The sequence below is a fragment of the Pantoea sp. X-Soil-TKNS-1207 genome, assembly GCF_059730485.1.
In genome coordinates, this window is sequence record NZ_AP035958.1 from 3,440,941 (window position 1) to 3,556,283 (window position 115,343).

Below are 115,343 nucleotides of genomic sequence, written 5' to 3' on the forward strand. Positions count from 1 at the left end.
GTAGCTATCCTGCAACGACATCACTACGTGATACTGATTCAGCGTGTGGTAGAGCGTGGCGATCTGGCGCTGGCTGAAGGCGTTGTTCAGCATGGTGTCGATCATCTGCACGTTGACGCCCAGCATCTTCGCCCGATCGCGATCGATGTTGATCACCACTTCCTGGCCGCCGGTTTGTGAGTCGGAATCGACGCTGTTGAGCTGCGGGATCGCCGCCAGCGCGGCCTGTACTTTCGGCGTCCAGATGCGCAGCACGTCAAGATCGTCGGCCTGCAAACTGTATTGATAGGTAGCGTTGGCGCTGCGTCCGCCAATACGCAGATCCTGCGCCGCCATCAGGAACATCTGTCCCCCCGCGATATGGCTGGTTTTCATGCTCAGACGGTTAGCCACTTCGGTGGCGGTGGCGCTGCGCTGATCAAAATCCTTCAGACGCACAAAGAAGTTGGCGGAGTTACGCGCGCCAAACATGCCGCTGCCCATCGATGACATCACGGTTTCCACCGCCGGATCGGACTGGATGATTTTGGTGAACTGCAACATCTTCGGCTTCATCGCCTGGAAGGAGATGTTCTGATCGGCGCGCAGCGCGCCCATCAGCAGGCCGGTGTCCTGGTTGGGGAAGAAGCCCTTCTGCACCACCGAGTAAAGGAACAGGTTCAGCAACACGGTAAGCAGCAGGCTTAGCATGGTGATTTTCTGGTGCGCCATCACCCACGCCAGACCTCGTGCGTAAGCCGCCAGCAGCGCGTTGAGCTGGTTCTCAATAAACTGATACAGCGGATGCGGGCGTTTGGTGACTTTCGGTTTTGGCTTCAGCAGGCGCGCGCAGAGCATCGGCGTCAGGCTGAGCGAGACAAACATCGAAATCAGCAGCGAGATGGTCAGCGTGACGGCAAATTCGCGGAACAGACGCCCGACAATGCTGCCCATCAGCAGGATAGGGATAAACACCGCCACCAGCGACATGGTCATCGACAGCACGGTAAAACTCACTTCCTGTGCGCCGCGCAGGGCGGCACGTAAGGGACTGAGGCCCTCTTCGATATGGCGCGTAATGTTTTCCAGCACCACAATCGCATCATCGACCACAAAGCCAGTGGCGATAATCAGCGCCATCAGCGACAGGTTATCCAGGCTGTAGCCGAGCAGATACATCACCGCACAGGTGCCAATCAGCGACACCGGCAGCGCCAGCGCCGGGATCACCACCGCCTGCACATTGCGCAGGAAGATAAACACCACCGCAATCACCAGCATAGTGGCAATCAGCAGCGTCTCTTCGGTGTCATACAGCGATTCACGCACCGTCGGTGAACGGTCCACCACCACCTTCAGCTGGGTATCGGCAGGCAGGTTTTTCTCCAGCTCCGGCAGCTGCGCTTTGACCGCGTCAATGGTGTCGAGCATGTTGGCGCCCGCCTGGCGGGTGATACCAATCATCACCGAAGGCGTGGCATTGAGGAAACCGGCCTGATACTTATCTTCGATGGAGTCATATACGGTGGCGACATCGTGCAACCGCACCGCTTTGCCGTTGCTGTAGCTGACGATCAGGTCGCGATACTGCGCCGCTTTATCCAGCTGGCCGTTGCTGTCCACCACCCACGACTGGCTGCTGCCCTGCAACATCCCCTTCGGCAGATTGGTGGTGCTGTTGGCTACGGCGGTGCGCACCGTATCCAGCGCAATGCCGTACTGGGTCAGCTTTTGCGGTTGCAGGTCGATACGTACCGCTGGCAGCGCGCTGCCCATCAGCGACACTTCACCCACCCCTTTCACCTGCCCCATCGCCTGTTCGATTTTGCTTTCCGCCAGGTCGTACAATTCACCCGGCGTGCGGGTAGCGGAAACCAGCGCCAGCATCACAATCGGCGCATCGGACGGGTTGGCTTTGCGGTAGGTCGGTAACGATTCCATCGAACTCGGCAGCAGGCTGCGGGCGGCGTTAATCGCCGCCTGCACATCGCGCGCCGCGCCGTTGATATCGCGATCAAGTTCAAACTGCAAAATGATGGTGCTGGAACCCTGCGAGCTGCTCGACGTCATCTCGGTGATCCCGGCGATCTGACCGAGCGAACGCTCCAGCGGCGTGGCAACCGTCGCCGCCATGGTTTCCGGGCTGGCCCCCGCGAGGCTGGCGCTGACCATGATGGTGGGGAAATCCACCTGCGGCAGCGGAGCCACCGGCAACAGCCGGTAGCCGAGGGTGCCGAGCAGCATAATCGCCAGCGTCAGCAACAGGGTGGTGACCGGGCGGAAGATAAACAGCCGCGTCATATTCATTGCTGGCCCCGTGCCTGCTGCTGTCTGCGCTGCACGAAACGTTTACCGCGTTGCGCCCAGCCATCAAACCACAGATAGATCACCGGGGTGGAGAACAGCGTCAGCACCTGGCTGAAGATCAGGCCGCCGACAATCACCAGCCCCAGCGGCTGACGCAGTTCCGCGCCAGAGCCGGAAGCCAGCATCAGCGGCAGCGCCCCCAGCAGCGCCGCCATGGTGGTCATCAGAATCGGGCGGAAACGCAGCAGACAGGCCTGGTGAATCGCATCACGCGGACTCATATGCTGCTTGTTCTCCGCTTCCAGCGCGAAGTCGATCATCATAATCGCGTTCTTCTTCACGATGCCGATCAACAGGATCACGCCAATCAGCGCGATCAGGCTGAACTCAGTGCCCGCCAGCAGCAGCGTCAGCAACGCGCCTACCGCCGCCGAGGGCAGCGTGGAGAGAATCGTCACCGGATGGATAAAACTTTCGTACAGAATGCCCAGCACCACATACATGGTGACCAGCGCCGCCAGAATCAGCCACAGGGTGTTGCCGGTGGCGCTCTGGAACGCCGAGGTCTCGCCCTGATAGCGCAGGGTAATACTCGACGGCAGATTCAGCTGCTGCGTCACCTCGGCAATCGCCTTCTGCCCATCCTCCAGCGAATACCCGCTGTTGAGGTTGAACGACACCATTACCGCCGGGAACTGGTTCAGACGCATATGCATCAGTGAACCGGTGCGCTGGTGAATGGTGGCAATCGAGGTCAGCTTCACCATCCCGGTGGTGCTGGTGGAGGTGGTAGTACTGGACGATGTCGAGGAACTGCTGCCCGATGAGCTGGTGCTGCTGGTGCCGGAACTGCTGCTGGACGAGGTGCTGCTGTTATCGTCGCTGGTGCTGCTGGTTGACGGTTGCAGATAGACATCATCGAACGACGCTGGCGATTGCTGGTAAGTCGGCGCCACTTCCAGCACCACGCGATACTGGTTTGCCTGGGTAAAGATGGTGGAGACCAGACGCTGACCGAAGCTGTTGTACAGCGCGGTATCGACGTCCGAGGCGGTAATGCCGTAGCGCGCCGCTTTGTCGCGATTCAGCTCGACGTACGCTACGCGCCCCTGATCCTGCAAATTGCTTACCACGCCATTAAATTCCGGGCGTTTCTGCAAGGCGGCCACCATCTGCGGCGTCCATTTCACCAGGTTTTCACTGTCGGCATCGTCGAGGGTGAACTGATACTGGCTCGGCGTGACCTGATCGTTCACCGTCAGATCCTGCGCCGGTTGCAGGTAGAGCTGAATCCCCGCCACCTGGCTGGCCGCCTGTTGCAGCTGCTTAATCACCACACCGGCTTTATCGTCGCGTTCATCAAACGACTTGAGGTTGATCTGGATACGTCCGCTGTTCAGGCTGGTGTTGGTGCCGTCGATGCCGATGGTGGAGGACAAACTGTCCACCGATGGGTTTTGCAGGATCACCTTCGCCAGCGCCTGCTGACGTTTCGCCATCTCGGCAAAAGAGACATCCTGCGAAGCGACCGTCACCCCCTGAATCAGCCCGGTATCCTGGGTCGGGAAGAAACCTTTCGGGATCATGATATACAGCAGCGCCGTGAGCACGAAGGTCGCCAGCGCCACCAGCAGCGTCAGCTTCTGGTGGTTCAGCACGACGGTCAGCATGCGATCGTAGCCGCGGATCAGCTTGTCAAAGAACTCGCCACCCTTCCGTGAAAAGCGCGACTGTTTTTCCGGCGGAATATGCTGCAACAGATAGGCGCATAGCATCGGAGTCAGCGTCAGCGACACCAGCATCGACACCAGAATCGACACCGCGAGGGTGATGGCGAACTCACGGAACAAGCGCCCCACCACATCACCCATAAACAGCAGCGGGATCAGCACCGCAATCAGCGAGAAGGTCAGCGAGATGATGGTGAAGCCAATCTGCTGCGAGCCTTTCAGCGCCGCCTGCATCGGCGTCTCGCCCTCTTCCAGCCGCCGCGAGATATTCTCCACCACCACAATCGCATCATCGATAACGAAGCCGGTGGCGATGGTCAGCGCCATCAGCGACAGATTGTTAAGGCTGAAATCCGCCAGATACATCACGCCAAAGGTACCAATCAGCGACAGCGGCACCGCCACGCTGGGGATCAGCGTCGCCGCCACGTTGCGCAGAAACAGGAAGGTCACCATTACCACCAGCGCCACCGACAGCATCAGTTCAAACTGAACATCGCTGATGGAGGCGCGGATGGTTTGCGTGCGGTCCGAGAGAATGCTCATCTTCACGCCATCGGGCAACGCGGCCTGCAAGGTTGGCAGCTTCGCTTTGATGTCGTCCACCACCTGAATCACGTTGGCGCCCGGCTGGCGCTGCACGCTAATCACAATCGCCGGGCTGTTATTAGCCCACGCCGACTGGAAGCTGTTTTCCGGTCCCTGTTCGATATGGGCGATATCTTTCAGACGCAGCGCGGCCCCGTTCTGGTAGGTCAGGATCAGGTTGCCGTACTCATCGGCGGTGCGCAGCTGGTCGTTGGAATCGATGGTGACCGAGTGGAATTTACCGTCGAAGCCCCCTTTGGAACCATTGACGTTGCTGTTGCTGATAAGGGTATTAACGTCTTCCAGCGTCAGGTTATGCGCCGCCAGCGCCTTCGGGTCCATCTGGACGCGGATGGCCGGTTGATGTCCCCCTGCCAGCGTCACCATACCGACACCGGAGATCTGCGACAGCTTCAGCGCCACGCGGGTATTCACCAGATCCTGCACTTCGGTCAGCGGCAGGTTATCGGAGCTGGCCGCCAGGGTGATCACCGCGCTATCCGCCGGGTTGACCTTTTTGTAGGTTGGCGGATTAGGCAGATCGCTCGGCAGCAGGTTGTTGGCGGCGTTGATCGCCGCCTGCACTTCCTGCTCGGCCACGTCCAGCGACAGATCGAGGCTGAACTTCAGGGTAATGATTGAGGAGCCGCCGGAGCTGGTGGAGGTCATCTGGCTGAGGCCCGCCATCTGCCCAAGCTGCCGCTCCAGCGGAGAGGTGACTGACGATGCCATCACGTCCGGGCTGGCGCCAGGATAGAGCGTGGTGACCTGGATGGTCGGGTAATCCACCTCCGGCAGCGCCGAGGTGGAGAGGAATTTATAAGCGAAGATCCCGGCGATCAGCACGCCCACCATCAACAGGATGGTAGCGACCGGCCGCTGGATAAACAGGCGTGACGGGTTCATTTGGCCTCGGTGGTCGCAGTCGGTTTGCTCTCATCGGCCAGCGCCACTTTACTGCCGTCGGTCAGGCGATCGATGCCTTCCGTTACCAGGCGATCGCCCGGTTCAACCCCTTTCAGGATCGCCTGCTGGTCCTCGCCAAACGCCGGACCGGCGCTCACCGCTTTACGCGTCACGGTGTTGTCTTTGTTGATCAGGAAAACAAAGCTGCCGTCGCTGCTCAGCTGCAACGCCTGCGAGGGGATCACCGTCGCGTTTTTCAGCGTGTCGGTTTGCAGACGCAGGTTGACGAACTGGTTAGCAAACAGCGATTCATCCTCGTTGGGGAAGCTGGCTTTCAGTTCGATGGTGCCGGTGCTGGTGTCGATCTGGTTGCTGATAAATTTCACATCGCCCTGCGCCAGCACCGTCGTGTTGTCCTGATCCAACGCGGTGGCGGGCAGGCTCTGGCCGTTATGCAGCGCTTTGGTCAGCTGCGGGATGTTGCTCTGCGGCACGCTGAAGGTTACCGCTGCCGGTTGCATCTGCGTCACCACCACAATACCGGTGGTATCGGTGGTCTGGATCATATTGCCAGGATCGACCAGACGCAGACCGACGCGGCCGCTGACTGGGGAAGTGATACGGGCGTATTCGATATCCAGTTTGGCGGTGGCGATCTGCGCTTCATCCGCCGCTACCGCGCCGCGATACTGGCCGACGGTGGCGGTTTGCGTGTCGAGATCCTGGCGTGCCAGTGAATCCTGAGCATACAGTTTCTGGTAACGCGTCAACGTCAGTTGTGCACTTTTCAGCAATGCCTGGTTTTGCGCAAGATCGCCCTGATATTGCGCCAGCGTGGCCTGATAGGTGCGTGGATCGATCTGCGCCAGCAGCTGGCCGGCAGTGACTTTCTGCCCTTCGGTGAAGTAGACCTTGTCCAGCTGGCCCGCCACACGGCTGGTGACGGTAACGCTGGCATTCGGGATCACCGTGCCAAGCGCATTAAGATACACCGGCACATCGGCGGTACTGGCGACGCCGCTGTGCACCAGGGTCGCGCCGCCCATCATCATTGCCATGCCCGGACGACCACCGCCCGCGCCGCGCTGACCACCGCGCCCGCCATGCTCACCATGCGCGCCGCCTGGCGGCATTCCACCTGGTGCACCATGGCCCCCGACCACACGCCAGATCACGCCAGCAACGATTAACAGCACAACTAACAGGAGTAGCCATTTCAGCCAGCGAGAGAAAGCGGAGCGGGGAGCTTTGGTTATCATCGAATTCTTCAAGTCATCAGAGAAAAGGAAAATCCCCTGAAGAACAGGGGATTATTTCAAAGGTAAATCATTACTGCGCGTATTATCTGCTGAAGTCCGTGGCTTTTTCCATGCGCAAACCGTAAGGGTTTCGTTAAGAAAATCAGGATTTCCAGCCTCCGCCAAGCGCCTTATACAGCGTAATTTTCTGGCTTAACTGGCCCAGATGCGCGCTGATCAGGGACTGCTGCGCGGTGTAAAGCGAACGTTGGGCAACTAACACATTGAGATAATTATCAACGCCCTGTTTAAACCGCAATTCAGAATAGTCGTAGTCGCGTTGATTAGCACCTACCTCTTTTTGCAGGGCCGTCATTTGATCCTGCCAGGTATCCTGACCGGCCAGCGCATCATTCACCTCTTTAAACCCGGTCTGGATGGCTTTTTCATAATTGGCGACCTCAATGCGTTTCTCGATATGCGCGATGTTGAGGTTGGCTTCGTTTTTACCGCCGTCAAAAATGGGCAGGTTAATCGAAGGCACAAACGACCAGGCACCGGTGCCGCCACTCAGCAGGTTGCCGAGGGAGCTACTGGTGGAGCCGCCCGACGCCGTCAGCGTAATGCTTGGGAAGAAGGCGGCGCGTGCGGCACCAATATTGGCGTTCGCCGCTTTCAGCGTGTGCTCAGCCGCCATAATGTCCGGACGACGCGTCAGCAGATCCGACGGCAGGCCCGCAGGCGTCGCCGGGAATTCCCAGTTCGCGTTGAGGGTGGCATGTGACAGCAGCGACACCGGTAAATCGGTGCCGACCAGCAGGCGCAGCGCATCCACATCCTGACGCACCTGACGGGTATAGCTGGCCACATCCGCTTCGGCGGCACGTACCGTACTTTCCGCTTCGGCCAGATCCTGCTCGCTGCTCACCCCGCCGTCATAGCTCATTTTGGTCAGGCGGTACGAATCCTGCTGGCTCTGGGCGGTGTTCTGCGCAAGGTGCAGCAGGTCGTTATCTGAACACAAGGTCAGCCAGGCGGTCGCCACTTCAGAAATCAGCGAGATACGCGTCGCGCGCTCGGTGGCTTCCGTCGACAGATAGGTTTCCTGCGCCTCATCACGCAGGCTGCGCAGACGGCCAAAGAAATCCAGCTCCCATGAAGTAACACCCAGACCGGCGTTCAGCTCATGGTAAGTCACCGGCCCGGTGCTCTGGGTGTTGTACAGATTTCCCGGTTCATGGGCTGACGTCTGGCTGGCGGTGGCATCAATCGACGGCATCAGCGCGGCACGCTGTACCGTCACATCATTTCGCGCCTGCTCGACATCGAGGGCCGCGACGCGCAGGTCGCGGTTATTCTCGAGTGACAGCGTGATCAGGTTGCGCATATTGGCGTCGGTAAAGAAGTTCTGCCACGGCAGATCCGCCACGTTGCCCACCGGGGTGGGCTGATCGTAACGTGCATCCACCGGCATCGTCGGACGCTGATAGTGCGGCTCCATGGTACATCCGGTCAGGCCAAGGGCCGCCGCCAGCGGCAGCAGCGCCCAGTTGAAGGTTTTAGTCATCATGCTGCACCCCCTCTGCGGATGCTTTTTTCTTGCGAGCAAAGAACTGCGACACCACCACGTAGAACATCGGCACAAAGAAGATGGCGAGGAAAGTCGCGGTAATCATCCCGCCGGCCACCGCCGTACCGATGGAGTGCTGACTACCGGCACCCGCACCGTTGGAGATGGTGAGCGGCAGCACGCCGAGGATAAAGGCCATTGAGGTCATGATGATGGGGCGGATACGCAGTCGCGCTGCCTCCACCGCCGCTTCCACCAGGCTCTTGCCTTCGCGCTCGTGCAGCTCCTTGGCAAATTCAACAATCAGGATGGCGTTCTTCGCCGCCAGCCCGACGGTGGTTAATAGCCCGACCTGGAAGAACACATCGTTCTGCAATCCGCGCAGCAGCACCGCACTGATGGTACCCAGTACCCCAAGCGGAACCACGAGGATCACCGAGAATGGAATCGACCAGCTTTCATACAACGCCGCCAGACACAGGAACACCACCAGAATCGAGATGGCATACAGCTGCGTGGTCTGGTTGCCGGAAGCCTGTTCTTCATAGGAGATGCCGTACCACTGCACGCGGAAGCCTTGTGGCAACTTCTTCGCCAGCTGCTCTATCGCCTGCATCGCCTCACCGGTACTTTTACCCGGCGCAGGTGAACCGAGCACCTCTTCCGACGTCAGTCCGTTAAAACGCTCGAAGTGCGGCGAACCGTAGACCCATTTACCGGAGGCAAAGGCCGAGAACGGAACCATGGTGCCGGATGAGTTACGGAAGTACCATTTGTTGAGGTCAGACGGGGTCACGCGGGAATCCGCTTTACCCATCAGGTACACCTCTTTTACACGGCCGTTATACATAAACTGGTCGATGTAGCTGGAACCCCAGGCAACGGACAGGGTGTTGTTGATGTCGGTCATGCTCAGGCCGAGGGCGCTGGCTTTCTCGTCATTAATCTCCAGCTGATACTGCGGCTCATCTTCCAGGCCGTTCATGCGTACCTGCGCCAGACGCGGGTCTTTGTTCGCCAGATCAATCAACTGGTGGGTGGCATCCATCATCTGCTGATGGGTATGGCCGCCGGTATCCTGTAAGTAGAGGTCGAAACCGGTGGCGTTACCCAGCTCCATCACCGCTGGCGGCACCATGGCGAAGATTTTGGCGTTCTTGTAATTGGCGAAGTGCGCCATTATGCGGTTCGCCAAATCCTGCACGCTCTGACCGCTATGGGTACGCTCGCCCCAATCTTTCAGACGGACGAACGCCATGGCGTTACTCTGCCCACGACCGGCGAAGTTAAAGCCCGCCACGCCAAAGGTGGTGGTCACCACTGACGCTTCGTTTTTCTGCAAATAGGCATTGAGATCGTTGATCACCTGCTGAGTGCGCTGCGACGAGGCATTCACCGGCAGGGTCATCTGTACCATCATCAGGCCCTGGTCTTCGCTCGGCAGGAAGGTGGTCGGCACCCGGGTAAACAGGAAGCCGGTGACACCAACGATCACCAGATACACCACCATAAACAGGCCACGACGGGAGATCACTTTGCTGACACCGCGGGTGTAGTGCATCGCGCCGCTGTCGAACTTGCGGTTAAACCAACCGGCAAAGCCCGTGGTTTTGTGCTCCGCCGAACTGGCTTTCAGCAGGGTGGCGCAGAGTGCCGGAGTGAAGACCAGCGCCATAATCACCGACAGCGCCATCGCCGAAACAATGGTGATGGAGAACTGACGGTAGATAACCCCGGTCGAACCGGCGAAGAACGCCATCGGCAGCAGTACCGCCGACAGAACCAGCGCGATACCAAACAACGCGCCCTGGATTTGCTGCATCGATTTAATGGTGGCGGTTTTGGGATCGAGCCGTTCTTCGTGCATCACACGCTCGACGTTCTCCACCACCACGATGGCATCATCCACCAATAGCCCTATCGCCAGCACCATCCCGAACATTGTCAGGGTGTTGATGCTGTAACCAAAGGCCGCGAGGATACCAAAGGTGCCCAGCAGAACCACGGGAACCACCAGGGTGGTGATCATGGTCGCGCGCAGGTTTTGCAGGAAGATCAGCATCACGAAGAACACCAGCACCACCGCTTCAATCAGCGTTTTCACCACTTCTTCGATAGAAGCGCTGACCACCGGTGAGGTGTCGTAGGGATAGGTGACTTCAACGTTATCCGGCAGCGATTCTTTCAAATCGGCGATGGTCTGACGCACCGCTTTCGCGGTATTCAGCTCATTCGCACCGGTCGCCAGACGCAGCGCGATACCGGCCGCCGGTTTGCCGTTCAGGGTGGCGTCGATGCCGTAGGTTTGCGGACCCAGAGCGACCGAAGCCACATCTTTCAGGCGCACCTGCGAACCATCGCTGTTCACTTTCAGCAGCACATTCTCGAACTGTTTCACGGTGGTGAAACGGGTTTTACCGAGGACGGTTGCCTGCGTTTTCGCGCCCTGAATGGTCGGCAGACCGCCGAGAGAACCGGAGGAAACCTGCACGTTCTGGTTATCGATGGCGGTACTGACATCGCTCGGCATCAGGTTGTATTTATACAACTTGGCCGGATCGAGCCAGATACGCATCGCATATTCAGAACCCAGCACCATAAAGTCGCCGACGCCCGGAGTACGAGAGATCGGGTCTTCCAGCTTGGACACCAGCATATCCGCCAGGTCGCCGTTGGTCAGCTTGCCGTCTTTCGAGATCAGGCCGACCACCATCATGAAGTTTTTCTGGTATTTGCGGATGCGAATACCTTGCTGCGTCACGTCGGTCGGTAACTGCGACTCCGCCAGAGAAACACGGTCCTGCACCTGTACCTGTGCAATGTCCGGGTTAATCCCCTGGTTAAAGGTGGCGATGATCTGGGCGCTACCGTCGGAGGCGCTGCTGGATTCCAGGTAGCGCAGACCGTCGAGGCCGTTAAGTTGCTGCTCAATCACCTGCACCACGGTGTTCTGGGTGGTTTCCGCACTGGCGCCCGGATAGGTTACTGAGATGGAGACTGCCGGTGGCGAGATGTCGGGATATTGGTTTACCGGCAGTTTGAGCGTAGCAATCGCCCCCACCAGCATCACGATAATCGCGATCACCCACGCAAATATCGGGCGTTCAATAAAAAACTTAGACATTACGCCCCCTTATTGTGCCGCGGCATCAGTCATGGAGAGGCTGACGGCATTGGCTGACGGCGTGTCATTGGTGTCCGCAGCGGTGGTCGTCACTTTGACGCCGCTACGCACGCTTTGCAGGTTATTCACCACCACTTTTTCGCCTTCTTTCAGGCCCGCAGTGACCAGCCACTCCCCTTTGATCATCTCGCCGGTGCTGATGCTGCGCTGCTCAATGGTGCTGTCACTTTTCACCACGTAGACATAAGGCTGGCCTTTGGTGTCATGCATGATGGATTCCTGTGGAACCAGAATGCCCTGCTGCTGGATGCCCTGCGGGAAGCTGGCATGAACATACATACCCGGCAGCAGTTCGCTGTGCGAGTTCGGGAATACGGCACGCAGCACCACAGTGCCGGTGGCGGTATCGACGTTCACTTCAGAGAACGCCAGCTTGCCCTCCCCGTTATATTTGCTGCCATCTTCCAGCGTCAAACCAACGGCGGCGGTGTTATCCCCGACTTTCTCGATTTTGCCCTCAGCCAGAGCGCGACGCAGACGCAGCAGGTCGGTGGACGACTGACTCACATCAACAAAGATCGGATCGAGCTGAGTAATGGTGGCGAGGAAGTCGGTTTGCCCACTGGTCACCAGGGCACCGGCAGTGTAGATCGAACGGCTGATATGACCGGAGATCGGCGCTTTCACCAGCGTATAGTCGAGGTTCACTTTGGCGGTTTCGACATCGGCTTTGGCTTCGCGCTCGGCCGCTACCGCGTCATCATAGGTTTGCTGACTGATGGCATGGGCGGCAGCGAGCGGCTGGTAACGCTTCGCCAGCATGGCGTCGTTTTGCCAGGTCGCCATTGCTTTATCGTAAGCGGCTTTATAGGACGCCGGGTCGATTTGATACAACGGCTGCCCCTCTTTTACTTCACCCCCTTCGGTGAAAAGTATTTTCTGGATGACACCGCTCACCTGCGGGCGAACCTGAGCGGTTCTTACCGCGGTGGTACGGCCAGGCAATTGCGTTACCAGCGTAACGGGTTCGGTTTTCAGGGTAACAACGCCGACTTGCGGCGTCGCAGACGCGGCGGGTGTAGCTCCGCCCTGATCACAGGCTGCCAGTAAAAAAACGACGCTGGCAGAAAGAAGTTTCAGGCGCATAGTTTTTCTCAACAAGATGGATAAAGTAATGAGAATGATTACTCTCAAGGAAAGTCATTGTAGGCAGGTGGCAAGGTCACAGCTGTTAAGGTTGCGTAAAACATATTTTCGAAACGAAAATGGTAAACCTTTCGTGCGATAAATCGCTGTGTTTTTTAGCTTTTAACGGGTTTTCAGGCATTCATATTTCTTATAACGCGATAAATCGCGCCGCTACGGAATCTGCAATCTTTAGCGCCACTGCTAAACCTTGCTCCCAAATGTAGCGGCGCGAGTTATCGCGCGTTTCTGACCGGCTTATCCTTTCGGCTCAATTCCCCGGCGGCGCAACTCGCGCCGCGCCAGATCCTTTAGCCAGCAGGATAATGTCACGTTGTCGTCATCGGTCAGTGTGCGTAGCTGGTCATGCAATTCCGGATGAATGCGTAGCTGAAATGCCGCCGAGCGGCCCTCGCCTTTCGGCGTTCTGTCTTTGAGTTTTGGCATAGAGTTATCGACTCAACGGATGGCAAAAAATACGCCCCTTACCTGCGCTACCAACACAGTAAGGGGCTGGCGAACCTCGATGGAATGCGTCATCGCAGTACGTTGTGCAATACGTTACACGACGAGATATTTTTTTGTTGCCGGGGGAACGTTAAGAGATAGATAAGAGGTGTGAACGAGTTAGCAAAGCTTTAACAAGGGATTTGACTTTGTATCGCAGAAAAAAAACCCACGCATCCGCGTGGGTTGGTGCAACTGAACAGGGTGAATACCTGACCGAATTCGGTCCCGGTATCGCTGCTTGCGCAGCTGATCTTCACACCAATCAATACCTCTGGGACTTTCATCCTCGCATCAATGGTGTGCTGACGACAGCCGGAAAACGCAACGGAATTCGGGGAAATGCAACGAGGTGTGAAAAGTCCGACACCTCGTTTACATCCTGATTTTATTGAGATTTATCTGAAGCTGGTTTGCTGTAGATGGCATCCGGCGCGATATTCATTTGCTTCAGCACCGGCCCCATAATGTTGCCGAAAATGGGGGCCGCCACCGAACCACCAAAGTGGTCACCTGCCGTGGGATGGTTGATCATCACCACCAGCGCCACCTCCGGATGGCTGGCCGGGGCAATGCCTGCGGTGTAGTTGACGTAACCGCCATCGTACTTACCGCTGCTGCCCATCTTCTCTGCGGTACCGGTTTTGGTCGCCAGACGATAGCCCGGCACCGCCGCTTTCAACCCGGTGCCGCCGGGTAACACGTCGCTCTCCAGCATATGCACCACGGTTTTCACCGTCTCAGGATCGGCCACCTGTTTACCCAGCACCGGCGGCGTCACCTTGGTGATCGACAGCGGACGATAGATGCCGTAGGAACCCAGGGTGGCGTATTCACGCGCGATTTGCAGCGGCGTCACGCGCAGGCCGTAGCCAAAGGCGAAGGTGGCGCGTTCGATATCCGCCCAGCGGTCACGGTGCAGCGGGAAGTAACCGACGCTTTCGCCGGTCAGCCCCAGACCGGTAGGTTTACCAAGGCCAAACGCCTGATAAGTATTGACCAGCGCTTCGGCAGGCATCGCCAGCGCGATATGGGACACGCCGATGTCGCTCGATTTCTGCAAAATGCCGGTCATGGTCAGACGCGGCCAGTGGCCCACGTCGCGAATCAGGTGGCCGTTAACCGTGTACGGCGAGGTATCGATAACCGAATCAGGACGTACCAGATGGCGCTCCAGCCCCTCCAGCACCACCAGCGGTTTTACCGTGGAACCGGGTTCGTAGCTGTCGTTAATCGCCACGTTACGCATCTGCGCCGGAGTCGCGCCATCGTAGTTGTTCGGGTTGAACGAGGGATACGAAGCCATCGCCAGAATTTCGCCGGTGTCGATTTTCACCAGCACCGCCGCGCCGGAGTCGGCTTTGTTCAGCAGCACGCCGTCGCGCAATTTACTATACAGCGTGTATTGATCGAATTTGTCGATGCTGAGCTGCACCGTGGGGGGCTGTTGCGGCGGTTCGTAATCAATCATCGCGATAATGTTGCCATCGCCATCCTGACGGTAAACCTCTTTGCCCTCTTCCCCCTGCAACAGACGATCGAAGCCTTTTTCCAGGCCGTTCAGGCCGATGTTATCCGCCCCGACAATGCCGATCAGCGGCGCGGCGGCTTCACTCATCGGATAAAAACGGCTGTCGTCATACACCGAGCTGATGCCCTTAAGGCGCAACGCGGCGATATCTTTGGCAATGCTCAGCTCAATCTTGCGGCCCAGATAGAGGAAGCGTTTCTTTGGATTGGCAACAATCTGCTGCGCCAGCTGGTCCGGGCGCATATTCAGCGCATTGGCGAGATAGGCCCATTTGGCGCTGGTAAAATCGGGATTGGCTTCCAGCACGCGCATCGGGTCGGCGATGATATCGCGTGACGGCACGCTAAGCGCCAGCGCTTCGCCATCGCGGTCCAGCAGGGTGCCGCGGTTGGTCGGCAGCGTGACGGTACGCAGCGAACGCTGATCCGCTTCATGTTCCAGCATCGGGTGGTTAATCAGTTGCAGATCGCCAACGCGTGCCAGCAGCAGTCCCAAACAACCGAGCACGCCTAAACAGATCAGGCGAAAACGGAACGGATTAAATGAGGCTTTGATCTGGTCTTTTCCCAGAAGTTTTTTTATTCGGGGCATAGCATTACCGCTGCAATCAATTAAATAAAACGAGGCATATCGCAGCAGTTATAAAGAAAGGCGAGGCGGGATAACAGGAAAACTGTGTTTCAGTTCGTTAGCGTGAGCCGCAGGCAAAAAAAACCTGCGCATCTGCGCAGGTTGGTGTAATCAAGAAAACTTTTTGATGTTCACCCATCAATACCTCTGGGACCCTGACTGTAGCAAGGCGCCGAGACGGGATTCCATCTCTCAAACGCAACAGTTACCAGCAAAATGTAACCAGCGATGAGATTCTTACCGGATTGTGCAAACCTCATGTTTTTTGATTTCCACCAGGCAACTCATGGCGTTTGGCCCCTGGGTTAACGACGAGGTGCCGATGTCCAGCGTCAGTACATTCGGGTTCCCGGCGCGGTCGTACGGCTGCCAGGCGCGGCCAAAGCCAGGGTCAAACCACGCACCGGTGGAGATGATCACCACGCCCGGCGTCAGCCCCTCGGTGATACGCACCCCGGCCAGCATCCGGCCACGCGCATTGCTGACGTCTATCTCGTCGCCATCGGCAATCGCGCGCGCGGCAGCATCCTGTGGATGCATATAGAGGGTTTCACGCCCGGCCGTTTTATTGGCCTGAACCCTGGGAGTGGCATCCAGCTGGCTGTGCAGGCGATCCGACGGCTGAATGGAGATCATATGCAGCGGGAACTGCTTGCTGAGCGGCGCGCCCAGCCACTCCTGCGGCTCGCGCCACTCGGGATGACCGGCGAAATCGTCCAGCTGGTAATCGGCGATGGTCTGGCAAAACAGCTCGATCTTGCCGCTGGCGGTCTGGATCGGATGGGCGAGCGGGTTGGCACGGAAATCATCCATAAACACGTAAGGCGCGCCCCCTTCCGGGATCTCGACAAAACCACGCTGCCAGAACTCGCCGAACTCCGGGAAATAGATCCCTTTGCGCGCATGTGCCACGGCGCACTGCTGGTAAAGATGCTCAATCCACTGCATCTCGTTGCGCCCTTCGGTGAAGACGTCACGGTAGCCAAGGCGGTCGGCGAGATCGGCAAAGATATCGAAATCATTGCGCGCCTGATGCTGCGGTTTGATCGCCTGATGCATCGCCAGCACGAAGCGGTCACGCGAGGAACCGCCGATATCGTTGCGTTCCAGCGTGGTGGTGGCGGGCAATACGATATCCGCCATCTGCGCCGCCGGTGTCCAGACGATATCCTGCACCACTACGGTATCCGGCCGCTGCCAGCCTTCCACCAGCCGGTTCAGTTGCTGATGGTGATGGAACGGGTTGCCGCCCGCCCAGTGCACCAGATGGATATCCGGATAGTGCAGCGTTTCCCCCTGGAAGCGGTACGGCTGGCCGGGATTAAGCAGCATATCGCTGATACGCGCCACCGGAATCGACAGACCCGACGGATTGGGGCCGGTACCCATCAGCGGCGCTGGCCCTTCCTGACGCGGGTTGCCAACGCTGTTCATTGAACCGTGGCCAAAGGAGAACCCGCCGCCCGGCAGGCCAGGCTGGCCCAACATCGACGACAGCGCAATCATCATCCAGTACGGCTGCTCGCCGCGATGGGCGCGCTGCACCGAGTAAGAACAGGTGATAAAGCTGCGTTTGCCGCTCAGCTGCTGCGCCAGCAGCGCAATGCGCGCGGCGGGAATGCCGGTGATATGGCTGGCCCACGCCGGCGTTTTGGCTATACCGTCGCTTTCCCCCAGCAGATAAGCACGCAGCTGCGGCCAGCCGGTGCAGTGGCTGGCGAGAAACGCCTCATCCACCGCCTGACGACGGGTAATTTCATAGCCAAGCGCCAGCATCAGCGCCACGTCGGTGTTGGGACGGATCGGGATCCACTCGGCATTGACGAACGCCGGGCAGTCATCGCGCATCGGGCTGATGTTGATGACTGGCGTGCCTTTGGCGGCTAATTGCTCCAGCGCCGGTTTCAGGCTGTGCTGCCCGGCACCGCCGGAGGCCACCTGGGAATTTTTCAGCGCCAGGCCGCCAAAGGCGATAAAGATCTCGGCGTGTTCAACCACATCCGGCCAGTCGGTGACGCGGCCGGTCAGCGGCATATAGGTGCCGATCACATAAGGTAAAAAGAATTGCGCCGCGCCCCAGCTGTAGTTGCCCTGCTGATCCACCCCGCCGCCGCCGGTGAAGTAGAAACGGCGGATCAGGGTACGCGCATGGTTAACGCGCCCGGCCGAGGACCAGCCATACGAGCCGTTAAAGATCCCCGACGCACCGTAACGATCGCGAACACGACGATTCTCTTCCGCCACCAGATCCAGCGCGGTATCCCAGTCCACCGCGACAAAATCTTCGCGGCCACGCAGCGTACGATCGCTGTTCTCACGCGATTTCAGCCATGAGCGGCGCACCATCGGCTGGCGAATACGCTTATCCGAATACACCAGTTCGGGAATGGTATTCAGCATCGGCGAGGGATCGGTATCGGCGAAGAAGGGTTCGCAGCCAATCAGACGGTCATTTTCCGTCACGGCGGTAAAAGCGCCCCAGTGCGCCAGGTGCGGCACGCGTGTTTTCATGATTTGGTCCGGCAGGCAGGTGAAGTTTTATCTGGCAGCATACCATGAGGGGGATTGCGGGCTAAAGCCTGGCTGCGACCGCCTGATTTTCCGCACTTTTGCGACGGCGCTGGCATTCTGCCGGGTTGCGACGGGGGGTGATTTCCGTAACACTGGGGGGATGTGTAAACGTTTTCCCGGAAGCAGGCTAACGCATGGCTACCATTAAGGATGTTGCCAGAATGGCTGGGGTATCGGTCGCGACCGTATCCCGTGTAATTAATAATTCACCTAAAGCCAGCGAGAGCTCACGTCTCGCCGTCACCCAGGCAATGGAGCAGTTGCAGTATCACCCCAACGCCAACGCACGCGCGCTGGCACAGCAATCCACCGAAACCCTCGGCCTGGTGGTTGGCGATGTCTCCGACCCGTTTTTTGGCGCGATGGTCAAAGCGGTGGATGAAGTGGCAGGCCAGACCGGCAACTTTTTGCTGATTGGTAACGGTTACCACAATGAGCAAAAAGAGCGGCAGGCCATCGAGCAATTGATGCGCCATCGCTGCGCGGCGCTGGTGGTACACGCCAAGAAAATACCGGACGACGATCTGGAAGTGCTGATGAAGCAGGTACCCGGCATGGTGCTGCTTAACCGGCTGCTGAAAGGGTTCGAATCACGCTGTATCGCGCTGGATGACCGCTACGGCGCCTGGCTGGCGACGCGCCATCTGATCCAGCAGGGCCACACGCAAATCGCTTTTATCTGTTCCACCCACACCATTTCCGACGCCGAAGATCGCCTGCAAGGCTATTACGATGCGCTGAAGGAGCACGGCCTGCCCAGCAATGACCGGCTGGTCGCCTGGGGCGAACCGGATGAAGTGGGCGGTGAACAGGCGATGACCGAGCTGCTCGGGCGCGGCAGGCAGTTTACCGCCGTAGCCTGTTATAACGATTCGATGGCGGCAGGCGCGCTGGCGGTGCTGAGCGACAACGGCATTCGCGTGCCGGAAGAGATGTCGCTGATCGGTTTCGATGATGTGCTGGTCTCGCGCTACGTCCGTCCGCGTCTGACCACGGTGCGCTACCCGATTGTCACCATGGCGCAACAGGCCGCTCAGCTGGCGTTATCCCTTGCCAATGGCACGCCGATGCCGGAAGTCACCAATATGTTTAGCCCCACGCTGGTGCGTCGTCATTCGGTCAGCGGACCAGGTTAAAACTTATCGCGATCATCGTGGGCGATGCTAATCGCCCTGGGTGTTCATCAACGAAATGAAATGCCCCTGTTAAAAATAATGTTAAACCTCATTAACTGATCTGCCGATAACTAGCGGGTACTTTTCTGGCCCCGCCAGCAAGGATTGACAGAACACTAAGGAGGAACAATGAGCATTTCCAGACGTCTGCTTTTGGCCCTGGGTTTTATCACCGCAGTTATCGTCGCTCAGGGGACACTGGCTATCGCCTTTATCACCGGCTTCCAGGATCGCTTCGAGAACGTGCAAAGCCGTGCCATTCCATCGATAAAACTTCTCAGCGATCTCACTGACCGCAGCCAGCAGCTTTACCTCTCCCTATACCAATATCAAAACAATGCGTTACCCGCTGTCGCAGCGCGCATTTCGCAGCAGATCGCGGACATTCAGGATCGACAAAACGCATACCAGCAGGACCATATTGCCAGCGATCGGGACGGCAACATGGCGCAGCAGGCTCATCAGCAGATTCAGGTGATTAGCGATGGGCTGCCCGCGTTTCTCGCTGCGGCCAAAGCCCATACGCCCTCCACGCTGGAGAGCGCCGAGGGTATTGGCGGGGCCATTCAGACGCTGATTGCGGATTATCGCCAGCAGATGGCGCTGAACATGGCGATTGGCGATCAGCTACGGGATACCAACCGCACCATCTTTTATTTTGTTCGCTGGGCGACCGTGGCGGGCATTACCGTGGCGGTGCTGCTGATTGGGGTGTTTGCTTTGCTCACCATCAGGCAAATCCGCCGCAGCCTGAATAATATCGCCACCATCATGGCGCAGGCGACGGAGAATCTGGATCTCACCGTGGCGGCGGATGAGAGCCGTCGCGATGAAGTCAGCCGCATGGCCGGTTCCTTTAACAAACTGATGCGTCATATTTCTCAGGCGCTGACGGCGGTGCACACCGCAGCAGGATCGGTAAGCAGCGCCTCGACGCAGATTGCGGCGGGTAATGAGGATCTCTCCTCGCGCACCGAGCAGCAGGCCGCCTCGCTGGAGCAGACCGCCGCGAGCATGACCGAGCTGAGCGAAACCGTGCGCCAGACCGCCGATCACACCCGTGATGCCACCCGCCTGGCGAACAATGCCAGCGCGCTTTCGCAGCAGAGCACCGCATCGCTGAACACCATGATGGGCACCATGAACGATATCCATCTGAGCGCCCTGAAGGTTAAAGATATTACCGGGCTGATTGAGGGAATTGCCTTCCAGACCAATATCCTGGCGTTAAACGCGGCGGTGGAAGCGGCGCGCGCCGGGGAGCACGGTAAAGGGTTTGCGGTGGTGGCTGGCGAAGTGCGCAACCTTTCCCATCGTTCAACGACGGCCGCGCGTGAAATTAAAACCCTGATCGACGCCTCGGCCAGCCTGATTGAATCCGGCGCCCAGCAGGCGGCGAAGGTGGGTGAAAGTATGCAGTCGGTGAATGACGCGATTGTGCAGGTCAGCAGCCTGGTGAGTGAAATCTCCACTGCGGCGGCGGAGCAAAGCCAGGGGATCAGTCAGGTGCATCGCGCCATCGATCAGATGGATGATGTGACGCAGCAGAACGCGTCGCTGGTGGAGCAGGCTTCTGCGGCATCGCAATCCTTGCAGGAACAGGCACAACAGATGTCGCAGATGGTCGGCGCATTTCGTTTGCACCGCAGCGCGTAACTGTTTTTTCCGGTTTGGTGCGTTTGTTGAGACGGTGCGTATTAATACGCACCCTACGACACAGGGTTCGATACCGACACAGGGTCGGCATTGATGCCGACCAGGTCAATCACCGCAGAAACCGCGAATAAACCTTCACCCTGGTGGTGGGATACTCCAGCGCTTCGCAGGCGTACTGCCAGCCGAAGCGCTCGTAATAGCCACCAAAGGTCGACCACAGCCACAGCCGGTCATAGCCCCGCTGTCGCGCATAGTCGATCACATGCTGTTGCAGCGCCTCGCTGATGCCGCGTCCACGGGCGTTTTCATCGACATACAGCGCCGCCAGCCACGGATACAAATCCTGGCGGCTGATCAAATCACAACGCCAGAAACCGGCCGTACCCAGCGCCCTACCCTGTTCAACGGCGACAAAAGTGATGGGGAAATCCGCGCCATTCAGGCTACTGGCGATAATGCTGGCGGTAAAGTCGCGCGGGTTATCGCCATCAAATGCCCGCCACAGCCAGTCGGTCAGCTGTGCGGCAAACTGCGGCACCTCGTGCAGCGGCAGGATCTCCATGACCTCAATTTCCCCGAAAAATCAGCGACGATTCAGACCGATAATGCAGGTGCGCATCAATGCGCACCCTACAGGTTACAACTCCAGCGCCAGCAGCTCCTGGATGGTCTGAGCGCGACGGATTTCACGGGCTTTGCCATTCTCAAACAGCACTTCCGGGATCAGCGGACGGCTGTTGTAGTTCGACGACATCGACGCGCCATAGGCACCGGTATCGTGGAACACCAGATAATCGCCGATCTGCGCCGCAGGCAGCGCGCGGGTTTCCACTTTGCCACCTTCAAGCTGGGTGAAGACGTCACCGGATTCGCATAGCGGACCGGCCACCACGCTCTCCACCGTCTGGCTTTCATCCACGGCGCGGCCATCGGCGGGCAGCAGCGAAATATGGTGGTAGCTGCCGTACATGGCCGGACGCATCAGGTCGCTGAAACCGGCATCCACCAGCACAAAGTGACGGCTGCCCATCGCTTTCACCGCACGCACCTGCGAAACCAGCACGCCGGACTCCGCCACCAGGAAACGACCCGGTTCGATCTCCAGTTTCACCGCATGGCCCAGATGCGCGGCGATACGTTCACGCGCGCCGTTCCACAGGCCATAGTAGTGATCGGTATCGATGGCTTCTTCGCCAAAACGATACGGGATCGATAATCCGCCACCGGCTGAAATCGCTGCAAGGTCCTGACCAAAAGCCACCACCTGATCGACCATCGCGTCGCACACCTGTTGCAGGTGGCCATAATCAACGCCGGAACCGATATGCATATGCAGGCCAACCAGACGCAGGCCATGCTGCTGAATCGCCGCCAGCGCCAGCGGCAGATCGCTGTGCCAGATACCGTGCTTGCTGTTCTCGCCGCCGGTGTTGGTTTTCTGGCTATGACCGTGGCCAAAGCCAGGGTTGATGCGCAGCCATACCGCATGACCGGCGGACACCGCGCCAAGCTGATGCAGCATATCCACCGAACCGGCGTTGACCGGCACCTTCAGTTCCGCGATACGCGCCAGCGTCGGTTGATCGAGAACGTCGGCGGTAAACACGATATCTTCGCCGCCCGGCTGATAACCGGCGGCCAGCGCACGCTCGATCTCACCCAGCGACACCGAATCAACCTTCACCCCCGCCGCACGCATCAGGCGCAGAATATGAATATTGGAGCAGGCTTTCTGAGCGAAACGCACCACGTCGAACTGACTCAGCTGCGCGATACGCTGCTGGATGACGCTGGCATCATACGCCCAGAACGGGCCGGAATAGCGCTGCGCCAGCGGCAGCAGATTGGCCGCAGTAAGCGCCGTGGTGGTGTTATTCAGTGGACGAGGCATGACAATTCTCCTGTGACGTTACCGCTATTTAGCCACAGCCCTTCCATGCAGAAAAATATCTGTTTTAGCAGCAGCTATGCAAATATGATATGGATTGATCGGAGGGTACGATGGCAAAAATTAACTGGCGACATATCGAAATTTTCCACGCGGTGATGACCAGCGGCAACCTGACGCAGGCGGCGACGCTGCTGCATACTTCGCAGCCCACCGTCAGCCGTGAACTGGCGCGGCTGGAGCAGCAGCTCGGTCTGCAATTGTTCGAACGGGTGCGCGGTCGTCTGCAACCCACGGTGCAGGGGCTGCGCTTATTTGAAGAGGTGCAACGCTCGTGGTACGGGCTGGATCGCATCATGGATGCCGCCGAAGGGCTGCGCCAGTTCCGCCAGGGGGAGCTGTCCATCGCCTGTCTGCCGGTGTTTTCCCAGTCGCTGCTGCCGCCGCTGTGCCAGCCATTTTTGCAGCGCTATCCGCAGGTCAGCATCAACATCATTCCGCAGGAGTCGCCGCTGCTGGAGGAGTGGCTGTCGGCGCAGCGCTACGATCTCGGCCTGACGGAAACCCAGCACGCACCGGCGGGCACGGAGCGCATGGCACTGCTGACCTGTGATGAAGTGTGCGTGCTGCCGCCGCAGCATCCGCTGTGCCAGCGCGCGGTGCTGACGCCACAGGATTTCCACGGCGAAAATTATGTCAGCCTGTCGCGCAGCGATAGCTATCGCCAGCTGCTGGATTCGCTGTTTCATGAGCAGGGCGTGGAGCGGCGGCTGGTGCTGGAGACGCACAGCGCGGCGTCAGTGTGCGCCATGGTGCGCGCGGGGGTGGGGGTATCGATCGTGAACCCGCTGACGGCGCTGGATTACGCCGACAGCGGTGTGGTGATGCGCCGATTCAGTATTGCGGTGCCGTTTACCGTCAGTCTGGTGCGGCCGCAACATCGACCGGCCTCTGCGCTGGTGGATCACTTCTGCGACCATCTGCAACAACAGGTCGCCGCGTTCCCCCAGCGCATTGCCGAGCGGCTGGCTTAAGCGCGTACCGCTTCGCCCTGCCCGCCCGATTTACGGAAGGTGATCAGGCAGACAATCAGACCGATGACCGCCAGCGCGGCCGCCGCAACCGGCACCGACGTCAGGCCATAGCCTTTGTCGATCACCGCGCCGCCAACCCAGGCCCCGAGCGCATTGCCGACGTTAAACGCGGAAATATTCAGGGTGGACACCAGATTCGGCGCGTCTTTACCGTGGCGTACCACGTTAATTTGCAGCCCCGGCACGGTGGCAAAGGTCGCCATCGCCCACAGGAATAGCGTCACTTCCGCCAGCCACAGCGCATGGCTGGTCCAGCTGAATAACAACGAGAGCACCGCAATCAGCGAGAAGCTGAGGATCAGGCTGAAGGAGACTTTCCAGTCCGCCAGCTTGCCGCCCAGAATATTCCCCACCGTCAGGCCCGCGCCAATCAGGAACAGCGTCCAGCTGACGCCGCGATCGCTGATGCCGGTGATCTGCAACAGCAGCGGTGCGATGTAGCTGAACAGGGCGAACATGGCGGCAGCGAAGAACACCGTCATCAGCAGCGACAGCCACAGCTTGCCGTTGGCCAGCGCGCTCACTTCGCTCGCCAGATGTACCGGCTTCTCTTCTTTGTTGGTCGGCAGGCTGATAATCAGGGCGATAAAGGCCAGGATGCCGATAATCGCCACGCCCCAGAAGGTGGCGCGCCAGCCAAACATCTGACCGAACCAGGTGCCCAGCGGCACGCCCAGCACGTTAGCCAGCGTCAGACCGGTGAACATCAGGGCGACCGCCGATGCCTGACGGCTCGGCGCCACCAGGCTGGCAGCCACCACCGAACCGATACCGAAGAAGGCACCGTGGCACAGCGCGGTGACGATACGCGCCAGCATCAGCAGATCGTAGCTGTAGGCGAGCGCACACAAGACGTTGCCGATGATAAAGATGCTCATCAGCAGAACCAGGGTGCGCTTACGCGGCAGTCTGGCGGTCAGCAGCGCCATAATCGGCGCACCGATGGCGACGCCCAGCGCATAACCGCTGATCAGCCATCCCGCAGAAGGAATCGACACCTGTAAATCACCCGCCACTTCCGGCAGCAATCCCATGATGACAAATTCCGTGGTGCCGATGGCGAACGCACTCAGCGCCAGCGCCAGCAATGCAACAGGCATAACACACTCTCCCAATAACGATAATTTTGCAGGGGACCACTCCACGAACGCAGAACGGTTACAGCGGACGCTTATTAATTTTTGATCTGCGTCACACTACGTATTTAAGCATAGCCACTCTCCCCGATACACCCCGCCTGCCGCAAGGATATTTTGCTGCCACCGCAATAATCGTTCACATTTTCTAATGGTACTTTCCACTAAGGTCTCGTCCCATTCTTTAAACACCCCCGTTTTTTCGCGCTACGCTTGTAGGCATATGTGATCGTCATCGCGCTTTCGTGGTGCATCAATCAGTAAAGGAAATTTCTGCATTGCCGATACCCCAAATGGATTGCCTGGTGATGTGTTGTCATTCTTCAGATGGGGAAAGCGTATGCGATGGCTCATGGCCCTGACTGTCTGCTGCCTGAGCGGCTGTTCGGTCGGACATTACGAGTACAGTAAAGAAGCCGAAAAACGGGTCGATATGACCATCACCGGCATACCCACGGTGTTGGGTGTCGGTGCGCTGGGTACCACCATTCCTCTCACGCCTGAGTACAGCCTGACGGCGGCGCATGTGGCGAAATATTCGTTGTATCGGGTGAAGGCCTGGCACCCTGAGTGCGACCTCGCGGTGGTGTACCATAAAAACACCGAGGCCGACCTGCCTCCTCATTTCCGCAACAGCCATATTGGCGACAACGTTAATCTCTACGGTTACAGCTTTATTTCCGCCATGCCGGTGACATCAAGCGGCAAAAACCTGATTAACACCACGCTGGCGAATGACTGGAACAAAGCCGATTGTGTGGTGGTCGCCGCCAATGCGGGCGTGGTGAAGGGGATGTCCGGCGGCGCGGTGTACAACGCCAGCGACGATACGCTGGCCGGGGTGATTATTGGTTACAGCAGCCGTATCAACGATAACAAGAGCGGCAAGACGTTGTATAAGGATGTGGCGCTGTATGTGCCGTATTCACGTTTTCAGATGTGGCTGGATGGGGTGATGAAATCGTAGCGCAGTGCGGCCATATTGACGGTCGCCATCAATGGCGACCCTACCCATAACACGATGTAGGGTGCGTATTTATACGCACCTGGGCGATAACACCACGTAGGGTGCGCATTTATGCGCACCTGGATAATCGCGGATCCAATCAGGCCGGCACCCAAGGCCCCTGCAAACTGACCTGCGGGAAGCCGCCGGTCAGGATACGCAGCTCGGCATCGCGTGGCGTGTTATCACCCTGCCCCTGAATGCTGACGATATCCTGCGGACAGGCGGAGAACGCCACGAAGCAATCCATCTCGGCGCGCAGCACAATATAGTCACCCGGCCTGGTCACCACCGGCAGTGTCTTCAGCGTGATGCCGTCCGGCTGTACCTGAATATTCATAAAGATATTGAAAGAGGCGAGATTGCCGTGCGGCAGCTGTACCCCCAGCTCCGCCAGACCTTCATGCAGATTGTCGTGGCAGTTGCGGTGCGGTTCGGTGCAACCCAGCAGCTCATAACGGCGCGCATCACAGGCGGCCATAAAGGTGTCGTGCACCCCTGGTGAGGTATCCGCCACCAGCGTCAGAATCGGATGGCGCTGGCTGGTAATAAAGCTATCCCCCACTTTTGGATTAAGACGCTGATTCCAGACGCGCGTCGCCTCCATACACATATATTCGCTCACGTCCTCCGCGTTATAAGCCCAGCAATCCACCACCTGCGTACCGTGCAGGTTAATCACCTGCACCGCTTCGCCCTTGTTGAGGCGCACCGCTTTGCCGTAGCGTGCCGGGATAGTGAGGGTTTCACGATGCTGAAATTCAGCCGACATAATGTTCTCCAGATTAATGCTGCATACCGCGGCGATAGCGCGTCATGCGGGATTCAAGACAGCGCGCCAGCCAGTCGATCAGGCTGTTCAGCAGCCAGTAGCAGAGCGCTACCGTCAGGTAGATCTCCAGCGGCGCGTAGGTATCAGAAATCGCCTGTTTGGCGGCGTACATAAACTCCTGCACCGAGACAATCGACAGCAGCGCAGAGTCTTTAATCAAACCAATGGTCAGTCCGACCAGCGGCGACAGCATTTGCGGCAGCGTCTGCGGCAGCACCACATCGCGCAGCTGCTCGCTGCGGCTGAGGCCCAGCACCCGACACGCTTCCCACTGACCTTTCGGCAACGCGGCAATCGCCGCCCGGATCACCTGCGCGATATAGGGCGCGTAATAGAGCGTCAGCGCCAGCACGCCCACCACCGGCGACGACAGCGTGATGTCATATTCCGGCAGCACGAAATAGAGCAGGTAAATCACCACCAGCAGCGGCAACGCGAGGGTTAAACCGCTGTAAAGATTGAGGATGCGCAGCCAGAACGGCGGAGCACGCATCAGCATGGCGGCCATCAGCGCGCCCCACAGCAGGGAACAAAGCGCCGCCACCGCGCACAGTTGCAGCGTGGCGACCATGCCGTCCCCCAGCGACGGCAGCGAGGTAATAATTGCCTGCCAATCCATTATGCCAGCCTCCGTTTCGCTTCCAGCCGACGCGCCGCGCTAATCAGCGGCAGCGCAATCAGCAGATAACCTGCCGCCACCAGCAGCAGCACCTGAGTCGCGTCGTAGGTGCGGGCGATAACAATCTGTCCGGCGTAGGTCAGCTCGGTCAGCGCCACCACCGAGGCCAGCGGCGTGGTTTTCAGCAGGATGGTGAACTCATTGACCAGCATCGGCAGGCTGGCGCGCATTACCTGAGGATTGATGACATACCACCAGGTCAGCGCGCGGCTTAACCCCAGCGTACGTGCCGCTTCCAGCTGACCGCGCGTCACCAGACTGCGGTTAACGCGCAGGATTTCCGCCACATACGCACCACTGTTCAGACCAATCGCCACCACAGCTGCAAGCATCGGCTGACCACCCAGCCCGAGACGCGGCAGAGTAAAAAACACCACAAACAGCTGAACAATGGCCGGGGTGCCGCGCATCAGGCTAACGTAGAGACGCCCGATGGCGCGCCAGATCCAGGCCCGGCGCAGTTGCAGGAAACAGCCGAGCTGTCCCATCACTACGCTCACCAATGACGCCAGCACCGTCAGCACCAGGGTCATCAGCAGGCCGTGCGCCAGTTCCGGCAGCGCGGCCACTACCTGTTGATCCAGCCCCATCGCTTACTCCGCGTTAAAAATCCGTCAGGTTTTCCGCCACCGCCAACTGCAACGGCGCGGGCTGATCGTTGCCCTCAATGCCGGTGTTGCAGGCGGAGACGATGAACTGCGTGTCCATCACCACGCGGCAGGTAATACTGTCGCCGACTTTGGTCAGGTTGGTTTCCGGCAGGATGTCGCCGGCACGCGTCAATTTAACGTGCATAAACAGGTTGATAGGGTCTGGCAGCTTGGGCACCGTCATGCCAAGACGCGCCAGTTCGTCGCTCACCGCTTCGATGCAACCCTGGCCGCCATAGCCCCGCTCCGCGAGAAACGCGGTAGTCGAACCGGGCAGCAGCAGGTCATGACGTTTTACGCTGTCTTTGCCCAGCACCATCATCGGACGACGGCGGTTGTTGACCAGACGCATCCCCGATCCCAGCAGATAGCTGTTGCTGAACACGCGGGTATGGTGCACCGACAGCCATACCGCCGGGTCCTGCAAACTGAAACCAAACAGTGACGCTACCGCCCCCTCGCCCAGCGCCGTGATGCGCAGCAGCTGACCGCGCAACACGCGAATCGACGCGACGCTCCCGGCCGCCACGGTGACCGGCGCGGCCAGCAGGCGATCGGCAGTTTCAGCAAAATTTTCACGCATTAACAGCATGGGGCATCTCCTCTGCGTGATAGTGGTCGCTGACGCGAATATCGATGGGTGTTACCTGCAAACCGTTACCAGGAATGATGTCCTGCGGGCAGGACGACACCGAGCAAATCAGGTCGCACAGGGCTTCAAAGGTGATGCTGTCGCCCGCCTTACTGTTCGGATCGGTGACTTCCATGCGGCCATCGGCGGTTACCGGGCCGTTCTGGAACAGGTTAAATGGCTCCGGCAGGGTGAAATAGGTCACACCAAAATCTTTCATCCCTTCCAGCAGGTTATCAACGCAGTTGCGATGCCCTTCCACGCCGAAATCTACGCTGAAACGGGTGCGATCGCAGGCCGGTACGTTGGCATCATGGATACCGATGCTGTCGGCGATGATGCGCAGCAGCGGACGGTTTTCACTCGACCAGAGCGCATCGCCCGGTTTGAAGAACAACGAACGCAGATGCTGGCGGGTGTGCACCGGCGACAGCTTTTCGTTCAGGTTGTCGGCATTGACCGCGACGAAATCCGCGGCCTGCTGCCCTTCACTATCGATAACGGTAATAAATTGCCCTTTGCGCACACGGAAGGTTTTGCCGTGGCCCGCAGCAACCGTCAGGCTTGACTGACACATAGTTACTCCTGAGGAATGAAATCGCTGGCCGGTACGGTGAAGGTGGTGCCGAGGTACTGCTGTTGCAGTTTGCTCAGCTCGCCATCTTTCTGCATCGCCAGAATATGGTCGCTCAGGGCCTTGTTCAGGCTGCCGTCTTCTTTACGCGTTGCCCAGCCCATCCACTGTGACGGACCGACTTCGCCGACCTGTGCCACTTTGCTCGGGTACTTTTTCACCACCGGCGCCAGCACCGAGATATCGTCGTAGACGAAATCGGCACGTTTGGTCATCAGCGTGCTGACAGTCTGATCAAGTGAATCCACGCTGATGATGGTGATCGGTTTTTTCCCGTCTTTTTTCAGCTGCTCGTTAAAGCCTTTCAGCAGCTGCTCCGGCACGCTGGCGGTTTTCACTGCACCGCGCAGACCCGACAGGCTCTCCGGGCTAAGGGTTTTCCCTTTGAAGGTTTTGACGTCACCTTCACGCACCAGCACGCCGTTCACGGTTTTGCTGTACGGCACGGTGAACAGCACTTTTTTCGCGCGTTCGGCGGTGACGTTGAGAGAGGAGCCTTCGGCGTTGAAGGAGCCGGAAATCAGGCCCGGCAAAATGCCGCTGAAGGCGGTTTTCTGAAACTCCAGTTTCACTCCGAGATCTTTGGCGAAGGATTGCATGATCGCCACGCTGTAGCCGGTGATCGCGCCGCTGTCGTCGGTGTATTCATAAGGCGGAAAAGTGGGGTCGATGCCGACGGTGATTTTGCCGCTGCTTTTGATGTCAGCCAGCGTGTCGGCTTGCGCCTGCGCCAGCGTACCAACAGACAAAAGTGCGGCAATTAGCCATGCTGTTTTTTTCATTATGGTGTTTCCCTGGTGTTGGTGAAATGTCTTTTTCTACTGAGCATATTTTGTGCCAGCTTTTTCACACCCGGCTTGAGTCAGTAGGTCACCTCACCACTTTTTTCAGCATAATCATTGAGAAACGATTGTTTCTTTATTTTTAGATTTAATTTCTATGATTTCATTCACGGTGAAACGCGGGAAGTACGCGGCGTGGGCATTGCACCAAAATGGTGAAATGGCTGGCGCAAAATGCGCCAGCACGGCGCATTATTCGAGTTCGTCGAGGGACTGGTGCAGCGCTTCGATCTGCGCCAGGTAATCATTGCTGGCTTTGCCCATCTGGCGGGCCACCAGCGAGCAAAGCAGATTGCAGACGCCCGAGAGCGCGACGGTGCTGTCAAAAATCAGGCTGCTGTCGGTGTGGCAACGCACCACCCACTGCGCGTGGCGCGCCGGTTTACCGGACAGCACATCGGCAAGATAGAGCATCGGCACCTGATGCTCCGCCAGCGCGTTCATCGCCGCATCCAGCGCCGGCATACGACGACGCAGGCCAACGCAGATCGCCACATCCTGTTCGCCAAGCGAGGCCAGATGTTCCGCCAGCGAGTCGCCGGGGCGCGGCAGCAGCCGCACATCGGGATGCACATGCAGCAGATCGCGATAGATCAGCTGCGCAATGGTCTGGCTGTGACGCCAGCCCATCACCACCACGCGTCGCGAGCGGGCGATGGCAGCAACGGCTTGCTGCAACTGGGCGCTGTCCAGCGTCCGGTAGCTGTTCACCAGGTTGGCGATCTCTTTTTCCAGATGCTGCTGCATGATGCTGTCGAGCGGTGAAGCGCTGGGCGCAGGTTGCAGATAGAGTGGCGATCCGCTGCTCTGCATCTCGCGCGCCTGACGGCGGGCGGCTTCGTAGCTTTCATAGCCGAGATGGCGAAAAAAACGGGTGGTGGTGGCTTTGGAAACCCCGGCGCTTTGCGCCAGTTCGGTGGCGGTATTCATCGCCAGCTGCCCTGGCGCAGCCAGCAGTACGTCAGCCAGCCGCTGCTCGTGGCTGGAGAGTTGATCCCAGTGCTGACGAATCCGGCCTTCTAGCGATGCCGCTTTTGCACTCATGGCGATTCCCTGAAAATAAAAAAACCATCCTGCATAGAGCGTGCCGGGTTGTCATCTGGATTTTTATGGGGAAATAAAAAAGGTCGGCATAAATGCCGACCTTTTGCTGCCGTAATGGCGCGATTATTTACCTGACGGACGCAGCGCCGGGAACAGAATCACATCGCGGATGGTATGGCTGTTGGTAAACAGCATCACCATACGGTCGATACCGATGCCCAGACCCGCAGTTGGCGGCAGGCCGTGTTCCAGCGCGGTAACGTAATCTTCGTCGTAGAACATCGCTTCGTCATCGCCCGCATCTTTGGCATTCACCTGTTGCAGGAAACGCTCCGCCTGATCTTCTGCATCGTTCAGCTCGGAGAAGCCGTTGCCGATTTCACGACCGCCGATGAAGAATTCAAAGCGATCGGTGATTTCCGGGTTCTCGTCATTACGACGCGCCAGCGGCGACACTTCAGCCGGGTATTCGGTGATGAAGGTCGGCTGAATCAGATGCGCTTCGGCGGTCTCTTCGAAGATCTCCGTGACCACACGGCCCAGACCCCAGCTCTTCTCCACTTTGATGTGCAGAGATTTGGCGATCGCGACCGCTTTGTCGAAGTCATCCAGATCCGCCAGATCGGTTTCCGGGCGGTATTTCTTGATCGCTTCACGCATGGTGAGTTTTTCGAACGGCTTGCCGAAGTCGAAGGTGTTGTCACCGTACGGCACTTCGGTGGTGCCGAGCACATCCTGCGCCAGGGTACGGAACAGGCTTTCGGTCAGCTCGATCAGATCTTTGTAATCCGCATACGCCATATAGAGTTCCATCATGGTGAACTCTGGGTTATGACGCGGCGAAATTCCTTCGTTACGGAAGTTACGGTTGATCTCGAATACGCGATCAAAACCGCCCACCACCAGACGCTTCAGATACAGCTCCGGCGCAATACGCAGGTACATATCGATGTCCAGCGCATTGTGATGGGTGATAAACGGACGCGCTGACGCACCGCCTGGGATCACCTGCATCATCGGGGTTTCCACTTCCATAAAGTCGCGACCGACCATGAACTGGCGAATGCCGGCCATGATTTTGGAACGCACCAGGAAGGTGTGACGGGATTCGTCGTTGGCGATCAGATCCAGATAACGCTGACGATAACGGGTTTCCTGATCGGCCAGGCCGTGGAATTTGTCCGGCAGCGGGCGCAGAGCTTTGGTCAGCAGACGCAGCTCGGTACAGTGGATCGACAGCTCGCCGGTTTTGGTTTTGAACAGCTTACCGCGTGCGCCGAGGATATCGCCAAGGTCCCACTTCTTGAACTGTTCGTTGTAGATGCCTTCTGCCAGGTCATCACGCGCCACATACAGCTGAATGCGGCCGCCAACGTCCTGCAAGGTGACGAACGAGGCTTTGCCCATGATACGGCGGGTCATCATACGACCGGCCACGCTCACCTCAACGCCGAGGTCTTCCAGCTCTTCGTTGCTTTTCTCGTCATAGCTGGCGTGCAGCTTATCGGAGGTGGTGTCACGGCGGAAATCGTTAGGAAACGCCACGCCAGTTTCACGCAGCGCGCTGAGTTTTTCGCGACGCGTTTTCAGTTCGTTATTTAACTCAAGTGCGGCGTCAGCGCTCTGCGGTTGTTGTTCAGACATGTCGGTTCCTTATAGCCCTGCTTTTAAACTTGCTTCAATAAAACGATCAAGATCGCCATCCAACACCGCCTGGGTGTTGCGGGTCTCTACCCCGGTACGCAGATCTTTGATGCGCGAATCGTCCAGAACGTAAGAACGGATCTGGCTGCCCCAGCCGATGTCAGATTTGTTATCTTCCGCCGCCTGCTTCTCAGCATTTTTCTTCTGCATCTCAAGCTCATACAGCTTCGCTTTCATCTGCTTCATGGCCTGATCTTTGTTCTTATGCTGCGAACGGTCGTTCTGACACTGGGTCACCGTACCGGTTGGAATATGGGTGATACGCACCGCCGATTCCGTACGGTTAACGTGCTGGCCACCCGCGCCCGAAGCACGGTAAACGTCAATACGCAGATCCGCCGGGTTGATTTCGATATCAATATCGTCATCCACTTCCGGGTAGATAAAGGCTGAACTGAAGGAAGTATGACGGCGGCCGCCGGAGTCAAACGGGCTTTTACGCACCAGGCGATGGACGCCGGTTTCGGTACGCAACCAGCCGAAAGCATAGTCGCCAGAGACGCGAATGGTGGCGGATTTCAGACCGGCCACTTCACCTTCTGACTCTTCGATAATTTCAGTTTTGAAGCCTTTGGCTTCTGCCCAGCGCAGGTACATGCGCATCAGCATACTGGCCCAGTCCTGGGCTTCGGTGCCGCCGGAACCGGCTTGCAGGTCGATATAGCAATCGGCGCTGTCATATTCGCCGGAGAACATACGGCGGAATTCCAGCTCGCCCAGCTTGGTTTCCAGCACGTCGAGTTCGGCAATGGCTTCATTGAAGGTCTCTTCGTCGTCGGCTTCAACCGCCAACTCCAGCAGACCCTGTACATCTTCCAGGCCCTGATGCATCTGGTTCAGGGTATCGACGATGGCTTCTAACGACGAACGCTCTTTACCCAGCGCTTGCGCACGCTCAGGTTCGTTCCAGACGTCAGGTTGTTCCAGCTCGGCGTTTACTTCTTCGAGGCGTTCTTTCTTGGCATCGTAGTCAAAGATACCCCCTAAGAACGTCGCTGCGCTCGCTGAGGTCCTGAATACGATTTTTGACCGGATTGATTTCAAACATGGCTTTTCAGTCTTTTTTGACGATTCGGTGAGAGGAGGAAAATCTAACGCGCTAGTCTAACCGAAAGCGCGTCTGGTTTGTATCCCCGTCATACTTCGGGCTGCTGGTGCGTTGGTTACGCGCGTTCTCCCCGGTCACTTACCTGGGTAAGCGGCCGGGGATGCCTTCACTTGCCGCCTTCCTGCAACCCGCATGATTTAAGCCTGCGGCCACAGATGGTCGATAATCAGCTGTACCGAACGGTTGCCGCGATACTCGTTGATGTCCAGCTTGTAGGCCAGTTGAACCTGACGCACGCTGCTGTCTGGCCACAATGTAGTATCGACGTTAAAAGCGATCCCATCCAGCAGCGGGCCACCGCCCACCGGCTCGACCATCACCTTCAGATGACGTTCGCCCACCAGGCGTTGTTGCAGCAGTTTAAAGCGCCCGTCAAACACCGGCTCAGGAAACGCCTGGCCCCAGGGGCCGGCTTCACGCAGCAGTTCGGCGGTTTGCAGCGAGAACTCCTGCGCGCGCAACTCGCCATCTGACCAGATCACGCCCTGCAACGCTTCGCCATCCAGCCATTCGTCAATCAGCGTGGCAAAGCGCTGACGAAACTCGTCGTAACGCGCCTCTTCCAGCGACAGTCCGGCGGCCATGGCGTGACCGCCGAATTTGATCATCAGGCCGGGAAACAGGGTGTCGAGTCGTTCCAGCGCATCGCGCAGATGCAAACCCGCAATCGAGCGACCAGACCCTTTCAGCGTGCCGTCACCCGCCGGTGCAAAGGCGATCACCGGACGGTGAAAACGTTCTTTCAGGCGCGAGGCCAGAATGCCGACCACGCCCTGGTGCCATTCGGGATGATAAAACGCCAGCCCGAGCGGCAGGTCGGTGTTCTGACGCTCCAGCGCCTCGCACAACGCCAGCGCTTCGCTTTTCATGCCCTGCTCGATCTCTTTGCGCGTCTGATTCAGCGCATCCAGCTCGTTCGCCAGCATACGCGCCTCGCTGATCTCTTCGGTGAGCAGCAGCGCGACCCCGACCGACATATCATCAAGGCGTCCGGCGGCGTTAAGACGCGGGCCGATCGCAAAACCAAGGTCGCTCGCCACCAGCTGACGCGCATCGCGATTGGCGATCTCCAGCAAGGCGCGAATACCCGCACGGCATTTCCCGGCACGGATACGGCTCAGCCCCTGCCACACCAGAATGCGGTTATTGGCATCGAGCGGCACCACGTCCGCGACGGTGCCCAGCGCCACCAGATCGAGTAACTCCGCCAGATTGGGTTCGCTGCGCCCCTCGCTGAACCAGTTTTGCGTGCGCAGATGCGCGCGCAGCGCCAGCATCAGGTAAAAGGCAACGCCCACCCCGGCCAGCGCGCGCGATGGGAAGTCGCTGTCGCTCAGATTCGGGTTAACAATGGCTTCAGCGGCGGGCAGCGTTTCGCCAGGCAGATGGTGATCGGTGACCAGCACCGGAATGCCGTGCTGATGCGCGGTATCAACCCCCGCGTGCGACGAGATGCCGTTATCGACGGTGAGGATCATCTCGGCACCGCGCGCGCGCGCCTGCTCCACCACTTCCGGGCTGAGACCGTAGCCATCTTCGAAACGGTTTGGCACCAGGTAATCGATATTGCCGCCGAGGCTGCGCAGCGCCAGCACCGTCAGCGCGGTACTGGTGGCGCCATCGGCATCAAAATCGCCAACCACCACGATGCGACGACCTTCGCGCAGCATCTGGTGCAGCAGGGTGACGGCGGCCTCAATACCGCCCAGCGTTTGCCAGGGGAGCAGGTGCTTAGCACCTCGTTCGAGTTCCGCAGCATCACTAACGCCACGTTGCAGATAGAGCCGACGCAGCAGCGGCGGCAGTTCAGCAGGCAAGGTATCGTCGGCATGAACTTCACGCCGACGCAGTTCAACAGAATGGATCACTGTGGATTAACCGCCACTTTTCTGGCCGTCGAGCACCTGCTTCAGCTCCTGCGGTCCCTGATAGCCAGGGATCATCATGCCGCTGTCGGTAAGGATGGCTGGCGTGCCCTGAATACCAAACAGGATGCCGAGTTTGTAATGCTGGTCGAGATCGATTTTGCAGGTGGCCGGCGCATCCATCTGCGGCGCGTTGCCTTTCATCGCTTCATCAAAGGCTTTGTTGCGATCGGCGCTGCACCAGATGGCCTTCATCGCTTTTTCCACCTGACCGTGCAGACCTTCACGCGGGAACGCCAGATAACGAACGGTGATGCCCAGCGCGTTGTAGTCAGCCATCTGCTCATGCAGTTTGCGGCAGTAACCACAGGTGATATCGGTGAACACCGTGATGACGTGCTGCTCCTTCGGCGCTTTGTACACAATCATCTGCGGTTCCAGCGCGGCGACTTTTTTCTCCAGCAGCTGGTTGGTGACGTTGACCGGTTGCGCGCCGCTGACATCGTACAACGGCCCCTGAATCATATGCTTGCCATCTTCGGTGACGTAGAGCACGCCACTTTCGGTCAGCACGGTTTTAATTCCCGGCAACGGTGATGGCTGGATTTCCGTCTGCTGGAGACCGAGTTTTTTCAGCGCTTGCTGGATGGCGCTGTCATCGGCATGAACCAGCCCGGAAAAAGTGCTGACCAGCAGAGCCAGCATCGTTAACTGTTTTTTCATCTCAAATCCTTGTTGCCGCGCGTCAGGCACGCGGATGATGCTGTTGATGTAACTGTCGCAGTCGCTCGGTGGCGACGTGCGTGTAAATCTGGGTGGTGGAGAGGTCGCTGTGACCCAGCAACATCTGTACGACGCGCAAATCGGCACCATGGTTCAATAGATGTGTCGCAAATGCATGGCGCAACACATGGGGCGACAATTTTTCGCTATCGATACCGGCCAGGATGGCGTAATGCTTGATGCGATGCCAGAACGTCTGGCGCGTCATCTGCTGCGCACGGTTGCTGGGGAACATCACATCCAGCGTTTGCCCGTTAAGCAGCCACGGACGACCATGCTCCATATACTGTTCAAGCCAGTAAATCGCTTCTTCACCTAAAGGCACAAGGCGTTCTTTGTTACCTTTTCCGATCACCCGCACCACACCCTGACGCAGGCTGACGTCGCTCAGGGTGAGGCCAACCAGTTCCGATACGCGCAGACCCGTGGCGTAGAGCAGCTCGAGCATCGCTTTGTCGCGCAGCTCAAGCGGAATTTCAATGGACGGGGCCTGCAACAGGCGTTCCACCTGGCTTTCGCTGAGGTCTTTCGGCAGACGCTGCGGCAATTTCGGGGCGGAAAGCAGTGCGCTGGGATCGTCGCTGCGCAGTTTTTCGCGATACAGATATTGAAACAACCGGCGCATGGCACTCAGGGTACGCGCAGAACTGGTGGCTTTATAGCCGCCCTCAACGCGCTCTGCCAGAAACTGCTGCAAATCGAGGGCTTCCAGCGTCAGCAAGGTGCGCTGATGGTGGTGCAGCCAGCCGGTAAGGGTTTGCAGATCCTGCCGATAAGACGCGAGGGTATTTTGCGCCAGGTTACGCTCAATCCAGAGCGTATCCAGAAACTGTTCGATCAGATCGCTGTCTTCCACTCTCTCCCTCCAGCTCGTGAGAAATCGTGCTCATTATGCCTGAAAAGCGCCTGCTTCTGGTACAATTGCGCCAGAGTCAGTTTCAGTCAGAGCATTAATTGCATGAATATCGGCCTGTTTTACGGTTCAAGTACTTGTTACACCGAAATGACCGCGGAGAAAATTCGCGATTTTATTGGTGAAGAATTAGTCACCCTGCACAACGTGAAAGATGACGATCCGTCGCTGATGGAGCAGTACGATTTGCTGATCCTCGGCATTCCCACCTGGGATTTTGGCGAGTTACAGGAAGACTGGGAAGCGATTTGGCCGCAAATCCCGACGCTCAACCTGCGCGGAAAAATCGTGGCGCTGTACGGCATGGGCGACATGATTGGCTACGGCGAATGGTTCCTCGATGCGCTGGGTATGCTGCATGAACTGCTGCAACCGATGGGCGTGCAGTTCGTCGGCTACTGGCCGCTGGAAGGCTACGAGTTTACCAGCCCGAAACCGCTCACCGCCGACGGCAGCCAGTTTGTCGGCCTGGCGCTTGACGACGTGAACCAGTTCGAGCTGAGTGATGAGCGTGTCGAACAGTGGTGCGAACAGATCCTGACGGAGACCGCTGCCCTGCTTTGAAGCCGCGTTTAGCCATCACGCGAGAAGCAGCAGGCGCGCAGCGCGCGCCATGCACCGGGCGGCATATTGTCATGCATCAACCACAGCCGCCTGCGCACGCCCTGCTCATTGCGCAGGTCCAGCAGCACACCAATCGGCAACCAGCCTGGTGCGCGCGCATTGCGCCAGCAAGCGTTATCCAGTCGCCAGTTACCCTGTTGATCCAGCGCCAGCAGTCCGTTGCGCTGATGCAGCTGCCGCTGGTTGCGCCAGCCTTCCACCAGCAGCAGGAATAACAGCGGAACTTTGCCCCATCCCCAGCCTTCTGGCCAGCCGAGGCCCAGCAGCAGCACGCAGCACAACATCAGCATCAGCGCCTGCAACATATGGGCGCTGCGCGACGGGCGCAGATTACATTGCCACCGGACCGCGTTCACGGTTGCGCTGCTGGATCAGTCTGACCATGCGTTTGAACTCGGGATTGGCCGGTTCGCCATGATTCATCATCCAGTTGAACAAATCAGGGTCGTCGCTTTTCAGCAGCGCGATAAACACCTGCTTGTCGGCATCGGTCAGCGAATCATACTCATATTTGAAGAACGGCATGATAGCGATGTCCAGTTCCAGCATGCCACGACGGCAAGCCCAGTGGACGCGGGATTTGTCATGAATATCCATGTGTCTTTTTCCATGGCTGCAAACAGAGGCGCTCAGTGTACCTGCTTTTTTTTGTCGCTGCAGGCACCGCTTAGATTGCTGAGCATCATCGCGCAAAACCCTTTCACACAATGCAGGGTTATCACGCGATTTGTGCGCCCGATTCGGTAAACAGGTTGCAAAGCCGCACTGCTCTTTTAACATTGGAAACAGTGTCTTCGGATGAAACCATAAATCAGGATAAACCCATGCCCATTTTTACCCTTCCACCACGTCAGCCCACTGCGGCGTCACGCCTGCCTTTAACCCTGATGTCACTCGACGAGTGGGCGCTGGTTGCGGTGCAGGGCAAAGACAGCACCTCGTATCTGCAAGGCCAGCTGACGCTGGATGTCGCCGCGCTTGAAGCAAACCAGCATCGCCCGGCGGCGCACTGCGACGCCAAAGGAAAAATGTGGAGTAACCTGCGCCTGTTCCATCGCGGCGAAGGTTATGCCTATCTGGTGCGTCGCAATTTGCGAGACACCCAGCTGACTGAGCTGAAGAAATATGCGGTGTTCGCCAAAGTGACCATCGCAGCCGATGATGATGCGGTGCTGCTGGGCGTGGCGGGTTTCCAGGCGCGTACCGCCCTCGCAAGCCAGTTCCCGACCCTGCCGGATGCGGAGACGCCAGTGGTGCAGCATGATGGCAGCACCCTGCTGTGGTTTGCCCAACCGGCAGAACGTTTCCTGCTGGTCACCACGCTGGCGCAGGCAGAAACGCTGAAAGAGAAGCTCACCGGCGAAGCGCAATTCAATGACAGCACCCAATGGCTGGCGCTGGATATCGAAGCCGGGATTCCGGTGATCGACAGTGCCACCAGCGCGCAGCTGCTGCCGCAGGCCACTAACCTTCAGGCGCTGGACGCCATCAGTTTCAAAAAGGGCTGCTATACCGGCCAGGAGATGGTCGCACGCGCCAAATTCCGCGGGGCCAACAAACGCGCACTCTACTGGCTGGCGGGCAATGCCAGCCATCTGCCGCAGACGGCTGGTTCGGTGGAGTTGCAAATAGGCGACAAATGGCGACGTACCGGCACGGTATTAAGCGCGGTGCAGCTGGATGACGGTGCGGTATGGGTACAGGTGGTGATGAATAACGATCTGGAACCGGACAGCGTGCTGCGGGTGGAAGGCGATGAAGGCGGTAAGCTGAGCATTCAGCCGCTGCCGTACTCACTGGAAGATTAATATTCATCTATTCCGTAGCGGCGCGGTTTAGCGCGCCGCTACGAGTTCCCGCAGTTTTTACATCACGTAGAAGTAAATGGCGCAGAAGTGGCAAACGCTGCCACCCAGCACAAAGGCATGCCAGATTGCGTGGTTATACGGGATACGGCGCGCCACATAGAAAATGACCCCCAGCGAGTAGACCACCCCACCGGCTGCCAGCAGCCAGACGCCGCCCGCCGATAGTTTCGTCGCCAGCTGATAAATCACCACCAGTGATAACCAGCCCATGCTGAGGTAAGTCACCAGCGACAACACTTTGAAGCGATGCGCGATGGTGAGTTTAAAGATGATACCGGCGAGTGCCAGGCTCCAGATCACCACCATCAGGCCATGCGCCAGCGACGATTTCAGCCCCACCAGCAGGAAAGGCGTATAAGTCCCGGCAATCAAAAGATAGATGGCGCAGTGGTCAAATTTCTTCAGCCAGTATTTGGCTTTCTGGTGAGGAATCGCGTGATAAAGGGTGGAGGCAAGAAACAGCAGGATCATGCTGCCGCCATACAGGCTGTAACTGGTGATTGCGGTGACATCCGCTCGCATTTCAACGGCTTGCGTCAGCAACAATACCAAACCAACGATGCCAAACAGGCAGCCCAATCCGTGGCTGATGCTGTTAGCGATCTCCTCTGCCAGTGAATAGCCCTGGGCGATAAGACGGTTCTGTACCATAGGAGTGCATCCTGAAAAACAAAGAAACTGGCTGTACTTTTTCTGTGCACCAGAGTAACGAAGATTAATTTCAGTGTACACATGTACGCTTAAATTAAACTGTGAATCGGTGTTACAACCTGACTTAGGGCAAACTGCCGATGGCTGATGCCAGCCTGCTGATTATCAAAGCGCGGGAAAGTGTCAGGAAGATGACGGCCAGGTCGTGATAAATGACGATCCTGCATGGTTCAGCGGTGCAAGGTCGTCATAAATGACGACCCTACAGGGAGCGGCGTTGCATGGTCGTCATAAATGACGACCCTACAGGGTTCGGCGGTGCAAGGTCGTCATAAATGACGACCCTACAGGGAGCGGCGTTGCATGGTCGTCATAAATGACGCCCCTACAGGGATCGGCGCTGTAGGGGCGCCATTTATGGCGACCATGCCAAAACCGCACAGGCCCGACGGCGCTAGCGCCCACCCGCCGCATCAATAAAAGTGCCGGTGATGTAGGAAGCGGCATCGCTTGCCAGCCAGACGATGGCCTCAGCAATTTCCTGCGGCTGGCCGCCGCGGCCCATCGGGATGGCGCTCGCCACCCGATCCACTCTGCCCGGCTCACCGCCGTCGGCGTGCATCTCCGTGTAGATAAATCCCGGACGGACGCCATTTACACGAATCCCCTGCGCGGCAACCTCCAGCGACAGCCCTTTGGTCAGCGTATCCATCGCACCTTTTGACGCAGCGTAATCAACATACTCGCCGGGCGCCCCGAGACGGGCGGCTGCGGACGATACATTGATAATGGAGCCACCCTGGCCGCCATGATGGGTACCCATGCGTTTTATCGCTTCGCGGCAGCACAGAAAGGTGCCGGTGACATTGGTTGCGAACACGCGTTGAATTCGTTCGGCATCCAGGTCTTCGACCCGACACTGCTGAAACAGAATGCCCGCATTGTTCACCAGCACCTTAAGCCGCCCCTCCAGCCTATCCAGCTGCTGAAACATCTCCAGCACCTGCGCTTCATCACCAATATCGGCCTGCACTGCCAGCGCGCTGCCGCCCTGCGCTTCAATCTCGGCCACAACCTGAAGCGCTTCATCGGCACGCTGACGGTAATTCACCGCCACGGAGTAGCCCGCTTTTGCCAGTAACAATGCAGTGGCGCGGCCAATCCCCCGGCTGCCGCCCGTCACTAAAGCCAGTTCCATATTACCTCCATAAAAAAGGCCGGTTTCCCGGCCTTTGCTTAGATGGTCATCAGTGTAGATTACGCATACTCACTCATGGGAACGCAGCTACAGAAAAGATTACGATCGCCAAATACATCATCCAGACGTTTTACCGTCGGCCAGTATTTGTTGGCGCTGCCGGCCGGGAACACCGCCAGCTCGCGGCTGTACGGATGCGTCCACTCGCCAACAATTTCCATCTGGGTATGCGGAGAATTCACCAGCGGGTTGTCTTCGACTGACCATTCGCCATCAGCAACGCGATCGATCTCCATGCGGATTGCCAGCATGGCATCGATAAAGCGATCCAGCTCAATTTTGCTCTCGGACTCTGTCGGCTCCACCATCAGCGTACCGGCTACCGGGAACGACATGGTTGGCGCGTGGAAACCGTAGTCAATCAGACGCTTAGCGATATCCAGCTCGCTGATACCGGTTTGCTCTTTCAACGGACGAATATCCAGAATACATTCGTGCGCCACACGACCATCGCGGCCGGCATACAGAATCGGGTAGGCCGACTGCAAACGGCTGGCGATGTAGTTCGCATTAAGAATCGCCACCGAGCTGGCCTGTTTCAGACCTTCAGCCCCCATCATACGGATGTACATCCAGCTGATCGGCAGGATTGAGGCGCTACCGAAAGGCGCAGCCGAAACCGCGCCCTGCTGGGTCAGCACGCCATCAATCTGCACCACGCTGTGACCCGGCACAAACGGCGCCAGATGCGCTTTCACGCCGATCGGCCCCATACCCGGACCGCCACCGCCGTGTGGAATGCAGAAGGTTTTATGCAGGTTAAGGTGCGATACGTCCGCGCCGATGTAGCCTGGCGTGGTGATCCCGACCTGGGCGTTCATGTTGGCGCCGTCCAGATACACCTGGCCGCCGTACTGATGCACGATCTGACACACTTCACGGATGGTTTCTTCGTACACGCCGTGGGTGGACGGATAGGTCACCATGATGCAGGAGAGTTTATCGCCCGACTGCGCGGCTTTCTCACGCAGATCGCCGAGATCGATGTTGCCCTGTTTATCACAGGCCACCACCACCACTGACATCCCGGCCATCTGCGCCGATGCCGGGTTGGTGCCGTGGGCAGAGCTGGGGATCAGACAGATATGACGATCGCCTTCGTTACGGCTTTCGTGGTAGCGACGGATCGCCAGCAGACCCGCGTACTCGCCCTGCGCGCCGGAGTTCGGCTGCATACACAACGCGTCATAACCGGTGAGCTGCACCAGCCACTGCGACAGCTGGCCAATCATTTGCAGATAACCGGAAGCCTGCTCTGCCGGGCAGAACGGATGCATCTCGGCAAATTCCGGCCAGGTAATCGGGATCATTTCTGCGGCGGCGTTCAGTTTCATGGTGCAGGAACCCAGCGGGATCATCGCCTGATTCAGCGCCAGATCCTTTTTCTCCAGACTGTGCATATAACGCATCATCTCAGTTTCGCTGTGATGACGGTTGAACACCGGATGTTGCAGAATCGCGTCCTGACGCAGCTGGCCCGCCGGGATGGCGCTGTTTTCCGCCGCAACCGCAGCATCCAGCACCTCAATATCCTGGCCATGCGCGTCGCCCAGCAGGATCGCGAGCAGCGCCTGCACATCTTCACGACGGGTGGTTTCATCAAGGGTGATACCCACGGCGTTATGAATATCGCTACGCAGGTTGACGCCAAAACTCAGCGCACGATTGAGGACCGCCGCTTTATCCGCCACTTCTACGCACAGGGTATCGAACCAGCTGTTGTGACGCAGTTTCACACCGCCATTTTTCAGACCGGCCGCCAGAATGCTGGTCAGACGGTGAATACGGGAGGCAATGCGCTTCAGGCCGACCGGTCCGTGATAGACGGCGTAAAAACCGGCGATATTCGCCAGCAGCACCTGTGAAGTACAGATGTTGGAGTTGGCTTTCTCACGACGGATATGCTGCTCGCGGGTCTGCATCGCCATGCGCAGCGCGGTGTTGCCTGCGGCATCGCGCGAGACGCCGATAATACGGCCCGGCATCGAACGCTTGTGTTCGTCGCGGCTGGCGAAGAATGCCGCGTGTGGACCGCCGTAGCCCATCGGTACGCCGAAGCGTTGCGCGGAGCCAAACACGATGTCGGCACCCTGCTTACCCGGCGCTTCCAGCTGCACCAGCGCCATAAAGTCGGCAGCCACGCTGACCACCACTTTGCGGCTTTTCAGCTCGGCAATCAGGGAGCGATAATCATGCACCTCACCGGTGGTGCCCGCCTGTTGCAGCAGCACACCAAACAGGTCGTCATGGTCGAGCGCTTTTTCTGCGCAGTCGATAATCAGTTCAAAACCAAAGGTTTCCGCACGGGTACGCACCACATCCAGCGTCTGCGGGTGGATGTCGTCGGCGATAAAGAATTTGCTGGCATTTTTTAGCTTGCTGACGCGCTTAGCCATCGCCATCGCTTCGGCGGCGGCGGTGGCTTCATCCAGCAGGGAGGCCGAGGCGATATCGAGGCCGGTAAGATCCAGCGTCAGGGTCTGGAAGTTGAGCAGCGCTTCCAGACGGCCCTGCGACACTTCCGGCTGATACGGCGTATAAGCGGTGTACCAGCCTGGGTTTTCCAGCATGTTACGCAGGATCACCGGCGGCGTAATCACCGCGGTGTAACCCATACCAATCCAGGATTTGTAACGCTGGTTCTGACTGGCAATCGCTTTCAGCTCCGCCAGCGCCTGCTGCTCGGTAGCGGCATCGCCGACGGCGGGCGGGCCAGGCAGCTGGATGTCGGCAGGCACAATCGAACCGATCAGCGATTCCAGTGAGCTGGCACCAATCGCTTCCAGCATGGTGGCCTGTTGCTCCGGCGTAGGACCGATATGGCGCTCAATGAAGGCACCGGTATGTTCAAGCTGGCTGAGAGTCTGAGTCATTAGCAGTAAATCCTGAATCGGGCTGGGCATTAATACGGGCAAAAAAGAAGGTGCCGCACCGCGACACCTTCAGTTACTGGCGCTTATTCGTCGATGGCGGCTTTGTACGCATCGGCATCCAGCAGCGAGTCCAGTTCTGACTCATCGCTGGCTTTGATTTTGAACAACCAACCGTCGCTGTAAGGATCGCTGTTAACCAGCTCCGGTGCATCGCCCAGTTCCTCGTTCACAGCCACGATTTCACCGCTGATTGGTGCGTAGATGTCAGACGCGGCTTTCACCGATTCCGCCACCGCGCAGTCGTCACCGGCGGCAAAGGTCGCGCCCACGTCTGGCAGGTCAACAAACACCATGTCACCCAACAGTTCCTGGGCGTGTTCGGTAATCCCTACGGTGTAGGTGCCGTCGGCTTCTTTACGCACCCACTCATGGCTTTCTTTGTACTTCAATTCGTTTGGTACATTGCTCATCGCCAAATCTCCTGAAAAAAGTTACTGAGCGACCGGCTTACCGGCGCGAACAAAAATTGGTTTGGTGACCTTCACCGGCATTTCGCGGTTGCGGATTTCCACAATCGCCTGCTCGCCAATGCCCGCTGGCACACGCGCCAGCGCAATGCTGTAACCCAGCGTCGGAGAGAAAGAACCACTGGTAATAATACCCTGCTGCGGCTGACCCTGTTCATCGGTGAAACGTACCGGCAAACCGTTACGCAGCACGCCTTTTTCGGTCATGATCAGGCCAACCAGTTTTTCTGTACCTTCGGCACGCTGGGCTTCCAGCACGGTACGACCCATAAAATCACGGTCGCCCGGCTCCCAGGCAATAGTCCAGCCCATGTTGGCCGCCAGCGGCGAAACGCCTTCGTCCATCTCCTGACCGTAGAGGTTCATACCCGCTTCCAGACGCAGCGTGTCACGCGCGCCAAGGCCCGCCGGTTTGACGCCCGCAGCCAGCAGACGCTGCCAGAAATCAGCAGCCTCATCCGACGGCAGGGCAATTTCGTAACCCGCTTCGCCGGTATACCCGGTGGTCGCGATAAACAGGTCATCCGCCTGCACGCCGAAGAACGGCTTCATGCCGGCCACCGCGTCACGTTGTGCCGCGCTGAACAATGACTGCGCTTTTTGCTGGGCATTGGGACCCTGCACCGCAATCAGCGCCAGATCGTCACGCTCGGTCAACGTCACGCCATAGGCCTGGGCGTGCTCGCCGATCCACGCCAGGTCTTTTTCGCGCGTGGCGGAGTTCACCACCAGACGGAAAAAGTCCTCGGTCATAAAGTAAACAATCAAATCGTCAATGACGCCACCGGAGGCATTCAACATCCCGGTGTAGAGCGCTTTGCCCGGCTGGGTGAGTTTGGCGACATCGTTCGCCAGCAAATAGCGCAGGAATTCGCGGGTGCGGGCGCCGCGCAGGTCGACAATGGTCATGTGGGAAACATCAAACATACCGGCATCGTTGCGCACTGCGTGATGCTCGTCCATTTGCGAGCCGTAATGCAGCGGCATCATCCAGCCGTGAAAGTCCACCATGCGGGCGCCGCAGGCCTGATGCTGTTCGAATAGAGGCGTTTGCTGAGTCATAACCATCCTGTAGAAAACAAGTGAGCGTGACGCGCCTGCGTCGCCAGTTGCGGCGGACGCAAACGTTCTCTTTTCGCTGACGTTACCACCGAATGTGGCAATTAACCATAAGGAAAACGAGGGCGAAATCCATGACGTCTTCAGCGAAGCGCCGCACAGAATGCAGGATAATCCACTGCATTTATGTGATTAAATACGCACAAAATACAATAGACTGACTTTGATACAGCAAAATAATGGATTCCACATCCATGAATGGGTAAATGACACCGCATAAAAATCGCTTTGGCATGAGAAAATATAATGCGAATTCGGGCGTAAAATTAGAATAAATCAAACGAGGCGCAAAAAAGGTGCGCGCCTGCATCAGGTTGGTGCAAAGAAAGAAAAGACGCGATTTGGCAGGAAAATATGACGTTCGTCACTGACTCAGGCCAGGTCGGCACCAATGCCGACCCTACGGGAGGATAGAGGGTGCGAATTCATTCGCACCACTGATTAAGGGAGGCTTAGCGCAACCAGACGGGCATGTCGTTCAGCCCCATCGCCTGCTTCAGCATCATCGGTTTGACGCCGGGTAAGGTATCCGCCAGCTTCAGCCCGACATCACGCAGCAGCTTTTTCGCCGGATTGCTGCCGGAGAAAAGTTCGCGGAAGCCCTGCATCCCCGCCAGCATCAGCGCGGCGCTGTGCTTACGGCTGCGCTCATACCGACGCAGATAGAGATGCTGGCCGATATCTTTACCCTCGGCGTGCAGGCGGCGGATTTCACCGATCAACTCGGCAGCATCCATAAAACCAAGGTTAACGCCCTGCCCGGCCAGTGGATGAATGGTATGGGCGGCGTCGCCGACCAGCGCCAGCCGGTGCGCGGCAAAGTTACGCGCATAGCGCGCCATCAGCGGGAAGGTTTTGCGTTCGCTCTCCGCATGGCACAGGCCGAGACGCATATCAAAAGCCACCGACAGCTGCTGATTGAACACCGCTTCCGGCATCGCCTGCAAACGGCTGGCTTCCTGCGGCGACAGCGACCAGACGATGGAACTCAGATGCGGGTCCTGCATCGGCAAAAACGCCAGGATGCCATCGCCGTGGAACACCTGGCGCGCCACCGCATCGTGCGGCAGATCGGTGCGGATATTGGCCACCAGCGCATGGTGATCGTAATCCCAAAAGGTGATTGGGATATCGGCTTTGTCACGCAGCCAGGAGTTGGCGCCGTCAGCGGCGATCAGCAGCCGCGCGCTCATCATGCTGCCGTCCTGCAAGGTAATAAAGGCTTCGTTATCGCCAAACGCCACCTGCTGCAACTGCGCCGGGGCAAACAGCGTGATATCACTGCACTGGCTGGCGCGTTGCCACAGCGCGCTGTGGATCACCGGGTTCTCAATGATATGACCGAGGTGCGCCAGGCCCTGCTGCTCATCATCAAAACTGATGCTGCCAAAGCTATCCTGGTCCCACACTTCCATGCCGTGATAAGCACTGGCACGCAGAGCCAGAATCGTTGACCAGACATCCAGCTTTTGCAGCAGACGTTCGCTGGCTGCATTGATGGCCGACACGCGGATCGATGGCGCGGCAGCCGGATCAAACTGTGGCTCTGCGCTCTTTTCCAGCACTGCTACGCGTAATCCGCTGCCTTGCAGTCCGCAGGCGACGGCCAGTCCGACCATGCCACCGCCAGCGATAGCCACATCAAAAGTTTGCATTGCTGCCCCTTAATTATGCTTAACGTTTCACCCAGCCGAGCGTACGCGCGGCAAGGGGGTTTCGCAGCCATGGCAGATGGTCCATTGCCACCAGCCCAAGATTTCGTCCTGCCACCAGCGGGGCATAACGGTTGGCGAACATCCGCACTAACCCATCGGTGACGCCAATGGTGGCGGCACGATCCGGCTGACGTCGTGCGGCAAAGTGCTGAAGCACCCCATAACTGCCGGGGTCCTGCTGCTGACGCCATGCGCTGGCCAGCGTTTCCGCCAGCGACATCACGTCGCGCAGGCCAAGGTTAAAACCCTGTCCGGCGATGGGATGCAGCGTTTGCGCCGCGTTGCCAACCAGCGCCAGACGATGCGACACCTGACGTTCGGCGGTTTGCAACGCCAGCGGGTAAATTTCGCGCTGGCCGGTATGGGTAAAACGTCCCAGCCGCCAGCCAAATGCCTGTTGCAGCTCGCGCAGGAAGGTGGCGTCATCCCACTGCTTCAGGGTCTCCTGCACCGCCAGCGGATGGCACCATACCAGCGACATGCGGTTCTCCGACATCGGCAGCAGCGCCAGCGGGCCGTGCTCGGTAAAACGTTCGAACGCACGGCCCTGATGCGGCAACTGCGTGGTGACGTTGGCAATCACCGCCACCTGCTGATAATCCTCACGCTGCCAGCTGATGCCGCACGAGGCCGCCAGCGGAGAGCGGGAACCGTCTGCCGCCACCAGCAAGGCGCCGTCCAGCTGCTCGCCGCTGTCCAGCGTCACCTGCACGCTATCAATGCTGCGTGACACCGCCGTGACATGCGCCGGGCAACGCAATTGTACCCCCGGCGCGCTTTTCAGGCGCTGAAACAGGCGCTTGCCCACGTCGAACAGCTCAACCACCTGGCCCAGCGACGGTAACTGATAATCCGCCGCCTGCATCGAAACAAACCCGGTGTGCCCGCGGTCGGAGACGTGAACATGGGTAATCGGCGTGGCGCAATCCTGCAAAGAACGCCACAGATCGATCTCCGCCAGCTGCTGGCAGGTGCCCGCCGCCAGCGCGATGGCGCGTCCATCATAACCCGGATGGGCGCGGCTCGCCGGTTCGCTGCGTTCAATCAGGGTTACTGGCAGCGCACCCTGCGTCAGATGAGAGATGGCCAGCGCCAGTGTGGCGCCGGTCATGCCGCCGCCTGCAATCAGAATGCTCATGCCTGCCGCGCCGCTGCCATTAAGGCTTCAATTGCGTCAGCATCTTTCACCACGCTGTCGGTCAGATTCTCGTTGCCGTCAGCGGTGATGACGATGTCATCTTCGATACGAATGCCGATACCGCGATATTGCGCCGGGACCTTCGCATCCGGCGCGATATACAGACCGGGTTCGATGGTCAGCACCATGCCCGGCTCCAGAATACGGTCGCGGCTTGGGGTGCCGTAGTGGCCCACGTCGTGCACATCCAGACCCAGCCAGTGGCTCAGCCCGTGCATAAAGAACTGACGGTGCGCCTGCCCGGCAATCAACGCATCCACTTCCCCTTCCATCACGCCCAGATCCACCAGACCCGTTACCATGATGCGCACCACTTCGTCATTCACGTCATGGATGCTGATACCGGGACGGAACAGCGACAGCGCTTTGTATAATGACGCCAGCACGATGTCGTAAATGGCGCGTTGCGGGGCGCTGAATTTGCCATTCACCGGGAAGGTGCGGGTGATGTCACCCGCATAGCCGTGGAATTCACAACCTGCGTCAATCAGCACCAAATCGCCATCACGCATTTCACACTCGTTTTCGGTGTAATGCAGAATGCAGCCGTTTTCGCCGGCGCCAACGATGGTGTTGTAGGAGGGGAAACGCGCGCCGTGGCGATTGAATTCGTGGTGGATTTCGCCTTCCAGCTGATACTCAAACATGCCCGGACGGCAGGCCTGCATCGCGCGGGTATGCGCCAGCGCGCTGATTTCACCGGCACGGCGCAGGATGGCGATCTCTTCCGGCCCTTTGAACAGGCGCATGTCATGCACCCACGGACGCCAGTCGGTGACGGTTGCGGGCGCGCTCAGATTCTGGCGGAAGCCACGACGCAGTTTATCCAGCGCGCCAAACACCAGTTTATCGGCTTCGGCATACTCGCCCTGGGCGTGATAGACCACATCCAGCCCGTTCAGCAACTGATGCAGCTGCTCGCCGATGTCATCCCACGGCAACGCGCGATCCACGCCGAGCTTCGCCGGTGCCGCATCCTGGCCGAGCCGACGGCCAAACCAGATTTCAGCGGTGAGGTCGCGCACGCGGTTGAACAGCACGCTGTGGTTGTGCTTGTCATCGCTTTTAATCAGCACCAGCAGCGCCTGCGGCTCGTTAAAACCGGTGAAATACCAGAAGTCGCTGTTCTGGCGGAAGGGATATTCGCTGTCGTTGCTGCGCGTCACTTCCGGCGCGGCAAAGATCAAGGCGGCACTACCGGGCGCCATACGGGCAATCAGCGCCTGACGACGTTGCTGGAAGGTTTCCAGTGTAATCATGTTTGCACTCCCTGTTGAAAAGCGGGCACGGTAGTACCCGGAATGACGCGCTTAGTGTAGCGTAGGCTTCTTCACTTCAGGTGCCGTTGGTGACTGCGATCGATTGAAGGTTTCGTGGCACAGCAACGCGGCGACGCGCACATACTCAATCACCTCTTCGAGAGATTGCTCAAGTTCTTCCTGATCTTCCGATTCGTCGTAGCCGAGCTGGGCGATGGTGCGCAGGTCATCAATCGCTTCACCGGTCTCGCCCGTGACTTTGTCCAGCTTCGGCTGAGTCACGCCCAGTCCAAGCAGGAAATGGTTGACCCAACCCGCCAGCGCGTCGGCGCGATCAAACACCGTAATGTCATCATCGTCCGGTAGCATCAGTTGAAACAGGAAGCCTTCTTCATCCAGCGTGTTCGCCAGGCCTTCATGTAACGCCTGTAACGGCTGAGAAAGACTTTGCGAAAAAGCCATACCTTCATTGGTGAGATCGTGCACCAGCGTCTTCCAGCTGTTATCCTGGTTGCCGCCGCACAGGATGCCGCAAATCAGTCCGTGCATTTCGGCGGGTGTCATTCCCACGCCCTGCTGGGAAAGCGCCGCTGCCAGCGCGTTGTAAGTGGGCGTTGCGTTCTGTAAAGACATAAGCTTTGGTCGTCGTTGGCAGAATAAGTTCGTGTTATGCTACCACCAGGTGCCTCAGGGTTTCCAGAAAAGGGGTTGTAACTTATCACGCAGGTCTATATAGTTGCGCACCTCCCAAGCCATTGACAGCTAAGGGAGATGCGGGCGAAGTAATCAGTCAGGAAGGTGGCATGTCTGCACAACCAGTAGATATTCAAATTTTTGGACGTTCATTGAGAGTGAATTGTCCGCCTGAACAGCAAGATGCGCTGATGGCGGCAGCTGAGGACCTCAATCAACGGTTGCAAGATTTAAAAGTTCGCACTAGAGTCACAAATACAGAGCAACTGGTGTTCATCGCCGCGTTAAACATCTGCCACGAGCTGGCGCAAGAAAAAGGTAAGACGCGCGACTATGCAAGCAATATGGAACAGCGTATCCGTATGTTGCAGCAGACCATTGAACAAGCTTTAGTTGAGCAAGGTCGCATAACCGATCGCCAGGGTCCAAAGTTCGAATAACACTTCATGGTTATCGTGATACAGTAACGGTGAAGTAAATTTTCTCTGAGATGTTTGCATGCGGGCCAGTCCCCTGAGCCGATATTTCAATACCACAGAATGTGGCGCTCCGTAATTTGTGAGCATGCTCGGTTCGTCCGAGAAGCCTGATAGTTACGACGACACATTCACCTTGAACCAAGGGTTCAAGGGTTACAGCCTGCGGCGGCATCTCGGAGATCTCCTCTTAGTTCCACATCTGTTATCCCCCGGTACGCATGATATAGTGGCTGGCAACAGCCGACTTTGCCGGGGATATCATGTCTGAACCCTCACTACGCGACCGACAAGACATTCGTCAACACGTACGTCATTTGCGCCGCAATCTCACGGCAGAACAACAGGAACTGGCAGCCGATCAGCTGGCTGAACACGCGATCAATTTTGCGCCTGTTGCCAACGCCGAACGCATCGCTCTGTTTCTGTCGGTGGATGGCGAACTGAATACCCGCCCGCTGATCGCCAAACTCTGGCAGCAGAAAAAACAGGTTTACCTGCCGGTACTGCACCCGTTTGCCCCCGGTCATCTGTTGTTTCTGCGTTATACGCCTGACACGCCCCTCAGCCCGAATAAATTACGCATTCCTGAACCACCGCTGGATATCACCCAGCTGGCGACGCTCGATCAGTTGGACGTGGTGATGGTGCCGCTGGTGGCGTTTGACCATAGCGGTCAGCGGTTGGGCATGGGAGGTGGTTTTTACGATCGCACGCTGCAAAACTGGCGACAGCATGGTTTTCTGCCGGTGGGCGTGGCGCATGATTGCCAGCGCGTCGAAACACTGCCGGTGGCGGCGTGGGATGTGCCTTTACCTGCGGTGTTAACCCCGTCAAAGTTATGGCAGTGGTAAAGAGGTTTTTGCGCGATAAATCGCGCCGCTACGATATCTGCACGAATCTGTAGCGGCGCGATTCATCGCGCGGTTTTAAATCAGTACAGCAAACGTGCGCGCATGGTGCCCGGAATCGCCTTCATCAGTTGCAGCGCTTTATCTGCCACATCCTGTTCCGCATCGATATCGATAACCACATAACCCATCAGCGGAGACGTTTGCAGATACTGGGCGGCGATGTTGATGCCCTGCTCAGCAAAAATCTGGTTGATGGCGGTCAGCACGCCCGGACGGTTTTCGTGGATGTGCAGCAGACGGCTGGCGCTGGCGGCATGCATCGGCAGAGACACTTCCGGGAAGTTGACCGCAGACAGCGTTGAACCGTTGTCGGAGTACTTCGCCAGCTTGCCAGACACTTCCAGGCCGATGTTCTCCTGCGCTTCCTGAGTAGAACCACCGATATGCGGCGTCAGGATCACGTTATCGAATTCACACAGCGGTGAGTTAAACGGATCGGTGTTGGTCGCCGGTTCAACCGGGAAAACGTCAATCGCCGCGCCCGCCAGATGTTTATTCGACAGCGCATCGCACAGCGCCGGAATATCGATGACCGTACCGCGTGCGGCGTTAATCAGCAGCGCGCCCGGCTTCATCATCGCCAGTTCATCGGCACCGATCATGTTCTGCGTGGACGGGGTTTCCGGCACATGCAGGCTGACCACATCGCTCATATTCAGCAGATCGGAGAGATGGCGCACCTGAGTAGCGTTACCCAGCGGCAGCTTGTTCTCGATATCGTAGAAGAACACATGCATCCCGAGGCTCTCCGCCAGCACGCCCAGCTGCATACCGATGTGGCCGTAACCGATGATGCCGAGCTTTTTGCCGCGCGCTTCATAAGAACCGGCCGCAATTTTGTTCCAGATACCGCGATGCGCTTTGGCGTTCGCTTCCGGGATGCCGCGCAGCATCAGCAGCATTTCGCCAATCACCAGCTCGGCAACCGAACGGGTGTTGGAGAACGGTGCGTTGAACACCGGCACACCGCGCTTCGCCGCTGCGTTCAGATCAACCTGGTTAGTACCGATACAGAAGCAACCTACCGCGACCAGCTTCTCGGCCGCAGCGAAAATCTCTTCGGTCAGTTGGGTACGGGAACGGATACCAATGAAGTGTGCGTCGCGGACGGAGGACTTCAGCGTCTCCGCATCCAGCGCACCTTTGTGGAATTCGATGTTGGTGTAACCTGCCGCGCGCAGATTATCCAGCGCACTCTGATGGACACCTTCCACCAGCAGGAACTTAATCTTGTCTTTTTCCAGCGATACCTTTGCCATTTCCCGACCCTATTCAGAATTCAATGAGGGCTGCCATAAGCCAGCCTTCTGTCAAAATATCAAAAAATTCGTTTGCAGCAATACAATCGATTGCCTCCCCCCCAGCACGCGTCAGCGTAATGGCAGCACATTGCCGTACAAAATCGGGGGATGCGCAGAGAGCGAAGAATGAACCTGCTGCTGATGACGCATTTGTGACATAAGTCACCAAATTTCAGCATACGAAGAAAAGATGTTTTGCGTATGGAAATAACCGGCGCAAAAAATGCGCCGGACAGATCATTTTTTGATGGTTTTCACACCGTCGGCGGTGCCGATCAGCGCAATATCGGCGCCGCGTGCCGCAAACAGGCCCACGGTAACCACGCCCGGCAGCGCATTAATGGCTTTTTCCAGCGCAATCGGGTCGAGGATACGCAGATTATGCACGTCGAGAATAATGTTGCCGTTATCGGTCAGCACGTTCTGACGATACTCCGGCAGGCCGCCCAGCTTCACCAGCTCACGCGCCACATAGGAACGCGCCATAGGAATCACTTCTACCGGCAGCGGGAAGTGGCCCAGCACATCCACTTCCTTGGACGCATCGGCAATGCAGATAAATTTTTCGGCCACGGCAGAGACAATCTTCTCACGCGTCAGTGCGGCACCGCCGCCCTTGATCATCTGCATCTGCGGGTTGATCTCATCAGCGCCATCAACGTAAACCGAGAGCGAATCCACTTCATTGAGATCAAAGACGTGAATACCGAGGGCTTTCAGCTTCTGCGTCGAAGCTTCTGAGCTGGAGACGGCACCCTCGATTTGATTCTTAATCGAGCCTAGGGCGTCAATAAAATGCGCGGCGGTTGAACCGGTGCCAACGCCAACAATGGTGCCCGGCTGCACATATTGCAGTGCTGCCCAACCTACCGCTTTTTTCAGTTCATCCTGGGTCATGGTATGTTTAAAACCTGTGCGACAACGAGGTGCGCGTAGTATAAAGCAAGGCGGCGCAAAAAAGCGCGGCTGTTAAAGGCTTTGTAACTCAGCCCACAAAAACCGCCAGACACCACCTTTTGTTTTTTTGTGGCATAGTAACCTCCACCCTGAACGAGAGAGAACAATAATGAAACGCCCGGATTATCGAACGCTTCAGGCGCTGGATGCTGTGATTCGTGAACGCGGCTTTGAGCGCGCGGCACAAAAACTCTGTATTACGCAATCGGCGGTCTCGCAGCGTATTAAACAGCTGGAAAATTTATTCGGTCAGCCGCTGCTGGTGCGCACCGTCCCGCCACGCCCGACGGAACAGGGGCAGAAGCTGCTGGCGTTGCTGCATCAGGTAGAGCTGCTGGAAGAAGAGTGGCTGGGTGATGAGAATGGCGGCACTACGCCGCTGCTGCTGTCGCTGGCGGTGAACGCCGACAGTCTGGCCACCTGGTTGCTGCCGGCGCTGAAAGATGTGCTGGCTGATTCGCCGGTACGCCTCAATATTCAGGTCGAAGACGAAACCCGTACCCAGGAGCGTTTACGCCGTGGTGAAGTGGTGGGTGCCGTGAGTATCCAGCCGCAGCCGCTGCCGAGCTGCCTGGTGGATCAGTTGGGGGCGCTCGATTATCTGTTCGTCGCCTCTTCTGAATTTGCCGATCGCTACTTCCCCAACGGGGTAACGCGTTCCGCGCTGCTAAAAGCCCCGGCGATTGCCTTTGACCATCTTGATGATATGCACCAGGCGTTTCTGCAACAGAACTTCGACCTGTCGCCGGGCAGCGTGCCCTGCCATATCGTTAACTCGTCGGAAGCCTTTGTGCAGCTGGCCCGTCAGGGTTCCACCTGCTGTATGATCCCGCATTTGCAGATTGAGCGTGAACTGGCGACGGGTGAGTTAGTCGATTTGACGCCTGGCCTGTATCAGCGCCGGATGCTGTACTGGCACCGCTTTGCGCCGGAAAGCCGCCTGATGCGCCGTGTCACCGATGCGCTGATTGCCCACGGGCATCGCGTGTTGCGCCAGGACGATCTGGCCGCATAAACAACAAGGGGCGCCGCAGCGCCCCTTTTCATTACGGTGTATTCGGTTTGATATCGAATACCACATCCACCTGGTCATCAAAGTGAATGCTCTGCTGCTCATAGGTTTGCTGAGCCGAGGTATCCGCTTCCGCCGCCGCTGCTTTATACATACGCGCCATCGGCATCGGTTGGTAATTGGCAACGTGATAACGGATGCTGTACACCGGCCCCAGCTTCGCGTTAAAACCTTCCGCCAGCGCGCTGGCCTGCTGTGTCGCGTTGGCAATCGCCGCTTTACGCGCCTGATCCTTATAGGTTTCCGGATGGGCAACCCCCAGATCCACTGAGCGGATTTCGTTCAGACCGGATTTCAGCGCGCCATCCAGCAGTTCATTCAGCTTCTCCAGCTGACGTAAAGTCACCTGTACCTGACGCACCGCACGATAGCCCTTCAGCACCGATTTACCCTCTTTGGTGTAATCGTACTCCGGCTGAGTGCTCAGGTTGGCCGCATCGATATCTTTCTTTTCGATGCCATTTTTCTGTAGGAAATCAAAGTATTGTGCCACGCGATTGTCGGCCTGCTTTTTCGCATCCGCCGCGTCTTTCGACGAAACATTCACCACAATCGAGAGCGTTGCGATATCCGGACGGGCTTCCACGCTGGCCTGTCCTGATGTGACAACATGGGGTCCGTTCGGCAGCTCATCCGCCAGAACCATACCTGGCAGTGCGCCTGCGCTCATTACGGCGGCGAGCGCCAGTGCTTTCAGTTTCACGAAAGTCCTCCTTGAAGATTCAATTCTGAGGCCGCCACTATGGCGAAGCCCGTCACACATTACCATGCGTGATGTTCTGAGTTTTGATTCCGCTAAAAGTTCGTGCACTCTGCTGTTTTATCGTCTCCGCGATCACAAAATTATCGTTCAAAATTCGCTGAATTTCTGTACAGATGTTTCTATAAAAGAAACACTCTGACCTCCGGGAGAGTTTCACGATGACAGAGCAGCCAATGACCCAATCCGCCACGGGCGTCCGCGCCGGACGAACACGCTTTCTGATGCTTGGTCTGGTGTTTATCAACATCATTATCAATTACATGGACCGCACCAATCTCTCAGTGGCCGCCACCGGTATCGCGGGTGAGCTGCATTTCACGCCGCTGGAGATGGGGCTGATCTTCTCCGCCTTTGGCTGGATCTATGCCGCTTTACAGATCCCCGGCGGATTTCTGATCGATCGTCTCGGCGCACGGCTGGTGTATGGTGTCGGCCTGTTTGCCTGGTCGCTGGTGACCACGCTGCACGCCTTCGCGGGCAGTTTTCTGGCCTTGTTTGGCCTGCGCCTCGGCGTGGGTGCCTTTGAAGCCCCGGTGATGCCCGCCAATAATCGGGTGATTTCCAGCTGGTTCCCGGAGCAGGAGCGCGCCAGCGCCATCGGTATTTACTCTTCCGCGCAGTTCGTCGGTCTCGCCTGTATGACCCCGCTGCTATTCCATGTGCAGGATGCCTTTGGCTGGCGTGGTTTGTTTCTGATTACCGGCGTGGCCGGCATGATTTGGGCGCTGGTGTGGTACTGCCTGTACCGTGAACCAACCGAGCACACAGGCGTTTCGGATGCGGAGCTGGCGTATCTGCGCAGCCATGGCGCATTAACGGAAAGCCGCCACCACCACCCGACGCCGCGCGCTGGCTGGCGCGATCTGGCGCAGATGTTCCGCAGCCGAAAACTGGTCGGCATCTACATCGGCCAGTTCACCATCTCCGCCACCTTCTGGTTCTTCCTTACCTGGTTCCCGACCTATCTGGTGGAGTATCGCCATATGGGCTTTATCAGGAGCGGCTACGTGGCGGCGGTGCCCAACTTTGCTGCCTTCTGCGGCGTATTGCTGGCGGGATTCGCCTCCGACCGGATGATGCGGCGCGGCGTCTCGCCAAGCGTGGCGCGAAAGCTGCCGGTGATCCTCGGCCTGTTTCTGACGCTGTTTATCCTTGGCGCCAATTACACCGATGACGCCAGCCTGATCATCCTGTTTATGTCTGTCGCATTCTTTGGCAACGGACTGGCGACCATTACCTGGGTGTTTGTCACGGCGCTGGCGCCGCGCCATTTGATTGGCCTCGCCGGTGGCGTGTTCAACTTCACCGGCGCGCTGTCATCCATTGTGGTGCCGATTGCCATCGGCGCGTTAATCGATGGCGATAACTTCGCCCCGGCACTGGCGTTTATCGCCGTGCTGGCCGCCATCGGTATCGTCAGTTATCTGTTTATCGTCGGGAAAATTGATCATGTCAGCGCGCGCTGATCAGCCGCTGAGCCAGCGACTGCAACTGCACCAGCCGCTGGCTGAGATGCGCCTCATCCGACTGCCAGATTTTAGCGAAGGCGAGCGCCGCCCGGTTGTTGTTGATCGGAATGGCCATGCTGACCTCACCGTCGTCGCGATGCCAGGTGAGAAAATCATGCTGCCGCTTGCGTGCCAGCAGCGGCGCCAGCTGCGCCCATTGTTCGTCACTGAAGCGCGGCCGCAGCACCTCATCGCTTTCTACCGCCAGCAGCGAAACGCCGATCACCGACTGCCAGGCAGGCAACATATGGAACCCCGCCAGCGCCTGGCTGGCGCTGGTGCGTTCACCCGGTTCCGAGTGCCAGATGTAGATCACCTGGTCCTCCCACAGCACGCCGAGCGCCACCACGATATCGCGCGGCGCGTGCGCCTCGAGCTGCGGCAGCGCCTGCGCAAACAGCGACGAGCCGCGTATCGCCTGCGCCGCCAGCGCATGCACGCCCGGACCAGGCAGATAGCGGCGATGCTCATCCTGCATCGTCAGGCCAATCGAGGCCATGGTCATCAACAGGCGGTTTACGCGCGTGCTGTTCATCCCCATCTGGCGCGCCAGCTCGCGGCAGCCAACGGCTTTGCCACTGGAGACCAGATATTGCAGGCAGCGAATCCCGTCAATCAGGCTTTGATTGGGTTGAGAAGACATAAGTCACCCTGTGGCGGTCCAAAAATCAATCTTAGCGTCAGAAATACAGGAATGAAATGATGCAAATTTTCTCCTCTCAGGATGCCCGCCAGTTTCCCCGACAGCAGTTGCAGGCCGATGTGCTGATTGCCGGCGGCGGCCTGGCCGGGGTGTGTGCCGCCCTGGCGGCTGCGCGCGAAGGTTTGCAGGTGGTGCTGATTCAGGATCGCCCGGTGCTGGGCGGCAATGCCTCCAGCGAAGTCAGGCTGTGGGCCAATGGCGCCACCTCGCACATGGGCAACAATAATCGCTGGGCGCGCGAAGGCGGCATTATGGGCGAGATCATGGAGGAGAATCTGTGGCGTAACAAAGAAGGCAACCCGGTGCTGTTCGATATGCTGCTGCTGGATCGGGTCCAGGCGCAGTCCGGCCTGACCCTGCTGCTGAATACCACGGTGACGGAGATCGAAAAATCGGGCCGCCAGTTGCAGGCGGTGCACGCCTTCAACGCCATCAACCAGACGGCTTACCATGTCAGCGCCGATCAGTTTATCGATGCCAGCGGCGACGGCGTGCTCGGTTATCTGGCGGGGGCCGCGCATCGCGTGGGGGCCGAATCGGTGGAGGAGTTCGGCGAGAAGATGGCCCCCGGCGAACATTTCGGCCACAAACTCGGACACTCAATCTACTTCTACACCAAACGCACCACCCAGCCGGTACGCTTCGTTCCCCCCAGCTTCGCCCTGAAGGATATTCAGGCGATACCGCGCTACAAACGCCTGACTTCGGAGCTGAACGGCTGCGATCTCTGGTGGCTGGAATGGGGTGGACGGCTGGATACCGTGCATGAAAGCGAAACCATCAAATGGGAACTGTGGAAAATCGTCTGGGGGGTGTGGGATTACATCAAAAACTCCGGCGAATTTCCCGATGCGGAGAATCTGACGATTGAGTGGGTCGGCCTGGTCCCCGGTAAGCGCGAGAGCCGCCGCTTTGTCGGCGATACGCTGCTGTGCCAGCAGGATATTGTGGAGCAACGGGATCATTACGATGCGGTGGCCTATGGCGGCTGGTCGATTGATTTGCACCCCGCCGACGGCGTCTATAGCGAGCAGGATGGCTGTCGCCAGTTCCACAGCAAAGGCACCTACACCATCCCGTTTCGCGCGCTTTACAGCCAGTCGCTGGATAATCTGCTGCTTACCGGACGCCTGATCTCCGCCACTCATATGGCTTTCGGCAGCGCCCGCGTGATGTGTACCTGCGGGGTTCTGGGTGAAGTGGCGGGACGCGCGGCGGCGATATGTCAGCAGCAGCACCTCACCCCGGCCGAGCTGGCGTCGCCTGCACGCGTGGGCGAATTGCAGCAACGGTTGCTGCGTCAGGGGGCGTATATCCCGCGCCAGCAGCTGGCACATCCGGCTGAGGTGGCAACCGTCAGCGTCAGCAGCACCCTCCAGCTTAGCGCCCTGCCCGCCGACGGCGGCTGGCAGCCGCTGCAATCACGCTGTGCGCTGCTGTTACCGCTGAAAGCCGGGGAAAGCCTGCCAGCCCTGACCATCACGCTACGTGCGGCCCACCGGCAGACGCTGCGGGTATCGCTGCTAACCAGCGAGCACCCGGCGAATACCTGCGGCGATCGCCATCTGGCCAGCCAGACGCTGACGGTGCACCAGCAGGGAGAATACCGGCTGGATTTTGCCTGGCGCGCCGACTGTGATCGCTACCTGTTTATTGCTTTCGAAGAGAATCCGGCGATTGAGGTGGCGCTGACGCGTCAGCGCCTGCCGGGGGTGATGATGGTATTCAACAGCCTGAATCCGCGCGTGGCGAAGCGTACGCGCCAGATTAATGACGGCGACTACGGCGTCGATGAGTTTGATTTCTGGCTACCGCGCCGCGCACCTCAGCAGATCCTGTTCGCATTTGCCCTGGCGACGCCGCTACAGCTGTGGCATCGCGACTATCTGCTGAACGGGAAGCTGCGCCCGGAGAGTCATACCAACTGCTGGGTACCGGCGCTGGACGACGCCTCGCCAGTCGTCTGCTGGCAATGGACAACGCCGCAGCAGGCCAGTCAGTTAACCCTGTTGTTCGACAACGATTTTGACCATGCGATGGAGACGGTGCAGATGGGCCATGCGCAGGCGGTGACGCCGCATTGCACCACCCATTATCGCCTGTGGCTGGATGACATGTTGCTGGCAGAGGTGCGGGATAACCATCATTCACTCTGCCATCATCACGTACCGCCCGGCGTGGCTTTCCGTCAGATTCGTCTGGCGTTGCTCGCCAGTGCAGGCGCCGTGCCTGCCCTGTACGGTCTGCATTTGCATCACCAGGCGGCAATGCCCTGAAGCGCCAGCTGGCAGGCAATCACCCACATCACGCTGCCCACCAGCAGGTTAATCACGCGCTGCGCCCGCACGGTGCGCAGCCGCGGCGATAGCCACGCCGCCAGCAGCGCCAGACCAAAGAACCAGATAATCGAGGCGCTGACGCTGCCCAACGCGAACCAGCGCCGCGCGGCTTCTGAAGGCAGCTGCCCGCCCAGGCTGCCGAGCACCACGAAGGTATCGATATAGACGTGAGGATTAAGCCAGGTGACCGCCAGCATGGTGGCGATAATGCGCCAGCGTCCCTGTTTCATCACCGCCTCGGACGCCAGTGATATGTCGCCCTTAAACGCCTGACGCAGTGCTCCCCAGCCGTACCACGTCAGAAACGCTACGCCGGTCCAGGTGATCAGCATCAGCAGCACGGGTGACTGGTTGAGCAAGGCGCTGCCGCCAAATACGCCGCCACAAATCAGCACCACATCACTGAGGGTGCAAAGCCCTGCGGTCATCAGATGGTAGTGGCGTTTGATGCCCTGATTCATAACGAAGGCGTTCTGCGGCCCCAGCGGCAGAATAAGCGCTGCACCCATGGCAAGCCCTTGTAAATAAACAGATAACACGAGAGTTTTCCTGAAATATATGACGATATCGGGCAGTATAATCAGGCGATGGTATTAGAGGAAATGGAAAGAATTAATCGAGTATTAGATAAAATGATAATAGCTATCTCGTAGTGACGCGAGCAATCGCGCCACTACGGAAAGATGTGGCTTATTCGCTGCGCTCGGCGACCGCAGGCGCGTTTTTCACCTGATGCAGATGCACATCCATCTGCGGATAAGGGATGCCGATACCCTGCGCGTCCAGCGTGCGTTTGAAGTTCTTCAGCAGATCCCAGTAGACGTTTTGCAGGTCGCCGCTTTTGCTCCAGCAGCGCACCACGAAGTTGAGCGAAGAGGCCGCCAGTTCGTTCAGGCCAATCTGAATGCCCATCTCTTTCAGTACGCGCTCATCCGCTTCCACCACTTCCTGCAACAGCGCGATCACCTGATCCACATCCGCGTCATAGGCCACGCCAACGATAAATTCGTTGCGGCGAATCGGTTCACGGGAATAGTTAATGATGTTACCGGCAATGATCTTACCATTTGGCACCACCACGATTTTGCCATCGGCGCTTTTCATCGTGGTTGAGAAGATCTGCACGTTCTGCACCGTACCCATCACGCCGCCCAGATCAACAAATTCACCGGTACGGAACGGACGGAAGGTCACCAGCAGCACGCCAGCCGCAAGGTTGGAGAGCGAACCCTGCAATGCCAGACCAACGGCCAGACCGGCGGCACCCAGCACCGCGATCACCGAAGCCGTCTGTACACCAACGCGCCCCAGCGCGGCAATGACCGTAAAGGCGATAATGCCGTAGCGCACCAGCGCCGAAAGAAAGTCTGCCACGGTCGCATCGATATGACGCGCCACCAGCACCCGATTTATGGTTTTAGAAATGATGCGTGCAATCAGCATCCCGACAATCAGGATGGCAATCGCCGCCACAATATTTACCGCATAGCTCAGGATCAGTTCCTGATTGCGTACCAGCCATCCGCCAGCGTTGTTGATGCCATCAACGACATTTAAATCATCCATTTGTCAGCCCTGTTGTTGAGTTTCCCGCAGGAAAGAATCAAAACTGCCAGATTGAATCCGACACTCCCGTGTACAAGGTTAAACAATAATGGGGGTGAGCGCCAAAGATGGTCTGAATTAACTGAATTTTCCGAAAGGAATGCATAAAAAAAGGCCCTTTCGGGCCTTTTTTGTACTGTGAGTGAAAATTACAGTACGTCGATGGCGTTCAGCTCTTTGAAAGCCTGTTCCAGGCGAACCACCATGGAAGCCTGCGCAGAACGCAGCCATACACGCGGATCGTAGTATTTCTTGTTCGGGCTATCTACGCCATTCGGGTTGCCCAGCTGGCCTTGCAGATAGTCTTCGTTCTTTTTGTAGTACTGCAGAATACCGTCCCAGGTCGCCCATTGGGTGTCGGTATCGATGTTCATCTTGATCACGCCGTAGCTGATAGATTCTTCGATTTCCGCCGCAGAAGAACCGGAACCACCGTGGAACACGAAGTCCAGCGCGTTGTGCGGCAGACCGTGTTTTTCGCTGACGTATTTCTGCGAATCACGCAGAATGGTCGGGGTCAGTTTTACGTTACCCGGTTTGTACACGCCGTGTACGTTACCGAAGGATGCCGCAATGGTGAAACGCGGGCTGATTTTGCTCAGCTCGGTGTAAGCGTAATCCACGTCTTCCGGCTGGGTGTACAGGGCAGAAGCGTCCATGTGGCTGTTGTCCACGCCATCTTCTTCACCACCGGTGCAACCCAGTTCGATTTCCAGCGTCATGCCCAGTTTCGCCATGCGCGTCAGGTATTTGCTGGAGATTTCGATGTTTTCATGCAGTGACTCTTCAGACAGGTCAATCATGTGCGAAGAGAACAGCGGCTTACCGGTTTTGGCGAAGTGCGCTTCACCCGCGTCCAGCAGACCGTCGATCCACGGCAGCAGTTTTTTCGCGCAGTGGTCGGTGTGCAGGATAACCGGCACGCCATACAATTCAGCCATCAGATGCACATGATGCGCACCGGCGATAGCACCGGCAATTGCCGCGCCCTGCGGTTTGTCGGTTTTGTAACCTTTACCGGCGATGAAGGCAGCACCACCATTGGAGAACTGAACGATGACCGGCGCTTTCACTTTCGCTGCCGCTTCCAGTACTGCGTTGATGGAATCTGTGCCGACGCAGTTTACTGCTGGCAGGGCGAATTTGTTCTCTTTCGCCACTTTGAAGATTTTCTGAACGTCGTCACCAGTGACAACGCCGGGTTTTACGAAATCAAAAATTTTAGACATGGTTGTGTCCTGTTTCGTTTACCGTTCATCCCCGAATCGTGGGGATTGCGATTTGATTGCCCCATAACCGTCGAGGCAAGCCTTCAGACGACGCCGAAGCGCCGCCCCCAAATGATTACTGCTTAGCGCGTTCTTCCAGCATGGCTACTGCCGGCAGTTTTTTGCCTTCCACGAACTCGAGGAATGCGCCGCCGCCGGTAGAGATGTAGGAGATCTTGTCTTCGATACCGAACAGATCAATCGCCGCCAGGGTGTCACCACCGCCTGCTACGGAGAACGCTTCGCTATCGGCGATCGCGTTAGCGATGATTTCGGTGCCTTTGCGGAAGTTCGGGAATTCAAACACGCCAACCGGGCCGTTCCACAGGATGGTTTTTGCGTCTTTCAGCAGTTTCGCCATCGCCAGTGCGGTTTCGTCACCGAAGTCCATAATTTCTTCGTTATCCGCTACTTCGGAAACCTTTTTCACGGTTGCCGGGGCAGTTTCAGAGAATTCTGTGCCCACGCGGGAATCGGTTGGCACCGGGATGCCGTACTGGTCACGCAGACCTTTCGCCGCTTCAACAAAGTCCGGCTCGTACAGAGACTTACCAACATTGTTGTCGATGGCCACGAAGGTGTTGGCGATACCGCCACCGACGATAACGGTGTCAGCGATTTTCACCAGCGACTGCAATACATCGAATTTGGTGGAGACTTTAGAACCGCCAACCACAGCAACCAGCGGACGCTGCGGATTGCTCATCACTTTGCCCAGCGCTTCCAGCTCAGCAGACAGCAGCGGGCCGGCACAGGCGATCGGTGCAAATTTGCCCACGCCGTGGGTTGACGCCTGCGCGCGGTGCGCAGTACCGAAAGCATCCATCACGAAAACGTCGCACAGCGCGGCATATTTCTTCGACAGGCCTTCTTCGTCTTTCTTCTCGCCTTTGTTGAAACGCACGTTTTCCAGTACCACCAGCTCGCCCGCACCGACTTCAACGCCGTCGAGGTAATCTTTTGCCAGGGTAACGGTGGTGCCGTTCAGTTTGTCTTTCAGGTAGTTAACAACCGGTAACAGGGAGAACTCTTCGTTGTATTCACCTTCGGTCGGACGACCCAGGTGAGAGGTAACCATCACTTTCGCGCCCTGTTTCAACGCCGCTTCGATGGTGGGCAGAGAAGCACGGATACGTGCATCAGACGTCACTTTCCCTTCTTTCACTGGAACGTTGAGATCGGCACGGATCAGAACACGTTTACCAGCAAGATCCAGATCGGTCATCTTAATTACAGACATGGTGAACCCTCTCGTTGATTCTCATAAGTTTTGCCAGACGCAGACCGCGTCTTACCTGAAACCGCTTGCGGCCATTGCTAACGTTGTATCAAGCATTCGGTTAGCAAAGCCCCATTCGTTGTCACACCAAACCAGGGTTTTGATCAGGTGGTGACCACTGACCCGCGTTTGCGTGCCGTCCACTATGGCACTGTGCGGATCATGGTTAAAATCGACTGAGACTAACGGTAATTCCGTATAGTCAACTATACCACGAAATGCCCCTTCTGACGCGTTTTGCAGCAACGCGTTGACCTCACATGCCTTCACCGCCTGACGCACCGAAACGCTCAAATCAATGGCTGTCACGTTGATAGTTGGCACACGCACCGCGATGGCTTCGAAGCGATCGTTAAATTTCGGAAAAATGCGCGTTATGCCCGCCGCCAGACGCGTATCCACCGGAATGATCGATTGGCTGGCCGCACGGGTGCGACGCAGGTCGCTGTGATACGCGTCGATCACCTGTTGATCATGCATCGCCGAGTGGATCGTGGTCACCGTGCCCGACTCAATGCCAAAGGCGTCATCCAGCAACTTGATCACCGGAATAATGCAGTTGGTGGTGCAGGATGCGTTGGAGACAATGCGGTCAGTTTGTTTAAGAGCCTGTTCGTTCACGCCGAACACTACGGTGGCATCCAGATCGTTACCGCCCGGATGCGAGAACAACACTTTCTTCGCGCCTGCCTGCAAATGGGCTTCGCCATCGGCACGGCTGCCATAAACACCGGTACAGTCCAGTACGATGTCGACATTCAGTTCCTGCCACGGCAGGGTATCGATATCGGCCTGATGCAGGATGCGGATGGTATCGTCACCGACAAACAGCAGGTCACGCTCCTGACGCACATCAAAGGCAAAACGGCCATGGCTGGTATCGTACTTCAGCAAATGCGCCATACCGACGGCTTCCGCCAGTTCGTTGATGGCGACCACGGTGATTTCAGCCCTGCGGCCGGTTTCATACAACGCACGCAGTACATTACGCCCGATACGACCAAAACCATTTATAGCTACGCGAACGGTCATCTCTACCTTCAACAACACCGAAAAAACGTGCCGATAGCCTGAGCGTTTCACACCGTTTTGTACAGGGAATTCTTGCCTGACGCCGCTGGCAGAAGGCTGTCGCATCGCTACAACTGAAACGGTTCAGCTAGAATAAAGCAAGGAAGGAATAACAGGAATGATTGCGATCAACTGCGCTGCTGATTATTGGATCTGCGTCACAAAATAAGCCATTTTAAGATTATTACTGGAGGAATAATTGGGTGATATTTGCACGAATTCGTCATGGCGCGTTTTGTCGCGCAATTCCGCGCGCGGTGTCGGAAAAGCTCGCGCGATAAATCGCATCGCGGCGGGAAGCAAAACAGGCGGCCCGCAGGCCGCCCGCAGGTCTTACAGAATCGACTTAGCGGTAGCAACAACGTTCGCTACGGTGAAGCCGAACTCTTCAAACAGTTTCTCCGCCGGAGCAGATTCGCCGAAGCTGGTCATGCCGACGATGGCACCGTTCAGACCGGTGTACTTGAACCAGTAATCAGCGATACCGGCTTCGATGGCGACGCGCGCAGCGACGGCTTTCGGCAGCACGGATTCGCGGTAAGCGGCATCCTGCTTGTCAAAGGCGTCGGTAGACGGCATAGACACCACGCGCACCTTGCGGCCTTCGGTGGTCAGCTGGTCGTAAGCAGCAACCGCCAGTTCCACTTCTGAACCGGTGGCGATCAGGATCAGTTCCGGCTGACCGGCGCAATCCTTCAGCACATAACCACCACGGGCTACGTTGGCCAGCTGCTCAGCAGTACGATCCTGCTGTGCCAGGTTCTGACGGGAGAAGATCAGCGCGCTCGGGCCATCTTTACGCTCGATAGCATATTTCCACGCCACCGCAGATTCTACCTGGTCACACGGACGCCACAGACTCATGTTCGGGGTAGTACGCAGGCTCGCCATCTGCTCAACCGGCTGATGCGTCGGGCCATCTTCGCCCAGACCGATGGAGTCATGGGTGTAGACCATGATCTGACGGATCTTCATCAGTGCCGCCATACGCGCCGCGTTACGGGCATATTCAACGAACATCAGGAAGGTGGCGGTGTACGGCAGGAAGCCGCCATGCAGCGCGATACCGTTGGCAATCGCGGTCATACCGAATTCGCGCACGCCGTAATGGATGTAGTTACCGGCCGCGTCTTCGTTGATAGGCTTAGAACCAGACCACATGGTGAGGTTGCTCGGCGCCAGGTCAGCAGAACCGCCAAGGTATTCCGGCAGGATTTTACCGAACGCTTCGAGGGTGTTTTGCGACGCTTTGCGGCTGGCGATTTTCGCCGGGTTAGCCTGCAACTGCTCAATGAATTTCTGCGACTCGGTTTCCCAGTTGGCTGGCAGTTCGTTGTTGGTACGGCGTTTGAACTCGGCAGCCAGTTCCGGGTGCGCAGCAGCGTAAGCGGCGAATTTCTCGTTCCATGCCGCTTCTTTGGCCTGGCCTGCTTCTTTCGCATCCCACTCAGCATAGATTTCTGACGGGATCACGAACGGCGCGTATTCCCAGCCCAGCTGCTTGCGGGTCAGCGCTACTTCGTCGTCGCCCAGCGGCGCACCGTGTGAATCGTGGGTACCGGCTTTGTTCGGTGAACCGAAACCGATAACGGTTTTGCACATCAGCAGAGACGGTTTGTCAGAAACGGCTTTGGCTTCTTCAACCGCTTTTTTGATCGCGTCAGCGTCGTGACCGTCAACGCCGCGCACGACGTGCCAGCCATAGGCTTCAAAGCGTTTTGCGGTGTCGTCGGTGAACCAGCCGTCAACGTGGCCGTCGATAGAGATGCCGTTGTCATCATAGAAGGCAACCAGTTTGCCCAGCTTCAGGGTACCGGCGATGGAGCAAACCTCGTGCGAGATCCCTTCCATCATGCAGCCGTCGCCCATGAACACGTAGGTGTTGTGGTCAACGATGTCGTGGCCCGGACGGTTAAACTGTGCCGCCAGGGTGCGTTCAGCAATGGCGAAACCGACGGCGTTTGCAATGCCCTGACCCAGCGGACCGGTGGTGGTTTCAACGCCTGCCGTGTAGCCGTATTCCGGGTGACCTGGAGTTTTGGAGTGCAGCTGACGGAAGTTTTGCAGCTCGCCCATCGGCAGATCGTAGCCGGTGAGGTGCAGCAGGCTGTAAATCAGCATTGAACCGTGACCGTTAGAAAGGACAAAGCGGTCGCGCCCGGCCCATTGCGGGTTAGTCGGGTTGTGGTTCAGGAAGTCGCGCCACAGAACTTCGGCGATGTCCGCCATGCCCATCGGGGCACCCGGATGTCCCGATTTGGCTTTCTGTACTGCATCCATACTTAACGCGCGAATGGCGTTGGCAAGCTCTTTACGAGAGGGCATTTTCTACTCCAGGTCGGATTAATACTTCGCCGCTCCTAACTTATTGTAATTAATCAGCTATCAGGCGAAGCAAGGAAAAAGTCGCACATCAATGTACATGAAAATCGGGGCAAAAGTACATGCTACGGGGTGCTAAATCTGATGGGATGCGGTTGCAATTTAGCTGCTGTCTGCTAGCAGGCAGAGCAGTTACTGGCTGTAAACAATATGTATAAACACCGTTGCACAAACGCATAGCGGCGCGATTTATCGCGCTATTCCGTAGCCAAACCGGAAAAAACGCGCGATAAATCACGCCGCTACAGGATTGCGCCGCCTCAGCGCTTAAACAGCTGATCCACCATCGACCCCAAATCCAGCTGGTTATCATGCAAAGTTTGCTCATCCAGCTGGCCCTGCGGTGACATCTTGTCAATCAGCTGCGGCAACAGCGCGGCCAGCGTGCCGGACGCGCCCGGCACATCGGTGCCGAGCTTATCCGCCAGCGACTGCAACTCAGGCTGACCAAACACCGACTGAATATCGCCACTGTCCACCGGCTGGTTGTTGCCGGTGCCAATCCACGAACCCAGTACCTCGCCTAATCCACCCTGCTGGAACTTGTGCAGCAGCGCTTCGATGCCGCCCTGCTCCTGCACCCAGCTCCAGATAGCATGTAGCTGGCCCAGCTGGCTACCCTGCCCTTCACCGCCGCTTAGCGATCCGACTAAATCATCCAGTAAGCCCATCATGACCTCCGAAGATTAATTGACCGCTTGTAAGTTTAGCCACAAGCACGCTGTTTAACCTACGGAACCATAAATGTGACTGGCGGATAAAACCTGGCAATATCTGATTACGGAACACAGAAAGATTATTGCAATCTAAGTAGGGTAACGTATGTCTCAGGGTCAGACTGGAACCGTTTATGCTACTTACATTTATTATCGTCCTTGCCATCGTCGTCATTGTCTTTGCGTACTGCGTGATACGCTCAGCCGCAAAAGATGTTGATAACGATTACTAATCTCACCTGCTCACCGAATCAGACGCCTCTTCTATTTCATTAGCCCTTATTTGCCGCCTGCACGTGCAGCATATCCAGCGCCAGTGTCGCAGCGGCCAGCGAAGTCAGGTCGGCGTGATCGTAGCCGGGCGCCACTTCTACCAAATCCATCCCCACAATGTTCATGCCTTGCAGACCACGAATCAATTTAGTGGCTTTGTCGGTAGTCAGACCGCCAATGACGGGTGTACCCGTACCAGGAGCATGTGCCGGATCGAGGCAGTCGATATCAAAGGTCAGATACACGGGCAGATCGCCAACGGTGCGCTTCACTTCTGCCAGGATGTCATCGACGCTGCGATCGTTAACCTGTGCCGCATCCAGCACGTTAAAGCCAAGGCTCTTATCAAATTCAGTGCGGATACCGATCTGCACCGAATGATTTGGATCGATCAGACCTTCTTTCGGCGCAGTGAAGAACATGGTGCCGTGATCAAAGGTCGGGCCGTTGGAATAGGTGTCGGTATGGGCATCGAAATGCACCAGCGCCATTTTGCCGAAGTGCTTCGCATGAGCGCGCAGCAGCGGCAGCGTGACATAGTGGTCGCCGCCGAAGGTCAGCATACGTTTACCGTTTGCCAGCAGTTTCTCGGCATGCGCCTGCAATTTATCCGACAGATCCTGAGAATCGCCAAAGGCATAAACCAGGTCGCCGCAATCCACCACGTTCAGACGCTGACGCAGATCGAAATCCCACGGCCAGCGACAGCCTTCCCACGCGAGGTTAGTGGAGATCTGACGAATCGCACCCGGCCCTAAACGGCTGCCAGGACGGCCCGAGGTCGCCGCATCGAAAGGTACGCCGGTAATCACCCACTCGGCGTCGCTGTCGTATGGCTGGAAGTTAACCGGGAAACGCATGAAACCGAAGGCGTTCGAAACCAGGGAGTTATCGTATTGATTGCCCAGGGTGTTATACATAAATCGTCCTCTATATATCCGTGGTGCGGGTCATGCCCGCATGACCTTAAGTTATAGGTGAAATATGACCAGATAAAAAAATCCCCTCCGCGTCGTTAAACCCGACGAGGAAGGGATTTGATGTTATGGCGTATCTGGCGCGATTATCGCGAAGAATTAACGGGCCTGCAATCGACGCTTATGTGACAGCAGCCAGAGATAACATCCCACTTCATTCCCCGATCTGCCGCACAACTTCCCCGGTAAGGATTGCGATCGATTTTCTGCTCACGAGACAGACAAAAACCCGTGCAATAACATGTAAAATAATCAACAAATCATGAAGTTAAATCAATCAGGCAATAGCCCGCCATACGATAGGCCTGACAAATTGTTAAAAGTTGATTAATAGATGAAAACGTTTAGGAAAATTCTGACACGCTCTGTAACTTACTGACCACAATATGACAAAAATTTTACAGAGTTTTAGGGCAATGGCATCTGCCATTAATTAGTTTCATAGAGTAATCACCTCAGTGAAAGAAACAGGGATGCCTCTTTCACGTATTCATCAGATTCCATTATCTGACTTTGCGTAATCCCGCTGAGATTTTCAGCATGCCCCGATGTCTGCAAAAAATAACCTCGCCCTTATATCGTCCGTATTTCCCCTAGCGCATTGGTTGCTGTTAAGCCAGGGGCGGTAGCATTTAAAAAATCCCCCCAGAATGATGATGAGTTTTAAAATGGCAAGAAGTGGATTTGAAGTTCAGCAGGCTGCCATTAAGGCACTGTTTTTAAGAGAAATACGCACAAGGTTTGGCAAATTTCGACTGGGATACTTCTGGGCGATTCTGGAGCCTTCAGCGCATTTATTGGTGTTACTTGGTATCTTCGGTTTTATTATGCACCGCACCATGCCTGACATTTCCTTTCCGGTCTTTCTGCTAAACGGCATTATTCCTTACTTTATATTCAGTAATATTAGTAACCGTTCAGTAGGGGCAATTGAAGCGAACCAGGGGTTGTTCAACTATCGCCCTGTAAAACCTATCGACACCATTATTGCCCGCGCCCTGCTTGAGACGGTGATTTACGTCGCTGTCTATATCCTGCTGATGCTGATTGTGTGGATGGCAGGCGAATACTTCGCCATAACCAATCTTCTGCAACTGGTCTGCACCTGGACATTGCTGGTGCTATTTTCCTGCGGCATCGGCCTGATTTTTATGGTGGTGGGGAAAACCTTTGCGGAGACGCAGAAGTTTCTGCCTATCCTGCTTAAACCGCTTTATTTTATTTCCTGCATCATGTTCCCTCTGCATACGATTCCCAAAGATTACTGGCCGTATTTGCTATGGAATCCGATTGTTCATGCGGTGGAGTTAAGCCGCGAAGCGGTAATGCCCGGCTACATCAGCGAAGGCGTTAGCCTGCAATATCTGGCGTTCTGCACGCTGGCGACCCTGTTCGTCGGTCTCGCGCTGTACCGTACCCGTGAGGAGGCGATGCTGACATCATGATAAAGATAGAAAACCTCACGAAGTCCTACCGCACCCCTGCCGGTCGCCATTATGTATTTAAAGATCTCAGTGTGGAGCTACCCACCGGCAAAAGTGTCGCCCTGGTAGGACGCAACGGCGCGGGTAAATCGACGCTGTTGCGTATGATTGGCGGGATTGACCGACCTGATAGCGGCCGCATTATTACCAATAAAACCATCTCATGGCCGGTAGGGCTTTCCGGGGGTTTCCAGGGAAGTCTTACGGGGCGGGAAAATGTGAAATTTGTCTCGCGCCTGTACGCAACTAAAGAAGAACTCAAAGACAAAGTCGCATTTGTGGAAGAGTTTGCCGAGTTAGGTAAATACTTCGACATGCCAATTAAAACCTATTCATCAGGCATGAAATCGCGGCTCGGGTTTGGTCTGAGTATGGCGTTTAAGTTCGATTATTATCTGGTGGATGAAGTCACAGCGGTTGGGGATGCGAGGTTTAAAAGGAAATGTGCTGATTTGTTTAAATCAAAACATGAAGAATCTAGCTTTCTGATGGTGTCGCATAGTTTGAATTCGTTGAAAGAGTTTTGTGATGCCGCGTTATATATAGGGAAAGATAACTCTCTGAATTACTACAATTGTGTTAATGAAGCTCTTGAGAGATATCATCACGACAATCTGAATGGATAGTAAACGGTGTCTTCAATGCTAACAGCCATCATTCCAATAGATTTAAAGCGCAGGCCAAAAGACCTTATAAGAAAAGCTATCTCATTAGCAGAGAACGCTCAGGAAAATAATGTAAAAACTATATTTGGCCATAATGATAGACAGACAAAACATGATAAAGAACTTATAAGCCAGATAGAAAAAATCCCCTCAGCCCGAATAGAATCTCAAATAGGCATCTCTGAAGAAATAAACTCATCACTATTGAGAAACATTGCATTTAGTAAAGTTGACTCAGAATATATCATTCTTCTCGATGCAGATATAAATCCCGACTTTGAGTTATTTAAAAAGTACAAAAAGAAAATACAGAGAGAAGAAAAACCATTCTACATCCTGCCCTGTCTATACTTAACAAAATATGGCTCAAAACTACTTACGGAAAAGAACAAATCAAAATCAGAAATAATAAAAAGATACTTTTCTTTTTCCAGGAAAGAGTTCCTTCATTTAGCAAGCCCTTCATCAATTACCATCCTTAAATCTACGGACTACCAGATTTTAAATGGTTTTGACACTACTTATCAGGGACATGGATATGAAGACTTTGATTTTCTGGTTAGATTAAGTGAATTATATTTCTCTTCAGAAAAGACATCTGATTTTTTAATTGATAAACCTGCACGATCACCGCTTTTTGCTGTTGGGTTTCGGAGATATTTAGGAGAGCTCTGCATAGAAAGCTTACTTGCAAAAGACTTAGCATTTCACTTATATCATGACAAGGATAGCAATGAAACCTATTATAAATCGAGAAAAGACAACTATCAAAAATTTGCATCTTCGCACCGGCATAAAGTCACTAATAATCAAATAACCGATGCGACATTGATAACTTCATTTGTCCATAGTTGTCAGGAAAATGATTTGAGTGTTCATGAATATTCTATACTCTTTGAAAATAAACCTGGACATGTCGATCGCTACGACACGTTGAAAAGAAAAATACATTTTCTTTTTAAGAATTAACATCTTTAGGCTTTAAAATGAATAAGAAAAAAATCAAGAAATTAATCAACAACCCAAAACAATTTTTCCATGACTCGAAGTTTTTTAAAAAAATATCAACAGCAGAAAGCAAGAATAACAAAGAAAAAAATAGCCTGGGGTTTATTATCCTGAATGATAACCCCTCTCACTTTTTTGAAACAATAAACAGCATAACAAACTCAAGCAAAGCACATAGAAAAAACATCAGAACCATTCAAATTGATGGCGCTAATTCAGAAAAAAACATCATTAATTTAATACAAGAAATGGCTAGAGAATTAAAATGTGATTACATTAAGGTTATGCATGCCGGAGATCTTGTAAACGCTGGATTTATCCAACGGTTTTCTACTGAGTTAAATCTACAAGAAGAACATGAGATCATTGCACATACTTACAGTCATAATTTAAACCAATCACAGCCAGATGCATTTTTAACACATAACAAAGCACGCTTAAGCAAAAGTAAAAAAACAGAGAAGGATTTTATTTTTCCTTACTTTGGAAGCGTTATCGTAAAGTCTGAAATCCTGAACAATCTTAATGAGTTCATATATAGCAAAAATTTTCACATCAATACCGTCAATCTCTTAAGTATTATAGAAAAAGAAGGTGGGAATTTAAGAATTTTTTGGGACGACAAACTAATCTCGTCAAATATTGAGGGTTTAAGAATTGAAAGCAGATTACAGGAATTAGTAAAAAACCCAACAGATATAATTAGTTTTTTAACACATGTCGATGCAAAACTCTCTGGTAATTCTAACCATGTACAATTGAAGCGTTCGACTCTTTCTTTCATTCATGGAATAGTTACAGTTCTACTAAAAAACAAAAAATCAGACGAGCTATTGAACGATCATGAAAAAAATAGCGTACTTACATTACTCACATCAATCATTTCAAATATTGGAACTGATGTTCTAAACAACTTTTCCTCATCCAATTATAATCACGTACATAAAATAGGTTATCTAAATATTCTGAAAGAAGCAGTACCAGGAGACTTATGCTATGTAGAAGATGTACAAGATGAAGAAAAACTGATTAAGTTTAAAATAGCCACGAGTGTTGATTATATTCCTTCTGTTATATTAAATGATAAGGAGGCTACACCAATTTCTATAAAAATAAAACCGCTAACACTTTTCTCCCATGAGCTTTCATATGAAATATTTATTTGGGTTGATTATCAATCGCATCAGAAACCAATACGTTTAATCAGTAAGTCCGGCATTGATTTCATCGTTAATGGAAAAAGAAGGAAAACCTGCAAGGCCGGAGAATTAATTAAATCTTTTAAAAACAAAAAGTCTATTTCCCCCACATTACCATTTAAAGCAAAGATATTACGTTACCTTTCCACACGCCCAATAATAAAAAAGAAATTCTCTGACGCTTGGGTATTTATTGATAACGAACTTAGGGCGGATGATAATGCCGAACACTTTTACAGATATGTTTCATCACAACATAAATCTGAAAAATGCTTCTTTTTAATTGATAAAAAATCAAAAGACTGGGATCGATTAAGAAAGGATGGCGTAAAATTAATTAGATTTGGTGGATTTTGGCATAGAGTGGCCCTTATTAATGCTAAATATCTTTTATCATCCCATGCTAATCCTGCCATCGTCAATTTCCTGCCGAAAAAACACTTTAGTGACATCATGAATTTTAAGTTTGTTTTTTTACAGCATGGAATTACTAAAGATGACCAATCAGAATGGCTAAATAGCCGTAAGATTGATTGCCTGGTTACCGCTGGTGTTGACGAATATAATGACATAGCTGGTAGAGGTCGTTACAGATTTACAAGTAAAGAGGTTGTTTTAACTGGTTTCCCAAGATATGACAATCTATATACTCAAGAGAAGAAATGTAAAAAAATTCTCATCATGCCAACCTGGAGAAAAAGTCTTTCAGGAGAATTGATAAAAAAATCCAGTAAACGCATCAAAAATGAAAACTTTGCCGACTCTGCATTTGCTAATATGTGGGGAGGATTCTTACGGTCTAAAGATCTTGAATTACTAGTTAAAAGCTTCGGATATACAATTGAATTTTACCCACACCCAAATTTAATCGATTACATCGAAGATCTTAACATCCCTGAATACATAGGCATCGGGGATATAACTACATATAGCATCCAGGATGTTTTTAGAAAATCTGACATTTTAATTACTGATTATTCATCAGTAGCCTTTGATATTGCATACATGAAGAAACCGATCATATATTTTCATTTCGATATTGAAACATTCTTTTCTGAACATTCATATTCGAAAGGATATTTTGATTATAACACTCATGGTTTTGGACCCGTTTGCGAAAGTATTGATGATCTCATCAAAAACCTGAACTATTTAATAAAAAACGAATGCGAAATCTCTATTATATATAAAGAAAGGATCGATAGTTTTTTCCCTTACCAGGATAGGAATAACTCATCTCGTCTTTACCATCACATATCAGAACTCAACAATAACGGCCCAGATTCATTAACATTAATTGAAAAACTCGAAAATTTAGTAAAACACTACGAAATCCAGTCCGCATGTGATTTTCTTAAAACCTATCGTTCAAATATAGCTTCAGTTCCGTCAGCGCTTTACATTAGAGCCAGCCAGACATTATCAATTCTTTACTTCTGGTGTGCCGCCAATGGCCTTAATGATGATAAACAGATAATTAATTCAGTTATGAAAGAAATAGATAATCCAAGTAGCAATATCGATTTTCATAACTATATTGATGCTATTTTTTCCAACATAAACACTATGACATCAAGTAATGATGACTCAGTTTTCCAAAAGACTTATTTTGAGAGCACCCTCACTTCGGTGGAGGAAAATGAAAATGCTAAAAACATAACAAAGGGCATCATCTCTCATCCCATTATAAACATTATCAATATGATGGAGGATTTTAAAAGTGATAAATATAACGAAGTTATTGATAAAGCCAACGAAATTATTGGTGAATACTCTCTTTATAAATCAAGAAATATATCATTAATCATTCTCACGTCTCTAATCAGAACACAAAACATAGATGAGGCAATTCTATGGCTCAACAAGATAGAATTTAATCTTTATTTAACAGAAAAAGAATTTCTTTTGCTGGAATTATCAAAGGCTGCATCGCCTGATAATATTTATAATTTATCGATTCAATGCCTGTATCCAGAGTCGTCAACTAACAACGCAGCGATAGAATCATTCTTTAAATTTTGCAATACAGTAAGCAAAAATCAACTCCTTGATTTACCGATACAGGAAGTTGAATCTGAGCATTGTTTGTTTCGTTATCTTGATTATCTTTATAGCGCTAAAGATTTTTCAGATTTTTTACATGCTCTGGACAATAACAAAAACAAATATGATTACCTCAATCATGCTGATAGAGCAGAAAAATTTTTAAAATCCGTCATGGAAATTGATGGTACAGAAAGATTCATAAAAGAGTTAAATTCATTATTTAACCCGGAAAACTTCTCTGAAAAATTAACTCATATTATTTTAAACACAAAAGTCATCGACCATAAAAATGCGTGTTCCATTATTAAAAAAGTTCTACATCATGATTGTAATTTGCTAGAAAGCATTGATATTTATAAGCTTGCACTAAATTTTCATAAAAATGCACGGCCATCATTAGCTAAAGAAATCTCTGCGCAGTATGTCATTTCTCTACATGAAAAACACTATAGCTCTCCTGAAAACTGGCTAGCTAAAAATGACTACAAAACGCTAATGAATGCGATTAGCGAGCTGAATGACGTTGCTCATGAGTTGAATAGATTATCAGTTCAGCATTGATAAAGGATAAATTTATGGATCGATCTAAAAGCCTTAATGCATTATTAGCATTTCTTTTTATACTCACATATTCCTGTTCATCATTAGCTCAGGACTTAATGACTATAAAAAGCGGGAACAATATCCAGGGACTATCATCTCCATCACCCGGTTCTTTTTACACTTTAGAACATGATAAAAACTCAGATGCAGTTTCAATATATATTAATGCCAAAAATTACCGTCAGCTTGTTTTAAAATCAACAGATATTGGGCATCAGGGTTTTGACGTTAAATTAAATAAAGAACAGTCTATTTCTTTTATCGCAACAAGTTCTAAAAAGAGCAATGAAGCACTATTTTTTGTCTTTGATGGCAAAGGTAATTTTATGGAGAAAAAAGTCAATTTCTTTTCTGATTTTCCTTTCAAAAGTAATGACACAATGCCATCATTCTCACCTGACGGTAAAACACTGGTGGTAAGAGGGCGTTTGGATTACAGAAGCATGATCTTTAAAACTTATAATTTCAAAGACATTGAAAATAAAATTAAAGATAGTAAAAGCTCAACACTGGATCTATCGACAGATTATCATCACAAATGGAATCTTCCTCCATCCACACTATCAGACGATGAAGGAAAGTTACGTCCTTTGCAGGCAATATCTAGTGATAACGACCGCATTTACTTACTCTTTGGCGATGCAGAACTAAACCAAAAATCAATTATCACATATTCTTTTGATGGGAAAATGATAACCACAGACTCTAAAGTTGAAGTTGGCAAAGAGCATTGCAATAATTTCCCTCGCAAGTGTTTTTATGAACCAGAGGGAATAGCAACACTAGAAAATAACAAACTTGCAATCCTTTTTAATATTGGACTAGGTATAAAAAAAGAAAATTTTATAGTAATTTATAACAAGGAATAGCGTTTCTTTTCTCATTTCACTAAGGTCGATTTTTATGATTGTTCATGCATTTGAGAATGCATGATATCTCCTTAAGATTTTGCATTACTTCTTTCGATACTACTAATGCCGAATTCATTAAACATACACCTCGAGAATTAAGGCTAAAAGGAGATGATAGAAATCGCATCTTTCTTAAAGATGGTAAGTTTCCAGATGGCTTGACTCTTATATTCACTGAAAAAGCGAGTGATTGTTCTGTATTCATTGACAGTGACATTACCATTAATTCATCTAAAATATAATTAAAAAAGCACTGTATTTTATCTTGGTAAGGAAAGTAATCTTAATAACATTAACGCTGTTATTTTGGGTGAAAGAGATTTTATTGCAGTTGGAGAAGCGGTTTCAGTAACCGCGTAAAATACCTGGAGCACAGGATTCAACTCTGGCAAAAAAAACAATGGGTTAATTATCGGTGACCATTGTTTAATTGCTTCCGAAGTCGTGATTAGACCTGCTGATGGCCATCTTGTCATAGATGTTGAAACAAATGAACAGAAGGATATTTCCCACACCCCAATTATCATCGAATCGTATTGCTGGATTGCTCAACGTGCTGCAATACTGAAGAACGTTAGAATTGGTGCCTGTTCTATTTTTTCGTTTTCGGCCGTAGTCACAAAATCCTGTGAAAGGTTCAGCGTTGTGTCAGGTATTCCAGGGAAAGCCGCATCTTTGCATGGAAAAATGTGGCTACGCGGCAGAGGCAAAGAGGCAAAGAGAATTCAGGAAATGTATAAAGTTCGATTTTATGGTATTGAGTAAACACGTTAGATTAACACTCAGATGTTTTATGCGTTGAGATACCACCTCTTTCTTGTGCAGCATTAGATAAAAAAAGATTATTTATTTTTATCTTCGTATAGTAAACAGCATTAATCTGCGTATTTTCCAGCAAGTAGGTTCTGTATTTCTTAAACAACTTCATATCTGGCTTAAAATCCGCCGTCCAGAACTGGTTCAGGTGCCCTTGATACGTCAATCCTTTGATGTCATAGAGGGCATTCCCCATCACCTTTAATGGCTTGTTATGAATTAGCGCTGAAATCCCCGCCGTACTGTTAATCGTAATGGCAGATTTGGCATGAGTCAGCAGTTCAGGCATCGGCAAGTCATGCACGTAAATCACGCGATTCTTCACCCCGTACTCTTTACTCAGCTTATTGATCAGCGGCCCATATAAACGATGCCCGCGATCCATGGGATGGTGCTTGATCACCAGGAATTCATTACGCGGCGCTTTCTTCGCAAATGAGTAGATCACATCGTTAATATAGTCGCGTACATCTTCATAAGGGCTGTGATTGCGGATCTGGCTATCGTTGTAAACCTGCAAGATCGCGAGAAAATAGCGCTGATCCAGGCTGGTTTGCAGATGCGACAATACGTTGCGCTGACGCCAGCCATACCACTGCTTTCGCCAGTAAGCCCGGACCCAGCACTGTGCCTCGTACCAGGGCGAGAATGATTTATGATGGCGATATTGATGGAACTCATGACGATAACGCCAGCCAACCAGGTAATACCAGGTGGCATGAGCGATACGCTTCATTGAGGAAGGTTTTAAATTTTCCACCTTCATTTGCGGCATTTCAGGTAAGCGACGATAAAACTCGGCATCGCGAGGTAATGATGAGAAGGCATTTACACCGCCCTCTTCAACCGTAATGAAATGGGGGCGCAAATAGCCCTCTTCAAAAGCAAGGAAGCGGATACCTTTTGCCTGCGCCCAGCGTTTAGCCGCCTGATGTAAAGGCCGACAGTCGCCAAAACACAAAATAGTATCGAAGTCATACTCTTTATGGGTTTCACGCAACCAGCCAGGGAATTCTTTGGGTGTTTTGAGATAAGGCAGATATTTACGCTGGCGACAGTAAAAACGATCCCCACCGTTAAATATTACATTAACAGCCTCACGTTCCAGCGACTCCAGCCACTCCGCTATATCATTGAAAAAAGGTCCCATCGGCCCCTGTAACAATAAATACTTTTTCCCAGATAAAAGCATTTTTAAGGCGTTACTGTGCATAACCAACCTGCAGGATTGTTGTTAAATTTAACCCGGTATTCCTAACCGAATCTCACTTTTAAAAACATGGTCATCTTGCGGTAATGGCGAATTATCCATCCCGCTTTCTTTTTATTGATTAACATCTTTCCGCGCGGTGCCTGAATGAGCAGCTCCGCGGCTTCTTCTGCGCTAATAGCGTCAAGTCGCAAGGGGTGGATATAGGTCGGATACGCAATCAAAGCCTGATAAATCAGATCGTTCAGACCCAATTTACGGCTGCGACGAGCGCAAACATGCTCATCCTGCGTCAACCCCCACCCGGCATAAAATGGCAATCCGTAACAGAAAACCTGTTTGCCATGTAATAACGCTTCGAACCCCGATAGCGATGTCATGGTGTGCAGCTCATCGGCCATCTGAATACACTGAATCACGTCCGCATCCAGCGCCTGGAAATTGGCCAGCTCAGCAATCTCTTGCGCGGGAATATGTCCCTTACGATTACCCACCAGCACATCGGGATGCGGCTTATAAATAATAAAAGCCTCGGGATTGCGTTCACGCACCCGACGTAATAACGCCAGGTTGGTATTAATGGAACGCGTGCCGGTCTCAATCGAAGCATCATCTTCGACCTGACCCGGAACCAGCAGCACGCGTTTACCCTGAGATTCCGCAGGTAAACTAAAATCCGCGCCGAGGTTATATTTGCTGAGTTTACTTTCCACCAGCCGCGTATGCAGTTTTTCAGCGCGCTGTTGTTGTGCCATCGTCAGCGCGCTGTGATTCAGCATCACTTCTAAATCACTGGCGCGTGTCGCGTCGTAATAAATCCCGCGTTTATCCAGCACCAGTGAAAGCGGCGGCAGCAAATCAGAACCCAGTCCGGAGGAGCGTAAGAACCCATCCTCCATACGCCACATCGGTAGTTGCCGTTCGCGGACTTTATCCTGCCAGCGATGCTCACCGCGTATACCCCATACCACACAGGCCGTCGCGGCGCGGCAGCGTCGGGAGAAAGTTAACTGGTTAGCGTTGGTATGCAAAAACGGTTTGAGGATGGTTGATTTCCACAAGGTTAAGCCCGGCGCCCACAGGTGCCCGCTGCGCTGCTGCTGATGACGGCGCTGTAACTGCATCCAGTTAAGCACATCAAACAGTGTTGCCGGTGCGCCCGTCAGCGGGTGGATATAGCGGCTGTAACGTAAATAGGCGGCGGCGAATAACTCGTGCAGCGTGGCGGCGCCCCGACGCGCTGCAAGCTGCTGTGCCTGCGGATGGCGGTCATCGGTTAATCCCCATCCCGCATACCACGGCTGACCAAAACAGGTCACCGGCTTACCGGCCATCAGGGCTTCAAAACCGTATTGCGAGGTCATCACATAAACGCGGGAAACATGCCGCAGCAGTGACTGCGGGCTAACGTTATCCGCCATCAGATGGACACGGGGCGAGGATTTTAACTGGTGGAAATAACCGGCTTTTTTCCCCTCAAGCACATCCGGATGGACCTTCACCCAAATGATGGCTGACGGATTTTCATTGATCGCCGTTTCCAGCATCGCGGCAAAATCATCAGGTCCGGCATTGCCAAACGTCACCGACATATCACCAAAGGTCTGGTCGATCACCAGCACTAAATTGCTGGCGAGACTTTCACCGGCAACAAACGCCGGCGCCTGGTTATATTTCGACAGATCTTCCGTCACGATGGTCTGCATGGCTTCCTGCGCTTCAGCCTGCAACGCCTGATTGGCGGCGCGATCCTGAATCAATCGCTCCAGCGTGCTGGGCTGGCTGGCATCGTAATAGATCCCCTCTTCGTCCAGCACCATTGAAAGCGGCGGCGCGCCGTTAACGCCCAGATCCAGCGAGCGGATAAAACCGTCTTCGAGGCGCAGCACGGGTTTCCCTGCAAGCTGAGCCAGCTCCACCGGCTTGCGAGCGCTGGGACGATGTCCCCAGACCGCAACGGCATCCATCTCTTCCGGGATCGGTCGCACGCTGGACAGCTTCTGGCACGGCTGTGCCAGAAAATTTTCCAGATGCGGTATACGCCAGATGCCTGAAGAGAAAACCCCAATCATGTCACGCTATCCTTAAATCGACAGAATCACTTTCGCACCCACCGCCAGCTGGTACAGGATGGTGGAAATGCCACGGGTAACTTCAATGTTCTTCGACTCATACTTCGGCAACACCATCAGCTCGTCGCCTGGGTTGAGCGTATCGACATCCTCAGCGTTCTCAGCGGCACCGTTCTGGCGAATCACCACGATTTTGGCGTTACCCGACTTCTGCGTCAGACCGCCACACTTCTCGATGTACTCTTTGGGACTCATGCCCTTCTCCCAACTCACTGCGTTAGGGAACAGCACTTCTCCATGCACCATCACCAGCGACGTCTTCTGAGGAATGTTGATCACGTCGCCATCTTCCAGCAGCAGTGAATCCAGGTTCTTCTCGTTGAGGATCACCTCACCTTTTGGCACCACGGTGCGCGCTTTGGCCACAAAGCGGCTAATCAGCTGCGCTTCCTGCATACGCAGGCTGGCTTCCTCTTTGGTTGAGGACTGTGCGGAGAGCGAGGCTTCTTCCAGTTTTTGCAAAGAGAGATCCAGCATCTCTTTCTGACGCTGTGCCACCGAAGGACGATAGAGCTGGATAGCGTCGAGCTGGGACATACTGTTCGGCCGGATTTTTGCCAGCACGGCACGCATACTGGCACCGTACGGCAGCACCATGGCATGTTCACCGGAGTGCGCCCCTTCCACCCGAACCTGAATGGTACCGGCGTAGCGGTCAGTGCTGACAATCAGGGTATCGCCATCCTGCAACATGCGGCCAGACGCAGCGCTAATCGGGTAGTACTCGCTGCGCTTTGCCAGCCCCTGCTGGCGGATAATGGTGATATTGGTCGCGCCCGGTTTCGCCCGCGCCCAGTTCAGTGCTTCGGTTACCGGAATGCTGCTATCACGAAATTCAAAGTCATAGCTATTGAACACATCGCCCTGCACGCTGAAGGTGTGCTGACGCGGCCCCACCACGATGGTGTCGCCATCGGCGAACTGCGAAAGCCCCAGCTTACCGTTGAGCAGGAAATCATACAGATTGATGCTGGAGCGCACGCGGTTGCCGCGCTTCACCACAATATCCACGTAGCTGCCGCGATCGGGATCGACGCCCCCGGCTTTAATCAGGTAGTTGAGCAGCGAATCCGAAGTCACGCCGCCATACAAACCAGGGCTGCGCACAAAACCGGTGACGAACACTTTTACCGGCTGCGCCTGCAACAGCGAGGCATAAACGTTGACGTTAGCCTGGTAAACCTGCTTCACCTTCGAGGTGACCAGCGCATTCAGCTGGCTGTTGCTAACGCCGGCGACCGTTACCGGCCCCACATTCGGCAGGAAGATATTGCCTTTCGGGTCGACCTGGAGCGTTCCATCAAAGGTGAATGCGCCCCACAGGCGAACCTGGATGCTGTCACCCGGATTGAGGATATAGCCGGGGTTGAAACCCACCGTGGCGCCACTGTCGGCGCTGGCGCCATTAAACAGCTGTGCGCCAAACATGCGGCTCATCGCAACCGGCGGTGCGGGCGGCGGCGTGTCGTCAAATCCCCCGCTGTTTTGCGCCTGGGTCTGCTGGCCCGTCAGGAAAGCAGGCAGCGGCGCCGCGCCAGTCAGGTTCGGATCGGCATTGATATCAACGGCCGCGCTGGCCTGCGCGGCTTGCCATGCCGCAATCAGTAACAGTGACTTCAGTAATTTCATGACAAACTCATTCAGCGACAGCATTAATCTCGGTGATCTTCAATCACGGCCAGCAGCAATTTCAGGGTGCCGAACAGCAGGCTACACACCAGCAACCAGCAGACGATCAAATAGGGATAATTGGGGAAAGTGGATTCCTGCGGCTGCTGCGGCGAGCTGATCACCGACAACACTTTCAACTTACGCAACGCTTCCACGCGCGTTTTCTCAATCGAGGTCAGCGCCAGTTTGTAGATGTCGGTATCGAAAGCCACTTTGGCTTTGATCTCATCAAAGTCCACCGCCATACGGTTCAGCTTGTGGCCCTGAGGAGCCGTGATTTTGCTTTTCTCATCATCGATCTGCGCCTGTAATGACTGAATGGCGTTACGCGCACTCACCACTTGTGGCGCATCGTCGCGCAGATAGGTCAGCAGGTTGCGCAGGTCAGCTTCCATCTGGATCTTCTGACCCACCAGCGTGTTCACCAGCGTGCTGGCAGCCATCGCCGTCGCTTCCGGATCGAGTACATTGTTCTGGTTCTGATAAGCCAGCAGCTCCGCTTTGCTGCCATCCAGGCGCGTACGCGCTTTTTGCATTTCAGTTTCAGCAAAGGTCAGTTGGTCGCGGGCAATACGATGAGATAACTCATTGATAAAATGCTCCGACTCCTTCAGCACCGCCTGGTTAAAACGCAGGGCGAACTCCGGGCTAAAGCCCTGGGTCTGAATATCCAGCAGGCCGGTTTTATCGTCGTAAGCCACAGTGATACGGCTGCGGTAATAAGCCAGAAAGCGCTCGGCGGTTTCGTCTTTACCCAGATGATTGAAGAAATCCAGCCCGCTATGGCTGAAGGCTTCATGGAAATTCAATTGCTTATCGAGTACCGCCAGCATATCCGGCGAGTTGATGTACTCCTTGAGATAGAGCGCATCTTCCGCAGAACTGGGATTGGATGCGCCCAGCAGCAAACCCACGTTCAGGCTGCTGCCATTGATATCATCGGAGCGTTTAATGGCGACTTTGGATTCGCTCATGTAGCGCGGCTGGCTAAAAATCACCAGATAGATCAGCAGCAACGCCATCGGCAGAACGATAATAATTTTGTAAAGATGCTGCTGTAGGGTAGATAAGGAAAATCCCGCAAACCCTTTGCGCAGCGCTGATCCGGTTGACTTCAGTTTCTCAATTAGCATGGAGCAATCATCATTTCTTCAATATGCCGGTGCGTAAATTCACGACCAGCACACTTATCAAAATCGTCTTGTTATATCGGCCAGTTAACAGGTGATATGGCCGTCGGATGTATTCTGCTTAGTTTCAGGCAATAGCTATCCCACGCTGCGATGCTGGCGTTATCGGGTGGCTAAAATTTACGATCATTCCTTCCATGAAGGTGTAGGGTGCAATTACGATGAATTCTATCGTTAAGTGAAACTGGAGAATTTCCGCGTCGGTTGGGATTTACTTTGCCCATTAATATTTTTTTTCGGGCAAAAAAATAGCGTCCCTCGACAGACAGGTTGGTTATATTTATCCAGTTTCTGATTAGCACTGCGCGTTTAAACCAGGCGCAAATGTCCGAAAATCGAATGCGCGATCTATGTAACACAGTGTAAAGATTGGTACAAGAACTTTAAGAAAATTCTTAAGTTGTTTCGCAGATAGTGTGGCGTCTTAACCGGTTAAATCATTGCTTATAACTTACCCATCCAAAAAACACCTGATTATTCATATGTTTTAACTCAAATTTCCCTCATTTAACGCCAGCCGGTTTTTTTCGCGGGTTATCACCAATAAATTGATCAAAATACCACCAACCGCAATAAGTGTAGTGTTATTAAAATAGGCATTTTTCTGACAGCCCATTTAGCAGATTAATTTATCCCGGCCTTTAAATTAATAACGCCCGGCAATTAACCGCAAAAGCCACTTTAACAAAATTAATAAAACCACCCAGTGTTCGCATGGCGATAAAATTCGTTCAGCGGGGAGAGTTGCAGGCGGGCAGAAAGGAAAAAATATCGGACTTAATGAGACAGCAGCGCTGCATCCCAGCGCTGCTGAATAATGATGTTAACGTTCGCGCATCGCCTCTTTGGCGCGGTTAAACGGTTTGATCAGATAATCCATCACCGTCTTCTCGCCGGTTTTGATATCCACCGTTGAGACCATGCCCGGACTTATCATAAAACGACGTCCGGCCTTGTTTTGCACGTAATCGGTATGGGTGCGGATATAGACGCGATAGTAGTAAATCTCCGGTTTGACCTCGTCCTGAATGGTATCCGGCGAAATGCTTTCCACCACGCCATCCAGCCCGCCATAAATGGCGTAGTCATAGGCGGAGATCTTCACCAGCGCCTTCTGGCCTGGATGGATAAAGGCGATATCACGCGGCGACAGGCGCGCTTCAATCAGCAGATGCCCATCCATTGGCACGATATTCATCAACTCGCCATTTGGCGGAATCACCCCACCCACCGTCGTCACCTTGATATCCTTCACCACACCGCGCATCGGCGAACGAATCGTCAGGCGACTTACCGTATCCTCACGTCCCCTCACCGTCTGCAACAGGCTATCGGCTTCCGCCGTGGCTTTGGCTAAATCCTCACGCGCCGAAACATAATATTGCGAACGCACATCGGTCATTTTCAGCTCAAGGTCGGACTTATCACGTTGCAGGCGCAGCACCTCGACGCTACTGGCCGCGCCGGTTTTTGCCAGCCGCTCGGTGATCGCCAGCTCACGGTTAGCCAGGTTAAGCGATTGCTGAATCTGCCCAGTGGAATCTTTCAACTGCGCGCGGCGGGTTTTGTAGAGACGGGTTTCTGATGCCATCAAATCGGGAAACTTATTCAGCTCCGCCGGGAAGGCCAGCGGCAGATCGTTGACCTCCGCATTGAGGCGCGCGCTGGCCGCCAGCGCCGCCCGGTAGCGTGCGGCACTCTCGCCAACGCTGGATTCGGAGCGAGTCGGATCGAGTTTCGCCACGATCTGTCCGGCCTGCACCTGATCGCCCTCGTGCACATACAGTTCCGACAGAATCCCACCCTCCAGCGATTGCAGCACCTGATCGTGAGAGCTGGGGATCACTTTGCCGGTCCCGGTCGAAACCTCATCCAGCATCCCGAACCAGGCCCAGACGCAGGCCGCCATCAATAAAAAGAAGCTGATAACAATCAGGCGTACCGCGCCGGAATAGTGCGTCTCCGAATGCAGATCGCCCGCCAGATCGTCGGAGCTGTCTCCCTCCGCCGCCACCAGCCGTAGTTTTGCCGTTAACTGTCTCATGCATTCCCCTCCGGACGCTGATTGGTAACGCGCGGCGGTGGCAGAGCGCTCTCTTTCGGGCTGTCCATAACCAGCTGCCCCTCTTTCAGCACCAGGATGCGATCCACCAGCGCGAGGATCGCCGCCCGGTGCGTCGCCACGATCAGGGTACGGCCATTCAGCCACTGACCCAGTCGCTCGATAAACTCTTTTTCGGTGTGATCATCAAGCGACGCGGTGGGTTCATCCAGCAGCACGATATTGGGATCGCGCAGCAGCATACGGGCCAGCAGCACCGACTGGCGCTGACCGCCGGACAAGCCAACGCCCCCTTCCATCACCGGATGGTCGAGGCCAAGCGGCAAACGGTGGATAAAATCGGCGCCGCCGCTGACCACCAGCGCGGCAAAAATAGCGTCATCACTGGCGTGCGCGGCACCCATGGTAAGGTTCTCACGCAGCGTGCCGTGGAACAGACGTGCGTTCTGCGTCATCAGGCCCACGTTGCGTCGCACATCCGCCAGATCGATATGCGGCAGGCTGAGGTTATCCAGCAGCAGCTCGCCGCCGATTAACTCCACGCCGCCCGCCATCGCCTGCAACATGGTCGATTTACCCGCCCCGTTACGCCCCAGCACCGCAATCCGTTCGCCCTGCCGGATGGTCAGACGGTTGATGCGCAGTGCTACGGTGAGGGTGTCGGAATAATAACGGAACATCGCTTCGTTGAACTGGTAGTTACCAAACAGCACCGGGCAATGAATACGGGTTTCATCGGTGCTGTTTTCCACCGGCAGCGCCATCAGGCCATCAAGACTGGTTTTCGCCGCTTTAACCTGCTGCCAGCGTGCCAGCACGCCGCACAGGGTCGCCATGGGTGCAATCATGCGCGATGACAGCAGCGAAGCCGCCACGATAGAACCGGTGGTGATATCGCCGTTGATCACCATCGGCGCACCGATGACGATCACCGTGGCATAGACCAGTCCCTGAATGGTAACGCCCCAGCTGATCAGCGCATGCATCGCCTTGCGGGTCTCGACGCCCGACTGGGCGGTGATACGGATATAGCTGTTCCACTGTTGCAGGAAGCGGTCTTCCGCCTGCATCAGTTTGATATCCTCCAGCCCCTGCACGCTCTCCACCAGCACCGCATTGCGCAAGGTGGATTCTTTCAACGCCTGCTGCGCCAGCTTCGCCAGTTTTTTCTGCATAAACAGGCCAGGCAGCACCATCATCACCACCGCCACCGGGGCGATCCACGCCAGCTGCGGCGCGATAATCCCCATCACCAGCAGGAACAACAGGAAAAACGGCATATCGACAATCGCCGTCACGGTGGTGGAGGTGACCATTTCCCGGATCGCCTCCAGCTCACGCAGCTGCGAGATAAAGGTCCCGGTGGAGCGCGGCACCGCGCTGTTGCGCAGGCGCAGCGCATGACCAAACACCCGGTCCGATACGCGCATATCGGCCCGTTTACCCAGCAGATCGGTGACGTGATCGCGCCCGACGCGCAGGATATAGGTGAACACTACCGAGATAATCACCCCGATATAGAGCACGTACAGAGTGGGATAGGACTGCGCCGGAATGACCCGGTCATACACCTGCATCGAGAAGATGATGCCGACCAGCGCCAGCAGGTTAATCAGGAAAGAGCCGAGCATCACATAACCGTAAGGGTGCAGATCCTTCAGCACCAGTTTACGCAGCCAGTCCGGCTTCATCGCCTCCAGATAGCGATCGACACGGCTATCTTTGGCGGGCGCCAGCGGACGGAACGCCGCCGCCACCTCGATATCCGGCAGCAGCGCGTTGAGTGAAATCGGCGTGGGCTGTTCATCACCGGCAAAGTGCACCCGCACTTCGTCTGCGCCATCGAACGAGGTAATCACCCCCACCTGACCATCCGACAATTCGATAGCCAGCGGCAGACGCCAGTTGGTCACCGGCCATTTATCGTCTTCATAAATTTGCAGCGATAAACCGGCCTGCCGTGCCAGGTGGCGCAGCGCTTTGTCGCGCGTCTGCTTACCCTGCCACTCGCTGGAGGCCATGATCATGCCCGGTGAACAGGGCAAGCGATAATGGGTGGCAATCAGGATGATCGCCGTAGCCCATCCGTGTAAAGGTACTCCGCCCTCAGCCTGATCGGGTTTTCCGCCAGGGGCGTCTGGAATCTGCATTTGCGTCATGGCTGGATCTCCACGGACTGGATCCGCTGGTTATTCAGGCCAAACGCAGACCGCATATGCCCGGTGCTGTAGAGGCAATCGAGCTGCAGTGAGCGTAACTGGCTGATGGTTTGCTGAAGCGTAAAACGCGTCTGGAACACTTCCTGCTCGGCGTTCAGAACGTCAAGCAGCGGTCGGGTTCCGAGTTGCAGGTACTGGTCCTGGTAAAGCTGCTGAGTTTTCTCACTCAGCTGTTGCTGTCGTCCGAGAATGTTGAGGCTGAGGGAGAGGCTTTGCGACTCGTTCTGCGATTCGCTCAGCTGCTGGCGCGCCTTTAAACGCGCCGAGTTCATCGCCGCATTGGCTGCGCCGAGCTGATGCGCGGCCGCATTGCGGGTGGCGCTCATCCCGCCGCCCTGGTAGAGCGGCATCTCCACTTTGATAAACGCAGAATACTGGGTGCGATCCAGCGTTTCACTGCCGGAATAGTGGTCGTTGAGATAGTGCGTGACTTCCGGTTCGAGTGAGATGGTAGGCAACATCTGCGCGTTGGCGTTATCCAGCTTGGCCTGCGCCTGATTGGCCGCCGCCCAGGCAGCGAGCACCGCCGGAATCAGCCGATCGTCCGCCTGGGACGACTGACAGGAGTTGGTGAGCTTAGCGGGAAAATTATCGCTGACATTTTTCACCACCGGCCAGCCGAGATAGGTCGCCAGGGTGGCACGCCAGCGATCAAGGTTAGCCTGATACTGCGTCAGCGTGGTTCGCGCGCCTTCAATACGCGCATCGGTTTGTGTGGCATCGGAAAGGGACGCCGCACCTTCGTCATTACGCTGCCGGGCCAAATCGCCAATCTTATTCAGCGCATCCAGCTGCTGCTGGGCGATTTTCACCAGTTGCTGATAGCCCTGAACCTCGATAAGAGCCGCTGCCGTGTCGTGCGCCACGGTATCGATGCTGACCAGCACGTTAGCCTGCTCCTGCGCCACCCCCGCTTCGGCGGAACGCACGGAACTGCTGACCTTGCCAAAGTCATACAACATCTGGGAAACCGACAACACAAAAGAGGGACTGTAGCCCTTTTCCGTATAGGTATTGGTATAGCCGTTATTCATACCGGCACTGATTTGTGGATAGTATTTTGCTTTCGCCACATCAACCTGATCCGCCTGCTCCAGCAGTTTGCCCACGGCTTCGGCAATGTCCGGGTGCCACTGAATCGCCCGTTGTACCGCCTGATTGATGGTCAGCGTGTCGGGCACTCTGGCCAGCGCAGGTGCGGCGACTTCGCCGGTTAATGAGGGTAGATCCTGCTGTTGTGCCAGACCCTTAGCGGTAATCTGGCCGGCTGCGGTTAACGCGTCATCGGCAGCCATAAGTTGTGAATTGTAGAAAAAAACGATGCCAGCACAGAAAACGCTGAGCTTAGAGGAACGGCGAAAGTGTGTGCTTGATTGCATCAGGTCCATCGATAGTCCACCCGTCATTTAGTGAAATGGGCACATCCTGTGCCCGTAAGTGCCTCCCTGCCATCCGTTACAGCAGTTACGCTGTGTGCGTTTGGTGCGGTTGTTGCAACAGCTCCTCAAGTGATGCGTTGACGCCTTCCAGGGTCACCAACTGGGTACTGCTGTACGCCGTTCCGGTGCCATCACGGTCAATCGAAAGCACGGTATTGCCATCAGCAGTATGGTCCACTTTCACAAAGTCATTAATGTTGCTGGTGGCGTCATTCCAGCCAATCAGCAGGTTACTGACGTCAATCTTGTCGCCATTGGCGACGGAGAAATCGGTCCAGGTATCGTGCCCGTTACCCCCGGTGGCATCTGCGCTGTTCAGCAAGTGATAAACCAGCGTATCTGTTCCGGCACCGGAGGTGATGGTGTCGTCATAGGCGCTACTGGTGAGCGAATCAGACCCCGTCGTTCCGGTGATGGTTGGGTGCAACTCAATGGTGAAAGAGTTGCTGGTGATGGTGCCGTCGGTTCCCGCCAGGGTGTAGCTAAACACCTCCTGATGCGTGATGTTCTGCACATTCACATCCGCACTCAGGGTATAGGTGTAAGTGCCGTTGGCGGCAATGCTCAGGGTACCGTAATCACCCGCGACCTCGGTGCTGCCGCTGCTGTGCACGGTGGTGCTGGCCCCCTCCTCGTTGGTGATGGTCAGCGTACCGGTGTGGCTGGTACTGCCGTCAGCGTAGATGCTGCCGGTGACGCTATGATCACTGTCAGTGGTGGTGGCCGCTTCCGCGAACAGGCTGTTGGTGGACAACAACGACGCCGTGGTGGTGCCATGCGTCAGATCGACCGTCAGCGTGGCTGTGGTCACAATGCCGTGGGCATCCGTCACCGAATAGCTGAAGGAGTCGGTCGCAGGCAGTGCGCCCGCATCCAGCCCGGCCTTCAGCGTATAGGTGTAGTTCCCGTGAGCATCGACCGTCAGCGTGCCGTAGGCATCGGTGATGGAGGTAGTGCCGGTGCTGGCGATGGTATGCCCTGCAACCAGCGTCACCGCCGTACCCGCCGGCACCACTCCTGAGGCCGAACTGGTGTCGTTAGCCAGCAGGTTACCGGTGACGGTCGCCGCCACCGTCGCCGCGATAGTAGTGACATCCGACGTGGTGGTGATGGTGGTGGATGGCAGCAGACCTACGCCGTTACTGGTTGTCAGTACCACCGCATAAGACCCGGTCCCCAGGTTGCTGTAGGTTACGTTCGCACCGGTCTGCGTCAGCAGCGACAACAGCGTGGTGGCGATATAGTTCGGCGTACTGGATACCACCTTCCAGGTGCCATCTGACTGCTGTTGATAGAGCGACAGCGTGTAGTTAGCGACCAGTGAAAGCAGGCTGGTTTCCGAACCGTGTAACGTTACCGTGCGCGTATCACCGGCACCGACGTTAAAGATGTAGGCATTGTTGCTGGAGAGCACACCCACACCCAATACCGATCCAAGGTTGACGCTTAACAACGCCGCACTGGTGGTCATGCTGCTGTTGGCGTTGGTGACGGTGCCCGTGGTGGTGGTGTAGTTCAGTGTCGTCACATCATTCACTGCCACGACATTGATCGCACCCAGCACCGTCGCGGTCGGTGAGACGTTACCTGCGGCATCCGTCAGCGATACAGACAGCGTAGCGCCGGTGGTTTGTGCCGTGGTCAGGCTGACGGAGAAGCTGCCGTTGCTGGCGACGGTACCGGTGCCGATGGTGTTACCACCCGCATCTTTCACCGTCACCGTGTCACCCGCTTCACCCGTACCGGTCAGCGTCGTACCGGCATCATTGACCGCCAGACCCGTTGCCGCCGTCGGTGCCACGGTATCGACAATCACCGTGGCAGAGGTTGTCGCACTGACGTTACCCGCCGTATCCGTCACCGTCACGCTTAACGGATGGCTACCGTTAGCGAGGGTGGCGGTGGTGTAACTCCAGGTACCGCCGCTGCCTACCGTGACAGAAGCCAGTAAGGTGGCGCCGTCGTAGATAGAAACCACGCTGCCCGCTTCTGCCGTACCACTCAGCACTGGCGTGGTGTCTCTGGTCGATCCACCGCTTGGTACTGTGACGTTCGGCGTTACCGAGTCGTTGGTGATCACCAGCGTTGACGCGGTCGGTGCCACGGTATCCACGGTGAGCGTCACCGAGGCGTTCGGGCTGACGTTGCCCGCCACGTCCGTCGCGGTAACGTTCAGGGTGTGCAGGCCGTTGCTCAGCGTCGAGGTGATAAAGGTCCATGCCCCGTTGCTGCCCGCCGTGGCGGTGCCAAGGAAGGTGGCGCCATCGTAAACGCTGATTCTCGCGCCCGCTTCCGCCGTGCCGCTCAACAGCGGCGTGCTGTCGTTGGTGATGCCGTTGTTGGCAATCGCCACCGGCGTGCTGCCGTTGTTGTTGCTGGCCGCCAGACCGACCACCGCCGCTGGCGCGACGGTGTCGATGATCACGCTGGCGGAGGTGGTGGCGCTGACGTTACCCGCCGTATCCGTCACCGTGACGCTCAGCGGATGGGTACCGTTGGTCAGCGTGGCGGTGGTGAAGCTCCAGGTGCCGCCTGCGCCCACCGTCAGCGTGCCCAGCATTGCGCTGCCGTCGTAGATAGTGACTTTGCTGCCCACTTCAGCGGTGCCGCTCAGCACCGGCGTGCTGTCGTTGGTGGAGCCGCCGTTCGGCACAATCACACCGGCCGCATCATTGGTGATCACCAGCGTGGACGCCACTGGCGCAACGGTATCCACCGTGATGGAGACCGTAGCTGACGATGGGCTGACGTTACCGGCCGCATCTGTCACCTTAACGCTGAGTGGATGGGTACCATCACTCAGGGCGTTGGTGGTGAAGGTCCAGGCGCCGCCTGTGCCCGCCGTAACGGAACCCAGCGCGGTGGAACCATCGTAGATGGTGACCACGGCACCCGCTTCCGCCGTACCACTCAGGGTTGGCGTGTTGTCATCGGTTACCGCGCCGTTAGCCAGCGCCCCCTGCGTCGCACCGACGTTGTCGCTCACCGTGAGATTGGTCACCGTAGCCGGGGCTGCGGTATCCACGGTGAGCGTCACCGAGGCGTTCGGGCTGACGTTGCCCGCCGCGTCCGTCGCGGTAACGTTCAGGGTGTGCAGGCCGTCCGTCAGCGTGGTGCTGGTGAAGGTCCAGGCCCCGTTGCTGCCCGCCGTCACGGTACCGAGCAGCGTGCTGCCGTCATAAATGCTGACTTTGCTGCCCGCTTCCGCCGTACCGCTCAGCGCCGGGGTGTTGTCGTTGGTCGAACCGCCGTTGGCAATCGCCACCGGCGTGCTGCCGTTGTTGTTGCTGGCCGCCAGACCGGCTACTGCCGCTGGCGCCACGGTATCAACAATCACCGTAGCCGCCGTGGTGCCGCTGACGTTACCGGCCGCATCGGTCACCGTCACGCTCAGCGGATGCGATCCGTTGGTCAGCGTGGCGGTGGTGAAGCTCCAGGTGCCGCCTGCGCCCACCGTCAGCGTGCCCAGCACCGCACTGCCGTCGTAGATGGTAACTTTGCTGCCCACTTCGGCGCTGCCGCTCAGCACCGGCGTGCTGTCGTTGGTGGAACCACCGTTCGGTACCGTCACGTTTGGCGTGGCGTTATCGTTGGTGATCACCAGCGTCGACGCGGCAGGTGCCATGGTATCCACCGTGATGGAGACCGTAGCTGACGATGGGCTGACGTTACCGGCCGCATCTTTCACCGTCACGCTCAGCGGATGGGTGCCGTTGCTCAGGGCGTTGGTGGTGAAGGTCCATGCGCCGCCTGTGCCCGCCGTAACGGAACCCAGCGCGGTGGAGCCATCGTAGATGGTGACCACGGCGCCCGCTTCCGCCGTACCGCTCAGGGTTGGCGTGTTGTCATCGGTTACCGCACCGTTAGCCAGCGCGCCCTGAATCGTCCCCACATTGTCGCTCACCGTCAGATCGACGACGGTAGCAGGAATGCCGGTATCCACGGTCAGCGTCACCGAGGCGTTCGGGCTGACGTTGCCCGCCGCGTCCGTCGCGGTGACGTTCAGGGTATGCAGGCCGTCCGTCAGCGTGGTGCTGGTGAAGGTCCAGGCGCCGTTGCTGCCCGCCGTCACGGTGCCAAGCAGCGTGCTGCCGTCATAAATGCTGACTTTGCTGCCCGCTTCCGCCGTACCGCTCAGCGCCGGGGTGTTGTCGTTGGTCGAACCGCCGTTGGCAATCGCCACCGGCGTGCTGCCGTTGTTGTTGCTGGCCGCCAGACCGGCTACCGCCGCTGGCGCCACGGTATCAACAATCACCGTGGCCGCCGTGGTGCCGCTGACGTTACCGGCCGCATCGGTCACCGTCACGCTCAGCGGATGCGATCCGTTGGTCAGCGTGGCGGTGGTGAAGCTCCAGGTACCGCCTGCGCCCACCGTCAGCGTGCCCAGCACCGCGCTGCCGTCGTAGATGGTGACTTTGCTGCCCACTTCGGCGCTGCCGCTCAGCACCGGCGTGCTGTCGTTGGTGGAGCCACCGTTCGGTACCGTCACGTTTGGCGTGGCGTTATCGTTGGTGATCACCAGCGTCGACGCCGCAGGTGCCATGGTATCCACCGTGATGGCGACCGTGGCCGAGGCCGGGCTGACGTTACCGGCGGCATCTTTCACCGTCACGCTCAGCGGATGAGTCCCTTCGCTCAGGGCGTTGGTGGTGAAGGTCCAGGCGCCGCCTGTGCCCGCCGTAACGGAACCCAGCACCGTGGTGCCATCGTAAATGGTCACCACCGCGCCCGCTTCCGCCGTACCGCTCAGGGTTGGCGTGTTGTCATCGGTTGCCGCGCCGTTAGCCAGCGCGCCCTGAATCGTCCCCACGTTGTCACTTACCGTGAGATCCGTAACCGCCGCAGGGACGCCGGTATCCACGGTCAGCGTCACCGAGGCGTTCGGGCTGACGTTGCCCGCCGCGTCCGTTGCGGTGACGTTCAGGGTATGCAGGCCGTCCGTCAGCGTGGTGCTGGTGAAGGTCCAGGCGCCGGTGCTGCCCGCCGTCACGGTGCCCAGCAGCGTGCTGCCGTCATAAATGCTGACTTTGCTGCCCGCTTCCGCCGTACCGCTCAGCGCCGGGGTGTTGTCGTTGGTCGAACCGCCGTTGGCAATCGCCACCGGCGTGCTGCCGTTGTTGTTGCTGGCCGCCAGACCGGCTACTGCCGCTGGCGCCACGGTATCAACAATCACCGTAGCCGCCGTGGTGCCGCTGACGTTACCGGCCGCATCAGTCACCGTCACGCTCAGCGGATGCGATCCGTTGGTCAGCGTGGCGGTGGTGAAGCTCCAGGTGCCGCCTGCGCCCACCGTCAGCGTGCCCAGCACCGCGCTGCCGTCGTAGATGGTGACTTTGCTGCCCACTTCGGCGCTGCCGCTCAGCACCGGCGTGCTGTCGTTGGTGGAGCCACCGTTCGGTACCGTCACGTTTGGCGTGGCGTTATCGTTGGTGATCACCAGCGTCGACGCGGCTGGTGCATGAGTGTCTACCGTGAAGGTCACGGCGGCGGAGTTAGTACTGCTGTTCCCGGCGGCATCGGTGGCCGTGACGCTCAGCGTATGACTACCGTTGCTCAGGGTTGGGGTGTTGTAGCTCCAGCTTCCCGTCGCGCTGGCGGTGGTGGAACCGACTACGGTGCTACCGTCGTAGATGGTGATCACCGCATTGGCTTCGGCAGTCCCGGTCAGCAGTGGCGTACTGTCGTTGGTCGCACTGCCATTGGCAATCTCAACCGGCGTGCCGCTGCTGTCGTTGTTGACCACCAGGTCAGTCACCACCGGCGGAGCCACGGTATCAACGATAATGTTGATGGTGGCAGAGGTGGCGCCAGGATTACCTTCGCCATCAAGGGTGGTGACAAAGAGCGCATGTGGACCCTCGCTCAGAGCGGGATCTGGTGTATAGGTCCACTGCCCATCCGTACCCACGAGGATATTGGTCAGCACTGTGCTGCCATCGTGGACGGTAATGATGTCGCCCTCCGCAGCCATACCGCTCAGCACCGGGGTACTGTCGCGGGTATTCGCGCCGTCAGTCAGCTGCACCAGCGTGCTGCCGCTATCGTCGATGATCTCCAGCGTACTGGTGGCGGGCGGCTGGTCTGCGGCGACATTGATAATAAACGCTGGCGAGGCGGCGCTGACGTTACCCGCAGGATCCGTGACGGTAACGGTGACGCTGTGGGAACCGTTACTCAACGCCGCGGTAGTGAAGCTCCAGGTACCATTGGCGGCGGTAACCGTACCCAGCAACGTGGTGCCATCATAGATGGAAACCACATCGCCGGTGTCGGCACTGCCGCTCAGGGTTGGCGTGTTGTCATCGGTAGATTCGCCACTGATCAACGGACCGGTGCTGGTGCCCACATCGTCAGTCACCACCAGGTCGTCAACAACAGCTGGCGGAACGGTGTCGATCGTGACGGTATATTCAGCGGACAGCGCACTGGTGTTACCCGCCGCATCGCTGACAGAGACCGTGTAGTGGTAAGTCGCATCGGTCAGGGCGCTGGTTTCATAACGCCATGTACCGTTCGTCGCCACCGTCGCCGTACCGATCAGCGTTCCATCCTGGAACACATTGATGGTGTCACCCGCTGTCGCGGTGCCACGCAACACCGGCGTGGTGTCGTTGGTGGAGCCAGCATTGGCCACCAGCACCGGTATGGCCGCGTCGTTGTTGTAGATAGCGAAGTTGCCGACCGGGTCCGGCACCACGGTGTTAACCGTGAAGCTGACTGAGGAGGTCGCACTGACGTTACCCGCTTCATCCGTAACGGTGATATTCAGCGTGTGGGCCGCATTCGACAAGGTCGAGGTGGTGTAGCTCCAGTTACCGTCGCCATCGGTCGTCACCGTTGACAGCAGGAGCGTGCCATCATAGATGCTCACCGTGCTGTTCGCTTCTGCGGTACCACTCAGCACCGGCGTGCTGTCGTTAGTGGTGCTGCCATTGGCGATAGTCACTGCCGGGTCGCCGTTGTCGTTTTGCACCAGCAGATTACTGACCGGCTGCGGCGCAGTGGCATCGACATTCACGATAATGGTCGTAGACGTCGCACTGACGTTGCCCGCCGCATCCGTGGCCGTCACGGTTAACGTATGGCTGCCGTCCGTCAGGGTCGGTGAACTAAAGCTCCAGTCACCGGACGCATTGGCGGTCGTCGAGCCAATCACCTGGGTGCCATCATAAATGGTGATCAGACTTAAGCCTTCGGTCGTACCCGTCAGCAACGGCGTGTTGTCGTTGGTGATGGAGCCACTCGGCAGTTCAACCGGGGTTGTGCCGTTGTCATTGCTGACCACCAGGGTCGACACTTCAGGTGCCGCGGTATCCACGGTGAAGGTGATCGGCGCAGAGGCGCTACTGGTGTTGCCAGCTGCGTCCGTGACCGTCGCCGTCAGGGTATGCTGGGAATCGCCCAGGTTTGGCGAGCTGAAGCTCCACTGACCATTCGCGCCAACCGCCGTGCTGCCCAGTACCGTCGTGCCATCGAGAATGGTGACGACGGTGCCGGGTGCCGCACTGCCGGTGAGGAATGGCGTGCTGTCATTGGTGATGCCGCCATCGGCGATGGCAACCGGCGTCGCGCCGTTGTCATTGCTGACGGTGATATCGATCGGTGCGTCCGGTACGACGGTCTCCACCACCACGCTGATGCTGGCCGGATCGCTGACGTTCCCTGCCGCATCCGTCACGGTGACATTGAAGGTGTGGGTGCCATCCGCCAGCGCGGTTGAGGTATACGTCCAGGTTCCGCTATCCCCCACCGTCACGGTGCCAAGGAAACCGTTCTCATCAGAGATGCTGATGGTGCTGCCAATCTCTGCTGAACCGCTCAGTACCGGCGTGGTGTCATTGGTCAGCCCACCATTCGGAATCGTGACCGGCTGCGTACCGCCGTCGTTGGTCAGCGTGAGATCGGCCACTGCCGCTGGTGGAACGGTATCAATGGTGACGGCGATCGGCGTACTGGCAGGGCCGATGTTGCCCGCCGCATCGGTGACGGTGACGCTCAGACTGTGCGGGCCATCCGTCAGCGTTGGCGCGGTGAAGCTCCAGTTGCCGTCCGGATCCGCCGTCGTCGTACCCAGCACGGTGTTGCCATCAAAGATGGTGACGATGCTGTTCTCTTCGGCGGTGCCACTCAGTGTCGGCGTGTTGTCGCTTGTGCTGCCACCTGCGGCAATCGCTGTATCGGTCTGGTCATTGGTGAGTTGCAGGTTGTCCGCCACCGCTGGCGCTGTGGTGTCAACCGTGATGATGACCGGCGTCGAGTTGGCGCTGATATTACCCGCCGCATCGCCAACCGCCACGCTCAGGACATGATCGCCCGCGCCAAGGGTCGGGGTGGTATAGCTCCAGTTGCCATCCGCACCCACCGCGGTCGAACCCAGCTGGTTGTTGCCATCATAGACGTAAACAATGCTGCCCGCTTCCGCCGTACCGGTCAGCTCCGGCGTAGCGTCGTTGGTCAATCCCCCGTCCGCAACCGGCACCAGGGTGCCGCCTTCGTTATTGTTAACGGTTAAATCATCAACCACCGCCGGGGCTGTGGTATCGACGTCGATATTGACCGCCACCGAGGCCGGGCCGAGGTTGCCTGCGGCATCGGTCACCGTGATGGTCAATGCATGGTTGCCATCATCCAGCGTTGGCGTCGTAAAGCTCCAGTTGCCGTCGCCATCGGTGGTCACACTGCCAATCTCGTTCGTGCCATCGTAGATGGTAACCAGGCTATTGGCTTCGGTGGTGCCGCTCAGCGCCGGGGTGCTGTCATTGGTGAGGCCGCCGTTAGCCACCGGGACTTCCGGGGTAACGTTGTTGTTGTTCACCACGAAATCAGCCGCCGCCGGTGCCGTGGTATCGACGGTCAGCGACACGGCATTACTGCCCGGACTGACGTTGCCCGCCGCATCCGTCGCCGTCACCATCAGCAGGTGAGAGCCATCGGTCAGCGCATCGGTGGTGAAGCTCCAGCTGCCGGTAGTTGCATCGGCCTGAACCGAACCAATCTCCGTGTTGCCATCGAAAATGGTGATCAGGCTGCCCGCTTCTGCCGTGCCACTCAGCACCGGAGTGCTGTCATTGGTCAGGCCATTCAGGGTGTCGCCATCTCCGTTTTCCGCCGTCAGGTTCACAACCGCCGCTGGCGCGGTGGTATCAACGGTGAAGAGGATCGCGTCAGAGGCGGCGCCAACGTTACCCGCTGGATCGGTCACCGTGGTGGTCAGGCTATGGTCGCCCTCGTCAAGCGTTGGCGAGTTGAAGCTCCAGCTGCCGTCACTACCGACCGTTGCGGTGCCCAGCACAATCTCGTTATCAAGAACGGTCACCGTGCTGCCCGGCTCAGCGGTACCACTCAACACCGGCGTGGTGTCGTTGGTGAAGCCGCCATCGGTAATCGGCACCAGGGTGCTGCCTTCGTTGTTGTTGAGCTGCACATTCTCAGCCGCATCCGGTGGCGTGAGATCGACGTTAAAGGCGATCGGATCCGATGCCGGGCCAGTGTTACCTGCCGGATCGGTCACGGTGGCGGTCAGGCTGTGATCGCCTGCCAGCAGCGCTGGCGTGGTGTAGCTCCAGTTGCCATCACTATCCACTGTTGCGGTACCCAGCACGGTCTCGCCGTCAGAAACGGTGACGGTGCTGCCCGGCTCGGCGCTGCCGCTCAACACCGGCGTGGTGTCGTTGGTCGCGCCGCCTGCGGCAATCGGTACCGGGGTGCCGCTTGCGTCATTGCTCAGTTGCAGGCCGGTTGGCGCTGTTGGCGCCTGGGTATCAATAGTAAAAGTGAACGGATCGGAGGCGGCGCTGGTATTGCCCGCCGCATCGGTCACCGTCGCAGTCAGGCTGTGATCGCCCTCGCTCAGCGTCGGTGTGGTGAAGCTCCAGTTGCCATCGCCATCCACCACGGCCGTACCCAGCACCGTCGCGCCGTCAGAGACGGTAACGGTGCTGCCCACATCGGCGGTCCCGCTCAGCACCGGCGTGACGTCGTTGGTCGCGCCGCCTGCGGCAATCGCCACTGGCGTGCCGCTCTCATCATTGCTGAGCGCCACATTGTCGACCACAGCCGGTGGCGTGGTATCCACGCTGAAGGTGAGCGCGTCGGAGGCATCACCGGTGTTACCTGCCGGATCGGTCACGGTGGTTGTCAGGCTGTGATCGCCCGGATCCAGCGCTGGCGTAGTGAAGGTCCAGCTGCCGTCAGTGCCGACCGTCGCCGTACCCAGCACGTTGGTGCCATCAAGGACGGTGACAGTGCTGCCCGGCTCAGCGCTGCCGCTCAACACCGGTGTGGTGTCGTTGGTCACGCCGCCGGGGGCAATCGGTACTGGCGTACCGCTGGTATCATTGCTGAGTTGCAGATCCCCAGCCACGGCTGGCGCTGTCGTATCGACGCTGAAGGCGATCGCCGAAGATGGCGGGCTGGAGTTGCCTGCCGGATCGGTGAGGGTGGCGGTCAGGCTGTGATCGCCCTCGTCCAGCGTTGGTGTGGTGTAGCTCCAGTTGCCGTCATTACCAACAATCGTCGTACCCAACACCGTGGTGCCGTCAGAAACGGTGACGGTGCTGCCCGCTTCGCCCGTACCGCTCAGGGTTGGCGTGGTGTCGTTGGTGGCGCCACCGGCAGCAATCGGCACAGGCGTGCTGCCTTCGTCATTGCTGAGTGCCACATCGGCCGGAATGGCCGGTGCGGTGGTATCGATGGTGACCGCAACCGGATCGGACGCCGCGCTGGTGTTGCCTGCCGGATCGGTGACGGTGGCGGTCAGGCTGTGATCGCCGACCGACAAGGCTGGCGTGGTGTAGCTCCAGCTGCCGTCGGTGCCGACCGTCGCCGTACCCAGTACGGTGTCGCCGTCAGAAACGGTCACGGTGCTGCCTGGCTCCGCGCTGCCGCTCAACACCGGTGTGGTGTCGTTGGTCGCGCCGCCTGCGGCAATCGGTACCGGGGTGCCGCTTTGGTCGTTACTGAGTTGCAGACCGGTGGCCACCGCCGGCGGCGTGGTATCCACGCTGACAGCGATCGGCGCAGTGGCCGCGCTGGTGTTGCCCGCCGGGTCGGTGACGGTGGCGGTCAGGCTGTGATCGCCATCGTCCAGGGTCGGTGTGGTGTAGCTCCAGCTGCCATCAGTACCTGCCGTCGTCGAACCCAGCACGGTCTCGCCGTCAGAAACGGTGACGGTGCTGCCCGGCTCGGCGGTCCCGCTCAACACCGGCGTGGTGTCGTTGGTCGCGCCGCCTGCGGTAATCGGCACCGGTGTGCCGCTGGTATCATTGCTGAGCTGCACGTTGCCAGCCGCAGCCGGTGGCGTGGTATCCACGCTGACGGCGACCGGCGCAGATGGCTGGCTGGTGTTACCCGCCGGATCGGTAACGGTGGTGGTCAGGCTATGATCGCCATCGGTCAGGGCCGGTGTGGTATAGCTCCAGTTACCGTCGCCATCTGTCGTCGTGGTACCCAGCACGGTCGTGCCGTCAGAGACGGTCACGGTGCTGCCCGGCTCCGCAGTACCACTTAACACCGGAGTGTTGTCATTGGTGGCGCTGCCCGGTGCGATCGGCACTGGCGTACCACCATCGTCGTTGCTGAGCTGTACCCCGCCTGCCGCTTCCGGTGCCACAGTATCAATGATGATGGTCAGAGTGGCGGAGTCAGTCACGTTGCCATTGTTGTCGGTGATGGTGGCATGGAAGTCATGTGAACCATCGGCCAGCGTGGCCGGTGTGAAGGTCCATTGACCGTCCGTACCCGCCGTTACGCTGCCCAGCACCGCATCACCGTCATACAGGGTGATCAGATTGCTGGCACCAGCCAGACCGCTCAGCACTGGCGTGCTGTCGTGGGTGCTGGCACCGTCGGCCAGCGGCACCAGGGTGGTGCCGCTATCGTCAGTCACCTCCAGTGAACTGGTGGCAGGCGGTAACCCGGCTTCGACGGTAACGTTAAACGCGTTGGTGGCCGGGCTGACGTTGCCCGCCGCATCGGTCACGGTGACGGTCAGGCTATGGCTGCCATTACTTAGCGCCGCCGTGGTGAAGCTCCAGTTACCGTCGGTGCCCACGCTGGCGGTACCCAGCAGCAGAGTGCCGTCATACACGCTAACCACCGTACCGGCTTCCGCCTGGCCACTCAGGGTTGGCGTGTTGTCATCGGAGAAGCCACCGGAAGTCAGCGGCCCCTGGCTGTCGCCCACGTTGTCCGTCACTACCAGCCCGGTCGCTGCGGCTGGCGGCGTGGTGTCAACGGTGAAGGTAACTGGCGTCGAGGTTGAACTGGTGTTGCCTGCCGCATCGGTGACGGTGGTGGTCAGACTGTGACTGCCATCGCTCAGCGCAGGAGTGGTATAGCTCCAGCTGCCATTGGTACCCACCGTCGCGGTGCCCAGCACCGTGGTGCCATCGGTAATGGTCACGGTGCTGCCCGGTTCGGCGGTGCCGCTCAGGACCGGGGAGCTGTCGTTAGTGGCGCCGCCCGCAGCAATCGGCACAACGGTACTGCCATCGTTATTGCTGAGCTGCAAATCCCCTGCGGCATCGGGTGCCACGGTATCGACGGTGAAGGTGAAGGTGCCGAACTCGGTTATGGTGCCGTTGCTGGTAGTGATGGTGCCATGGATGCTATGAACACCGTCAGCCAGCAGACCCAACCTGAAGACCCACTGGCCATTGCTGTCGGCAGTGACGCTACCCAGCAGCGTCGTGTCGTCATACAGGGTGATCAGATCGTTGGCCCCGGAAACACCGGTCAGCACTGGCGTGTTGTCGTTGGTGCTACCGCCGTTGGTGAGCGGATCCAGCGTGTTGCCGTTATCGTCGGTCACCTGCAACGGCTGAGTCGCTGGCGGGAAGCCTGCATCAATGGTCAGATCAAAGGCTGGCGTTGCCGTACTGACGTTGCCTGCTGGATCGGTTACCGTCACCGTCAGGCTATGGTTGCCGTTGGTCAGCGTTGGCGTGGTGAAACTCCAGTTGCCATTCACGTCGGTAATCGCGTTACCCAACAGCGTGGTGCCGTCATAAACGTTGATCATGCTGTTCGGTTCTGCCTGGCCGCTCAGCGTTGGCGTGCTGTCATCGGTGGTGGCAGGGGAAGTCAGCTCACCCTGGCTGGCACCGACGTTATCCGTCACCACCAGACCGCTCGCCGCCGCAGGTGGCGTGGTGTCGACGGTGAAGGTAAGCGGATCCGACGCCGGGCTGGTGTTACCGGCTGCATCGGTGACGGTGGTGGTCAGGCTGTGCTGGCCATCACCCAGGGCAGGCGTAGTGAAACTCCAGCTGCCGTTGCTGCCGACCACCGCCGTGCCCAGCACGGTGCTGCCGTCGGAGATGGTTACCGTGGACCCCGGTTCAGCGCTGCCGCTTAATACCGGCGTCGGGTCATTGGTCGCACTGCCCGCCGCAATCGGCAATACGGTGCTGCCGTCGTCGTTACTCAGATGGACATCACCCGCCGTTTCCGGCGCCACGGTATCGATAATGATGGTGATGGTCGCGGAGTTGGTAACGTTGCCGTTAACGTCGGTAATGGTGCCATGGAATACATGCGAACCATCCGCCAGCGCGCCCATGGCAAATACCCACTGACCGTCACTGCCCGCAACGACGCTGCCCAGCAGGGTATCGCCATCGTACAGGGTGATCAGATCGTTGGCACCGGCAAGGCCGCTCAGCACCGGAGTGGTATCCTGGGTGCTGCTACCGTCGGGCAGCTGCACCGGCGTGGTGCCGCTATCGTCGAGCACTTCCAGCGACGTGGTGGCTGGTGGCAGACCTGCGGCGACGTTCACGTCAAAGGCCGGTGTCGCCGGGCTGACGTTGCCTGCGGCATCGGTCACGGTGACAGTCAGGCTGTGGCTGCCATTGCTCAGCTCGGGGGTGGTGAAGCTCCAGTTGCCATCCGCGCCGACAGAGGCGGTGCCCAGCAGGGTCTGACCGTCATAGACGCTGATGATGGAATTCGGTTCTGCCTGACCGCTCAGGGTCGGCGTATTGTCATCGGTGGTGCCGCCGGAGGTCAGTGGCCCCTGGCTGCCGCCTGCATCATCGCTGACCACCAGCCCGGTTGCTTCTGCCGGAGCCACGGTATCGACGGTGAAGGAGATCGGATCGGACGCCGCGCTGGTGTTACTGGCAGCATCGGTTACGGTCACCGTCAGGCTGTGCTGTCCATCACCCAGTGCGGGAGTGGTAAAGCTCCAGGTGCCATTGGCGCCTACGGTGGCGGTGCCCAACAGGGTGCTGCCATCGTAGATACTGACGGTGGTTCCCGCTTCTGCGGTGCCGGTTAACGTAGGGGTGTTGTCATTGGTGCTGGCGCCTGCCGCAATCGTCGTGGGCGTGGCGCCGTTATCATTGGTGAGGACCAGGCCGGTCGCTACGGTGGGAGGTGTGGTATCAGTACCACCGCCGCCAGTACCACCGCCATTATCGCCGCCGCCCGTGCCGCCGCCATTGTCGCCGCCGCCCGTGCCACCCCCCGTGCCGCCACCGGTGCCACCGCCATTATCGCCGCCGCCGGTGCCGCCGCCATTATCCGTGGTGCCGCCGCCAGAACTGCTGCCTGCGCTGGAACCGGCAAACATCGCGGCAATCCCCGCCAGAGCAGCGCCACCCAGACCAAAGGCAGCAATCGCGCCGTCATGGGTGGTGTTTTCCGCCAGCAGGCCATCCGTGCTGTCGATGGAAACGTACTGGAATCCATCCTCACCGGGGTTTTCTACCCACCACAGTGCGCCATGATCATCCTGCAGAACCAGATCGCTTTCGCCATTCGGGCCATAAAAATCATGAATAACAAGAACATCACCCGACTTCGTTGTAACTACGAGGTCATTACCTTTGCGTGTGTAGGATTTAATATCTGATTGATTAAGATTGAGTTTAACTAAACTCGGAGAAGTTAACGTTACTTCGCTGCCACTTAATTGCGAAGCAATCGTGCCTCCTTTAGGCGTAACTGAGATGTTATTCATGTTCTCTATATCCCACCGAGGTTATTAGTATCCATAAAAACGCCCGGCATCAGCCGATACCGGTATCATCTGCGAATAACGTTCGTGTTATTCACTTCCTCTCTTTGTCGACCTCATACAAACTGGTGATGAAATCGAACTGAGCCTTACTGAGACGCCATCCTGGTGATGGGAACGTTTTATTTCTAAAAATTACAACGGGGAAAATATCGTTTTTGTCTATTGGAAGGGCGCGAACTACATGAAATTCCTTAAACCCTTTTTTTGACATATCTGTTTTCCGGAGAGGCTGAGTGAACCCGAACCACCCCATGATTTGTTAATCAAATCATTGAGATAAATAGCATCCCAATGGTATCCCTGCATGCCGCATATTGCTTTATTTGCCAGCAGTTCAACTTGACGTTGATTTTCAACACCTTCAACAATTACGCCATTGCATAACTCGTTGAGATGGCCTAACAGAATGTCAAATATGTGACTTTCGCCATATTGCCAAAAAAAAGCTTTATCAATCTTGACGCATTCAAATATTCCGCTACCCATCATGGTGAGGTTGGAATAACCTGGACCGAAATCATCCAGCCATAAAGGGGCGATTTTTGCCAACCCCTTCAGGATTAACAAATCTGCCCGGGTAAAACGGGCAATGAAAAAGGCCGATATTTCGAAGCGGAAAAAAGATAACAGTTCCAGTTTTTGCTGAGTTTTCGCATCGGCAAAAATGCTGGCAACGATATCCCGATTAATGTTCACGCTGATAATCTGCTGAAAGCCTTTCTTATAGAGACGCTCCAGTTGATCAATCTGCGCGAGGAATAAGTGCCATTTCTCTTCTGCCGGCAACTGACTGAAAAAGCGCGCTTCTCTGGCCGGATTTCGCTCATGCTTAATATCAGCGTCGTCGCTAAAACGCGTCAGCAATTCCCAGGCGATCAGGTTTCCGGATAAATCATAAACCGGCTCCAGTATAAAAATGTACTGCTGTTGATCGCTCATTGACCGCCCTTTTGCCACGATCTGACCCACAAAAAATGTCAGAATTTCTCATGTTAAAAGCAAGGGAAACATTGGTAAAACTTAACTCGTTAACTGAATCCTAACGTATAAATTACAGCATGAGAAATAGGTTAAGCCAAGCCATTCACTCATACCAATAGGCAACACAAATCGATAACCTTGATAAATCATATTTCACTTTACTAAAAGTTCAGAAAAATCCTGGAAAAAATTTTGTTTTTGCTCGACTTGACAGTAAGAAAAACAATGAACACGTTGATTTAAATCATTAAAAATATAATGCGGATTTAATATGGGATTTTTTCCATGGCAGAGACGTGATCTGGGCGATGATTCGGCATTTCCAAAAGATGCCAGAAAAATATAGTGACTCTAAGTTATTATTTCACTCATAATGTTCAAATATTGATAATGCATGCAAAAGTCAACATTACAGCCACACTGCTCATTGCGTAACAATGTCCATACTATGTTGAAGGTTAACGAAATAATGCAAGGGAAAGCCGCTTCGCTTTTTTAATTAAATTAACAAGATAGCCATTCACCCTTTAATTCATTTTCTTCTATAAGTGAAGGGCGTTATTATCACGGTGATCGAGATCGCAAAATCAATAAAAGAATTTACAGCAGAAAAAAATAATAACGGGGAAGAAGAACCGGGCCACGAATGTGACCCGGTGAGCAGACGATTAGTTATTCGTCTTCAAGGTAGGTGTAACCGTACAGACCGCTTTCAAACTCTTCGAGGAACTGCGCACGCAGCTCCTCATCGATGTCCGTCTGCTTGACCTGATCGCGGAATAGCGTCATCAGTTCATCCGGGTTCAGCTGCACATACTGCAACATATCCGCCACGGTATCGCCTTCATCCGACAGCTGCACTTCCACGCTGCCGTCCGGGAAGGCAAACACATCAACCGCTTCCGTATCGCCAAACAGGTTATGCATGTTGCCGAGGATTTCCTGATACGCACCCACCATAAAGAAGCCAAGCATCGGCGGGTTGTCGATATCGTATTCCGGCATCGGCATGGTGGTGGCAATCCCGTCACCGTCCACGTAGTGATCGATGGTGCCATCGGAATCACAGGTGATGTCGAGCAGCACCGCACGACGCTGCGGCATTTTGTTCAGCCCTTCCAGCGGCAGCACCGGGAACAGCTGATCGATACCCCAGGCATCCGGCATCGACTGGAACAGCGAGAAGTTGACGTAAATCTTGTCCGCCATACGTTCCTGCAACTCGTCGATAATCGGGCGGTGCGCACGATTGCTCGGATCGAGATGCTGCTGGATGTAATGACAGATGCTGAGATACAGCTGCTCGGCCCAGGCGCGCTGGCGCAGATCATAGGTACCGGACGAATAGCCGGTGTGGATGTCGAACAGATCCATCTGGCTGTCGTGCAGCCATTCACGCAGCGAACGGCGTACGCTCGGTTCGTGCATCTCCTGCCAGGTATCCCACATGCTCTGGATCGGGCGGGGCGCATCAACGTCCGGGGCTTCCGGGTTGCTGAATTCGTTGCGCTCTACCCCAATGATGTTGGACACCAGCACGGTATGGTGCGCGGTGACCGCACGGCCGGATTCGGTGATCACCGTCGGATGCTCCAGACCGTGTTCATCGCAGGCATCGCCAATCGCCCAAATCACGTTGTTGGCGTATTCGTTCAGGCCGTAGTTGACCGAGCAATCAGACTGCGAGCGCGTACCTTCATAGTCCACACCCAGACCACCGCCAACATCGAAGCATTTGATGTTAACGCCGAGTTTCGCCAGCTCTACGTAGAAACGCGCCGATTCACGCACGCCAGTGGCGATATCGCGAATATTGGCCATCTGCGAGCCGAGATGGAAATGCAGCAGTTGCAGGCTGTCGATCCGACCGGCGTTGCGCATGATCTCAACCAGCTGCAAAACCTGCGATGCCGCCAGGCCGAACTTGGATTTTTCACCACCGCTCGACTGCCATTTACCGGACCCCTGCGACGCCAGGCGTGCACGGATACCCAGACGCGGCACCACGTTCAGACGCTCGGCCTCTTCCAGCACCAGGCGTACCTCGGTCATCTTCTCAAGAACCAGATAGACCTTGTGACCCAGTTTTTCGCCAATCAGCGCCAGACGAATGTATTCACGATCTTTGTAGCCGTTACACACGATTACCGTGCGCGTCTTACCGGCGTGGGCCAGGACCGCCATCAGCTCTGCTTTAGAACCGGCTTCCAGCCCCAGCGGTTCGCCGGAATTGACCAGTGATTCGATAACGCGTTTGTGCTGGTTAACCTTGATCGGATAAACCAGGAAGTAGTCGCCTTTATAGCCGTAGGATTCGCGGGCGCGCTTAAAGGCGCCGTTAATCGAACGCAGGCGATGCTGCAAAATCTGCGGGAAGCAGAACAACGCAGGCAGACGCTGGCCGTCAGCTTCGCGCTCTTTCACCAGCTTCGCGAGATCGACGCGCACTTCCGGCATGTCCGGATCCGGGCACACGCTGATGTGGCCTAATTCGTTCACGTCATAGTAGTTATTGCCCCACCAGGCAATATTGTAGGTGCGCAGCATTCTGCTCGCTTCCTGGTCGTTCATCGCCACCTCCTGCATGGAGCGGAGTACACCCTGTTCGCCTGCTGACGAACCCTTGATATTCTTCATGTCGTCAGACATCGCGAACCTCAATTTTCCGTTGAAATATGAAACAGTTGCCGGGTCTTGTCGTTGTAACGCCGGGAAAAAAGTGTCCCATCCTGCTTGCTGCCCCTCTGCGGATCCTGACATTAAGTGTAAAACACCGGGCCGGAGTACGTGCAGCCGGGCCAGAAATAGCCTGATTTTTCCATCGCCACAAGGCTATGAAAAACATCAACAGGGTTAGGGGAAACAGCTTAGCCGGCGCTCGTGTCGGGATAATTACCGCAACGAACAAAACTTCGACTGGAGAGAAAAACAGAAGTGGAAACGGGAAGGATTGCCAGCGCGCACGTTGAGCGCAGTGAACCGCAAAGAGAGAAAAATTGGTTCATTACTTATATCACCTCCAACGCATGCGATTAGCACGCGAGAAACGGCCTGGGTGAAGTGCAACGCACGGCGGCGTTATCCTCTTGGGCTGTGGTCGACAGCAGCCGCGTGTTATACAGCCTGACGGGTAAAATTGCAAAATCTTTGTCGGGTAACTGCGTTGTCTGTCAGGAAAATTTGCCACTTCTTCTGGTGCGTAAAATGCGGAAACTGAAAAAGCGCTGGCAATTCGTTCATTGAGTAACCTAAAATGGACGTCCAGATGGTAATCCATCTAAACTGGTTAACATCCAGGCTGTGTTGGCGCTGTGCGCATTCACTTCCTACTGCTCGCGGCTTTGCCTGAAGGGGCGTCGAGTTAAGGCCTGGCCTCGCTTACGCTATGCAGTCGAATTCAAACCATTTGTAAGGTAAAGAACAGAATGGCTAAACACCTTTTTACGTCTGAGTCCGTATCAGAAGGACATCCTGATAAAATCGCTGACCAAATTTCTGACGCCGTGCTGGACGCCATCCTTGAACAGGATCCGAAAGCCCGTGTGGCCTGCGAAACTTACGTGAAAACCGGTATGGTGCTGGTTGGCGGTGAAATTACCACCAGTGCCTGGGTTGATATCGAAGAGATCACCCGAAATACCGTCCGTGAAATTGGCTATGTTCATTCCGATATGGGCTTCGATGCCAACTCCTGCGCAGTTCTGAGCGCCATCGGTAAACAGTCTCCGGACATCAACCAGGGCGTTGACCGCACCGATCCGCTGGAACAAGGCGCCGGTGACCAGGGTCTGATGTTCGGCTACGCCACCAACGAAACTGACGTGCTGATGCCGGCACCGGTGACCTACGCGCACCGTCTGGTACAGCGTCAGGCTGAAGTGCGTAAAAACGGCACCCTGCCGTGGCTGCGCCCGGATGCTAAAAGCCAGATCACTTTCCAGTACGATGGCGGCAAAATTGTCGGCATCGACGCCGTGGTGCTGTCAACTCAGCATGCGGAAGATATCTCCCAGGCTGACCTGCGTGAAGCGGTGATGGAAGAGATCATCAAGCCGGTTCTGCCGACTGAGTGGATCAACGCCAGCACCAAATACCACATCAACCCGACTGGCCGTTTCGTTATCGGTGGCCCGATGGGCGACTGCGGTCTGACCGGTCGTAAAATCATCGTTGATACCTACGGCGGCATGGCGCGTCACGGTGGCGGTGCATTCTCAGGTAAAGATCCTTCCAAGGTTGACCGTTCCGCTGCCTACGCTGCTCGCTACGTTGCCAAAAACATCGTTGCTGCTGGCCTGGCTGACCGTTGTGAGATTCAGGTTTCTTACGCTATCGGCGTAGCAGAACCGACCTCGATCATGGTGGAAACCTTCGGTACCGAAAAAGTTGCCACCGAGCAGCTGACGCTGCTGGTCCGTGAGTTCTTCGACCTGCGTCCATACGGCCTGATTCAGATGATGGATCTGCTGCAACCGATCTACAAAGAGACCGCTGCTTACGGTCACTTTGGTCGCGAGCACTTCCCGTGGGAAAAAACCGACAAAGCGGCGCAACTGCGCGAAGCTGCCGGTCTGTAATTCTCCCCGCAGATCAAACCCGCCGCTGACGGCGGGTTTTTTTTTGCCATTTTATGTCCCCCCGCTTTTTCCGCCGCTGTCTACACTTTTGACACCCTGCTTACAACAAAATGTTAACGATTACATTTTGAAACGCTTTATATATCTGTAATTTAGGAATTTATCAGCGTAGTCATTGCGGTAAAAATGCGTTATTTTCAGCGTCGTCTGATAGCCGATATTTAGAATGATGTCAGAAACTTAACGGGTGCTATACCTTACTGGTTACAGAACCATTTCGGGCGGAAAATGCTGAATTACAGGGTTTCAGCGTGTGTAACCGATTACATTCGTGTGATCGCTCTCACTTTTTCCCGTGAGCAGGTTCCTTAACATTGATAAAAACAATGATGGATAAATTTGGAGGCAATATGCCTGGCAATACTAAAAAAAGCAGAACCTCAAATAAGGTGATGACCTTATTTGTCTGCTTTCTCGCGGCTCTGGCCGGCCTGCTGTTCGGTCTGGATATCGGTGTTATCGCTGGTGCCCTGCCCTTCATCGCAAAAGACTTTAACGTTACCCCGCATCAGCAGGAGTGGATTGTTAGCTCGATGATGTTTGGTGCGGCCGTCGGTGCCATTGGTAGCGGCTGGATGTCTTCACATCTGGGTCGTAAAAAGAGCCTGATGGCTGGCGCCATCCTGTTCGTAATCGGTTCTCTGTGGTCAGCCTTCTCGCCGAACCCGGAAATGCTGATTGTCGCGCGTGTGGTTCTCGGCCTGGCCGTGGGTGTCGCGTCTTACACCGCACCGCTGTACCTGTCTGAAATCGCTCCGGAAAAAATTCGTGGCAGTATGATTTCGCTCTACCAGCTGATGATCACCATCGGGATTCTGGCAGCTTACCTGTCTGATACCGCGTTCAGTGACGCTGGCGCATGGCGCTGGATGCTGGGCGTTATCACCATTCCGGCGGTTTTGCTGTTGGTTGGTGTGGTGTTCCTGCCCAACAGCCCGCGCTGGCTGGCCGCGAAAGGTAACTTCCGCGATGCGCAGCGCGTCCTGGATCGTCTGCGTGATACCAGCGAGCAGGCCAAACGCGAGCTGGATGAAATCCGCGAAAGTCTGAAGATCAAGCAATCGGGCTGGGAACTGTTCCAGAGCAACAGCAACTTCCGCCGCGCGGTGTTCCTTGGCGTGCTGTTGCAGGTGATGCAGCAGTTCACCGGCATGAACGTCATTATGTATTACGCGCCGAAAATCTTTGAAATCGCTGGCTTCGCCAACACCACGCAGCAAATGTGGGGAACGGTGATTGTTGGTCTGGTCAACGTGCTGGCTACCTTTATTGCTATCGGCCTGGTCGATCGCTGGGGTCGTAAACCGACGCTGGTGCTGGGCTTCCTGGTAATGGCTGCCGGTATGGGCATTCTCGGTACCATGCTGCACATCGGCATTCACTCGGCAGGTGCGCAGTACTTCGCCGTTGCCATGCTGCTGATGTTTATCGTTGGCTTTGCGATGAGCGCCGGTCCGCTGATTTGGGTACTGTGTTCTGAAATTCAGCCGCTGAAAGGCCGCGACTTCGGTATCACTGTCTCCACTGCGACCAACTGGATTGCCAACATGATCGTGGGTGCAACCTTCCTGACCATGCTGAACTCGCTGGGCAACGCGCCGACCTTCTGGGTCTACGCCGCTCTGAACGTGTTCTTTATCCTGCTGACGGTGGTGCTGATTCCGGAGACCAAAAACGTCTCGCTGGAGCACATCGAACGCAACCTGCTGTCAGGTAAAAAACTGCGCGAAATCGGCCAGCAGTAATCCGCAGATAACATGATCTGCTTGAATTAACGGGTCGATCAGCAAAAAAACCGTAGTCCCTGAGGGATTACGGTTTTTTTTTGCCCCTGATTCAGGCGATTGCTGGCGTTCTGAATACCGGTAGTGAAAACCTTAAGATAAATATCCTGCTGAAATCCCGGTTTAATGATTGCCGGACAAAGTCATTTTATTTTAAATTTTAATAACAAAGCACAATAAAAATCACCTGACATTAAATTTTCATTTTTTTATATTTTTTATAACACCAGAGAAACACATAATGAACCTATACCCTTTAATCGTTAAGGTATTGCCTTTATTTCCCGACCTCACACCTATAAACAATACTCACAACAATCAAAGCCTGGCGATCAGGAACTCCAGCGACGGGATAACAAGCAATACCTCCCATTATATTCCCCAGCGCGCCCTGTTAAATCCACAGATTAATAAATTTATGACTACGCTGGAGCGTGCCCAACAGCTTTATGGCCAATCACCTGAGAATCAGGCAAAAAATAAAAGAGATCTATCAGATAAAAATATCATCAGACAGATATACGCGAAGGGTATGAATGAAATAAGGAATCATTACCCGGAGGTCTACAAAACCATTAAAAAAACCGTCAAACAGTTAGATGCCATGTTCGAGACGCTCTCATCTGAATTCGACAGCCAGACCGGGCAGGCTGCGCTCGGCAAGACCATAAAGAACTTCTTTGGCGAGCTGCCGGCAACAGAGCTGATAAAATTAGAAAACCATATCAGAGAGGCAGTAACCAAATTCCCGATGTCTTTACATCTGCTGATGGGTGTCTACGCCAAAAATATTGCCATAGCCGATTTGGACGACAATGTGGTAGCAGCCATGGAATACAACACACTCTATCTGCGACCAGATTTTGCTAAACAATCTTATCAAAATAAAACGTCGGTCCATGAAGTGCTTCATGAAAAAACAATGGGGTTTGATGATAATTTCAACCCAATTGGCCCCGATAGCGCACCTAAACACAGTGCCAAAAAAGTAAGAAAACTGATGGCGTGTAAAAACCATCCTCAGTTTGCGCGTAAAGTTTTCAACAGCATTATTACGCCCCTGCTGCATACGCAATTACAACTCGCTTCAGGGAAAACAGGTCAGGCCCTGATGGACTGGTATTGTCATGACGCACAATTACCGACCAGGTTAAGAAACATAATGAATGATGCAAATATGATGACGGACGTATTATTCCACTTTTTTGATCGGATAAAGGATTTAAAAGAAAAGGAGTTATTGCGCTTAATTGAAATAGCTTAATTTTTGCGCTTCCCGCAGCGGTTGAGTTCGGCGGCGCAACGTTTTATGCTGCCTGCCATGAAAACACCTCGCCTGCCCATCGCTGTGCAACAAGCCGTTATG

At 55.8% G+C, this 115,343-nt stretch carries 77 protein-coding genes and 1 other RNA gene (2 of these 78 only partly in view); 21 read left to right on the forward strand and 57 right to left on the reverse strand.

The genetic code is table 11. The annotated features are described in order from the left end of the window. From AC6I8V_RS16065 to AC6I8V_RS16105, 9 genes are all read right to left on the reverse strand, one after another. Positions 1 to 2,286, reverse strand: partial view of an efflux RND transporter permease subunit gene (locus AC6I8V_RS16065; protein ID WP_497843222.1) — the 5' portion only. Its footprint begins 816 nt before the window's first position; 2,286 of the gene's 3,102 nt are visible here — the first part of the coding sequence; it begins with the start codon at positions 2,284 to 2,286; its stop codon lies beyond the left edge, outside the window. Continuing rightward, positions 2,283 to 5,510, reverse strand: coding sequence for an efflux RND transporter permease subunit (locus AC6I8V_RS16070; RefSeq protein WP_497843223.1), 3,228 nt, complete (start codon positions 5,508 to 5,510; stop codon positions 2,283 to 2,285). The genes AC6I8V_RS16065 and AC6I8V_RS16070 overlap by 4 nt, the downstream gene beginning before the upstream one ends. Then, positions 5,507 to 6,769: an MdtA/MuxA family multidrug efflux RND transporter periplasmic adaptor subunit gene (locus tag AC6I8V_RS16075; protein WP_497843224.1), complete on the reverse strand. Its 1,263-nt coding sequence runs from the start codon at positions 6,767 to 6,769 to the stop codon at positions 5,507 to 5,509. Before AC6I8V_RS16075 ends, AC6I8V_RS16070 begins: the two co-directional genes overlap by 4 nt. A 142-nt stretch (positions 6,770 to 6,911) precedes the next feature. Next, positions 6,912 to 8,318 carry an efflux transporter outer membrane subunit gene (locus AC6I8V_RS16080; RefSeq protein WP_497843225.1) on the reverse strand — a complete coding sequence of 469 codons (1,407 nt, stop codon included), beginning with the start codon at positions 8,316 to 8,318 and terminating at the stop codon, positions 6,912 to 6,914. Continuing rightward, positions 8,308 to 11,442: an efflux RND transporter permease subunit gene (locus tag AC6I8V_RS16085; protein ID WP_497843226.1), complete on the reverse strand. Its 3,135-nt coding sequence runs from the start codon at positions 11,440 to 11,442 to the stop codon at positions 8,308 to 8,310. Before AC6I8V_RS16085 ends, AC6I8V_RS16080 begins: the two co-directional genes overlap by 11 nt. 9 nt (positions 11,443 to 11,451) lie before the next feature. Then, entirely contained in the window at positions 11,452 to 12,588 is a 1,137-nt protein-coding gene (locus AC6I8V_RS16090; protein ID WP_497843227.1) for an efflux RND transporter periplasmic adaptor subunit, read from the reverse strand. A gap of 297 nt (positions 12,589 to 12,885) precedes the next feature. Further along, a complete protein-coding gene (locus AC6I8V_RS16095; protein WP_497843228.1) occupies positions 12,886 to 13,074 on the reverse strand; it encodes a toxin-antitoxin system HicB family antitoxin in 189 nt (62 codons plus the stop codon). A 448-nt stretch (positions 13,075 to 13,522) separates the two neighbouring features. Further along, positions 13,523 to 15,256 carry a penicillin-binding transpeptidase domain-containing protein gene (locus AC6I8V_RS16100; protein WP_497843229.1) on the reverse strand — a complete coding sequence of 578 codons (1,734 nt, stop codon included), beginning with the start codon at positions 15,254 to 15,256 and terminating at the stop codon, positions 13,523 to 13,525. Positions 15,257 to 15,532: 276 nt separating this feature from the next. Beyond that, positions 15,533 to 17,806, reverse strand: coding sequence for a molybdopterin guanine dinucleotide-containing S/N-oxide reductase (locus AC6I8V_RS16105; RefSeq protein ID WP_497843230.1), 2,274 nt, complete (start codon positions 17,804 to 17,806; stop codon positions 15,533 to 15,535). 194 nt (positions 17,807 to 18,000) lie between these two features. Here AC6I8V_RS16105 and galR point away from each other — a divergent pair, with 194 nt between their 5' ends. Together galR and AC6I8V_RS16115 are read left to right on the forward strand one after the other, a co-directional pair. After that, positions 18,001 to 19,002 (forward strand): HTH-type transcriptional regulator GalR, encoded by a 1,002-nt coding sequence (gene galR, locus AC6I8V_RS16110; protein ID WP_497843231.1) that lies wholly within the window; start codon positions 18,001 to 18,003, stop codon positions 19,000 to 19,002. Positions 19,003 to 19,170: 168 nt separating this feature from the next. After that, positions 19,171 to 20,697 carry a methyl-accepting chemotaxis protein gene (locus AC6I8V_RS16115; protein WP_497843232.1) on the forward strand — a complete coding sequence of 509 codons (1,527 nt, stop codon included), beginning with the start codon at positions 19,171 to 19,173 and terminating at the stop codon, positions 20,695 to 20,697. Positions 20,698 to 20,806: 109 nt separating this feature from the next. Here AC6I8V_RS16115 and AC6I8V_RS16120 read toward each other — a convergent pair whose 3' ends face one another. Continuing rightward, on the reverse strand, positions 20,807 to 21,259 hold the full coding sequence (locus AC6I8V_RS16120; protein ID WP_497843233.1) for a GNAT family N-acetyltransferase: 453 nt from the start codon (positions 21,257 to 21,259) through the stop codon (positions 20,807 to 20,809). A gap of 75 nt (positions 21,260 to 21,334) precedes the next feature. Next, positions 21,335 to 22,588, reverse strand: a complete 1,254-nt coding sequence (lysA, locus tag AC6I8V_RS16125; protein WP_497843234.1) for a diaminopimelate decarboxylase — start codon at positions 22,586 to 22,588, stop codon at positions 21,335 to 21,337. A 110-nt stretch (positions 22,589 to 22,698) separates the two neighbouring features. Here lysA and AC6I8V_RS16130 point away from each other — a divergent pair, with 110 nt between their 5' ends. Continuing rightward, complete coding sequence (locus tag AC6I8V_RS16130) at positions 22,699 to 23,619, forward strand: LysR family transcriptional regulator (RefSeq protein ID WP_497843235.1); 921 nt, start codon at positions 22,699 to 22,701, stop codon at positions 23,617 to 23,619. Here AC6I8V_RS16130 and AC6I8V_RS16135 read toward each other — a convergent pair. Further along, positions 23,616 to 24,779 (reverse strand): MFS transporter, encoded by a 1,164-nt coding sequence (locus tag AC6I8V_RS16135; protein WP_497843236.1) that lies wholly within the window; start codon positions 24,777 to 24,779, stop codon positions 23,616 to 23,618. The two genes, AC6I8V_RS16130 and AC6I8V_RS16135, sit on opposite strands and share 4 nt — an antisense overlap. Positions 24,780 to 25,155: 376 nt before the next feature. Between AC6I8V_RS16135 and AC6I8V_RS16140 the strand changes: the two genes are divergently transcribed. Next, the gene (locus AC6I8V_RS16140) at positions 25,156 to 25,782 is read left to right on the forward strand and encodes a serine protease (RefSeq protein WP_497843237.1); all 627 of its coding nucleotides are present in this window, start codon (positions 25,156 to 25,158) and stop codon (positions 25,780 to 25,782) included. Between the two features lie 139 nt (positions 25,783 to 25,921). On the opposite strand, the gene AC6I8V_RS16145 is transcribed toward AC6I8V_RS16140, so the two are convergent. The 12 genes from AC6I8V_RS16145 to xerD form a co-directional block, all read right to left on the reverse strand. Continuing rightward, positions 25,922 to 26,593 carry a DUF1989 domain-containing protein gene (locus tag AC6I8V_RS16145; protein WP_497843238.1) on the reverse strand — a complete coding sequence of 224 codons (672 nt, stop codon included), beginning with the start codon at positions 26,591 to 26,593 and terminating at the stop codon, positions 25,922 to 25,924. Positions 26,594 to 26,606: 13 nt separating this feature from the next. Then, positions 26,607 to 27,272 (reverse strand): amino acid ABC transporter permease, encoded by a 666-nt coding sequence (locus tag AC6I8V_RS16150; RefSeq protein WP_497843239.1) that lies wholly within the window; start codon positions 27,270 to 27,272, stop codon positions 26,607 to 26,609. Further along, positions 27,272 to 27,922, reverse strand: coding sequence for an amino acid ABC transporter permease (locus tag AC6I8V_RS16155; protein WP_497843240.1), 651 nt, complete (start codon positions 27,920 to 27,922; stop codon positions 27,272 to 27,274). Before AC6I8V_RS16155 ends, AC6I8V_RS16150 begins: the two co-directional genes overlap by 1 nt. Before the next feature lie 13 nt (positions 27,923 to 27,935). Continuing rightward, positions 27,936 to 28,574 carry an urea carboxylase-associated family protein gene (locus AC6I8V_RS16160; protein ID WP_497843241.1) on the reverse strand — a complete coding sequence of 213 codons (639 nt, stop codon included), beginning with the start codon at positions 28,572 to 28,574 and terminating at the stop codon, positions 27,936 to 27,938. Then, complete coding sequence (locus AC6I8V_RS16165; RefSeq protein WP_497843242.1) at positions 28,558 to 29,190, reverse strand: DUF1989 domain-containing protein; 633 nt, start codon at positions 29,188 to 29,190, stop codon at positions 28,558 to 28,560. The genes AC6I8V_RS16160 and AC6I8V_RS16165 overlap by 17 nt, the downstream gene beginning before the upstream one ends. A gap of 2 nt (positions 29,191 to 29,192) precedes the next feature. Beyond that, positions 29,193 to 30,029 carry a transporter substrate-binding domain-containing protein gene (locus AC6I8V_RS16170; RefSeq protein WP_497843243.1) on the reverse strand — a complete coding sequence of 279 codons (837 nt, stop codon included), beginning with the start codon at positions 30,027 to 30,029 and terminating at the stop codon, positions 29,193 to 29,195. A gap of 252 nt (positions 30,030 to 30,281) precedes the next feature. Then, positions 30,282 to 31,133 carry a MurR/RpiR family transcriptional regulator gene (locus AC6I8V_RS16175; protein WP_497843244.1) on the reverse strand — a complete coding sequence of 284 codons (852 nt, stop codon included), beginning with the start codon at positions 31,131 to 31,133 and terminating at the stop codon, positions 30,282 to 30,284. Between the two features lie 123 nt (positions 31,134 to 31,256). Next, on the reverse strand, positions 31,257 to 32,777 hold the full coding sequence (lysS, locus tag AC6I8V_RS16180; RefSeq protein ID WP_497843245.1) for a lysine--tRNA ligase: 1,521 nt from the start codon (positions 32,775 to 32,777) through the stop codon (positions 31,257 to 31,259). Between the two features lie 9 nt (positions 32,778 to 32,786). Continuing rightward, a protein-coding gene (gene prfB / locus AC6I8V_RS16185) for a peptide chain release factor 2 (RefSeq protein WP_497843246.1) occupies positions 32,787 to 33,885 on the reverse strand; the annotation gives its coding sequence in 2 pieces (ribosomal slippage) (positions 32,787 to 33,809 and positions 33,811 to 33,885; 1,098 coding nt in all). 197 nt (positions 33,886 to 34,082) lie between these two features. Next, positions 34,083 to 35,813, reverse strand: coding sequence for a single-stranded-DNA-specific exonuclease RecJ (recJ, locus tag AC6I8V_RS16190; RefSeq protein ID WP_497843247.1), 1,731 nt, complete (start codon positions 35,811 to 35,813; stop codon positions 34,083 to 34,085). 6 nt (positions 35,814 to 35,819) lie between these two features. Then, positions 35,820 to 36,533 (reverse strand): bifunctional protein-disulfide isomerase/oxidoreductase DsbC, encoded by a 714-nt coding sequence (gene dsbC / locus AC6I8V_RS16195; RefSeq protein ID WP_497843248.1) that lies wholly within the window; start codon positions 36,531 to 36,533, stop codon positions 35,820 to 35,822. Positions 36,534 to 36,555: 22 nt separating this feature from the next. Continuing rightward, positions 36,556 to 37,449: a site-specific tyrosine recombinase XerD gene (gene xerD / locus AC6I8V_RS16200; protein WP_497843249.1), complete on the reverse strand. Its 894-nt coding sequence runs from the start codon at positions 37,447 to 37,449 to the stop codon at positions 36,556 to 36,558. Positions 37,450 to 37,551: 102 nt separating this feature from the next. Here xerD and fldB point away from each other — a divergent pair, with 102 nt between their 5' ends. Continuing rightward, positions 37,552 to 38,070: a flavodoxin FldB gene (gene fldB / locus AC6I8V_RS16205; RefSeq protein ID WP_497843250.1), complete on the forward strand. Its 519-nt coding sequence runs from the start codon at positions 37,552 to 37,554 to the stop codon at positions 38,068 to 38,070. 8 nt (positions 38,071 to 38,078) lie between these two features. Here the strand turns inward: fldB and AC6I8V_RS16210 are convergent, their stop codons facing one another. Together AC6I8V_RS16210 and sdhE are read right to left on the reverse strand one after the other, a co-directional pair. Next, on the reverse strand, positions 38,079 to 38,486 hold the full coding sequence (locus tag AC6I8V_RS16210) for a protein YgfX (RefSeq protein ID WP_497843251.1): 408 nt from the start codon (positions 38,484 to 38,486) through the stop codon (positions 38,079 to 38,081). Next, positions 38,461 to 38,727, reverse strand: a complete 267-nt coding sequence (gene sdhE / locus AC6I8V_RS16215) for an FAD assembly factor SdhE (RefSeq protein WP_497843252.1) — start codon at positions 38,725 to 38,727, stop codon at positions 38,461 to 38,463. The genes AC6I8V_RS16210 and sdhE overlap by 26 nt, the downstream gene beginning before the upstream one ends. A 227-nt stretch (positions 38,728 to 38,954) precedes the next feature. Between sdhE and ygfZ the strand changes: the two genes are divergently transcribed. Beyond that, the gene (gene ygfZ / locus AC6I8V_RS16220) at positions 38,955 to 39,938 is read left to right on the forward strand and encodes a tRNA-modifying protein YgfZ (protein WP_497843253.1); all 984 of its coding nucleotides are present in this window, start codon (positions 38,955 to 38,957) and stop codon (positions 39,936 to 39,938) included. A gap of 57 nt (positions 39,939 to 39,995) precedes the next feature. Here the strand turns inward: ygfZ and trhA are convergent, their stop codons facing one another. From trhA to AC6I8V_RS16265, 9 genes are all read right to left on the reverse strand, one after another. Further along, positions 39,996 to 40,649: a PAQR family membrane homeostasis protein TrhA gene (trhA, locus tag AC6I8V_RS16225; protein ID WP_497843254.1), complete on the reverse strand. Its 654-nt coding sequence runs from the start codon at positions 40,647 to 40,649 to the stop codon at positions 39,996 to 39,998. 454 nt (positions 40,650 to 41,103) lie between these two features. Continuing rightward, positions 41,104 to 41,847 carry an SDR family oxidoreductase gene (locus AC6I8V_RS16230; protein WP_497843255.1) on the reverse strand — a complete coding sequence of 248 codons (744 nt, stop codon included), beginning with the start codon at positions 41,845 to 41,847 and terminating at the stop codon, positions 41,104 to 41,106. Positions 41,848 to 41,906: 59 nt separating this feature from the next. Continuing rightward, the gene (gene gcvP / locus AC6I8V_RS16235; protein ID WP_497843256.1) at positions 41,907 to 44,780 is read right to left on the reverse strand and encodes an aminomethyl-transferring glycine dehydrogenase; all 2,874 of its coding nucleotides are present in this window, start codon (positions 44,778 to 44,780) and stop codon (positions 41,907 to 41,909) included. 83 nt (positions 44,781 to 44,863) lie between these two features. After that, on the reverse strand, positions 44,864 to 45,250 hold the full coding sequence (gene gcvH / locus AC6I8V_RS16240) for a glycine cleavage system protein GcvH (protein WP_497843257.1): 387 nt from the start codon (positions 45,248 to 45,250) through the stop codon (positions 44,864 to 44,866). A 21-nt stretch (positions 45,251 to 45,271) separates the two neighbouring features. Continuing rightward, positions 45,272 to 46,369: a glycine cleavage system aminomethyltransferase GcvT gene (gene gcvT / locus AC6I8V_RS16245; RefSeq protein WP_497843258.1), complete on the reverse strand. Its 1,098-nt coding sequence runs from the start codon at positions 46,367 to 46,369 to the stop codon at positions 45,272 to 45,274. A gap of 509 nt (positions 46,370 to 46,878) precedes the next feature. Then, entirely contained in the window at positions 46,879 to 48,081 is a 1,203-nt protein-coding gene (ubiI, locus tag AC6I8V_RS16250; RefSeq protein WP_497843259.1) for an FAD-dependent 2-octaprenylphenol hydroxylase, read from the reverse strand. Positions 48,082 to 48,100: 19 nt separating this feature from the next. After that, the gene (gene ubiH / locus AC6I8V_RS16255) at positions 48,101 to 49,279 is read right to left on the reverse strand and encodes a 2-octaprenyl-6-methoxyphenyl hydroxylase (RefSeq protein ID WP_497843260.1); all 1,179 of its coding nucleotides are present in this window, start codon (positions 49,277 to 49,279) and stop codon (positions 48,101 to 48,103) included. Further along, positions 49,276 to 50,598, reverse strand: a complete 1,323-nt coding sequence (gene pepP, locus AC6I8V_RS16260) for a Xaa-Pro aminopeptidase (protein WP_497843261.1) — start codon at positions 50,596 to 50,598, stop codon at positions 49,276 to 49,278. The genes ubiH and pepP overlap by 4 nt, the downstream gene beginning before the upstream one ends. A gap of 51 nt (positions 50,599 to 50,649) precedes the next feature. Continuing rightward, on the reverse strand, positions 50,650 to 51,231 hold the full coding sequence (locus tag AC6I8V_RS16265; RefSeq protein WP_497843262.1) for a YecA/YgfB family protein: 582 nt from the start codon (positions 51,229 to 51,231) through the stop codon (positions 50,650 to 50,652). Positions 51,232 to 51,401: 170 nt separating this feature from the next. Between AC6I8V_RS16265 and zapA the strand changes: the two genes are divergently transcribed. The 3 genes from zapA to AC6I8V_RS16280 all read left to right on the forward strand — a co-directional run bounded on the left by zapA (position 51,402) and on the right by AC6I8V_RS16280 (position 52,621). Further along, the gene (zapA, locus tag AC6I8V_RS16270) at positions 51,402 to 51,731 is read left to right on the forward strand and encodes a cell division protein ZapA (RefSeq protein WP_497843263.1); all 330 of its coding nucleotides are present in this window, start codon (positions 51,402 to 51,404) and stop codon (positions 51,729 to 51,731) included. A gap of 39 nt (positions 51,732 to 51,770) precedes the next feature. Next, a non-coding RNA gene (ssrS, locus tag AC6I8V_RS16275) (6S RNA) lies at positions 51,771 to 51,954 on the forward strand. 76 nt (positions 51,955 to 52,030) lie between these two features. Beyond that, entirely contained in the window at positions 52,031 to 52,621 is a 591-nt protein-coding gene (locus AC6I8V_RS16280; protein WP_497843264.1) for a 5-formyltetrahydrofolate cyclo-ligase, read from the forward strand. Between the two features lie 80 nt (positions 52,622 to 52,701). Here AC6I8V_RS16280 and serA read toward each other — a convergent pair whose 3' ends face one another. Both serA and rpiA read right to left on the reverse strand, forming a co-directional pair. After that, the gene (serA, locus tag AC6I8V_RS16285; protein WP_497843265.1) at positions 52,702 to 53,940 is read right to left on the reverse strand and encodes a phosphoglycerate dehydrogenase; all 1,239 of its coding nucleotides are present in this window, start codon (positions 53,938 to 53,940) and stop codon (positions 52,702 to 52,704) included. A 279-nt stretch (positions 53,941 to 54,219) separates the two neighbouring features. Next, entirely contained in the window at positions 54,220 to 54,879 is a 660-nt protein-coding gene (gene rpiA, locus AC6I8V_RS16290) for a ribose-5-phosphate isomerase RpiA (protein WP_497843266.1), read from the reverse strand. A 169-nt stretch (positions 54,880 to 55,048) separates the two neighbouring features. Here rpiA and AC6I8V_RS16295 point away from each other — a divergent pair, with 169 nt between their 5' ends. Next, the gene (locus AC6I8V_RS16295) at positions 55,049 to 55,954 is read left to right on the forward strand and encodes a LysR family transcriptional regulator ArgP (RefSeq protein ID WP_497843267.1); all 906 of its coding nucleotides are present in this window, start codon (positions 55,049 to 55,051) and stop codon (positions 55,952 to 55,954) included. 31 nt (positions 55,955 to 55,985) lie between these two features. On the opposite strand, the gene AC6I8V_RS16300 is transcribed toward AC6I8V_RS16295, so the two are convergent. Further along, positions 55,986 to 56,714, reverse strand: a complete 729-nt coding sequence (locus AC6I8V_RS16300; protein ID WP_497843268.1) for an oxidative stress defense protein — start codon at positions 56,712 to 56,714, stop codon at positions 55,986 to 55,988. A 218-nt stretch (positions 56,715 to 56,932) separates the two neighbouring features. On the opposite strand from AC6I8V_RS16300, the gene AC6I8V_RS16305 reads away from it, so the two are divergent. Then, entirely contained in the window at positions 56,933 to 58,240 is a 1,308-nt protein-coding gene (locus tag AC6I8V_RS16305; protein WP_497843269.1) for an MFS transporter, read from the forward strand. Here AC6I8V_RS16305 and AC6I8V_RS16310 read toward each other — a convergent pair. Next, the gene (locus AC6I8V_RS16310) at positions 58,227 to 58,925 is read right to left on the reverse strand and encodes an IclR family transcriptional regulator (protein WP_497843270.1); all 699 of its coding nucleotides are present in this window, start codon (positions 58,923 to 58,925) and stop codon (positions 58,227 to 58,229) included. The genes AC6I8V_RS16305 and AC6I8V_RS16310 overlap by 14 nt on opposite strands. A gap of 59 nt (positions 58,926 to 58,984) precedes the next feature. Here AC6I8V_RS16310 and AC6I8V_RS16315 point away from each other — a divergent pair, with 59 nt between their 5' ends. After that, the gene (locus tag AC6I8V_RS16315; protein WP_497845857.1) at positions 58,985 to 61,261 is read left to right on the forward strand and encodes an FAD-dependent oxidoreductase; all 2,277 of its coding nucleotides are present in this window, start codon (positions 58,985 to 58,987) and stop codon (positions 61,259 to 61,261) included. On the opposite strand, the gene argO is transcribed toward AC6I8V_RS16315, so the two are convergent. The 8 genes from argO to speB form a co-directional block, all read right to left on the reverse strand. Next, positions 61,240 to 61,863, reverse strand: coding sequence for an arginine exporter ArgO (gene argO, locus AC6I8V_RS16320; protein WP_497843271.1), 624 nt, complete (start codon positions 61,861 to 61,863; stop codon positions 61,240 to 61,242). The two genes, AC6I8V_RS16315 and argO, sit on opposite strands and share 22 nt — an antisense overlap. A 151-nt stretch (positions 61,864 to 62,014) precedes the next feature. Then, entirely contained in the window at positions 62,015 to 62,890 is an 876-nt protein-coding gene (gene mscS, locus AC6I8V_RS16325; protein ID WP_497843272.1) for a small-conductance mechanosensitive channel MscS, read from the reverse strand. Between the two features lie 188 nt (positions 62,891 to 63,078). Then, positions 63,079 to 64,158 (reverse strand): class II fructose-bisphosphate aldolase, encoded by a 1,080-nt coding sequence (gene fbaA / locus AC6I8V_RS16330; RefSeq protein ID WP_497843273.1) that lies wholly within the window; start codon positions 64,156 to 64,158, stop codon positions 63,079 to 63,081. Between the two features lie 115 nt (positions 64,159 to 64,273). Beyond that, a complete protein-coding gene (gene pgk, locus AC6I8V_RS16335) occupies positions 64,274 to 65,437 on the reverse strand; it encodes a phosphoglycerate kinase (protein ID WP_497843274.1) in 1,164 nt (387 codons plus the stop codon). A 51-nt stretch (positions 65,438 to 65,488) separates the two neighbouring features. Beyond that, positions 65,489 to 66,508, reverse strand: coding sequence for an erythrose-4-phosphate dehydrogenase (epd, locus tag AC6I8V_RS16340; protein ID WP_497843275.1), 1,020 nt, complete (start codon positions 66,506 to 66,508; stop codon positions 65,489 to 65,491). A 372-nt stretch (positions 66,509 to 66,880) separates the two neighbouring features. Next, positions 66,881 to 68,872, reverse strand: a complete 1,992-nt coding sequence (gene tkt, locus AC6I8V_RS16345) for a transketolase (protein WP_497843276.1) — start codon at positions 68,870 to 68,872, stop codon at positions 66,881 to 66,883. A 317-nt stretch (positions 68,873 to 69,189) separates the two neighbouring features. After that, positions 69,190 to 69,600, reverse strand: a complete 411-nt coding sequence (locus AC6I8V_RS16350; RefSeq protein ID WP_497845858.1) for a YidB family protein — start codon at positions 69,598 to 69,600, stop codon at positions 69,190 to 69,192. Between the two features lie 317 nt (positions 69,601 to 69,917). After that, positions 69,918 to 70,838 (reverse strand): agmatinase, encoded by a 921-nt coding sequence (gene speB, locus AC6I8V_RS16355; RefSeq protein WP_313683609.1) that lies wholly within the window; start codon positions 70,836 to 70,838, stop codon positions 69,918 to 69,920. Between the two features lie 725 nt (positions 70,839 to 71,563). Between speB and AC6I8V_RS16360 the strand changes: the two genes are divergently transcribed. The 5 genes from AC6I8V_RS16360 to AC6I8V_RS16380 are packed head-to-tail and all read left to right on the forward strand — an operon-like array spanning position 71,564 to position 78,769. Then, positions 71,564 to 72,340, forward strand: a complete 777-nt coding sequence (locus AC6I8V_RS16360; RefSeq protein ID WP_497843277.1) for an ABC transporter permease — start codon at positions 71,564 to 71,566, stop codon at positions 72,338 to 72,340. Further along, positions 72,337 to 73,005, forward strand: a complete 669-nt coding sequence (locus tag AC6I8V_RS16365) for an ABC transporter ATP-binding protein (RefSeq protein ID WP_497843278.1) — start codon at positions 72,337 to 72,339, stop codon at positions 73,003 to 73,005. Before AC6I8V_RS16360 ends, AC6I8V_RS16365 begins: the two co-directional genes overlap by 4 nt. 15 nt (positions 73,006 to 73,020) lie before the next feature. Further along, positions 73,021 to 74,013 (forward strand): galactosyltransferase-related protein, encoded by a 993-nt coding sequence (locus AC6I8V_RS16370; protein WP_497843279.1) that lies wholly within the window; start codon positions 73,021 to 73,023, stop codon positions 74,011 to 74,013. A gap of 17 nt (positions 74,014 to 74,030) precedes the next feature. Further along, a complete protein-coding gene (locus AC6I8V_RS16375) occupies positions 74,031 to 77,858 on the forward strand; it encodes a CDP-glycerol glycerophosphotransferase family protein (protein ID WP_497843280.1) in 3,828 nt (1,275 codons plus the stop codon). Positions 77,859 to 77,872: 14 nt separating this feature from the next. Then, positions 77,873 to 78,769, forward strand: coding sequence for a phage baseplate protein (locus tag AC6I8V_RS16380; RefSeq protein WP_497843281.1), 897 nt, complete (start codon positions 77,873 to 77,875; stop codon positions 78,767 to 78,769). 817 nt (positions 78,770 to 79,586) lie between these two features. On the opposite strand, the gene AC6I8V_RS16385 is transcribed toward AC6I8V_RS16380, so the two are convergent. The 10 genes from AC6I8V_RS16385 to speA form a co-directional block, all read right to left on the reverse strand. Beyond that, positions 79,587 to 80,840: a capsule polysaccharide biogenesis protein gene (locus AC6I8V_RS16385; protein ID WP_497843282.1), complete on the reverse strand. Its 1,254-nt coding sequence runs from the start codon at positions 80,838 to 80,840 to the stop codon at positions 79,587 to 79,589. A 41-nt stretch (positions 80,841 to 80,881) separates the two neighbouring features. Beyond that, positions 80,882 to 82,909 (reverse strand): capsule polysaccharide biogenesis protein, encoded by a 2,028-nt coding sequence (locus AC6I8V_RS16390; protein ID WP_497843283.1) that lies wholly within the window; start codon positions 82,907 to 82,909, stop codon positions 80,882 to 80,884. Between the two features lie 12 nt (positions 82,910 to 82,921). Then, a complete protein-coding gene (locus AC6I8V_RS16395) occupies positions 82,922 to 84,598 on the reverse strand; it encodes a polysaccharide biosynthesis/export family protein (protein WP_497843284.1) in 1,677 nt (558 codons plus the stop codon). 23 nt (positions 84,599 to 84,621) lie between these two features. After that, positions 84,622 to 85,773 carry a capsule biosynthesis protein gene (locus AC6I8V_RS16400; protein ID WP_497843285.1) on the reverse strand — a complete coding sequence of 384 codons (1,152 nt, stop codon included), beginning with the start codon at positions 85,771 to 85,773 and terminating at the stop codon, positions 84,622 to 84,624. 880 nt (positions 85,774 to 86,653) lie between these two features. Beyond that, a complete protein-coding gene (locus AC6I8V_RS16405; protein ID WP_497843286.1) occupies positions 86,654 to 87,874 on the reverse strand; it encodes an HlyD family type I secretion periplasmic adaptor subunit in 1,221 nt (406 codons plus the stop codon). After that, on the reverse strand, positions 87,871 to 90,051 hold the full coding sequence (locus AC6I8V_RS16410; protein ID WP_497843287.1) for a type I secretion system permease/ATPase: 2,181 nt from the start codon (positions 90,049 to 90,051) through the stop codon (positions 87,871 to 87,873). Before AC6I8V_RS16410 ends, AC6I8V_RS16405 begins: the two co-directional genes overlap by 4 nt. After that, positions 90,048 to 91,499 carry a TolC family outer membrane protein gene (locus AC6I8V_RS16415; RefSeq protein ID WP_497843288.1) on the reverse strand — a complete coding sequence of 484 codons (1,452 nt, stop codon included), beginning with the start codon at positions 91,497 to 91,499 and terminating at the stop codon, positions 90,048 to 90,050. Before AC6I8V_RS16415 ends, AC6I8V_RS16410 begins: the two co-directional genes overlap by 4 nt. Before the next feature lie 76 nt (positions 91,500 to 91,575). Then, a complete protein-coding gene (locus tag AC6I8V_RS16420; protein WP_497843289.1) occupies positions 91,576 to 106,515 on the reverse strand; it encodes an Ig-like domain-containing protein in 14,940 nt (4,979 codons plus the stop codon). Positions 106,516 to 106,752: 237 nt separating this feature from the next. Then, positions 106,753 to 107,514 carry an EAL domain-containing protein gene (locus AC6I8V_RS16425; protein WP_497843290.1) on the reverse strand — a complete coding sequence of 254 codons (762 nt, stop codon included), beginning with the start codon at positions 107,512 to 107,514 and terminating at the stop codon, positions 106,753 to 106,755. A gap of 714 nt (positions 107,515 to 108,228) precedes the next feature. Beyond that, complete coding sequence (speA, locus tag AC6I8V_RS16430; protein WP_497843291.1) at positions 108,229 to 110,205, reverse strand: biosynthetic arginine decarboxylase; 1,977 nt, start codon at positions 110,203 to 110,205, stop codon at positions 108,229 to 108,231. 776 nt (positions 110,206 to 110,981) lie between these two features. Here speA and metK point away from each other — a divergent pair. From metK to AC6I8V_RS16450, 4 genes are all read left to right on the forward strand, one after another. Continuing rightward, positions 110,982 to 112,133 (forward strand): methionine adenosyltransferase, encoded by a 1,152-nt coding sequence (gene metK, locus AC6I8V_RS16435; RefSeq protein ID WP_084876587.1) that lies wholly within the window; start codon positions 110,982 to 110,984, stop codon positions 112,131 to 112,133. A gap of 410 nt (positions 112,134 to 112,543) precedes the next feature. Further along, positions 112,544 to 113,938: a sugar porter family MFS transporter gene (locus tag AC6I8V_RS16440; protein WP_497843292.1), complete on the forward strand. Its 1,395-nt coding sequence runs from the start codon at positions 112,544 to 112,546 to the stop codon at positions 113,936 to 113,938. Between the two features lie 280 nt (positions 113,939 to 114,218). Then, entirely contained in the window at positions 114,219 to 115,241 is a 1,023-nt protein-coding gene (locus AC6I8V_RS16445) for a hypothetical protein (RefSeq protein ID WP_497843293.1), read from the forward strand. A 57-nt stretch (positions 115,242 to 115,298) separates the two neighbouring features. After that, on the forward strand, positions 115,299 to 115,343 hold the beginning of the coding sequence (locus AC6I8V_RS16450; protein WP_497843294.1) for a SprT family zinc-dependent metalloprotease. Its footprint extends 468 nt past the window's final position; 45 of the gene's 513 nt are visible here — the first part of the coding sequence; its start codon is at positions 115,299 to 115,301; its stop codon lies off the right edge, out of view.

Bases quoted from the DNA above. Each gene is read 5' to 3' on its own strand.
- AC6I8V_RS16070 (WP_497843223.1), bottom strand. From the start codon at position 5,510: ATGAACCCGTCACGCCTGTTTATCCAGCGGCCGGTCGCTACCATCCTG.
- AC6I8V_RS16075 (WP_497843224.1), bottom strand. From the start codon at position 6,769: ATGATAACCAAAGCTCCCCGCTCCGCTTTCTCTCGCTGGCTGAAATGG.
- AC6I8V_RS16080 (WP_497843225.1), bottom strand. From the start codon at position 8,318: ATGATGACTAAAACCTTCAACTGGGCGCTGCTGCCGCTGGCGGCGGCC.
- AC6I8V_RS16085 (WP_497843226.1), bottom strand. From the start codon at position 11,442: ATGTCTAAGTTTTTTATTGAACGCCCGATATTTGCGTGGGTGATCGCG.
- AC6I8V_RS16090 (WP_497843227.1), bottom strand. From the start codon at position 12,588: ATGCGCCTGAAACTTCTTTCTGCCAGCGTCGTTTTTTTACTGGCAGCC.
- AC6I8V_RS16095 (WP_497843228.1), bottom strand. From the start codon at position 13,074: ATGCCAAAACTCAAAGACAGAACGCCGAAAGGCGAGGGCCGCTCGGCG.
- AC6I8V_RS16100 (WP_497843229.1), bottom strand. From the start codon at position 15,256: ATGCCCCGAATAAAAAAACTTCTGGGAAAAGACCAGATCAAAGCCTCA.
- AC6I8V_RS16105 (WP_497843230.1), bottom strand. From the start codon at position 17,806: ATGAAAACACGCGTGCCGCACCTGGCGCACTGGGGCGCTTTTACCGCC.
- galR (WP_497843231.1), top strand. From the start codon at position 18,001: ATGGCTACCATTAAGGATGTTGCCAGAATGGCTGGGGTATCGGTCGCG.
- AC6I8V_RS16115 (WP_497843232.1), top strand. From the start codon at position 19,171: ATGAGCATTTCCAGACGTCTGCTTTTGGCCCTGGGTTTTATCACCGCA.
- AC6I8V_RS16120 (WP_497843233.1), bottom strand. From the start codon at position 21,259: ATGGAGATCCTGCCGCTGCACGAGGTGCCGCAGTTTGCCGCACAGCTG.
- lysA (WP_497843234.1), bottom strand. From the start codon at position 22,588: ATGCCTCGTCCACTGAATAACACCACCACGGCGCTTACTGCGGCCAAT.
- AC6I8V_RS16130 (WP_497843235.1), top strand. From the start codon at position 22,699: ATGGCAAAAATTAACTGGCGACATATCGAAATTTTCCACGCGGTGATG.
- AC6I8V_RS16135 (WP_497843236.1), bottom strand. From the start codon at position 24,779: ATGCCTGTTGCATTGCTGGCGCTGGCGCTGAGTGCGTTCGCCATCGGC.
- AC6I8V_RS16140 (WP_497843237.1), top strand. From the start codon at position 25,156: ATGCGATGGCTCATGGCCCTGACTGTCTGCTGCCTGAGCGGCTGTTCG.
- AC6I8V_RS16145 (WP_497843238.1), bottom strand. From the start codon at position 26,593: ATGTCGGCTGAATTTCAGCATCGTGAAACCCTCACTATCCCGGCACGC.
- AC6I8V_RS16150 (WP_497843239.1), bottom strand. From the start codon at position 27,272: ATGGATTGGCAGGCAATTATTACCTCGCTGCCGTCGCTGGGGGACGGC.
- AC6I8V_RS16155 (WP_497843240.1), bottom strand. From the start codon at position 27,922: ATGGGGCTGGATCAACAGGTAGTGGCCGCGCTGCCGGAACTGGCGCAC.
- AC6I8V_RS16160 (WP_497843241.1), bottom strand. From the start codon at position 28,574: ATGCTGTTAATGCGTGAAAATTTTGCTGAAACTGCCGATCGCCTGCTG.
- AC6I8V_RS16165 (WP_497843242.1), bottom strand. From the start codon at position 29,190: ATGTGTCAGTCAAGCCTGACGGTTGCTGCGGGCCACGGCAAAACCTTC.
- AC6I8V_RS16170 (WP_497843243.1), bottom strand. From the start codon at position 30,029: ATGAAAAAAACAGCATGGCTAATTGCCGCACTTTTGTCTGTTGGTACG.
- AC6I8V_RS16175 (WP_497843244.1), bottom strand. From the start codon at position 31,133: ATGAGTGCAAAAGCGGCATCGCTAGAAGGCCGGATTCGTCAGCACTGG.
- lysS (WP_497843245.1), bottom strand. From the start codon at position 32,777: ATGTCTGAACAACAACCGCAGAGCGCTGACGCCGCACTTGAGTTAAAT.
- dsbC (WP_497843248.1), bottom strand. From the start codon at position 36,533: ATGAAAAAACAGTTAACGATGCTGGCTCTGCTGGTCAGCACTTTTTCC.
- fldB (WP_497843250.1), top strand. From the start codon at position 37,552: ATGAATATCGGCCTGTTTTACGGTTCAAGTACTTGTTACACCGAAATG.
- sdhE (WP_497843252.1), bottom strand. From the start codon at position 38,727: ATGGATATTCATGACAAATCCCGCGTCCACTGGGCTTGCCGTCGTGGC.
- ygfZ (WP_497843253.1), top strand. From the start codon at position 38,955: ATGCCCATTTTTACCCTTCCACCACGTCAGCCCACTGCGGCGTCACGC.
- trhA (WP_497843254.1), bottom strand. From the start codon at position 40,649: ATGGTACAGAACCGTCTTATCGCCCAGGGCTATTCACTGGCAGAGGAG.
- AC6I8V_RS16230 (WP_497843255.1), bottom strand. From the start codon at position 41,847: ATGGAACTGGCTTTAGTGACGGGCGGCAGCCGGGGGATTGGCCGCGCC.
- gcvP (WP_497843256.1), bottom strand. From the start codon at position 44,780: ATGACTCAGACTCTCAGCCAGCTTGAACATACCGGTGCCTTCATTGAG.
- gcvH (WP_497843257.1), bottom strand. From the start codon at position 45,250: ATGAGCAATGTACCAAACGAATTGAAGTACAAAGAAAGCCATGAGTGG.
- gcvT (WP_497843258.1), bottom strand. From the start codon at position 46,369: ATGACTCAGCAAACGCCTCTATTCGAACAGCATCAGGCCTGCGGCGCC.
- ubiI (WP_497843259.1), bottom strand. From the start codon at position 48,081: ATGCAAACTTTTGATGTGGCTATCGCTGGCGGTGGCATGGTCGGACTG.
- ubiH (WP_497843260.1), bottom strand. From the start codon at position 49,279: ATGAGCATTCTGATTGCAGGCGGCGGCATGACCGGCGCCACACTGGCG.
- pepP (WP_497843261.1), bottom strand. From the start codon at position 50,598: ATGATTACACTGGAAACCTTCCAGCAACGTCGTCAGGCGCTGATTGCC.
- AC6I8V_RS16265 (WP_497843262.1), bottom strand. From the start codon at position 51,231: ATGTCTTTACAGAACGCAACGCCCACTTACAACGCGCTGGCAGCGGCG.
- zapA (WP_497843263.1), top strand. From the start codon at position 51,402: ATGTCTGCACAACCAGTAGATATTCAAATTTTTGGACGTTCATTGAGA.
- AC6I8V_RS16280 (WP_497843264.1), top strand. From the start codon at position 52,031: ATGTCTGAACCCTCACTACGCGACCGACAAGACATTCGTCAACACGTA.
- serA (WP_497843265.1), bottom strand. From the start codon at position 53,940: ATGGCAAAGGTATCGCTGGAAAAAGACAAGATTAAGTTCCTGCTGGTG.
- rpiA (WP_497843266.1), bottom strand. From the start codon at position 54,879: ATGACCCAGGATGAACTGAAAAAAGCGGTAGGTTGGGCAGCACTGCAA.
- AC6I8V_RS16295 (WP_497843267.1), top strand. From the start codon at position 55,049: ATGAAACGCCCGGATTATCGAACGCTTCAGGCGCTGGATGCTGTGATT.
- AC6I8V_RS16305 (WP_497843269.1), top strand. From the start codon at position 56,933: ATGACAGAGCAGCCAATGACCCAATCCGCCACGGGCGTCCGCGCCGGA.
- AC6I8V_RS16310 (WP_497843270.1), bottom strand. From the start codon at position 58,925: ATGTCTTCTCAACCCAATCAAAGCCTGATTGACGGGATTCGCTGCCTG.
- AC6I8V_RS16315 (WP_497845857.1), top strand. From the start codon at position 58,985: ATGCAAATTTTCTCCTCTCAGGATGCCCGCCAGTTTCCCCGACAGCAG.
- mscS (WP_497843272.1), bottom strand. From the start codon at position 62,890: ATGGATGATTTAAATGTCGTTGATGGCATCAACAACGCTGGCGGATGG.
- fbaA (WP_497843273.1), bottom strand. From the start codon at position 64,158: ATGTCTAAAATTTTTGATTTCGTAAAACCCGGCGTTGTCACTGGTGAC.
- pgk (WP_497843274.1), bottom strand. From the start codon at position 65,437: ATGTCTGTAATTAAGATGACCGATCTGGATCTTGCTGGTAAACGTGTT.
- epd (WP_497843275.1), bottom strand. From the start codon at position 66,508: ATGACCGTTCGCGTAGCTATAAATGGTTTTGGTCGTATCGGGCGTAAT.
- tkt (WP_497843276.1), bottom strand. From the start codon at position 68,872: ATGCCCTCTCGTAAAGAGCTTGCCAACGCCATTCGCGCGTTAAGTATG.
- AC6I8V_RS16350 (WP_497845858.1), bottom strand. From the start codon at position 69,600: ATGGGCTTACTGGATGATTTAGTCGGATCGCTAAGCGGCGGTGAAGGG.
- speB (WP_313683609.1), bottom strand. From the start codon at position 70,838: ATGTATAACACCCTGGGCAATCAATACGATAACTCCCTGGTTTCGAAC.
- AC6I8V_RS16360 (WP_497843277.1), top strand. From the start codon at position 71,564: ATGGCAAGAAGTGGATTTGAAGTTCAGCAGGCTGCCATTAAGGCACTG.
- AC6I8V_RS16365 (WP_497843278.1), top strand. From the start codon at position 72,337: ATGATAAAGATAGAAAACCTCACGAAGTCCTACCGCACCCCTGCCGGT.
- AC6I8V_RS16370 (WP_497843279.1), top strand. From the start codon at position 73,021: ATGCTAACAGCCATCATTCCAATAGATTTAAAGCGCAGGCCAAAAGAC.
- AC6I8V_RS16375 (WP_497843280.1), top strand. From the start codon at position 74,031: ATGAATAAGAAAAAAATCAAGAAATTAATCAACAACCCAAAACAATTT.
- AC6I8V_RS16380 (WP_497843281.1), top strand. From the start codon at position 77,873: ATGGATCGATCTAAAAGCCTTAATGCATTATTAGCATTTCTTTTTATA.
- AC6I8V_RS16385 (WP_497843282.1), bottom strand. From the start codon at position 80,840: ATGCACAGTAACGCCTTAAAAATGCTTTTATCTGGGAAAAAGTATTTA.
- AC6I8V_RS16390 (WP_497843283.1), bottom strand. From the start codon at position 82,909: ATGATTGGGGTTTTCTCTTCAGGCATCTGGCGTATACCGCATCTGGAA.
- AC6I8V_RS16395 (WP_497843284.1), bottom strand. From the start codon at position 84,598: ATGAAATTACTGAAGTCACTGTTACTGATTGCGGCATGGCAAGCCGCG.
- AC6I8V_RS16400 (WP_497843285.1), bottom strand. From the start codon at position 85,773: ATGCTAATTGAGAAACTGAAGTCAACCGGATCAGCGCTGCGCAAAGGG.
- AC6I8V_RS16405 (WP_497843286.1), bottom strand. From the start codon at position 87,874: ATGAGACAGTTAACGGCAAAACTACGGCTGGTGGCGGCGGAGGGAGAC.
- AC6I8V_RS16410 (WP_497843287.1), bottom strand. From the start codon at position 90,051: ATGACGCAAATGCAGATTCCAGACGCCCCTGGCGGAAAACCCGATCAG.
- AC6I8V_RS16415 (WP_497843288.1), bottom strand. From the start codon at position 91,499: ATGGACCTGATGCAATCAAGCACACACTTTCGCCGTTCCTCTAAGCTC.
- AC6I8V_RS16420 (WP_497843289.1), bottom strand. From the start codon at position 106,515: ATGAATAACATCTCAGTTACGCCTAAAGGAGGCACGATTGCTTCGCAA.
- AC6I8V_RS16425 (WP_497843290.1), bottom strand. From the start codon at position 107,514: ATGAGCGATCAACAGCAGTACATTTTTATACTGGAGCCGGTTTATGAT.
- speA (WP_497843291.1), bottom strand. From the start codon at position 110,205: ATGTCTGACGACATGAAGAATATCAAGGGTTCGTCAGCAGGCGAACAG.
- metK (WP_084876587.1), top strand. From the start codon at position 110,982: ATGGCTAAACACCTTTTTACGTCTGAGTCCGTATCAGAAGGACATCCT.
- AC6I8V_RS16440 (WP_497843292.1), top strand. From the start codon at position 112,544: ATGCCTGGCAATACTAAAAAAAGCAGAACCTCAAATAAGGTGATGACC.
- AC6I8V_RS16445 (WP_497843293.1), top strand. From the start codon at position 114,219: ATGAACCTATACCCTTTAATCGTTAAGGTATTGCCTTTATTTCCCGAC.